This is a genomic window from Cellulomonas sp. P1_G12_2, assembly GCF_056405535.1.
This window is the reverse complement of the sequence record NZ_JBFUBX010000010.1, coordinates 1-90467: the sequence shown is the minus strand read 5'-3', so window position 1 is coordinate 90467 and position 90467 is coordinate 1. Positions and strand designations below refer to the sequence as shown.

The 90467-nt window shown below is 73.5% G+C and carries 86 protein-coding genes, 2 tRNA genes, 1 pseudogene and 1 riboswitch; of the genes and pseudogenes, 53 read left to right on the top strand and 36 right to left on the bottom strand.

What is annotated here, in order from left to right; all coding sequences use genetic code 11:
* The 3 genes from AC1DXT_RS20140 to AC1DXT_RS20130 all read right to left on the bottom strand — a co-directional run.
* On the bottom strand, positions 1–294 hold a 294-nt coding region (locus tag AC1DXT_RS20140; protein WP_477063056.1), incomplete at its 3' end, for a sugar phosphate nucleotidyltransferase.
* Between the two features lie 6 nt (positions 295–300).
* On the bottom strand, positions 301–990 hold the full coding sequence (locus AC1DXT_RS20135) for a class I SAM-dependent methyltransferase (protein WP_477063055.1): 690 nt from the start codon (positions 988–990) through the stop codon (positions 301–303).
* Positions 991–1070: 80 nt separating this feature from the next.
* Entirely contained in the window at positions 1071–1832 is a 762-nt protein-coding gene (locus AC1DXT_RS20130) for a TIGR03089 family protein (RefSeq protein ID WP_477063054.1), read from the bottom strand.
* 225 nt (positions 1833–2057) lie between these two features.
* Here AC1DXT_RS20130 and AC1DXT_RS20125 point away from each other — a divergent pair, with 225 nt between their 5' ends.
* From AC1DXT_RS20125 to AC1DXT_RS20115, 3 genes are all read left to right on the top strand, one after another.
* Positions 2058–2387: a WhiB family transcriptional regulator gene (locus AC1DXT_RS20125; RefSeq protein WP_056091941.1), complete on the top strand. Its 330-nt coding sequence runs from the start codon at positions 2058–2060 to the stop codon at positions 2385–2387.
* Between the two features lie 66 nt (positions 2388–2453).
* Positions 2454–5978 (top strand): glycosyltransferase family 2 protein, encoded by a 3525-nt coding sequence (locus AC1DXT_RS20120; RefSeq protein ID WP_477063053.1) that lies wholly within the window; start codon positions 2454–2456, stop codon positions 5976–5978.
* Entirely contained in the window at positions 5975–7636 is a 1662-nt protein-coding gene (locus tag AC1DXT_RS20115; RefSeq protein ID WP_477063052.1) for a DUF5719 family protein, read from the top strand. Before AC1DXT_RS20120 ends, AC1DXT_RS20115 begins: the two co-directional genes overlap by 4 nt.
* Before the next feature lies 1 nt (position 7637).
* On the opposite strand, the gene AC1DXT_RS20110 is transcribed toward AC1DXT_RS20115, so the two are convergent.
* Positions 7638–8513: a glycosyltransferase family 2 protein gene (locus AC1DXT_RS20110; RefSeq protein ID WP_477063051.1), complete on the bottom strand. Its 876-nt coding sequence runs from the start codon at positions 8511–8513 to the stop codon at positions 7638–7640.
* A gap of 12 nt (positions 8514–8525) precedes the next feature.
* Positions 8526–9023, bottom strand: coding sequence for a metallopeptidase family protein (locus AC1DXT_RS20105; protein ID WP_477063050.1), 498 nt, complete (start codon positions 9021–9023; stop codon positions 8526–8528).
* 75 nt (positions 9024–9098) lie between these two features.
* On the opposite strand from AC1DXT_RS20105, the gene AC1DXT_RS20100 reads away from it, so the two are divergent.
* From AC1DXT_RS20100 to ahcY, 5 genes are all read left to right on the top strand, one after another.
* On the top strand, positions 9099–9470 hold the full coding sequence (locus AC1DXT_RS20100; protein ID WP_477063049.1) for a DUF3499 domain-containing protein: 372 nt from the start codon (positions 9099–9101) through the stop codon (positions 9468–9470).
* Position 9471: 1 nt separating this feature from the next.
* Positions 9472–9747, top strand: coding sequence for a hypothetical protein (locus tag AC1DXT_RS20095; RefSeq protein WP_477063048.1), 276 nt, complete (start codon positions 9472–9474; stop codon positions 9745–9747).
* Between the two features lie 44 nt (positions 9748–9791).
* A complete protein-coding gene (locus AC1DXT_RS20090; protein ID WP_477063047.1) occupies positions 9792–11255 on the top strand; it encodes a phosphomannomutase/phosphoglucomutase in 1464 nt (487 codons plus the stop codon).
* Positions 11255–11452, top strand: coding sequence for a Trm112 family protein (locus AC1DXT_RS20085; RefSeq protein WP_477063046.1), 198 nt, complete (start codon positions 11255–11257; stop codon positions 11450–11452). The genes AC1DXT_RS20090 and AC1DXT_RS20085 overlap by 1 nt, the downstream gene beginning before the upstream one ends.
* A 155-nt stretch (positions 11453–11607) precedes the next feature.
* Positions 11608–13098, top strand: coding sequence for an adenosylhomocysteinase (gene ahcY, locus AC1DXT_RS20080; RefSeq protein WP_477063045.1), 1491 nt, complete (start codon positions 11608–11610; stop codon positions 13096–13098).
* Here ahcY and AC1DXT_RS20075 read toward each other — a convergent pair.
* On the bottom strand, positions 13092–13907 hold the full coding sequence (locus AC1DXT_RS20075; RefSeq protein WP_477063044.1) for an RDD family protein: 816 nt from the start codon (positions 13905–13907) through the stop codon (positions 13092–13094). The two genes, ahcY and AC1DXT_RS20075, sit on opposite strands and share 7 nt — an antisense overlap.
* A gap of 50 nt (positions 13908–13957) precedes the next feature.
* Here AC1DXT_RS20075 and AC1DXT_RS20070 point away from each other — a divergent pair, with 50 nt between their 5' ends.
* Positions 13958–14947 carry a stage II sporulation protein M gene (locus AC1DXT_RS20070; RefSeq protein WP_477063043.1) on the top strand — a complete coding sequence of 330 codons (990 nt, stop codon included), beginning with the start codon at positions 13958–13960 and terminating at the stop codon, positions 14945–14947.
* Here AC1DXT_RS20070 and AC1DXT_RS20065 read toward each other — a convergent pair whose 3' ends face one another.
* The 6 genes from AC1DXT_RS20065 to AC1DXT_RS20040 are packed head-to-tail and all read right to left on the bottom strand — an operon-like array spanning position 14948 to position 21464.
* Complete coding sequence (locus AC1DXT_RS20065; protein ID WP_477063042.1) at positions 14948–16111, bottom strand: winged helix DNA-binding domain-containing protein; 1164 nt, start codon at positions 16109–16111, stop codon at positions 14948–14950.
* Positions 16112–16144: 33 nt separating this feature from the next.
* The gene (locus AC1DXT_RS20060) at positions 16145–17437 is read right to left on the bottom strand and encodes a DUF58 domain-containing protein (protein WP_477063041.1); all 1293 of its coding nucleotides are present in this window, start codon (positions 17435–17437) and stop codon (positions 16145–16147) included.
* A 1-nt stretch (position 17438) separates the two neighbouring features.
* Positions 17439–18401, bottom strand: coding sequence for an AAA family ATPase (locus AC1DXT_RS20055; protein ID WP_156387991.1), 963 nt, complete (start codon positions 18399–18401; stop codon positions 17439–17441).
* Between the two features lie 44 nt (positions 18402–18445).
* Positions 18446–19654 (bottom strand): DUF4350 domain-containing protein, encoded by a 1209-nt coding sequence (locus AC1DXT_RS20050; RefSeq protein ID WP_477063040.1) that lies wholly within the window; start codon positions 19652–19654, stop codon positions 18446–18448.
* A complete protein-coding gene (locus AC1DXT_RS20045; protein WP_477063039.1) occupies positions 19651–20319 on the bottom strand; it encodes a DUF4129 domain-containing protein in 669 nt (222 codons plus the stop codon). Before AC1DXT_RS20045 ends, AC1DXT_RS20050 begins: the two co-directional genes overlap by 4 nt.
* Positions 20316–21464, bottom strand: coding sequence for a glycerophosphoryl diester phosphodiesterase membrane domain-containing protein (locus tag AC1DXT_RS20040; RefSeq protein WP_477063038.1), 1149 nt, complete (start codon positions 21462–21464; stop codon positions 20316–20318). The genes AC1DXT_RS20045 and AC1DXT_RS20040 overlap by 4 nt, the downstream gene beginning before the upstream one ends.
* 195 nt (positions 21465–21659) lie before the next feature.
* Between AC1DXT_RS20040 and mtrA the strand changes: the two genes are divergently transcribed.
* The 8 genes from mtrA to secA all read left to right on the top strand — a co-directional run bounded on the left by mtrA (position 21660) and on the right by secA (position 32543).
* The gene (mtrA, locus tag AC1DXT_RS20035; protein ID WP_055912929.1) at positions 21660–22343 is read left to right on the top strand and encodes an MtrAB system response regulator MtrA; all 684 of its coding nucleotides are present in this window, start codon (positions 21660–21662) and stop codon (positions 22341–22343) included.
* A gap of 19 nt (positions 22344–22362) precedes the next feature.
* Positions 22363–24087, top strand: coding sequence for an MtrAB system histidine kinase MtrB (mtrB, locus tag AC1DXT_RS20030; RefSeq protein WP_477063058.1), 1725 nt, complete (start codon positions 22363–22365; stop codon positions 24085–24087).
* Positions 24084–25742, top strand: coding sequence for an LpqB family beta-propeller domain-containing protein (locus AC1DXT_RS20025; protein WP_477063037.1), 1659 nt, complete (start codon positions 24084–24086; stop codon positions 25740–25742). Before mtrB ends, AC1DXT_RS20025 begins: the two co-directional genes overlap by 4 nt.
* Before the next feature lie 71 nt (positions 25743–25813).
* Positions 25814–26551, top strand: coding sequence for a ComF family protein (locus tag AC1DXT_RS20020; RefSeq protein WP_477063036.1), 738 nt, complete (start codon positions 25814–25816; stop codon positions 26549–26551).
* 204 nt (positions 26552–26755) lie between these two features.
* Entirely contained in the window at positions 26756–27385 is a 630-nt protein-coding gene (gene hpf, locus AC1DXT_RS20015; RefSeq protein WP_477063035.1) for a ribosome hibernation-promoting factor, HPF/YfiA family, read from the top strand.
* 79 nt (positions 27386–27464) lie between these two features.
* Positions 27465–28745: a winged helix-turn-helix domain-containing protein gene (locus AC1DXT_RS20010; RefSeq protein WP_477063034.1), complete on the top strand. Its 1281-nt coding sequence runs from the start codon at positions 27465–27467 to the stop codon at positions 28743–28745.
* Positions 28742–29764, top strand: coding sequence for an EamA family transporter (locus AC1DXT_RS20005; RefSeq protein ID WP_477063033.1), 1023 nt, complete (start codon positions 28742–28744; stop codon positions 29762–29764). The genes AC1DXT_RS20010 and AC1DXT_RS20005 overlap by 4 nt, the downstream gene beginning before the upstream one ends.
* A complete protein-coding gene (gene secA / locus AC1DXT_RS20000; protein WP_477063032.1) occupies positions 29727–32543 on the top strand; it encodes a preprotein translocase subunit SecA in 2817 nt (938 codons plus the stop codon). The genes AC1DXT_RS20005 and secA overlap by 38 nt, the downstream gene beginning before the upstream one ends.
* 51 nt (positions 32544–32594) lie before the next feature.
* On the opposite strand, the gene AC1DXT_RS19995 is transcribed toward secA, so the two are convergent.
* Positions 32595–33200, bottom strand: a complete 606-nt coding sequence (locus AC1DXT_RS19995; protein WP_477063031.1) for an Rv3235 family protein — start codon at positions 33198–33200, stop codon at positions 32595–32597.
* Entirely contained in the window at positions 33197–33994 is a 798-nt protein-coding gene (locus AC1DXT_RS19990; protein WP_477063030.1) for a LysM peptidoglycan-binding domain-containing protein, read from the bottom strand. Before AC1DXT_RS19990 ends, AC1DXT_RS19995 begins: the two co-directional genes overlap by 4 nt.
* A gap of 175 nt (positions 33995–34169) precedes the next feature.
* Between AC1DXT_RS19990 and AC1DXT_RS19985 the strand changes: the two genes are divergently transcribed.
* Positions 34170–34697, top strand: a complete 528-nt coding sequence (locus tag AC1DXT_RS19985) for a hypothetical protein (protein WP_477063029.1) — start codon at positions 34170–34172, stop codon at positions 34695–34697.
* Positions 34698–34702: 5 nt separating this feature from the next.
* On the opposite strand, the gene AC1DXT_RS19980 is transcribed toward AC1DXT_RS19985, so the two are convergent.
* The gene (locus AC1DXT_RS19980; RefSeq protein ID WP_477063028.1) at positions 34703–34936 is read right to left on the bottom strand and encodes a helix-turn-helix domain-containing protein; all 234 of its coding nucleotides are present in this window, start codon (positions 34934–34936) and stop codon (positions 34703–34705) included.
* 116 nt (positions 34937–35052) lie between these two features.
* Here AC1DXT_RS19980 and AC1DXT_RS19975 point away from each other — a divergent pair, with 116 nt between their 5' ends.
* The 5 genes from AC1DXT_RS19975 (at position 35053) to AC1DXT_RS19955 (ending at position 37853) form a co-directional block, all read left to right on the top strand.
* Complete coding sequence (locus AC1DXT_RS19975) at positions 35053–35715, top strand: hypothetical protein (RefSeq protein WP_477063027.1); 663 nt, start codon at positions 35053–35055, stop codon at positions 35713–35715.
* Between the two features lies 1 nt (position 35716).
* Positions 35717–36982, top strand: coding sequence for a CpaE/TadZ family protein (locus AC1DXT_RS19970; RefSeq protein ID WP_477063026.1), 1266 nt, complete (start codon positions 35717–35719; stop codon positions 36980–36982).
* Positions 36983–37018: 36 nt separating this feature from the next.
* Positions 37019–37474, top strand: coding sequence for a DUF6912 family protein (locus AC1DXT_RS19965; protein ID WP_477063025.1), 456 nt, complete (start codon positions 37019–37021; stop codon positions 37472–37474).
* Positions 37475–37622: 148 nt separating this feature from the next.
* Positions 37623–37694, top strand: a tRNA-Gln gene (locus AC1DXT_RS19960).
* Between the two features lie 86 nt (positions 37695–37780).
* Positions 37781–37853, top strand: a tRNA-Glu gene (locus tag AC1DXT_RS19955).
* A 50-nt stretch (positions 37854–37903) separates the two neighbouring features.
* Here the strand turns inward: AC1DXT_RS19955 and AC1DXT_RS19950 are convergent.
* Together AC1DXT_RS19950 and AC1DXT_RS19945 are read right to left on the bottom strand one after the other, a co-directional pair.
* Positions 37904–38134, bottom strand: coding sequence for a hypothetical protein (locus AC1DXT_RS19950; RefSeq protein ID WP_477063024.1), 231 nt, complete (start codon positions 38132–38134; stop codon positions 37904–37906).
* Entirely contained in the window at positions 38134–38853 is a 720-nt protein-coding gene (locus AC1DXT_RS19945; RefSeq protein WP_028046824.1) for an IclR family transcriptional regulator, read from the bottom strand. Before AC1DXT_RS19945 ends, AC1DXT_RS19950 begins: the two co-directional genes overlap by 1 nt.
* Before the next feature lie 106 nt (positions 38854–38959).
* Here AC1DXT_RS19945 and leuC point away from each other — a divergent pair, with 106 nt between their 5' ends.
* From leuC to AC1DXT_RS19915, 6 genes are all read left to right on the top strand, one after another.
* Positions 38960–40414 (top strand): 3-isopropylmalate dehydratase large subunit, encoded by a 1455-nt coding sequence (gene leuC / locus AC1DXT_RS19940; protein WP_477063023.1) that lies wholly within the window; start codon positions 38960–38962, stop codon positions 40412–40414.
* Positions 40415–40435: 21 nt separating this feature from the next.
* On the top strand, positions 40436–41101 hold the full coding sequence (gene leuD / locus AC1DXT_RS19935; protein WP_477063022.1) for a 3-isopropylmalate dehydratase small subunit: 666 nt from the start codon (positions 40436–40438) through the stop codon (positions 41099–41101).
* A gap of 106 nt (positions 41102–41207) precedes the next feature.
* Positions 41208–41798 carry an HU family DNA-binding protein gene (locus AC1DXT_RS19930; RefSeq protein ID WP_477063021.1) on the top strand — a complete coding sequence of 197 codons (591 nt, stop codon included), beginning with the start codon at positions 41208–41210 and terminating at the stop codon, positions 41796–41798.
* Between the two features lie 95 nt (positions 41799–41893).
* A complete protein-coding gene (gene murA, locus AC1DXT_RS19925) occupies positions 41894–43210 on the top strand; it encodes a UDP-N-acetylglucosamine 1-carboxyvinyltransferase (protein WP_477063020.1) in 1317 nt (438 codons plus the stop codon).
* Between the two features lie 18 nt (positions 43211–43228).
* Positions 43229–43993: a lysophospholipid acyltransferase family protein gene (locus AC1DXT_RS19920; RefSeq protein ID WP_477063019.1), complete on the top strand. Its 765-nt coding sequence runs from the start codon at positions 43229–43231 to the stop codon at positions 43991–43993.
* Complete coding sequence (locus tag AC1DXT_RS19915; protein ID WP_477063018.1) at positions 43990–45042, top strand: NAD(P)H-dependent glycerol-3-phosphate dehydrogenase; 1053 nt, start codon at positions 43990–43992, stop codon at positions 45040–45042. Before AC1DXT_RS19920 ends, AC1DXT_RS19915 begins: the two co-directional genes overlap by 4 nt.
* Here the strand turns inward: AC1DXT_RS19915 and AC1DXT_RS19910 are convergent.
* A complete protein-coding gene (locus AC1DXT_RS19910; RefSeq protein WP_477063017.1) occupies positions 45039–46202 on the bottom strand; it encodes a trans-sulfuration enzyme family protein in 1164 nt (387 codons plus the stop codon). The two genes, AC1DXT_RS19915 and AC1DXT_RS19910, sit on opposite strands and share 4 nt — an antisense overlap.
* Before the next feature lie 106 nt (positions 46203–46308).
* Here AC1DXT_RS19910 and AC1DXT_RS19905 point away from each other — a divergent pair, with 106 nt between their 5' ends.
* Both AC1DXT_RS19905 and AC1DXT_RS19900 read left to right on the top strand, forming a co-directional pair.
* Positions 46309–47478 (top strand): D-alanine--D-alanine ligase family protein, encoded by a 1170-nt coding sequence (locus AC1DXT_RS19905; RefSeq protein WP_477063016.1) that lies wholly within the window; start codon positions 46309–46311, stop codon positions 47476–47478.
* A 250-nt stretch (positions 47479–47728) separates the two neighbouring features.
* Positions 47729–48808 carry a fatty acid desaturase family protein gene (locus AC1DXT_RS19900; RefSeq protein WP_477063015.1) on the top strand — a complete coding sequence of 360 codons (1080 nt, stop codon included), beginning with the start codon at positions 47729–47731 and terminating at the stop codon, positions 48806–48808.
* A 4-nt stretch (positions 48809–48812) separates the two neighbouring features.
* Here AC1DXT_RS19900 and AC1DXT_RS19895 read toward each other — a convergent pair whose 3' ends face one another.
* Positions 48813–49292 (bottom strand): DUF3515 family protein, encoded by a 480-nt coding sequence (locus tag AC1DXT_RS19895; protein ID WP_477063014.1) that lies wholly within the window; start codon positions 49290–49292, stop codon positions 48813–48815.
* Positions 49293–49339: 47 nt separating this feature from the next.
* Between AC1DXT_RS19895 and AC1DXT_RS19890 the strand changes: the two genes are divergently transcribed.
* Entirely contained in the window at positions 49340–50326 is a 987-nt protein-coding gene (locus tag AC1DXT_RS19890; RefSeq protein ID WP_477063013.1) for a thiamine-phosphate kinase, read from the top strand.
* Between the two features lie 8 nt (positions 50327–50334).
* On the opposite strand, the gene AC1DXT_RS19885 is transcribed toward AC1DXT_RS19890, so the two are convergent.
* Together AC1DXT_RS19885 and rpmB are read right to left on the bottom strand one after the other, a co-directional pair.
* The gene (locus tag AC1DXT_RS19885; protein WP_477063012.1) at positions 50335–50859 is read right to left on the bottom strand and encodes an N-acetyltransferase family protein; all 525 of its coding nucleotides are present in this window, start codon (positions 50857–50859) and stop codon (positions 50335–50337) included.
* 84 nt (positions 50860–50943) lie between these two features.
* Positions 50944–51135 carry a 50S ribosomal protein L28 gene (gene rpmB / locus AC1DXT_RS19880; RefSeq protein ID WP_028050248.1) on the bottom strand — a complete coding sequence of 64 codons (192 nt, stop codon included), beginning with the start codon at positions 51133–51135 and terminating at the stop codon, positions 50944–50946.
* A gap of 254 nt (positions 51136–51389) precedes the next feature.
* On the opposite strand from rpmB, the gene AC1DXT_RS19875 reads away from it, so the two are divergent.
* From AC1DXT_RS19875 to mutM, 11 genes are all read left to right on the top strand, one after another.
* Positions 51390–52931, top strand: coding sequence for a DAK2 domain-containing protein (locus AC1DXT_RS19875; RefSeq protein WP_477063011.1), 1542 nt, complete (start codon positions 51390–51392; stop codon positions 52929–52931).
* Between the two features lie 2 nt (positions 52932–52933).
* Complete coding sequence (locus tag AC1DXT_RS19870; RefSeq protein ID WP_477063010.1) at positions 52934–55225, top strand: ATP-dependent DNA helicase RecG; 2292 nt, start codon at positions 52934–52936, stop codon at positions 55223–55225.
* 40 nt (positions 55226–55265) lie between these two features.
* Entirely contained in the window at positions 55266–55955 is a 690-nt protein-coding gene (locus AC1DXT_RS19865) for an ABC transporter ATP-binding protein (protein WP_056089865.1), read from the top strand.
* Positions 55952–57571: a DUF6297 family protein gene (locus tag AC1DXT_RS19860; protein WP_477063009.1), complete on the top strand. Its 1620-nt coding sequence runs from the start codon at positions 55952–55954 to the stop codon at positions 57569–57571. Before AC1DXT_RS19865 ends, AC1DXT_RS19860 begins: the two co-directional genes overlap by 4 nt.
* Positions 57568–58134: a 16S rRNA (guanine(966)-N(2))-methyltransferase RsmD gene (rsmD, locus tag AC1DXT_RS19855; protein ID WP_477063008.1), complete on the top strand. Its 567-nt coding sequence runs from the start codon at positions 57568–57570 to the stop codon at positions 58132–58134. Before AC1DXT_RS19860 ends, rsmD begins: the two co-directional genes overlap by 4 nt.
* 60 nt (positions 58135–58194) lie before the next feature.
* Positions 58195–58683: a pantetheine-phosphate adenylyltransferase gene (gene coaD / locus AC1DXT_RS19850; RefSeq protein ID WP_477063007.1), complete on the top strand. Its 489-nt coding sequence runs from the start codon at positions 58195–58197 to the stop codon at positions 58681–58683.
* Entirely contained in the window at positions 58680–59171 is a 492-nt protein-coding gene (locus tag AC1DXT_RS19845) for a hypothetical protein (RefSeq protein ID WP_477063006.1), read from the top strand. Before coaD ends, AC1DXT_RS19845 begins: the two co-directional genes overlap by 4 nt.
* 125 nt (positions 59172–59296) lie before the next feature.
* Positions 59297–59875 (top strand): YceD family protein, encoded by a 579-nt coding sequence (locus AC1DXT_RS19840; protein ID WP_056089879.1) that lies wholly within the window; start codon positions 59297–59299, stop codon positions 59873–59875.
* 2 nt (positions 59876–59877) lie between these two features.
* Entirely contained in the window at positions 59878–60075 is a 198-nt protein-coding gene (gene rpmF, locus AC1DXT_RS19835; RefSeq protein ID WP_477063005.1) for a 50S ribosomal protein L32, read from the top strand.
* Positions 60076–60142: 67 nt separating this feature from the next.
* The gene (gene rnc, locus AC1DXT_RS19830) at positions 60143–60832 is read left to right on the top strand and encodes a ribonuclease III (protein WP_056089882.1); all 690 of its coding nucleotides are present in this window, start codon (positions 60143–60145) and stop codon (positions 60830–60832) included.
* Position 60833: 1 nt separating this feature from the next.
* Complete coding sequence (mutM, locus tag AC1DXT_RS19825) at positions 60834–61736, top strand: bifunctional DNA-formamidopyrimidine glycosylase/DNA-(apurinic or apyrimidinic site) lyase (RefSeq protein ID WP_477063004.1); 903 nt, start codon at positions 60834–60836, stop codon at positions 61734–61736.
* On the opposite strand, the gene AC1DXT_RS19820 is transcribed toward mutM, so the two are convergent.
* Positions 61733–62677 carry an NAD(P)-dependent oxidoreductase gene (locus AC1DXT_RS19820; protein WP_477063003.1) on the bottom strand — a complete coding sequence of 315 codons (945 nt, stop codon included), beginning with the start codon at positions 62675–62677 and terminating at the stop codon, positions 61733–61735. The two genes, mutM and AC1DXT_RS19820, sit on opposite strands and share 4 nt — an antisense overlap.
* Before the next feature lie 57 nt (positions 62678–62734).
* On the opposite strand from AC1DXT_RS19820, the gene AC1DXT_RS19815 reads away from it, so the two are divergent.
* Positions 62735–63361 (top strand): response regulator, encoded by a 627-nt coding sequence (locus tag AC1DXT_RS19815; protein WP_421736114.1) that lies wholly within the window; start codon positions 62735–62737, stop codon positions 63359–63361.
* A 15-nt stretch (positions 63362–63376) separates the two neighbouring features.
* On the opposite strand, the gene AC1DXT_RS19810 is transcribed toward AC1DXT_RS19815, so the two are convergent.
* From AC1DXT_RS19810 to AC1DXT_RS19790, 5 genes are read right to left on the bottom strand one after another with little or no spacing between them, the layout of a single operon-like run.
* Positions 63377–65089 carry a sensor histidine kinase gene (locus AC1DXT_RS19810; RefSeq protein ID WP_477063002.1) on the bottom strand — a complete coding sequence of 571 codons (1713 nt, stop codon included), beginning with the start codon at positions 65087–65089 and terminating at the stop codon, positions 63377–63379.
* Positions 65079–66818 (bottom strand): thiol reductant ABC exporter subunit CydC, encoded by a 1740-nt coding sequence (cydC, locus tag AC1DXT_RS19805; RefSeq protein WP_477063001.1) that lies wholly within the window; start codon positions 66816–66818, stop codon positions 65079–65081. The genes AC1DXT_RS19810 and cydC overlap by 11 nt, the downstream gene beginning before the upstream one ends.
* Positions 66815–68440 (bottom strand): thiol reductant ABC exporter subunit CydD, encoded by a 1626-nt coding sequence (gene cydD / locus AC1DXT_RS19800; RefSeq protein ID WP_477063000.1) that lies wholly within the window; start codon positions 68438–68440, stop codon positions 66815–66817. The genes cydC and cydD overlap by 4 nt, the downstream gene beginning before the upstream one ends.
* Positions 68437–69501: a cytochrome d ubiquinol oxidase subunit II gene (gene cydB / locus AC1DXT_RS19795; RefSeq protein WP_477062999.1), complete on the bottom strand. Its 1065-nt coding sequence runs from the start codon at positions 69499–69501 to the stop codon at positions 68437–68439. Before cydB ends, cydD begins: the two co-directional genes overlap by 4 nt.
* A gap of 15 nt (positions 69502–69516) precedes the next feature.
* Entirely contained in the window at positions 69517–71013 is a 1497-nt protein-coding gene (locus AC1DXT_RS19790; protein ID WP_477063057.1) for a cytochrome ubiquinol oxidase subunit I, read from the bottom strand.
* A gap of 483 nt (positions 71014–71496) precedes the next feature.
* Between AC1DXT_RS19790 and AC1DXT_RS19785 the strand changes: the two genes are divergently transcribed.
* From AC1DXT_RS19785 to proB, 5 genes are all read left to right on the top strand, one after another.
* Entirely contained in the window at positions 71497–74583 is a 3087-nt protein-coding gene (locus AC1DXT_RS19785) for an Rne/Rng family ribonuclease (protein WP_477062998.1), read from the top strand.
* Positions 74584–74879: 296 nt separating this feature from the next.
* Positions 74880–75188 (top strand): 50S ribosomal protein L21, encoded by a 309-nt coding sequence (rplU, locus tag AC1DXT_RS19780; RefSeq protein ID WP_200938597.1) that lies wholly within the window; start codon positions 74880–74882, stop codon positions 75186–75188.
* Between the two features lie 72 nt (positions 75189–75260).
* The gene (gene rpmA / locus AC1DXT_RS19775) at positions 75261–75521 is read left to right on the top strand and encodes a 50S ribosomal protein L27 (RefSeq protein WP_055913072.1); all 261 of its coding nucleotides are present in this window, start codon (positions 75261–75263) and stop codon (positions 75519–75521) included.
* A gap of 121 nt (positions 75522–75642) precedes the next feature.
* A complete protein-coding gene (gene obgE / locus AC1DXT_RS19770) occupies positions 75643–77166 on the top strand; it encodes a GTPase ObgE (protein WP_477062997.1) in 1524 nt (507 codons plus the stop codon).
* 57 nt (positions 77167–77223) lie between these two features.
* Positions 77224–78363, top strand: a complete 1140-nt coding sequence (proB, locus tag AC1DXT_RS19765) for a glutamate 5-kinase (protein ID WP_477062996.1) — start codon at positions 77224–77226, stop codon at positions 78361–78363.
* Between the two features lie 202 nt (positions 78364–78565).
* On the opposite strand, the gene AC1DXT_RS19760 is transcribed toward proB, so the two are convergent.
* From AC1DXT_RS19760 to AC1DXT_RS19720, 9 genes are all read right to left on the bottom strand, one after another.
* The gene (locus AC1DXT_RS19760) at positions 78566–79669 is read right to left on the bottom strand and encodes a sugar kinase (protein ID WP_477062995.1); all 1104 of its coding nucleotides are present in this window, start codon (positions 79667–79669) and stop codon (positions 78566–78568) included.
* Positions 79662–80309: a bifunctional 4-hydroxy-2-oxoglutarate aldolase/2-dehydro-3-deoxy-phosphogluconate aldolase gene (gene eda, locus AC1DXT_RS19755; protein WP_477062994.1), complete on the bottom strand. Its 648-nt coding sequence runs from the start codon at positions 80307–80309 to the stop codon at positions 79662–79664. Before eda ends, AC1DXT_RS19760 begins: the two co-directional genes overlap by 8 nt.
* 47 nt (positions 80310–80356) lie before the next feature.
* On the bottom strand, positions 80357–81112 hold the full coding sequence (locus AC1DXT_RS19750; protein ID WP_477062993.1) for an SDR family oxidoreductase: 756 nt from the start codon (positions 81110–81112) through the stop codon (positions 80357–80359).
* A complete protein-coding gene (locus AC1DXT_RS19745) occupies positions 81109–82143 on the bottom strand; it encodes a zinc-dependent alcohol dehydrogenase (protein ID WP_477062992.1) in 1035 nt (344 codons plus the stop codon). The genes AC1DXT_RS19750 and AC1DXT_RS19745 overlap by 4 nt, the downstream gene beginning before the upstream one ends.
* The gene (locus tag AC1DXT_RS19740; RefSeq protein ID WP_477062991.1) at positions 82140–83153 is read right to left on the bottom strand and encodes a C-terminal binding protein; all 1014 of its coding nucleotides are present in this window, start codon (positions 83151–83153) and stop codon (positions 82140–82142) included. Before AC1DXT_RS19740 ends, AC1DXT_RS19745 begins: the two co-directional genes overlap by 4 nt.
* Positions 83150–83926, bottom strand: coding sequence for an SDR family oxidoreductase (locus AC1DXT_RS19735; RefSeq protein WP_477062990.1), 777 nt, complete (start codon positions 83924–83926; stop codon positions 83150–83152). Before AC1DXT_RS19735 ends, AC1DXT_RS19740 begins: the two co-directional genes overlap by 4 nt.
* Positions 83923–84735, bottom strand: a complete 813-nt coding sequence (locus AC1DXT_RS19730; protein WP_477062989.1) for an IclR family transcriptional regulator — start codon at positions 84733–84735, stop codon at positions 83923–83925. The genes AC1DXT_RS19735 and AC1DXT_RS19730 overlap by 4 nt, the downstream gene beginning before the upstream one ends.
* Positions 84736–84774: 39 nt before the next feature.
* Positions 84775–85614: a 5-dehydro-4-deoxy-D-glucuronate isomerase gene (kduI, locus tag AC1DXT_RS19725; RefSeq protein ID WP_477062988.1), complete on the bottom strand. Its 840-nt coding sequence runs from the start codon at positions 85612–85614 to the stop codon at positions 84775–84777.
* An 82-nt stretch (positions 85615–85696) separates the two neighbouring features.
* The gene (locus AC1DXT_RS19720) at positions 85697–87055 is read right to left on the bottom strand and encodes an MFS transporter (RefSeq protein ID WP_477062987.1); all 1359 of its coding nucleotides are present in this window, start codon (positions 87053–87055) and stop codon (positions 85697–85699) included.
* 457 nt (positions 87056–87512) lie between these two features.
* Positions 87513–87620, top strand: a riboswitch (SAM riboswitch).
* 273 nt (positions 87621–87893) lie between these two features.
* Here AC1DXT_RS19720 and AC1DXT_RS19715 point away from each other — a divergent pair.
* From AC1DXT_RS19715 to AC1DXT_RS19700, 4 genes and pseudogenes are all read left to right on the top strand, one after another.
* Positions 87894–89204 carry a glutamate-5-semialdehyde dehydrogenase gene (locus tag AC1DXT_RS19715; protein WP_477062986.1) on the top strand — a complete coding sequence of 437 codons (1311 nt, stop codon included), beginning with the start codon at positions 87894–87896 and terminating at the stop codon, positions 89202–89204.
* A gap of 55 nt (positions 89205–89259) precedes the next feature.
* The gene (locus AC1DXT_RS19710; RefSeq protein ID WP_186814759.1) at positions 89260–89412 is read left to right on the top strand and encodes a hypothetical protein; all 153 of its coding nucleotides are present in this window, start codon (positions 89260–89262) and stop codon (positions 89410–89412) included.
* A 26-nt stretch (positions 89413–89438) separates the two neighbouring features.
* Positions 89439–90044: a nicotinate-nucleotide adenylyltransferase gene (gene nadD / locus AC1DXT_RS19705; protein ID WP_477062985.1), complete on the top strand. Its 606-nt coding sequence runs from the start codon at positions 89439–89441 to the stop codon at positions 90042–90044.
* Positions 90041–90467: pseudogene (locus AC1DXT_RS19700) on the top strand (hypothetical protein); the annotation flags it as partial. The gene nadD and the pseudogene AC1DXT_RS19700, both read left to right, overlap by 4 nt.

The following is a 90467-nucleotide window of genomic DNA, read 5'->3' as shown; positions in this document are numbered from 1 at the left end:
GCCGATGAAGTCCTTGCCCAGCACGAACGCCTGGGCGAGCCCGTTGGGCTCGGCCTGCACGGTGTAGGTGATGGAGATGCCGAACTGTGAGCCGTCGCCGAGCAGGCGCACGAACTGGTCGGCGTCGTGCGGGGTGGTGATGACCAGCACGTCGCGGATGCCCGCCAGGATCAGGGTCGAGAGCGGGTAGTAGATCATCGGCTTGTCGTAGACCGGGACCAGCTGCTTGCTGACGCCGAGAGTGATGGGGTGCAGTCGAGTCCCCGAACCGCCCGCCAGGATGATTCCGCGCATGGCGGGCTAGTCTGCCGTACTCGCGACCTGTTCTGTGCGCGCGCGGTCCGAACCCGGTGGTGCCCACGGCTTCTGCGCGAGCAGCACGAACTCGTTGTACGTGAACACGCGACCCACCGGGCGCGGGAACGGGAACGAGTACGTGCGCCGGACGTCCAGCCCGAGGGCGCGGGCGACGTCGGTGAGCACGTCGAACCCGCTGAACCTCACGTGCGTCGCGTCCGAGCTGTAGCCGCGTTCCTGCGGGGTGATGAGCGCGACGCGACCGCCCGGCTTCAACAGCCCGATGTAGGGCGCCAGGATCGGCTCGACCTCGTGCGGGTGCAGGTGCTCCACGAGGTGGGCGGCGAGGATGCCGTCGTAGGACTCCGGCACGGTCAGGTCCTCGCGGGCGAAGAACTCGCCGTCGGTGTAGGCGTCGAGCCCGAGGCTGCGTGCGTGGGCGATGGAGTGGGGGTTGTGGTCCACCCCGACGGAGCCCGGGGCCAGGCTGCCGAGGTTGCGGCCGAGCCCGCAGCCGACGTCGATGGTCCGCCCCAGCTCGAGCCGGCGGACGTGCGCCTGGTAGGGCGCCTGCACGTTGAGCGCCTGCTTCCACGACGCCGAGCTGTGCCGGACGAGTCGCTCGGCGTACTCCTCGCCCGCGGTCGGAGGGGTGACGCCGTCGTCCGGTCCGGCTGAGTGTGCGTCCGTCATGGCGACGATCGTGCCAGGGAGTGGACCGGTTCGGGCGTTTTGGCGCGGTCGGGACACCGGCCGCGAATCGTTCTGCCGTATCAGGCGAGCGTGTCCGGGACGCGGGTGATGCGCTCGGACGAGGTGAGCCGGGCGGTGCGGGCAGGGTCGCGGGTGAGCGCCTCGGCCAACGGTGGGTCGACGACCACGACGGAGCCGTCGGTGACGAGCACCCCGACGACCTCGGCGAGCGCGGCGGGCGACAGCGGCGCCGGCGTCGCGACGAGGAGGACCCGGGCCGGCACGGGGGAGGTGGGCTGCCCGGCCGACGACCACGTCAGCAGCGTGCCGTGGTCGACCCGGAGCGTGGCCGCCGACAGCGCAGGGTTGCCGCTCGCCGGCGTCGGGGCCCAGCCGATCGCGTCGGCGTAGGTCATCACGGCCGACGCGGCGTCGACCGCCCCGACGGGGAGCGTTCCGTCGAACCGGCGCGCCAGCGCAGGCAGGGTCACCGCGACGAGCTGGGAGGCGTCGTTGGCGTGCGCCTGCGGCCGGTCCGTCACCGTGATGTCGGCGGCGCTCCCGCTCTCACCCTCGTCGAGCACGACGCACGCCCCGACCCGCCATGCGGCCAGTGCCCAGACGACCGTCCGCCAGTGCACGGGCAGGTCGAGCCGTACACGGACTCCAGGCCCGGCGTCGAGCTCCTCGACCAGCAGGTTGGCGGTCTTGTTGACCCAGTTCTCCAGCACCGCACCCGAGAGCTCGACGCGCTCTCCGTCGTCCGCGTACCAGGTGATCCGGGGGCGTCCCGGCTCGCGTGTGAGCAGGCGCAACAGGTCGGCGATCGTCGTCACGGGCACCGGGTCAGCCTAGATCGACACGCCCGGCGCACACGTCTTCACCAAGTTCACCCGACAAAACCGGACAACTACCACGTCCCCGCTTGACCAACGCGAACGACACGCGTGTAATTCCTTAGAACGGATTCATGAGCGAGCACCACCCGCGGCGCACCCGAGAGAGCGTCGCACGCCGAGCCCCTGAACGAGCAGATGAACCAGCACGAGGACCGCACGGAGGCACGCATGTGGAACCTGCTCGACAACGACGAGATCTTCCCTTCGGACGCACGCAGGAGTGCACAGACGCACGCCTCGAACGTCCTGCCGATCTTCGGCGCCCTCGAGGACGAGGGCCCGATGGGGTGGCAGGAGCGCGCGCTGTGCGCCCAGACCGACCCCGAGGCGTTCTTCCCCGAGAAGGGCGGCTCGACGCGTGAGGCCAAGAAGGTGTGCACGGGATGCGACGTGCGCTCCGAGTGCCTCGAGTACGCACTGCAGAACGACGAGCGCTTCGGCATCTGGGGCGGGCTGTCCGAGCGGGAGCGGCGCAAGCTCAAGCGGCGTGTCGTCTGACGTCCTGCGCCGGGCGGGAGTGTCGCGCGCGGGCCTCGTCCCGCGCGGCGGCATGATGTCCCGAGCATGACTGACACGCTCCTGCCGGTGGACCTGCCCACCGCGACCTCCCCGACACCGGTGACGACGCCGGTGTCCGCAGTCGTCGTCACGCGCGGTCGGACCCCGTACCTCGCCACCACGCTCGCGGCCCTCGCCGCACAGACGCGCCGCCCGCTCCGGGTCCTGCTCGTCGACGTCGCCCACGCGACCGACGACTCCGTCGAGCAGCTGCTGCACAGCTCGTTCGCTGACCTCAGGGGCTCCGCGGCACCCGCGCTGCGGCTCGTGCGCGCGCCCGGCGTCCGCTCGTTCGGGCAGGCCGTCCGCCGTGGTCTCACAGCCGACGACGCCCCGCCGACCACCTGGCTCTGGCTCCTGCACGACGACAGCGCCCCCGCGGCGAACGCTCTTTCCGAGCTGGTCCGCGCGGTCGGGCACGCCCGGTCCGTCGCGGTCGCCGGCGTCAAGCAGCGCACCTGGACCGACCCGGAGCGGTTGCTCGAGGTCGGTCTGCGCTCGTCCCGCTCGGGCAGGCGGATGACCGACGTCGAGCCCGGAGAGCTGGACCAGGGGCAGCACGACGGGCGGGAGGACGTGCTGGGGGTCGGGATCGCCGGTGCGCTGGTCCGGCGCGACGCCTGGGACGACCTCGGCGGCACCGACCCGATCCTGGGCCCGTTCGGTGACGGCTTCGACCTGTCGCGGCGCGCCCGGCTGGCGGGCCACCGCGTGATCGTCGTGCCGTCGGCCGTGGTCCGCCATGCACAGGCGGGCTACCTCGGGCTGCGCTCGACCTCCGGTGACGTCGCCGGTGTGCCTGTCGACCGCGACGGCGACGGAGAGGACGACCGGGCCGATCCGCGTCGGTCGTTCGCGGCGCGCCGTCGGGCGCTCGTGCACAGCAGGCTCGTCTCCGCACCGCTCCCGCTCGTGCCGGTGGTGGTCGTCCTCGCGCTGGTCGCCGCCGTGGTGCGCTCGCTCGGCAGGCTCGCCGCGAAGCAGCCGGGGCTGGCCGTCGACGAGCTGCGGGCGGCGCTCGCCGCGCTCGGCCGCCCGGACGGCGTGGCCCGCGCCCGGCTGGGTGCGACGCGCAGCCGCCGTCTGCCCCGGCGCACGCTGCGCCCGTTGCAGGCCGGCTGGCGCGACGTGTGGTCGCAGTCACGGGACCGTCGGCTCGCACGCGCCGAGGCCCGCCGGGTGGTCCAGGCGCCCAGCGAGCTCGAGCTGCGCGAGCTCGCCGCTCTCGCCACCCGGCGCCGCACCACGCTGGCCGTGGTCGTCGGCACCCTCGTCGCGGTCGCGGCCGTCGCGCTCGGTCCGCTCGTCGCCGGCGTCGTGGGCGGCGGGCGGCTGGTCGGAGAGGCGCTCCTGCCGTCCACCACGCGACTCGGCGACCTCTGGTCGGCCGCGACGTCCGGGTGGGTCGCGGACGGGCTCGGTGGACCCGGACCGGCAGACGCGCTGCTCACCGCCCTGCTCGTCCCGACGGCCCTCACGGGCGGCTCGACGACGACCGCGGTGGCCGTGCTGCTGCTCGGGTCGGTCGTGCTGGCCGGTGTGGGGGCGTGGGCCGCTGCGGGCGCCGCGACCCGCTCGGTCGCCGTCCGCGGGTGGGCCGCTGTCGTGTGGGCCGGCGCCCCGGCGCTCCTGCTGAGCCTCGGCGACGGGCGGCTCGGCGCGGTCGTCGCGCACGTCGCACTGCCCTGGGTGGCCCTCGGGCTCGCGCGGGCGGTGGGCGTGCAGCGGGTGGACCAGGTGCTCTCCGGCGTGGCCACGGCGCGGCACGACGACGACGCGGTCGACGACGAGCTCGACGTCGAGACGCCCGTCCGTGGCACGCCGACGGTCCCCACCCCCAGGCTCTCGGCGGACGCGCCCGTGCCCGTCGGCGACGGACCTGGGGCGCCCGAGCTCGTCGGTGCTCCCGACCCCACCGGATCCATCTCGGCCGCTGCCGGTGCGGCGATCGCCTTCGCGGTCGTCGTCGCCGGGTCGCCCGCGCTGCTCGTTCCCGGGGTGCTCGCCCTGTGCGTCGTCGCCCTGTGCGCGCCGCGTCGTCGCGGGAGGGTCCTGCTCGTGGCGCTCCCCGCGCTCGCCCTGCTCGGTCCGACCCTGCTCGAGGCTGGGCGGCGCGGGCTCGAGGGCTGGCGCCTGCTGATCGCCGACCCGGGGCTGCCGGGTGCGTCCACCGCGGCGGACCCCGTGAGCCGGCTGCTCGGAGTTCCGGCGGACGCGTCGTCGCTGGTCCCGGGCGCCCTCCCGGAACCGCTCGCCGGGGCCTGGCCCCTCGCCCTGGGAGCGGTGGTCCTCGTCCTGGCGGTGCTCGCCCTGCTGCGCGGTGCCCCGGTGGCCCGTGCGGTGCGGGGCGCGTGGGTGGTCGCGGCGCTCGGTGCTGCCGCCGCGACGGTCGCCGTCGCCGTCCCCGTCGGCGTGTCGGACTCCGTCGTCGTCCACGGCTGGGCAGGGCCCGCGCTCTCGCTCGCCGGCGCGGGTTTGCTGACCGCCGCGGTCATCGGTGCGGACCGCCTGCGCGAGCGCCTGGCGCACTACACCTTCGGGTGGCGGCAGCCTCTCGTCGCCGTCGTCACGCTCGTCGCCGTCACCGTTCCCGTCGCCTGGCTCGGCACGTGGACCTGGCAGGCGCGCAGCGGAGAGGCGGTCGGGCTGCGTGCGGTCGAGCGCTCGATCGTGCCCGCGGTCGGCCTCCAGGCGCAGGCGTCGCAGCTGTCGTCGCGCGTCCTCGCGGTGAGCCTCGAGCCGACGGACGATTTCGACGCGGCGACCGTGACCTGGCAGCTGCTGCGCGGCGACGGCCCCGAGCTGGTGGACCAGGCCGCGGCCGAGTCGACGCGCAGGCTGAGCGGCGACCTGCTGGCCCCCGACGTGCTCCCCGCCGACGCCGCCACCAGCGAGGTCGACGAGCTCGTCGCCCGGCTGGCGTCGGCGGCGACCGGAGACGTGGCAGGGCAGCTGGCAGCGCTGGGCGTGGCCGACGTGTTGGTGCCGCCGCTGCCCGGGGACCTCGGCGCCGTCGACCCCGAGGTCGCGGCCACGCAGCTCGACGAGCTGGTGAGCAGGCTCGACTCGACCGCCGGCCTCGCGCGAGTGACCCAGAACGTGACCGGGACGCTGTGGCGGGTGCAGGCGACCGCGACCGTGGCCGGGGCTGCGGCGCCGACCGCGCTGCCCGCGTGGGCCCGTCTCGTGCCCGCCGCGGCAGACGTCACGGACCCTGCCGTGGCCGCCGTCGCGGTGCCGTCCGCGGACCGGTCGGTCGACTCCACGGTGGCGCCGGGCGGCGAGGACCGCGTGCTCGTCCTCGCCGAGCGCGCCGACCCGCGCTGGCACGCCTGGCTCGACGGCCGTTCGCTGCGGGCGGTCGATGACGGGTGGCGGCAGACGTTCGCCCTCGGTGCCGACGGCGGCGAGCTGGTCGTCCGGTACGACAGCCCGGATCGGACCCCGTGGCTGGTCCTCCAGGGCGTGGTGGCCCTGGTGACGATCCTCCTGGCCGTCCCCGTGCGCCGACGCCGGGGGGCCCGGGCATGAGCGGGGGAGACGTCATCGACGCGACCGGTCCGACGCGGACGCAGGTCTGGCTGGGGCGGACCGCCCGAGCCGCGTCCGGCCTCGCGGTGCTCGGTCTGACGGCCGCGATCGTGGCCGGGGCGCGCCTGCCCGGCGGTACCGCAGGCGACACCGTCCCGCCGGCGCAGATCTCCGTCCCCGCCTCGGTGTCGACGCTCGTGTGCGCCGGGCCGCTGATCCAGCCCGATGACACCGGGCGCGGCGACTCCGCGTTCGACCCGACCCCGGTGGACCCGATCACGACCGTGACCGCGGTGACCTCGGTCCCCGAGGGGGAGGGCACCTCCGCCGGCACCCTGGGACCGCTCGACCGTTCGGCCACGACGACGACGCTGGACGCCGGAGGGGACTCCGCGGTTGTCCCGGGCGTCGCCGCCCCCACGGTGGTCCACGTCGAGCCCGGTGCAGCCGCGCCCGCCCGGGTGGCCGCCGCGAGCGCCGGCCTGGTGACCGCGGGCGACCTGCGCGGGCTCTCCGCCGCCTCCTGCCAGCAGCCGACGGCCGACGCGTGGCTGCTCGGCGGCGCCACCGACCTGTCCAGCACCGCGCAGCTGGTGCTCGACAACGCCGGGTCGACGCCCGCCGAGATCACCCTCGCGATCTGGGGCCCCTCGGGTCCGGTCGACCTCACGGGCGAGCGGTACCTCGTCGCGCCCGGTGCCTCGCGCGTCGTGGTCCTCGGCGGGATCGCGGCCGAGCAGCGACGTCTGGCGGTGCACGTGACCGCGACCGGGGGACGGGTCGGGGTGCACGTGCAGGACTCCGCGATCGACGGGTTCACTCCCGCCGGGACCGACCTGGTCGTGCCGGGTGCAGCGCCCGCACGGCGCCAGGTGGTCCCCGGCGTCTCCGTGTCGGCCTCGGCGGTCGGTGACGTGACCGCGTCGGCGCTGCGGCTCCTCGTGCCCGGCACCGTCGCCACGACCGCCCGCGTCACGCTGCTCGGCCCCGGCGGCGTCACGGAGCTCCCGGGGGCGGACGAGGTGGCGCTGGTGCCCGGCGAGGTGACCGACGTACCCCTGGGCGGGCTGCCCGCGGGCTCCTACACCGTGGTCGTGGACGCCGACCAACCCGTCGTGGCCTCCGCCGTCGTGACGCGCCCGGGTGCGGTCGGCGAGCTGGACGACCTCCCGAGCGTCGAGCGCGCGTGGGCGGCGTCGACCGCAGTCGGACGCAGCGGCGTGCTGGCGGTCCCGAGCGGGACCCGCGGGATGCTCGTGGTCGGGGCGGTGTCCGGTGCCGCGGACCCGAGTGCCGACGGCGTGGCGACGGGCTCGGTCCGGCTGCTCGGGGCCGACGGCGCGGTGCTCGCCGAGCGGACGGTGGTGCTGGACGCGGGGACGACGGGCGCCTGGTGGGTCGACGACCTGGCCACCGGGACCGGCCGGATCGCCGCACCGGACCCCTCGGTGATCCCGGGTCCGCCGGTGGACCTCGCGGGAGTGGTGGGCGTGGACCTGGTGACGGACGAGGGTTCGACGGTCGCGCTCGCCTGGGCCATGGTGGCCGCGGTCAACCAGTCCGACGGCTGGCTCGTCTCCGTGCTCGACCCGGTGCCGGTGCCGCGCCTCACGCCGGACGTCGCCGTCCGCGAGGACCCGCGGCTCGGTACCCGCTGACTCAGCCTGCTGCGCGCAGCTCCGAGCGTTCGCGCAGCCGCAGCCCGAGCACGGCTGCCTGTCGCACCGGCCACTGGTACCAGCGTGGGTACCGGCGGTGCACGTACCGGGCGGCGCTCGCGTGGTGCGCCGAGATCATGGGCGCGGGCTTGGCGCGCCACGACGTCCCGCCGACGTGCGTGACCTTGACCTGCGGCACGTAGAGGTTGATCCAGCCCGCGCGGCCCAGACGCTCCCCGAGGTCGACGTCCTCGAAGAACATGAAGTAGCCGTCGTCGAACCCGCCCACCGCCTCGAACGCCTCGCGCCGCAGCAGCAGGCACGCGCCGGACAGCCACCCGGCCGGTCGTTGACCGCCGGCGTTCTGCTGGTGCGCCTGGTACCGGCGCGTCCACGGGTTGCCGGGCCACACCTTGACGAACAGCGCGTGCCCCGCGCCCTGGGTGAGCGACGGCAGCTCGCGCGCCGAGGGGTAGACGGTGCCGTCGGTGTTGAGCAGTGCCGGACCGACCGACCCCGCGGTGGGTGCTGCCTCGGCGGCCGCGACGAGCTCGTCCAGCGACCCCGGCTGCCACTCGATGTCGGAGTTGGCGACGACGATCCACCGTGCCTCGGCGCCGGCCGCGCCCAGGTTGGCGCCGCCCCCGTATCCCAGGTTCGACCCGGTGGCGACGAGCCGCGCACCGACCTCGTCGGCCACCGCGCGCGCGACGGTGGGGTCGGAGCCGTTGTCGACGATCACCAGCTCCGTCGGCGCGGCTGACGCGGCAGCGAGCGTGCGTGCGAACGTCGCGAGCTCGTCGCCGGGGTGGTAGACGACGCAGACGACGCGGACATCGGGGGCTGGCGTGGACGGGGGCGGGACGGCGGTGCTCATCGTCCGGACAGGCTAGTGGGCGTCGCCGTAGTGCGGGTCCACGTCGTCGGGTGACCGCCCGAGCAGGTGGGCCACCTGCTCGACGACCACGTCCCGCACCAGGTCGGCGAGGTCGAGGGCGTCCGTGGCCCGGGACTCGACGGGACGGCGGTAGACGACGATGCGCGCGGGGAGGCCGGCGTCGGACGGGAAGTAGCGACCGAGCGGGACCCCGCCGTGCTCCCAGGGCGCGGGGTTGGACGGCGGTACGTCCTCGACGGCGAACTCCGTCCCCACCAGCTGGCGCGCCCAGGTGCGCTCGATCCGCTCGACCGCATCGAGGACGAGGTCGTCGAACCGTTCGGCGCGGGTGCGGTAGGCCGGCATCGTGCTGGGCAGCAGCGGGCCCCGGGGGCCGCGACCGCGCCGGTCGCGGCGGCGCACGGGCGCGATCGTCGTCGTGGGGAGCGCAAGGGTGCGGCGCCCGACACCGGGGGCTCGGCGGGCGGGTGGCGGAGGTGCGGAGCTCACTTCAGCACTGTAGATCGCGCACGGCCGACGGCGTGGGGGGCACGGCCTGTCGGCACCCGGGAGTACCGTCAGCGCGTGAGATCCGTGAGGCAGTGCTCCCGCACGGCATGCGGCCGTGCGGCCGTGGCCACGCTGACCTATGTGTACGCCGACTCGACCGCGGTGCTGGGTCCGCTCGCGCAGCACGCCGAGCCGCACTCGTACGACCTGTGCATCGAGCACGCGGAACGCCTCACGGCCCCGCGCGGGTGGGAGGTCGTCCGGCTCACGCCCGAGTTCACCCCCGCTCCGCCGAGCCGGGACGACCTTCTGGCGCTGGCCGACGCGGTGCGGGAGGCGGGCAGGCGGACCGAGCCCGAGCCCGTCGCCCTGCCCGAGGCCGTCGGCGCGATCCTGAACGAGGCACCTCGCCGCGGCCACCTGCGCGTGCTGCGTGGCGAGGGCTGACGTGGCACGTCGCAAGGGCGAGGCCGCGCGTGCGCGCGCCGAGCGGGCGGGTGAGCCCCTCGGCTCCATCAGCCAGCCCACGGGCCCAGGAGTGCCCGGCACGGACGCCTGCCTGCGCTGCGGTGCGACCGATCTGACCAAGATCCGGATGGCGCTCACGGACGGCCGGCAGGTGGTCTTCGTGTCCTGCCCGGCCTGCGAGCAGCGCAACTGGTTCCCCCTCGACGGGAGCGGCACCCCGCTCGACCGGGACGAGGTCGTCGGCGGCGACGCCTGACCCGGCTTGGTCGTGGCCCCGAGGGCCACAGGTACGATGACCGCGTGATCTCCCCTGCAGCCGACCGTGTCGATCTGTCTGCCCTCATCAAGGCCTATGACGTCCGCGGGGTCGTCCCCGAGGAGCTCAACCCCACGGTGGCCCGCGCGATCGGTGCGGCGTTCGCCGACGTCGTGGTGCTCCCCGAGGCGACGGACCGCCCGCGCGTCGTGATCGCCAACGACATGCGTCCCTCGGGTCCCGAGCTGGTCGGTGCGTTCGCGGACGGGCTGGCCGCCCGGGGCGTGGACGTCCTCCTGATCGGTCTGGCCTCCACGGACGGCCTCTACTTCGCCTCCGGCGCGCTCGGCATCCCCGGTGCGATGTTCACGGCGAGCCACAACCCGGCGCAGTACAACGGCATCAAGCTCTGCCGGGCCGGCGCGCGGCCGGTGGGCCAGGACAGCGGCCTGACGACGGTGCGCGAGCTGGCCGGCGACTACCTCGCGGGGTCGGTCCCGGAGGTCGACACCGACCTGCGCGGCTCCGTCGAGGAACGCGACATGCTCACCGAGTACGCCTCGTTCCTTCGGTCGCTGGTGGACCTGTCCGGCATCCGGCCGCTGAAGGTCGTCGTCGACGCCGGAAACGGCATGGGCGGCTTCACGGCACCGGCGGTCCTGGGCACCGACGCCGGCCTGCCCGGGCTTCCGCTCGACATCGTCCCGCTGTACTTCGAGCTGGACGGCACGTTCCCCAACCACGAGGCCAACCCCCTCGAGCCGGAGAACCTGCGGGACCTGCAGGCGGCTGTCGTCGAGCACGACGCCGACCTCGGGCTCGCGTTCGACGGCGACGCGGACCGCTGCTTCGTGATCGACGAGCACGGCGACCCGGTGAGCCCGTCGGCCATCACGGCGCTGGTGGGCCTGCGCGAGGTGGAGCGCGAGCGCGCGGCCGGCCGCACACCGACCGTCATCCACAACCTCATCACGTCCCAGGTGGTGCCGGACCTGCTGCGCGCGGCGGGTGCGACGACCGTCCGCACCCGGGTGGGCCACTCCTTCATCAAGGCGCAGATGGCCGAGCACGACGCGGTGTTCGGCGGCGAGCACAGCGCGCACTACTACTTCCGGGACTTCTTCTTCGCCGACACCGGCATGCTCGCGGCGATGCACGTGCTCGCCGCGCTCGGCGGTCAGCCGCACCCCCTGTCGGCGCTGTCCGAGCAGTTCCAGCCGTACACGGCCAGCGGGGAGATCAACTCCCGCGTCACCGATGTCGCGGCGGCGCGCGAGCGCGTGATCGAGGCGTACGTGACGCAGCAGGGCGCCGGGCCGGTGCAGGTCGACGAGATGGACGGCCTCACGGTCTCCCACTGGGACGGCCACCCGCAGTGGTGGTTCAACCTGCGCGCCTCCAACACCGAGCCGCTGCTGCGGCTGAACGTCGAGGCAGCGGACGAGGACATCATGGAGAAGGTGCGCGACGACGTGCTGGCTCTGGTGCGCCAGGACGGTGAGTACTGATGGGCCGGACGCTGGAGCCCTGGGCGCGCGAGCTGCTGCGCTGCCCCGCGACGGGTGCGACGCTCGTGGACGGTGTGGGGCCCGACGGTGAGCCGACGCTGGTCTCGACCGACCCGGTGAACCCGGTCGCCTACCCGGTGCGCGACGGGATCCCGGTGCTCCTGGTGGACGAGGGCGTTCCCGTCTCTCGCGGCTGACGAACCCGTGTGACGCCGCTCACCCCGGGCTAGCATGTCCCGGACGGCGTGGGTGATGCCCGTGGACCGAGAGGGGTCGCGCCGGCGCGAACGACCAGGGCGCAAGCCCCGGTGCGTCGCGCGCGCCCACGTCACCGGAACCCCGCAGGAGTGAGATGTCTGTGTCCACGTCGTTCTCTGAGCAGCCCGGTCAGTACAAGGTCCGCGACTTGTCCCTCGCCGAGGCCGGCCGGCACCAGATCCGCCTCGCCGAGCACGAGATGCCCGGCCTGATGGCCCTGCGGGACGAGTTCGGTCCCACCCAGCCCCTCGCCGGTGCTCGCGTCGCGGGCTCGCTGCACATGACGGTGCAGACCGCGGTCCTCATCGAGACGCTCGTCGCGCTCGGCGCGGAGGTTCGCTGGGCGTCGTGCAACATCTTCTCGACGCAGGACGAGGCCGCCGCGGCGGTCGCCGTCGGTCCGCAGGGGACGGTGGAGCAGCCGGCCGGTGTGCCGGTGTTCGCCTGGAAGGGCGAGTCGCTCGAGGAGTACTGGGAGTGCACCGAGCAGATCCTCGTGTGGCCCGGGGGCACCGGCCCGAACATGATCCTCGACGACGGCGGCGACGCCACGCTCCTGGTGCACAAGGGCGTCGAGTACGAGGCCGCCGGCGCGGTCCCGTCCGACCCGAGGCCGGGGGAGCCGGGCTACTCCGAGGAGCTCACCGTCGTCCTCGGCACGCTGCGCCGCTCGCTCGCAGCCGACCCGCAGCGGTGGACGACCATCGCCGCGGACATCATCGGCGTCACCGAGGAGACGACCACGGGCGTGCACCGGCTCTACCAGCTGGCCGAGGCCGGGCAGCTGCTGTTCCCGGCGATCAACGTCAACGACTCCGTGACCAAGTCGAAGTTCGACAACAAGTACGGCATCCGGCACTCGCTGCCCGACGGGATCAACCGAGCCACCGACGTGCTCATGGGCGGCAAGGTGGCGTTCGTCGCCGGCTACGGGGACGTGGGCAAGGGTGCCGCCGAGGCGTTCCGTGGGCAGGGCGCGCGCGTGATCGTCTCCGAGGTGGACCCGATCTGCGCCCTCCAGGCGGCGATGGACGGCTACCAGGTGACCCGCCTGGACGACGTCATCGACCAGGCCGACTTCGTCATCACCACCACCGGCAACAAGGACGTGGTCTCCGCCGCGCAGATGGGCCGGATGAAGAACAAGGCGGTCGTCGGCAACATCGGTCACTTCGACAACGAGATCGACATGGCCGGGCTCGCCGCCGTGCCCGGGATCACCCGCACGGAGATCAAGCCGCAGGTGCACGAGTGGACGTTCCCGGCGGACGAGGTCGGCCCCGAGCGTTCGATCATCGTGCTCTCCGAGGGTCGCCTGCTGAACCTCGGCAACGCGACCGGGCACCCCTCGTTCGTGATGAGCAACTCGTTCTCCAACCAGGTCATCGGCCAGATCGAGCTGTTCACCAAGCCCGGCGACTACGCCCGCGAGGTGTACCGGCTGCCCAAGGTGCTGGACGAGAAGGTCGCGCGGCTGCACCTCGACGCACTCGGGGTCCGGCTCACCGAGCTCAGCAAGGAGCAGGCCGAGTACCTCGGGATCGACGCGTCCGGCCCGTACAAGCCGGACCACTACCGCTACTGAGCCGGGTCGGGGACGCCGTGGGGGAGTCGGTGCAGCTGTGACGACTCCACGGCGTCCCGCTGGTCCGCGCGCAGCCGGGCGGTGAGCTCGCGGTCCCGCCGCTCGGCGAGCACGGCCGCGAGGAACGCCTCCGGGTGCGTGCCGACCGGGGGCAGCGGGTTGACGTAGCGCTGCACCTCGGCCGTCAGCTGCGAGCCCAGCTGCACCCGGGACGCGGGGTGCAGGGACGCGGTCCGGCCCAGGAACTGGCGGACCGAGAGCGCGAGACCGTCGGGCAGCCGGGCGAGGTCGGCGGCGTGCGCCCAACCGGCGAGGTGGGGCGGCATGACCAGCGGCGCGCGCACCTTCGCCGCCCCGCGCACGCGCACGGCGTAGGTGCCCGCCAGGATGTCGCCGACGCGCTTGCCCTGCGGGTGCACGATCGAGGTGATCAGCGCGACCGTGCCGAGGGTGAGCCAGAGCTCCACGAAGCCGACGAGCGCCCGCACCAGGGCCTGCCGGAACACCAGCGGACCGCCGTCGTCGCGCACGATGCGGATGCCCGTCGCGAGCTTGCCGAGCGAGCGGCCGCGGGTCAGCGTGTCGACCGTCGTGGGGACCACCACCGTGATGGTGGCGACCAGGACGATGGCGGCGATGCGGCCGACCTCCTCGGACACCCCCCCGGAGACCGCGCCCAGCGCGATGAGGAGCACCACGCCGACGACGGCGAGCAGCAGGAGATCCAGGAGCGCGGCGAGCAGGCGGGTGGCCGCGGAGGTCGGGCGTGCGTCGAGGACGACACCCTCGCCCGTGATGATGCCGTCCATGGTGGGCAGGTTAGCCGCTGCCGCACCCCGGGGATGGCAGGCTGTGCGGCATGGATCTCGACGCCTTCGAGCGGGCACGCTCGGCCGACTGGGCACGGCTGGACGCGCTGGTGCGTCAGCGGCGCCGCACGGGTGCCGAGGCCGACGAGCTGGTGCGGCTCTACCAGGCGGTCGCCACCGACCTGTCGTCCGTCCGGTCGGCCGCGCCCGACCCCGAGATGGTGACCCGGCTGTCGATGCTCGTCGGGCGTGCACGCGCCGCGATCGCCGGCACGCACGAGCCCAGCTGGCGCGACGTCACCGCGTTCGTGATGGTCGCGCTGCCCGCGGCCCTGTACCGCATCCGGTGGTGGACGGTCGCCGTCATGGTGGCGTTCCTCGTGCTGAGCATCACCGCGGGGGTCTGGGTGGCCACGCAGCCCGAGGCCCTCGCGTCGATGGGCACCCCGAGCCAGCGTGAGCAGTACGTCGAGCAGTCGTTCGCGGAGTACTACACGCCGGGCGCGGGGTTCGCGGCGATGGTGTGGACCAACAACGCGTGGCTGACCGCCGTCTGCATCGCGACCGGCATCACCGGCATCGGGCCGGTGTACTTCCAGGTCTCCAACGCGATCAACGTGGGGGCCGCCGGCGGCATGATGGCGTCGTACGGGGAGCTCGACGTGTTCCTGCAGCTCATCGCACCGCACGGGCTGCTCGAGCTCACCGCGGTGTTCGTCGCGGGCGCCGCGGGGCTGCGCATCTTCTGGACCTGGATCGACCCGGGACCCCGGACGCGCGGGCACGCACTGGCGCAGGAGGCCCGCGCGCTGTTCACCGTGGCGATCGGCCTGGTGGGTGTGCTCGCGGTCTCCGGCCTGGTCGAGGGGTTCGTCACCGGCTCGGGCCTGCCGTGGGCCGTCAAGGTGGGCATCGGCGTCGTCGCCCTGACGGCCTTCTGGGCCTACACGCTGGTCCTCGGCCGGCGGGCCGTCCGGGCGGGGCACACCGGTGACCTCGAGGCGGACCGCGCGGGCTACGTGCTGGCGACCGCCGGCTGACTAGCCCGGGTCGACCACGACGGCCCGGCGCTCGTCCGCCTCGGCAGCCATGAGCTCGACCAGACCCTCGGCCTCGACCTGAAGCTCCTCGCGCTGGGTCGCTGTCGGGCGGGCGAACGGTCGCACGGTGAGCGTGACCGTGCCGCCGCTCCGGCGGTCGCGCGGCACGTCCCACGTCCCCGCGACCCGGCCGTCGAGCAGGAAGGTGGCCGGCACCACGCCGTTCGGGCTGGCCAGGTACGGGCGGTGCTCGGCCGAGATGATCCGGGTCCGGTCGGCGTGGCCCAGCAGCACGTTGTCGTAGTCCGCCAGGAAGCGCGGGGGTGCCGGCACGTCCGGGTCCGGCAGCGGGGCACCCGGCAGGTCGAGCACCTCGCGCTCGCGGACCGCCCCCGGCGACGGCTCGGCGCGGTACCGGACGAGGTCGAGGCGGTCCACCACGGCGCGCATCCCGGTGAGCCCGCTCCAGCTCTGCAGGTCCGCGACGGAGGCCGGGCCGAACGCGGCGAGGTAGCGGCGCACGAACCGCTCCTGCTCGGCGGCGAGCACCTGCGGGTCGGTCAGGTCGGGTGCCGCGGCGGTGAGCTCCGGCCCCAGCCACGCCCACGCGGTGGTCCAGGTGGTCGCTCCCGACCGTCCCCACACGCCCCGGGGTGGCACCTGGACCAGGGGAAGGGTCCCGCGCGCGGCGTAGGCCAGCGTGCTCGGTGCGACGTCCGGCCACCGCTGTGCGAGGAGGCTGCCCAGCGCGGTGGTCACCCGGGGCTCCTCCTCGACGAGCGCGCGGGCCGCGGCTGTGACCTCGGCGACGTCGAGCGTGCGCAGCGCGGCACCGTGCTGCGCGTTGACCCGGAGGTCCTTGGCGTGCAGCGGGGCGATCAGGCCGGGCAGCAGCAGCGCGTCCGCCCCCGTGACGAGATGGATCGTGCTGCGCATCACCGCGATCCGGGCGACGGAACGGTCCCAGAACGCGGCACCGATCTCGTCGGTGCGGAACCCCTCGACCCGGCTCCAGAGTCCGACGTACGGCGACCACGCGTTCTGCGCCTGAAGGCCCACCAGGTGGTCCACGACCTCGATCGCGGGACCGGGGCGGCGCGCGAGCAGGTGCTGGCGCGCGAGCAGCGCACGGTTCAGGTGGGCGCGGGTGAGCAGGTCGGGCACGGTTCGGAACCTACCTGGCGGTGCCCACAGCCCTCAGAGCCGACCCGCCGCCTTCAGGGCCAGGTAGGTGTCCGCGAGGCGAGGTGCGAGGTCGTCGGGCAGGGCGTCGACCACCTCCGCACCGCGCTGGCGCAGCCGCACGGACACGGCGGCGCGCTCCAGCCCGACGCGCTCGGCCGCCGCGGCGTCGAACACCGCCGCGGCGCCGTCGCGGGACGTGCGCAGGGTGTCGACCTCGGGGTCCGAGACCGACGCGAGCACCACCTGGTGCCGCTCCGTCAGCTGGCCGGCCACGCCGAGCAGACCCTGCTCGACCGCCGCCGGGTCGAGGGCGGTCAGGAGCACCACCAGCGCCCGCTGGCTGAGCCGCTGGCGGACCTGCGCCACGACCCCGGGCCAGTCGGTCTCCACGAGCGCCGGCTCGGCGAGCGCCAACGTGTCGGCGAACTGGGCCATGACGCGGGCACCGGTCGCACTGGCCACCCGGCCGCGGACCTTGCGGTCGAAGACGAGGAGCTCGACGCGGTCGCCCGCCTTGGTCGCCAGGGCGGCGAGCAGCAGGGCGGCCTCGATGGACGCGTCCAGCCGCGGGGCGTCGAGCACGCGGACCGCGGACGTGCGGCCCGTGTCGAGCACGATGAGCACGCGCCGGTCGCGCTCCGGACGCCACGTGCGCACCACGACGTCCGAGCGCCGGGCCGTCGCGCGCCAGTCGATCGAGCGCACGTCGTCACCGATCACGTACTCGCGCAGGGAGTCGAACTCCGTGCCCGGACCACGCACCTGCACCGCCGCCCGTCCGTCCAGCTCCCGCAGGCGCGCGAGCCGGCTGGGCAGGTGCCGCCGCGACGCGAACTCAGGCAGCACACGGAGCCGTCCCGGCACGGTGAGCGAGGCCTGCCTTCCCGCCAGCCGGAGCGGGCCGAGGGTGCGGATCGTGACGCGGTCGGCGTGCGCGTCGCCGCGCCGCGTGGGGACCAGGACGGTGCGGACGCGGGCGCCGTCGCCCGGCGCGACGTCCAGCGGGTGCCGGTCGACCTGCGCGCCCGTCGACGGCGGCCACGCGTCGCGCACGACGCCGCGCAGCCGGCGCCGGCCCAGGTGGGACAGGGTCAGCGTCGACGACGACGGCTCCGTCAGGCGGACCGACGCCGGGACGTCCCGCCGGACCGCGACCTCCCGGGGCGAGGCGGCCAGCGCGACGTCCACCGCGCAGGCGACCACGACGAGCAGCGCCCACAGCAGCACGGTCCCGGTGGCGGGCACGAGGAACACCACCGGGAGCCCGAGCGCGGCCAGGACGACCGCGCGCCAGGTGACGGCCACGTCAGCGGGGGACGGCCACGGACGCGAGCACCGTGTCCAGCACGCTCTCCGTGCTGACGCCCTCGAGCTCGGCCTCGGGGCGCAGCTGGACCCGGTGCCGCAGGGTCGGGTGGGCGAGGGCCTTGACGTCGTCGGGCGTCACGTAGCCCCGGCCGGACAGCCACGCCCACGCGCGCGACGTGGCAAGCAGCGCGGTCGCGCCACGGGGGGAGACGCCCAGCGAGAGCGACGGCGACCGGCGGGTGGCCCGGCAGACGTCGACCGCGTAGCCGAGCACCTCGGGGGCCACCTGCACGCGCGCCACCTCGGCCCGTGCGCGAGCGAGCATGTCCGCCGTCGCCACGGGGCGCAGGCCGGCACCGGCGAGGTCGCGTGGGTCGAAGCCGGCGGCGTGCCGGCTCAGCACCTCGATCTCCTCGTCGCGCTCGGGCAGCGGGAGGACGAGCTTGAGCAGGAACCGGTCGAGCTGCGCCTCGGGGAGCGTGTACGTGCCTTCGTACTCGACCGGGTTCTGCGTCGCGATGACCAGGAACGGGTCGGGCAGGGGGCGCGGGGTGCCGTCGATCGACACCTGACGCTCCTCCATGGCCTCGAGCAGCGACGCCTGCGTCTTCGGCGGCGTCCGGTTGATCTCGTCGGCGAGCAGCAGGTTGGTGAACACCGGACCCTCGCGGAACGAGAACTCGGCGGTGCGGGCGTCGTACACCAGCGAGCCGGTCACGTCGCCGGGCATGAGGTCCGGGGTGAACTGGACGCGCTTGGTCTGCAGGTCGAGCGCCGCCGAGAGCGCGCGCACGAGGAGCGTCTTGGCGACCCCCGGCACCCCCTCGAGCAGCACGTGGCCGCGGCAGAGCAGCGCGATGACGAGACCGCTGACGGCCGCGTCCTGCCCGACGACCGCCTTGGCCACCTCGGCGCGCACGGTGCCCAGGGCGGCCCGCAGCTCCTCGGACGGGTGGTGCAGCTGGGCGGTGGGTGCGGTCGTTCCCCAGGAGGGACTCTGGTCGCTCACGTTCGGTGAACCTCGCTCTCGAGATGGTCCAGGTCACGGGCCAGCTGGGCCAGCCCGCGGTCGTCGGTCGGTGGGGGTCCGTACAGCAGGGCCTCGACGGTCGGTGCCGGGCGGCTCGTGGCGCGCGCGACGGCGTCGACGACCACGGGGGCCGGCGCGGAGCGGGGCAGCCCGAGCCGGGTGGCGCTGCGCGCGGCTGTGCCGGCCCGCAGGGCGGCGGCCGCATGACCGTAGGACCGGGACCGTCGGTACAGCCGGCCGCGACCGCGGGTCGTCTCGCCGGAGCGGACGACCACAGGCAGCCGCTCGGTCACCAGCCGCCCGAGCCGCCGCCCGCGCCACAGAGCGGCCACGACGACGACGAGCAGGAGCTGCAGCGCCAGGATCGGGACGACCGGGGGCAGGAGCTGGCCGGGGGCGGCGTCGGCGGACCCGTCGCCCGCGCCGACGTCGTCGAGCGAGGGGATGTACCAGACGAGCTGCTCGTGCCGGCCGAGCGCTCGCAGCACGAGGGCGGCGTTGCCCTGCTCGGCGAGGTGCTGGTTGGTCAGGGGCGCGACGTCGGCGAGCGCGACGATCCGGCGCCCGTCCGACTCGGTCACCGCGTACGCGCCGCCGAGGTCGGTGTCCGTCCCGGGAGCGGGGAAGCAGACGACCGCGCCCGGCCCGGTGGCCAGCAGCGAGCCCCGCGCGGTGACGGATCCCGCCGCTACCGCGTCCGGGTCGTCGCACTCCGCCGAGCGGACCTCGGGCTCGCCCCCGGTGCCCCCGCCGCCCGCGATCGTGTCAGTCAGCAGCCCGAGGGCCCACCCTGCGTCGACCACCACCAGGTCGGCGCCGGTGGCGTCGAGCACGTCGATCTGGTCCGCGTCGAGCAGGTAGTCGCCCACGACGAGCACCGTCGAGCCGGGGACCGCGAGGGACCGGACCTCCGCGATGTGGCGCACGTACCGGACGTCGACGCCCTGCCGCCCGAGGATCTGCGCGGCTGCGCGCGCGCCGAGGTCACCGGGGTTGTCCGGGGCGAGGGTGAGCGTCGACGTGCGCGGCTCGGGCAGGGCGGACAGGATGCCGGCCACCACGACGAGCCCGAGCAGGGCGAGCCACCACCGCGCCCGCCGCCAGCGCCGGGCCGACCGGCTGCGGACCGACGTGCCGTCACCGACCACCGGTGCGTGCGCCGTGGTCACGGTGGGTGCGCTCATCGGGGCGCCGCCACGGCGAGGTCGGCCACGCCGGAGGTGGTCGTCGGACGGGTGTCCCGGACGCGACCGTCGAGCTCCCGCAGCCGGCGCTCGTCGTCGGCCGTGGCCGGCTCGTCGCCGTACGCCACGTCGTCGAACGTTCGTCCGGCCGCGACGAGGTCGTCGCCGAGCGACGGCAACCGTGCGGCGGCGGCCAGCGCGGCCTCGTGCGCCGTCCGGGCCACCCGTTCCTCCAGGACGGTGCGCTCCTCGAGCCCGCGCACGATCGTCCGGTAGCGCTCCAGCACCGCGAGCGCCCAGTCTCCTCGGGACGCCGCGGCGTCGGCGGCGGCCCGGATCTCCTCGGCCGTCCGCGCGTCGTCGTGGTCCAGGACCCGGCGGTCCGACGAGCCGCGCCGCGAGACGCGCACCGGGCCCGCGACGAGGAACGCGACCACCACGACGGCGACGATGATGCCGACGACGACCAGCACCGCGATGGGATCGATCGCGGCCGGGGTGCGCAACCCGGCCAGCTGCTCCGCCAGCCAGTCCCACAGCCGGCTGAGCAGCGAGCGCTGCTGGTGGTAGACGGGGTCGAGCAGCTCCTCGGTCGCCCAGCGCCGCCCGGTCGCGGCGTCCGGCTCGACCGGGACGCCGACCGCCACCCGGGCAGGCAGGATCACGCCGTGCTCTCCGCGGCGCGGGCGAGCTCCACGTCCAGGCCCTCCCGGCGCATGCGCACGTCGATGTAGAGCAGGGCGACGACCGACGACACGAACGTGGTCGAGAGGGTCGAGGCGATGACGTTGGCGATCCCGATCACGACGAAGGAGCCGAACGACGTCGCGGTGGGGTCGCGCAGGACGAGCTGGGCGATCAGGGTGGCCGGGAAGACGATGATCTGCGCGATGATCCCGGCCAGGATGCTGGTCAGCAGGTAGATGCCGAACAGTCGCCAGAAGCTGCCGCGCGTCAGGCGCCACGCACGCGCGATCGTGGGCCAGAACTTCTTGCCCTCGAGCATCAGCGCCGGGGGCACCAGCAGCGTCCGGGTGGAGAACCAGACGGCGGCGACCACGAACGCGAGCCCCCCGGCCAGGCCGAGGAGCACTGCCGGCCCGATCTGGTCGTTCACCGCGAGGAGCACGACGCCCGTGGTCAGCACCGATGCCACGACGAGGACGGCGACCCCGCTCAGGAACGTGAAGCCGACCACGAGCCAGACGCGCCACGAGCGCAGGACCTCGCCGACGGTGGCCACCTGGCCGAGCACGGAGCGGCTCACCGACACGATGAGCAGCCCGGTGAGGATCGTCGTGGCGAGCGCGGTGACGGGGGTGGAGATGAGCAGGCCCGCGGACGAGCCCATCTGCTCGGCGAACCCCATCTGCCCGGACGGGTCCACCTCGCTCGACAGGTCGGACAGCTGCGGCGCGACGAGACCGGTGACGTACCACTGGATGATCGACTGGATCGTGACGGCGAGGGTCACCACGAGCGCGGCGAGCCCGAACATGACGCGGGGGTTCGCACGGACCGCTCGGAAGGCGCCGTCGTAGATCTCGCCCATCCCGAGCGGTCGCAGCGGGATGATCCCGGGCTGCAGCGCCTGCGGGCGCCACGCGACCCCCGGAGGCGGCGGCGCTGCGGGGCCCCAGGAGCCGTACCCGCCGGGTGGCTGCTGGCCCCACCCCGACGGAGGCGCCGGTGGCTGTGGCGGCGCGGCTGGTCCGGGCTGGGGCACGTGCTCCGGCGGCGGCGGCGTCCCCGTCCCCGCGGGCGCCGCCCAGGTCGGCGGCTGCGGGACGTCGTCGTGCGGGCTCGTCATGCGAGCGCGGCTCCCTCGGCTGGTCGTGCGCGTGGTCGGGGTGGTTCGGGGGGTGCCGTGGCGTGCCCCCGCGGAGGATTCATCGTGCCACGACGGGCGCCCCCGCCGGCGCGCGACCGGGTGATCTGTGCGCCCGTGTCGCCTCGTTCGCCCAGGTGGCCCGGGTACGGGCCCCCGCGGTGCGACAATGCCGCCATGAAGGGACGAGTGCTCGTGGTCGACGACGACACCGCGCTGGCCGAGATGATCGGCATCGTGCTGCGGTCCGAGGGTTTCGACCCGGTGTTCTGCGAGGACGGTGACGAGGCGATCGGGGTCTTCCGCGCCACGCAGCCGGACCTCGTCCTGCTCGACCTGATGCTGCCCGGCAAGGACGGCAACGAGGTCTGCCGGCAGATCCGCGCCGAGTCGGGCGTGCCCATCGTCATGCTCACGGCCAAGAGCGACACGGTCGACGTGGTCCTCGGCCTGGAGTCCGGCGCCGACGACTACATCTCCAAGCCGTTCAAGCCCAAGGAGCTCGTCGCGCGGGTCCGTGCCCGGCTCCGGCGCAGCGACGAGCCCGCGCCCGAGCACCTCACCATCGGCGACGTGACCATCGACGTGCCCGGTCACCGCGTCGCGCGGGCGGGCCGGCCGGTCTCGCTCACCCCGCTCGAGTTCGACCTGCTGGTGGCGCTCGCCCGCAAGCCGTGGCAGGTGTTCACCCGCGAGGTCCTGCTGGAGAAGGTGTGGGGCTACCGGCACGCCGCCGACACCCGTCTGGTGAACGTCCACGTGCAGCGCCTGCGCTCCAAGATCGAGAACGACCCCGAGCAGCCCGAGATCGTCGTCACCGTCCGCGGCGTCGGCTACAAGGCGGGCGTGGCCTCGACGTGAGGTCGTCCGGAGCATCCCGATCGTGCGCGTGAGCGGCGCCTGGCGGCTGCTCCGGGCACGGTCGCGGCGGCGCGCCCGAAGCTGGACTCGTGCGTGGCGGTCGTCCCTGCAGATCCGGGTCATCACGTCGACGCTGGCCATCGGACTGGTGGCCCTCACCCTTGTCGGTGCGTATGTCAGCTCCCGGATGGCCGAGGGGCTGTTCCAGGCCCGGCTCGACCAGGTGCTGCAGGACAGTGCGCGGTCCGCGCAGCAGGCACAGGCGACGCTCGACTTCTCGACGGCGACCGCACGCACGGACGTGCAGCGCCTGCTCGGGGACGTGTCCCAGGCCCAACGCACCGGCGGCTCGGACGGACGCGAGGTCTTCCTGCTGCGCGCACCCGGTCAGGAGGGCAGCAGCCTGGACATCTCGGGTGCGACGACGAAGCCGTCGCTCATCCCGCTGGTCAGCCCCGAGCTCCGGCTGGCGACCGCGGGCGGTGGTCAGCAGTGGCAGTCGGTCGCGATCCCGCGCGAGACCGGGGGAGTGTCGCCCGGGGTGCTCGTCGGGCAGGACGTGACCGTGCCGGTCGTCGGCACGTATCAGCTCTTCTTCCTGTACAGCCTCCAGTCGGAGCAGGACCGGCTCGACTTCCTGCAGCGCACCCTCGGCCTCGCGGCGGTCGCCCTCGTGGTGCTGCTGGGCAGCATGACCTGGCTGGTCACCCGGCAGACGGTCCAGCCCGTGCGCCGGGCGGCCCAGGTCGCCGAGCGGCTGGCCGACGGGCACCTGTCCGAGCGGATGCCCGAGAAGGGGGAGGACGAGATGGCCACGCTCGCCCGCTCCTTCAACGAGATGGCCGACAGCCTCCAGGACCAGATCCACCGTATGGAGGAGCTGTCGACGCTCCAGCGCCGGTTCGTCTCGGACGTGTCGCACGAGCTGCGCACCCCGCTGACGACGATCCGGATGGCGGGCGAGGTCATCCACGCCTCGCGCGAGGACTTCGACCCGGCCGCCAAGCGCTCGGCGGAGCTCCTGCAGACCCAGCTCGACCGGTTCGAGGACCTGCTGGCCGACCTGCTGGAGATCAGCCGGTTCGACGCCGGCGCCGCGGTGCTCGACGCCGAGGGTCGCGACGTTCGCGACGTCGTGATCACGGCCGTCGACCACGCGGCACCGCTCGCCGACCGGCGGGGCGCGTGGTTGCACGTCGTCGTGCCCGAGGAGCGCAGCGTCGCGGACATCGACCCGCGCCGCGTCGAGCGCATCCTGCGCAACCTGCTGGTCAACGCCGTCGAGCACGCGGAGGGGAGCACGGTCGAGGTGACCGTCGGCGCCGACGCGCACGCCGTGGCGATCACGGTGCGCGACCGCGGGGTGGGCATGACGCCCGACGAGGCCGCGCACGTGTTCGACCGGTTCTGGCGGGCGGACCCCGCGCGCGCCCGGACGACGGGTGGTACCGGCCTGGGGCTCGCGATCTCCCTGGAGGACGCCCACCTGCACGGCGGCTGGCTCGAGGCGTGGGGTCGGCCCGGCCGCGGGGCGAGCTTCCGGCTGACGCTGCCGCGCCGCGCGGGCATCCGGCTCACCGACTCACCGCTGCCCCTGGCGCCGGACGAGTCGCCGGTCACCGGGGCGCTGCGCATTCCCGTGCTGCGCCCGAACACCGACCCTGCGGCGCTCCCGGACATGGGCTCCGACGACCACGACACCCAGGAGTACGCGGACGACGCCGACCGGCAGGAGGTCCGATGACCGCGCGCCCGTTCCACCGCGCCGCGCTCGCCGTCGTGACCGTCGTCGTCCTGGCAGCGTGCTCCGCGATCCCGACGTCCGGACCCGTGAGCGAGGGGGACGCCGAGGTCACGGAGCCCTCCGAGATCGCCGTGCTGGCCGAGGGGCCGCAGCCGGGCGACACCCCGACCGAGATCGTCGACGGGTTCCTGGCGGCGGGCGCCGCGGGGTTCACGGACGACTTCGTGACGGCCCGGGAGTATCTCGCGGGGGAGGCGAAGGCCACCTGGAAGCCGTCGGCCGGGGTCGTCGTGTCGGGGCCGGTCGAGCCCGCCCCGACGACGACGGACACCGAGGTGACGATCGACGTCCCCGTCCTCGCCCGCGTCGACGAGGACGGGGTCTACGTCGAGGCGCCACCGGACGCGCGGGAGTCGGTGACGTTCGGGATGGTGCAGGACGACGCCGACCAGTGGCGCATCGCGGCGACGCCGCCCGGCCTGATCCTCCAGCAGGAGGACTTCAGCCGGAGCTATCGGCCGGCCTCGTTGTACTTCCTCTCGCCGGACGAGAAGTTCCTCGTCCCCGAGTCGCGCTGGTTCCCGCAGAAGGGCCTGGGCACGTCGATCGTCAGCGAGCTGCTGGCCGGTCCGTCGCCCTGGCTGCAGGACGCGGTCGTCACGGCGGTGCCCGACGGCGTCGAGCTCAACCCCGAGTCGGTGCCGGTGGACGACGAGGGCGTCGCCCAGGTCACGCTGGAGCCCGCGTTGGCCGTGACCCGCGCCGACCGTGACCTCCTGCTCGCGCAGATCGACGCCAGCCTGCGGCCCGTGCCCGGCATCGGCTCCGTCCAGGTGTTCGCCGGCGACGTGCCGCTGGAGGGTGCTGCGACGTTGCAGCGCGGGTCCGGCCCGCCGAGCAACGTCGAGTTCCTCCAGGACGACCGCATCGTGGCGCTCGTGGACGGCGAGCCCGAGCCGGTGCCCGGCCTCGGCGCCCTCGACTCGCTCGACCCGCGCAGCCCGGCGAGCAACGAGGACGGGTCGGTGCGGGTGATGCTCTCCGGGCCGAGCACGCTGAGCACGGTGCCGACCGCGGACCTGCCCGCGCAGGACCTCCTGACCGGGACGGCTCTCGTGGCCCCCTCCGTCGACAGGTTCGGCTGGGCCTGGACGGCACAGCCAGCGAGCGGCCTGGTCGCTGCGCGCTCGGACGCCGCCCCGGTGAGTGTGAGCGCGGACTGGCTGGAAGGACGTGCGGTCCGTGCGGTCCGCGTGGCCCGCGACGGGGTCCGGGTCGCGGTCGTCTCGGCCGGGGCGGACGGGGTCCAGCTCGACGTCGCGGCGATCACCCGCGACGAGTCGGGGGGGCCGCAGCAGCTGGGGGCACCGGTCCGCGCGGGCGCCGCGCTCGTCGACGCGTCCTCCGTGGTCTGGGCCGAGGAGTCGACGCTCGCGGTCATCGGACGGTCGACGGGGAACCCTGCCGTGCACCTGGTTCCCGTCGCAGGCCCGACCAGGCCCCTGCCTGCGGTGGCCGAGCTCGCCGGCCTCGCGGGGAGCTCCTCCGTCATCTACGTGACCACGACCGCCGGTGAGCTGCGTCGGTTCGTCGGCTCCACCTGGGCGCAGGTCATCGGTCTGACCGGCGCGGCCGACCCGTCGTTCCCCGGCTGACCGGCCGCCCACAGCCCACCGCCGTCCACCGGCTCCACTCCTGTGCGCCCGCCGGCGAGCAGGCTGCACCGATGACGTTCGCCCGAGAGCTGCTCGGCCTCCTGCTGCCCGTCGAGTGCGCCGGCTGCGGGGCCGACGACGTCGCCTGGTGCCCGACCTGCGCGCAGCGCTTCGCGGGACGTCCGTGGCGGTGCGAGGACCGCGCGCCGCGTCTCGACCGGATGGACGGGCACGGTGCGCTGCCGGTGTGGACGCTCGCCGACTGCACCGGCGACGTCCGCCGCGCGATCATCGCGTGGAAGGACCGCGGGCGGCTCGATCTGACACGCCCGTTCGCGCGGGCGCTCACGTTCGCGGCCGCTGCGCTCCCGCCGCGCCTCGGCGCTGCCCCGCTGCTCGTGGTCGCGGCCCCGTCGACAGGAGCGGCGCGACGCCGCAGGGGAGGGAACCTCGTCGACACGCTCGCAGCCGCGGTCGCCGACGGCCTCGTCCTGGCCGGGCATCCCGCGCTGCCGGCGCCGGTGCTCGTCCGGTCCCGGGGTCACGACCAGGTCGGCCTCGGCGCTCGCGCGCGCACCCGCAACCTCGTCGGCCACGTGCAGGTGCCGGACCGGCACGCGCCGCGCGTGGAGGGCAGGCCCGTTCTCCTCGTGGACGACGTGCTCACCACGGGCGCCACGGTCGCGGTGTGCCGGTCGGCGCTCGAGCGCCGTGGCGCGCACGTGGTCGGGGCGATCACGCTGGCGTCGACCCCGGGCCCGTCGCGTCCGACGCGGCTCCCGCCCGGCCGGATCCTGTCCACAGGGTGAACCGTGGGCGGGGCGAGTGGGTTCGGGGGCACGTGCGGGGTTAGCGTGGGGGCCTGAGCCGTTGGCACCGCACGGACCGACCCCTCGCTGGGTCGCCCGGGCAGGCCGCGGGAGGAGGTGACGCCGCCCGACTGCCCCTGGGGCAGCCCATTGCACTGTCACCCGGGCGGGTTGCCCCGCCCCCGACCCTCTCAGGAGGCTCACATGGAGATCGTGGTTGCCGGCCGGCACACGGAGGTGCTCCCGAAGTACCGGGCGCACGTCGAGCAGAAGCTCGCGAAAGTCGAGCAGCTGGCCCCCCGCGCTCAGCGCATCGACGTCGTCGTGTCGCACGAGACCAACCCCCGACAGGCCGGGAGCAGTGAGCGCGTCGAGCTCACCGTGGTCGATCGAGGGCCCGTGATCCGTGCAGAGGCGTGCGCCGACGACAGGTACGCGGCCCTGGACCTGGCTCTCGGGAAGCTTCTCGAGAGGCTGAGGCGGACCCGCGACCGGCGCAAGGACCACCGCAACCACACTCCGATCGCCCCCGTGGACGTCCGCCCGCCCGAGCCCGAGCTGGAGCCGTCCGCTCCCGTCGATCCCGACGCCGCGGTCGAGACGACCCTCGGTGACTCGCCGGTGGTCATCCGCGAGAAGGTCCACCAGGCCCAGCCGATGACGGTCGACGACGCGCTCTACGAGATGGAGCTCGTCGGCCACGACTTCTTCCTGTTCATCGACGCCGAGACCGCCCAGCCGTCCGTCGCCTACCGCAGGCGTGGGTGGAGCTACGGCGTGATCAAGCTCGACGCCGCCGTCGTCGGGACGCCGCTGGCCGCCGTCTCCGGCTGATCGCCCCCGACGACGCCCGACCCGGTCTCTGCGACGGGTCGGGCGTCGTCGTGTCGGTGTCGCACGGCAGGATGTCCACGTGATCTCCCCGGGCGCCCCCGAACGACTCACCCTCTCTCAGGCACGGCGCATCGCGCTGCGTGCCCAGGGCCTGGACCGGCCCCGCCCGGCACGCGGTGCAGCGCCGACCATGCGCCAGTTCCAGCAGGTCGTCGACCGCCTGGGCGTGCTGCAGATCGACTCGGTCAACGTGCTGGCCCGCGCGCACCTCATGCCGGCGTTCTCGCGGATCGGCGCGTACGACCCGGCGCTGCTCGACCGTGCGTCGGGCCAGGCCCCGCGCCGACTGGTCGAGACGTGGGCCCACATGGCCTCCTTCGTCCCACCGGAGACGTACCGGCTGCTCGGCTGGCGGCAGCGCGCCTACCAGCGGGAGGCCTGGGGAGCGATCTCCGAGGTGCCGCTGAAGCACTCGCCGGTGGTGCACGAGGTCCGGGCGATCATCGCCGAGCGCGGCCCCGTGACCGCCCGGCAGGTGCAGGAGGACTTCGAGGCCGAGCACCCCACCACCCGGGAGGAGTGGGGGTGGAACTGGACGGTGGCCAAGCGCGTCCTGGAGTTCCTGTTCTTCACCGGTGAGGTGACGTCTGCAGGGCGCAACGCGGCTTTCGAGCGTCGGTACGACCTCACGTCGCGGGTGCTGCCACCCGAGACTCTCGCCGCACCCGAGCCGTCCGACGAGGACGCGATCCGCGCCCTGGTGGAGATCTCGGCCCGGGCGCACGGGATCGGCACGCTGCGCTGCCTCGCGGACTACTTCCGCATAAAGCAGGACCGGGTCGCGCCGGCGGTCGCGGAGCTCGTCGAGCACGGTGTCCTGCACGAGGTCACGGTCGACGGCTGGAACCAGGGCCCCGTCTGGCGGCACCGCGACGCCGACCTGCCTCGGCGGGCCTCGGGCGCGGCGCTCCTGAACCCGTTCGACCCGCTCGTGTTCGAGCGCCGCCGCGTCGAGGCCCTGTTCGGCCTGCGGTACAGGATCGAGATCTACGTCCCCGAGCCGCAGCGGGTCTGGGGCTACTACGTGCTGCCGTTCCTGCTCGGTGAGTCGCTGTCGGCCCTCGTCGACCTCAAGGCCGACCGGCAGGCGGGCGTGCTGCGCGTGCACGCGGCGCACCGCAGCGCCGGACCGGGCACACCCGTGGCGTCGCACACCGCCGACCTGGTCGAGCCGCTCGCCGCGGAGCTGCACCAGCTGGCGGGCTGGCTCGGGCTGGGCGAGATCGTGGTGGGCGACCGCGGCGGGCTCCTGCGCGGCGACCTCGCGGCGGACCTGGCGCACGCCGTGCGCGCCCCATGACGCACGAGACCCGACCTCGCGACTTCGCCCTGGTCGCCCTCGGCGGGGTGCTCTGGGGAACCGGCGGGCTCGCCGGTGCCGCGCTCGCCGACGCCGCCGGTCTGCCCCCGTTGACCGTCGCCGCCTACCGCCTGCTCGGCGGCGGGGGAGTGCTGATGCTCGCGCTCGCGGCCACGGGGGCGCTGCGCGGTCTGGCCCGGACGAGACCTGTCGTCGTCCTCGTCGTCGAGACCGCCCTGCTCGCCGCCGTCTACCAGGCGGCCTACTTCGCCGCCGTCGAGCGTGCCGGCGTCGCGGTCGCCACGCTGGTCGCGCTCGGCGCCGCGCCGCTGCTCGTCGCGGTGGGGACCGCGGTGTCGTCGCGCCGGCTTCCGTCCCCGCGCACGCTCGTCGCGCTCGCCCTCGCCCTGGTGGGTCTGGTGCTCCTGGTGGGCCCGTCCGACGCGGCCGGTCCGGGCACCGCAGCCGGCGCGCTGCTCGCCCTGGTCGCCGCGGCGGCGTTCGCCACGATGACCGGGCTGAACCGCCGCAGCGTGCCCGGACTGGGCCCGCTGCCCCTCACGGCGACCGCGTTCACGCTCGGCGGAATCGTGCTCCTCCCGTTCGCGGCGGTGGCCGGTCCGGGCCTCTCGACCCCCACCGACCCATGGGGCTGGGCGCTGCTCGTCTACCTGGCCGTCGTGCCCACCGCAGCCGCCTACAGCGCCTACTTCACGGGGTTGCGGCACGTCCCGGCCACGACGGCCGCATTGCTGGCGCTGCTCGAACCGCTCACGGCCACCGTGGGCGCGGTGGTGCTGCGCGACGAGCGGCTCGGGGTCACCGGTGTGGTGGGTGCCGTGCTGCTGGCGGTTGCGGTGGTCGTTCTTCGCCCACGCCGCGCAGGCTCGCCTACGATGGACGCGCCCGGCCGTGCGGCCGGCACCTCAGCCGCTCCGACGCCGCGCGCGCCCGGAGCGCGAAACACGTCGGGAGTAGTGCGTGCCAGCGATCCTCGAGAAGGTCCTGCGCCTCGGTGAAGGCCGGATCGTCAAGAAGCTGTCGGGCATCGCCCAGCAGGTCAACGCCCTGGAGGACAGCTTCGTCGCGCTGTCCGACGCCGAGCTGCGCGAGGAGACGGACCGCTTCCGCGCCCGGCTCGCGGAGGGCGAGACGCTCGACGACCTGCTCGCGGAGGCGTTCGCGACGGTCCGCGAGGCCGCCCGGCGCACCCTGGGTCAGCGGCACTTCGACGTGCAGCTCATGGGTGGCGCCGCACTGCACCTGGGCAACATCGCGGAGATGAAGACCGGTGAGGGCAAGACCCTCGTCGCCACCGCACCCGCGTACCTGAACGCCCTGTCCGGCGACGGCGTCCACGTCGTCACGGTCAACGACTACCTGGCCAGCTACCAGTCCGACCTCATGGGTCGCGTCTTCCGCTTCCTCGGGCTGACCAGCGGGGTCATCCTGTCCAGCCAGGACCCGGCCGAGCGGCGCAAGCAGTACGCGTGCGACATCACCTACGGCACCAACAACGAGTTCGGCTTCGACTACCTGCGCGACAACATGGCGTGGAGCACGGACGAGCTCGTCCAGCGCGGCCACAACTTCGCGATCGTCGACGAGGTCGACTCGATCCTCATCGACGAGGCGCGGACCCCGCTGATCATCTCCGGTCCCGCGTCCGGCGACGCCAACCGCTGGTACGCCGAGTTCGCCAAGGTGGTCCGGCGCCTGCAGGCCGAGCGCGACTACGAGGTCGACGAGAAGAAGCGCACGGTTGGCGTGCTGGAGCCCGGCATCGAGCGGGTCGAGGACTACCTCGGCATCGAGAACCTGTACGAGTCGCTGAACACCCCGCTGATCGGCTTCCTCAACAACGCGATCAAGGCGCAGGAGCTGTTCAAGCGGGACAAGGACTACATCGTGACGAACGGCGAGGTGCTCATCGTCGACGAGCACACCGGCCGCGTCCTGCCGGGCCGCCGCTACAACGAGGGCATGCACCAGGCGATCGAGGCGAAGGAGGGCGTGGCCATCAAGGCCGAGAACCAGACCCTCGCCACGATCACGCTCCAGAACTACTTCCGCCTGTACGGCAAGCTCGCGGGGATGACCGGCACGGCCGAGACCGAGGCCGCCGAGTTCCAGGGCACGTACAAGCTCGGTGTCGTCCCGATCCCGACCAACCGCGACATGCAGCGCCTCGACCAGCGCGACTACGTCTACAAGAGCGAGGACGGCAAGTACGACGCCGTGGTCGCGGACATCGTCGAGCGGCACGCGCAGGGCCAGCCGGTGCTCGTGGGCACCACCAGCGTGGAGAAGAGCGAGCTGCTCTCCGCCAAGCTGAAGAAGCAGGGCGTCCCGCACGAGGTCCTCAACGCGAAGCAGCACGCGCGCGAGGCCTCGATCGTCGCGCAGGCCGGCCGCAAGGGCGCTGTCACGGTCGCCACCAACATGGCCGGCCGTGGCACCGACATCATGCTCGGCGGCAACGCCGAGTTCATGGCGGTCGAGGACCTCGCGGCGCGTGGCCTGGACCCGGCGGAGAACGCCGAGGAGTACGAGGCTGCATGGCCTCTGGCCCTCGAGAAGGCCAAGGAGTCGGTGGCGGCCGAGCACGACGAGGTCGTCGAGCTGGGCGGCCTGTACGTCCTGGGCACGGAGCGGCACGAGTCGCGCCGCATCGACAACCAGCTGCGCGGTCGTTCCGGTCGCCAGGGTGACCCGGGCGAGTCGCGCTTCTACCTGTCCATGCAGGACGACCTGATGCGCCTGTTCAACTCCTCGCTCGCGGAGTCGATGATGACGCGCGCCGGGTTCCCCGAGGACATGCCGCTCGAGTCGAAGATCGTCACGCGCGGCATCCAGTCGGCGCAGTCGCAGGTCGAGGCGCGCAACTTCGAGATCCGCAAGAACGTCCTGAAGTACGACGACGTCATGTCCCGCCAGCGCGTCGTCATCTACGAGCAGCGCCGCCGCGTGCTGGAGGGCGAGGACCTGCACGAGCAGGTCCGGCACTTCCGCTCCGACGTGCTCACCGCCTACATCACCGGCGCCACGACCGAGGGCCGCCCGGAGGCGTGGGACCTCGACGCGCTGTGGACCGCGCTCAAGGCCGTGTACCCGGTCTCGATCACGCCGGACGAGGTCGTCGAGCAGGCCGGCGGTGCCACCCGGCTGTCCGCCGAGCTGATCGAGCGCGAGATCCTCTCGGACGCCGAGCACGCGTACGCGGAGCGCGAGGAGCAGATCGGCTCCGAGAACATGCGGCAGCTGGAGCGACGGGTCACCCTGTCCGTCCTCGACCGCAAGTGGCGTGAGCACCTCTACGAGATGGACTACCTCAAGGAGGGCATCGGGCTGCGGGCGATGGCCCAGCGCGACCCGTTGGTCGAGTACCAGCGCGAGGGCTTCCAGCTGTTCAACGCGATGACCGACGCCATCAAGGAGGAGACGGTCGGGTACCTGTACAACCTGGAGGTCCAGGTGGCGGCTCCCGACGCTCCGGCCGTGACGGCCGACTCCGCAGTCGCCGCCGCTGCCAGTGCGGGGGCGCAGGCGGCTGCGGCTCGCTCGGTGTCCGACGGTCCGACACCCGGCAAGCTCGTGGCGAAGGGGATCGACGGACCGGAGCAGCGGACACCGCTGCAGTACACGGCTCCGTCGGTCGACGGTGACGGAGGCGTGATCACCCGCGGGGACGCCGGCGGCAAGAACTCCGGCGCCCGCCCCGTGGCCGCCTCGGCGGAGGACGGCGCGTCGAACCGCGAGGCACGTCGCAAGGCCGCCAAGCAGCAGCGCAAGCGCTGACACGACGGAAGCCCGCCCCGTGCGTCGGGGCGGGCTTCTGCGCGTCCCGCGTCACCCGATCTCGAGCGCGGTCACCCGCCACGAGCCCCGATGGCCCTCGAGCCGGAGGGCGACGGCCCGCACGCGCGCGCCGTGGTCGGCCACCACCGTCGCCTCCATCGCGTGAGGCCCGACCCGGCACGACCGGGCGCGGCGGATCGTCGGCGGGCGGACCACCCGGTCGGTGCCGAGCACCCGCTGCGTCAGACCGGCCCGGACCTGGAGCGTCTCGTAGACACCCGGCGTGAGCCAGCGCGCGAGCTGAGCCACCGACCGCCTGCCGGTCAGGACCTCCAGGGAGGCGAGCGCGATCGCGCGGGCGACGACCGCCGGGTCGCCCTCGGGGGCGGGCCCGGGGTCGTCGTCGGCCTCGGCGACGAAGGAGCGGTCGCTCGCCCGCAGGACTGCGATGCGGGCGGTCGCCGTCAGGGGCACGGTATGTGCCCGGCCCGGCGCCTCCTCGACGAGCGGAGCGGCCGGGGCGGGGACGAGTCGTGCCCGGGGATGCCAGGTGCGCGGGTCGGCGGGACCGGGGAGGGGTTCCAGGGTGGCGTCGCGCACCCGGGCGAACGCGTCCTCAGCGGCGGTCCCGTCGCGCGTCAGGACGAGCGCGCTCATCGGGCCACCTCGTCGACCGACGCGGGAGCGGTGAGCACCTGGCCCGGTTGGATCAGGTCGGGATCCGCGCCGATCACCGCCGCGTTGGCGTCGTACCACCGTGGCCACGACGCGGCGATCTCCGCGTCGGTCGCGCCGGGCGGCAGGTGACGTGCGGCGATCGCCCAGAGGCTGTCCCCGGCGACGACCACGACCGCCTCGGGCGTGGGAGCTGCGACGGTCGTGGTGACCGCCACGGCGACCTCCCTCACGGGAGCCGGCGCGGGTTCCTCTGGCGCCGCGGCGGGCTCGGTCGGGACGCCTGACGGAACCGTCACCACCCACCCGAGGTCAGGGGGCACGGTGGGATCCGTCGTCACCGAGATCGTCGGGCTCGTCGGCACAGGCGCCGGAGCCGCGGCCGTGGCCCCGGATGCCATCCCGAGGCCGATCCCTGCCCCGACAGCCAGCACGAGAGCCTTGCGGACCACCTGCGGCGCGAACCGGTGCACGAGGCGCTCACCCGTCCGCCAGGTCGCCCCGGCCGCCCGGGCCAGCAGGCACAGCGTCGCTACCAGCGCGGAGCACGCGAGCCACGTGGCGACGAGCAGCCCGAGGGCGGTCACCCCGACCTCCACGGCGGCATCCACACGCCACGGACCGGTCTGGCCGGCGAGCAGCGCGCGCATCCGCAGAGCGAGCGACAGGCAGAGCGCACCCGCTGCCAGCGCTCCGACGAGCAGAGCGCCGATGGTCATGGCGGCCCCGCCGCGGCCAGCCCGGCCGTCGTCCCGTGCTGTGACGTCGATCGCCATGTTCGCCCCTGATCTAGTCGTTTGATGTTGTTTGATGTCGCTTGAGTGCCATAGATGTACCTGAATGTCCGATCTGATGTCCAGCGGCTTCCGCGATGCGGGATCAGCTCCGTGGCGGCCGAGTCGGGGCGCCGGCCGGGACGGCGGCGGAGCACCGACCCCCTACGGTGCTCAGATGCGGTGGGAAGCGCTCTTCGCGGACATGGAGGCCCAGCTGGCGGCCGGCCGGCTGGCGGACGTGTGCGCGGACGTCGCGGAGCTGGCGCGCGCCGAGCGGGCCTCGGTGACGCTGGCTGCCCGGGCACGCGCGTCGGTCGGTCTCCCGGTGCGGGTGCTGGTCTCGGGCGGTGACACGGTCACGGGGGAGCTGGTCGATGCGGCGCCCGAGTGGCTGCTGCTGGCCATGCCGGCTTCCGGCCGAGCGCTGGTGCCGACGGCGGCGGTGGCGGGCGTCGGCGGGCTCGTGGGGCACGCGGCCCCGCCGCCGGGCGCGGTCGAGTCACGGCTCGGGCTCGCTCACGCCCTGCGGGCGTTGGCGCGCGACCGTGCGGTGGTCCGGGTCGACGTCGGTGCGACCGAGCTGGTCGGCCGTGTGGATCGCGTCGGTGCCGACCACCTGGATCTCAGCGACGTCGGTGACGCGACCGGGCGTGCGTCGTGGGCCGTGGCGTTCGCAGGGGTGCGGGTCGTGCGGTCGCGCTGACGGCCTCAGTCGGACGAGGGGCCTTCGACCGTGCTCCCGTCGCTGGAGATCCGGGCGCGGGTCTGCTCGTACATGCGCTGGATGTATTTCTCCAGCTCGGTGGACTCCACGCGCCACTGCAGCCGGCCGCCGATCTGGATGGCGGGCAGCTCCCCGGAGCGGACGAGTGCGTAGGCCTGCGGCGCCGAGATGTTCAGCACCTCGGTGACGTCCGCGAGGGTCAGGAACCGCGAAGGCATGACCGCAGTGTGGCACGCGCTGGCGCCCGGACCGGTTTGTCCACAATGCTCCGTTCGCACCGCCCGCAAGACGGCAGGATGGCCGTCCGAGGCGGCGCGACGAACCAGGAGAGCCGATGGACACCAGCGTGATCGACCTGCCCGCGCCCGTCGCGGCGCGGCTGCGACGCCCCGGCTGGCGGGACCCTCGGTTGCTGGCGGGGGTCGCCATGGTGGCGGCGTCGGTGCTGCTGGGGTCGTGGGCGGTCCGCACGGCGCAGGCGACGGTGTCGGTCTACATGACGCGTGCCGCCCTGGTGCCGGGCGACCGGGTGTCCGCGGACGACCTCGCGGTCGTCGACGTGCGGTTGGGCACCGTGAACCTCGACCACTACCTGCGTGCCGACCAGGCGATCGAACGTGACGTCGTCGCCATGCGGGCGGTCGGACGGGGCGAGCTGGTCCCCGCGTCGGCCGTCGGCTCGGCCGCGGACCTCGATCTGCGGCCGGTCTCGGTGACTCTCGAACGCGCCCCGTCGCAGGACGTGGTGCCGGGCGCGTTGGTCGACCTCTGGTTCACACCTCCCGCCCCGGACGACGACACCGCGCCGGACCAGCCCCGCGAGCTGGCCGGCGGCCTCACGGTCGCCGAGGTCACCACGCCGTCGGGCGCGTTCCGCGCGTCCGGGGGGAGCGCGGTCCAGGTGCTGGTCCCGAGCGCGCTGCTCCCCGTGGTGCTCACCGCGCTCGCGGCCGAGGGCACCGTCGACGTCGTGCCGGTCCTCGGCTCGGGGGGCTGACGTGGGCGTCGGGGTGCTGTGCGCCGTGCGGGGCGCGGCGGAGGCGATCATCGTCCAGGCGGTCGAGCAGACCGGCGGGCGCCTGAGCGTGACGCGCCGGTGCGCGGACCTGACGGAGCTGCTCGCGGCGGCGGAGGCGGGTCTCGGTCGGCTGGCTGTGGTGTCGGGCGACCTCGACCTGCTCGACCGGGAGGCCATCGAGCTGCTGCACCGGGCGGGTGTGCGCGTGGTGGGCATCGGTGACGCGACGCGCCCGTGGCTGGGGGAGCGGCTCGTGGCCCTGGGCGCGGACCTCGTCGCGACCGCGCCGCACGACGAGGCCTCGGCGAGCGAGGTGGTCCGTGACGCCCTGGTCGTCCTCGGTGCCGCGCCCGACAACGCGCACGATCCGTCGTGGCCCGACGAGGAGACGATCCGAAGGCCGGCGCGCGGGCTCGTCGCTGCGGTGTGGGGGCCGACGGGGGCGCCGGGACGGACCACGGTCGCCGTGAACGTGGCCGCCGAGCTGGCCGCCGCCGGACGCCGCACGCTGCTGGTGGACGGCGACACCTACGGCGGCTGCGTCGCGCAGGTGGTCGGCATGCTGGACGAGGCGCCAGGTCTCGCCGCGGCCGCACGCGCAGCGGGGCAGGGGGCCCTCGACCTGATGACGCTGGCCCGGATCACCCCGACGATCGCCCCGGAGCTGCGGGTGCTGTCGGGGATCTCCCGGGCGGACCGCTGGCCGGAGCTGCCGTCGTCGTCGCTCGATGCGGTCTGGACGGTCGCCCGGGGGCTCGCGGAGTGGACGGTGATCGACTGCGGGTTCTGCCTCGAGCAGGACGAGGTGCTCAGCTATGACACCCGCGCCCCGCGGCGGAACGCCGCCACGATCAGCGCGCTCGAGGCGGCGGACGTGGTGCTCGTGGTCGGCGCGGGGGACCCGGTGGGGATCCAGCGTCTGGTCCGTGGCCTGGGGGAGCTCACGGACCTGGGCCTGGGCAGCACGCGGCTGGTGCTGGTGAACCGCGTGCGCGTGTCGGTGGCCGGCCCGCAGCCCGGCGACGCCGTCGGACAGGCCCTCGCGCGGTACGCGGGAGTCCCGGACGCGTTCCTGGTGCCGGACGACGGACCGGCGCTGGACACCGCGCTCCTCGAGGCGCAGACGCTCCGCGAGGCCGCGCCCGGATCCCCGGCCCGGCGCGCGCTCGCCGGCGTCGCCGCCCATCTGGACTCGCTCCTGGTCGGCGCCTCGTCGGCGGAGCCTGCGGTCGCCGTGCGCGCCTGACGCTCGCGGGGCGCCCGTGGGCGGCACACTGGCCGGGTGCGCATCTACCTCCCGGCCTCGCTCGACCAGCTCGATCCCACGGCGGGACCGCTCGCGGCCCGTCGTGCCCACGCGGTGACGCCGGCCCTGCGGTCGATGTTCCCCGACGAGGACGACGAAGGGCTCGAGTACGCGGCGCAGCTGGCGGCCGCGGACGACTCGCTCGAGCTCCTGGGCGGGACACCGGGCGCGCCGCAGCTGCGGCTGGTGGTCTCGGTCGACGTGCCCGACGGCGCGGTCCTCGCGGTGGCCGACGGCGACGACGTGCCGAGCGCGGTCGATCTCACACGCGAGGTGCCGCAGTCCGACGTGATCTGCGTGCACGTCGACGAACCGGGTGCCGCGCCCGACGTCGTGCTGGCCGCGGCTGGTGACGAGGCCGCCGTCGACCGCCTCGACGAGCGCGACCTCCTCTGGTACGACGCGACGGAGCTGGCGTCGATCCCGCGCTGAGGCCGGCATCGGTGGGCTTCGTCACGTCGGGGGGTGCCAGTTGGACCCGGCCCCGGCGCTCGGGTAGTGTTCACCGCCGGTACGACGTCCGGAAGCGCGTTGGTCTGCCCCGCCAGGCAACCCTCGAGCTCCGGGCGTTATACCCCCATGGGGTATGGTGTAATTGGCAGCACGACTGATTCTGGTTCAGTTAGTCTAGGTTCGAGTCCTGGTACCCCAGCGCGAGCACCGCTGGTCCGAACCTCTTCGGAGGATCGGGTAGAGTGTTCACTCGCAAGCGAGGCCCTCGGGTTTCGCAGCGTATAGGCCCCCGTTGTGTAGCGGCCTAGCACGCCGCCCTCTCACGGCGGTAGCGCCGGTTCGAATCCGGTCGGGGGTACATCGAGAAGGGCCCGGTCACCACGGTGACCGGGCCCTTCTTCGTGTGGGTCAGTGCTGGCCGGGTGGGCCGTGCGACGACGTGGGCAGGATGGCGACGACGGCCCAGCCGATGACGGCCGCGATCGCGCCCACGAGCACGCCCGTGACCACGGCGTCGCCGGCCCCACCGCCGCCCAGGAGGGCGAGGGCTGCCCCGAGGACCAGGCCGACGGCGAACGCGACGAGAGCGACCCGGCGGCGCAGGCGACGCCGGGACGCCGCCGCACCGCGGACAGCCATCAGTCCGCCGTTCGGCGCAGGACCTCGGTCAGCCGGTTGGCCGCCGAGACGACCGCGGCGGCGTGCAGCCGGCCCGGCTGCCGGGAGAGGCGCTCGAGCGGTCCGGAGACCGACACGGCGGCGACGATCCGACCCGACGGGCCGCGCACGGGGGCGGACACCGACGCGACGCCCACCTCGCGCTCGGACACCGACTGCGCCCAGCCGCGGCGGCGGACTCCGGACAGGATCGTGGCGGTGAACTTGGCGCCCTGGAGCCCGCGGTGCAGCCGGTCCGGCTCCTCCCAGGCGAGCAGGATCTGCGCGGCGGACCCGGCGTGCATCGTGAGGGTGGCGCCGACCGGGATCGAGTCGCGCAGCCCGATCGGACGCTCGGCCGCGGCGACGCAGATGCGCTGGTCACCCTGACGGCGGTAGAGCTGCGCGCTCTCGCCGGTGTGGTCGCGCAGCGCGGCCAGCACGGGTCCGGCCGCGGCGAGCAGCCGGTCCTCGCCGGCCGCCGTCGCCAGCTCCGAGAGGCGGGGTCCGAGCACGAACCGGCCCTGCATGTCTCGTGCCACCAGACGGTGGTGCTCGAGCGCCACCGCCAGCCGGTGGGCCGTCGGGCGAGCAAGATGGGTGGCGGTGACGAGCTGTGCGAGGGTGGCCGGGCCGGCCTCGAGCGCGCTGAGAACGGACGCGGCCTTGTCCAGCACGCCGACTCCGCTAGAGTTGTCCATAGGTCGATATTGGCGTCTCGAAGGCTGAGATGCAAGTACGACGGCAGACGAGCCGGGAAAACCACACTCCCGGACGAGAGAACGAACGAGAGAACGGACCGAGAAGATGGCCGGCACGTTGGCGGAGAAGGTCTGGGACGCGCACGTCGTGCGACGGGGCACCGACGGGGCGCCCGACCTCCTCTACATCGACCTCCACCTCGTGCACGAGGTGACGAGCCCCCAGGCCTTCGAGGGCCTGCGGCTCGCCGGTCGCCCGGTCCGCCGCCCGGACCTCACGCTCGCGACCGAGGACCACAACACTCCCACGCTCGACATCGACCGGCCGATCGCCGACGAGACGAGCCGCACGCAGATCCAGACGCTGCGCAACAACGCCGCGGAGTTCGGTGTCCGGATCCACTCGCTCGGCGACGCCGACCAGGGCATCGTCCACCAGGTGGGTCCGCAGCTCGGCCTCACGCAGCCGGGCCTGACGGTGGTGTGCGGCGACTCGCACACCTCCACGCACGGCGCGTTCGGCGCCCTCGCGTTCGGCATCGGCACCAGCGAGGTCGAGCACGTGCTCGCCACGCAGACGCTGCCGCTGGCGCCCTTCAAGACCATGGCGATCACGGTCGACGGCGAGCTCCCCGTGGGGGCGACGAGCAAGGACATCATCCTGGCGATCATCGCCAAGATCGGGACCGGCGGCGGTCAGGGCTACGTGCTCGAGTACCGCGGCGAGGCCATCCGCGCACTGTCGATGGAAGCCCGCATGACGATCTGCAACATGTCGATCGAGGCCGGCGCCCGCGCGGGGATGATCGCGCCGGACGAGACCACGTTCGAGTACCTCAAGGGCCGCCCGCACGCGCCGGAGGGCGCCGACTGGGACGCCGCCGTGGAGTACTGGCGCACCCTGCGCACCGACGACGACGCGCAGTTCGACGTCGAGGTCGTGCTGCGGGCGCAGGACCTCGAGCCGTTCGTCACGTGGGGCACCAACCCCGGCCAGGGCCTCCCGCTGTCCGGCTCGGTCCCGGTGCCGGAGGAGATCGCCGACGCCGACGAGCGCGGAGCCGCCGAGCGCGCCATCGCGTACATGGGCCTGACGCCCGGTCAGCCGCTGCGCGAGATCAAGGTCGACACGGTCTTCATCGGCTCGTGCACCAACGGCCGCATCGAGGACCTGCGGTCGGTGGCCAAGGTGGTCCGTGGCAAGCACAAGGCCGACGACGTCCGCGTCCTCGTGGTGCCGGCGTCGGCCCGGGTGCGCCTGCAGGCGGAGGCCGAGGGGCTGGACAAGATCTTCCTCGACTTCGGTGCGGAGTGGCGCAACGCCGGCTGCTCGATGTGTCTGGGCATGAACCCGGACCAGCTGGCACCGGGGGAGCGCTCGGCCTCGACGTCGAACCGCAACTTCGAGGGCCGCCAGGGCAAGGGCGGGCGCACGCACCTGGTGTCGCCGCTCGTGGCCGCGGCGACCGCGATCCGCGGGACCCTCTCGTCCTTCGCCGATCTCGACGCCGGCGTACCTGCGCCCGACGGCAGCCCCCTCACCGACCTCCAGACGGTCTGACCCAGGAAGCGAGAGACAGTCATGGAGAAGTTCAACCAGCACACCGGTGTCGGCGTCCCGCTGCGACGCAGCAACGTGGACACCGACCAGATCATCCCGGCCGTCTACCTCAAGCGCGTGACGCGCACCGGGTTCGAGGACGCGCTGTTCGCCGCCTGGCGCGGTGACCCGGCGTTCATCCTCAACCAGGACGCCTACAAGGCCGGCTCGGTGCTCGTCGCCRGTCCCGACTTCGGCACCGGCTCGTCGCGCGAGCACGCGGTGTGGGCGCTCAAGGACTACGGGTTCAAGGTCGTCATCTCGAACCGCTTCGCGGACATCTTCCGCGGCAACTCCGGCAAGCAGGGGCTGCTCGCGGCCCAGGCGGCGCAGGAGGACATCGAGCTGATCTGGAAGATCCTCGAGACGCGGCCGGGCACCGAGGTGACCGTCGACCTCGGGTCGAAGACCATCACGTGCGACGACGTCGTGGTGCCCTTCCAGGTGGACGACTACACGCGCTGGCGCCTCATGGAGGGTCTCGACGACATCGGGCTCACCCTGGAGCACGCCGACGAGATCGCGGACTTCGAGGCGCGTCGCGAGTCGTGGCGGCCCGCCACCCTCCCGGCCAAGCACCTGCCGTCCGTCGAGATCGTCGCGGCCCGGCCGGCTGGCGTGCCGGTCGAGATCGGTCGCCGTCCCTGACACGAGCACCGGCGGTTCGCCACTCGGCGAGCCGCCGGTCCTCTGCAGTGACTAGCGTGGGGCCGGGTGCCCGGCGCGGTGTGCGCCGACCGAGAAGGGACGACCGATGACAGGGAAGTCGCAGATCGCCGACCGGATCGCCGCGCGCGGTGCCACCAGGTCCGCCGCCGCAGCCGCCGTCGACGCGGTGCTGGGCGAGATCACCTCGGCGCTCGCCGCGGGGGAGCGTGTGACGCTCACCGGGTTCGGCACGTTCGAGGCCACCGACCGCGCCGCTCGCACCGCTCGCAACCCGCGCACGGGAGAGGCGCTCGAGGTGGCGGCGACCACGGTCGCGCGGTTCCACCCCGGCGCCACGCTGCGTGCACGGGTCGCCGGTGGGTCCGGTGAGCCGCTCGGCGCCGTCCCCGACCTCGGCTCGCTGCAGGGGCTGACCGCGTCCGAGCCGACGCCGGTCGAGACTCCGGTTCCCGCGGCCGCGTCGTCCGTCAAGGTGAAGTCGCCGGGTGGCGCGACGGGCAAGGCTGCTGCGGCCGCGAAGGCCAAGGCGAAGGCGAAGAAGGCCGACGTCAAGAAGCGGGCCGACGCCGCGAAGAAGGCCGACGCGAAGAAGCGGGCCGCCGCCAAGAAGGCGGACAAGAAGGCCGATGCGAAGAAGTCCTCCGGCAAGAGCAAGGGCAAGGGCAAGAAGAAGTAACGCCCGGCCCGTCGATGTGAAGGTTTCGCGCCCGCCCCGGCGTGCCGGTGCGGGCGCGGTCGGGAGCACCCCCGCAGCTGGGAGACGATGGTTCGATGACCGATCTGCTGTACGTCAACGGTGGCACCCCGCTCTCGGGGGAGATCACCGTCCGCGGTGCCAAGAACTTCGTCTCCAAGGCGATGGTCGCGGCGCTGCTCGGTGAGACGCCGAGCGTCCTGCGCAACGTCCCGCAGATCCGCGACGTGGCAGTGGTCACCGGCCTCCTCGAGCTCCACGGGGTGAAGGTCGACGCCGACGCCGAGGCCGGCGTCCTGCACCTCGACCCCACCGACGTCGAGTCGGCGCACGTCGCGGACATCGACACGCACGCGGGGTCGAGCCGCATCCCGATCCTGTTCTGCGGGCCGCTGCTGCACCGGCTGGGCGAGGCGTTCATCCCGGACCTGGGCGGCTGCCGGATCGGCGACCGGCCGATCAACTACCACCTCGACATCCTGCGGCAGTTCGGCGCGGTCGTTGACAAGACCGACAACGGCATCCACATCCGCGCGCCGCGGCGCCTGCAGGGCACCAAGATCGCGCTGCCGTACCCGAGCGTGGGCGCCACCGAGCAGCTGCTGCTCACGGCCGTGCGCGCCGAGGGCATCACGGAGCTGTCCAACGCCGCGATCGAGCCCGAGATCATGGACCTGATCAACGTGCTGCAGAAGATGGGTGCGATCATCTCCGTCGACACGGACCGCGTGATCCGGATCGAGGGCGTCGACCGTCTCATCGGGTTCCGGCACACGGCCCTCGCGGACCGCATCGAGGCGGCCTCCTGGGCGTCGGCCGCGCTGGCCACCGGCGGGGACATCACCGTCCGCGGCGCCACCCAGCCCGAGATGACCACGTTCCTCAACACGTTCCGCAAGGTCGGGGGCGAGTTCGCCATCGACGACGACGGGATCCGCTTCTTCCACCCTGGCGGGGACCTGCGCTCGATCACGCTCGAGACCGACGTGCACCCCGGGTTCATGACGGACTGGCAGCAGCCGCTCGTCGTGGCGCTCACGCAGGCCAAGGGGCTGTCGATCGTGCACGAGACCGTCTACGAGAACCGCTTCGGGTTCACCGACGCCCTCGTCGGCATGGGCGCGACGATCCAGGTCTACAAGGAGTGCCTCGGCGGCCGGCCGTGCCGGTTCGGGCAGCGCAACTTCTTCCACTCCGCGGTGATCTCCGGCCCGACGCCGCTGTCCGCCGCGGACATCGAGGTTCCGGACCTGCGCGGCGGGTTCAGCCACCTGATCGCGGCGCTGGCGGCCAAGGGCACCTCGTCGGTGCGCGGGATCAGCCTGATCGACCGCGGGTACGAGCGGTTCACCGAGAAGCTCGAGGCGCTCGGCGCCGAGTTCAGTCGCGACTGACAGGTAGCATCGGCTCCCGTGCAACCGCCGGCCAGATCCAACCGCGCCTACCGCAACGTCGCCCATGTGGTGCGGCCCCTCCTGCGCGCGATGACCCGCCACGACTGGCGCGGGACCGAGAACTTCCCGCGCGAGCGTGGCTTCATCGTCGCGTCGAACCACATGACGAACATCGACCCGCTGACGTTCGCGCACTTCCTGTGGGACAACGGCGTGGCCCCGAAAATCCTGGCCAAGGCGCCCCTGTTCAAGATCCCGGTGCTCGCGGGCATCCTGCGGGCGACCGGGCAGATCCCGGTCTACCGCAACTCCTCGTCGGCGGGAGAGTCGCTCACGGCGGCCATCACGGCGATCCGGGACGGTGACGTGGTCGCGGTCTTCCCCGAGGGGACCCTGACGCGCGACCCCGACCTGTGGCCGATGGTCGGCAAGACGGGGATCGCCCGGCTGGCCCTGAGCACGCAGGCGCCGGTCATCCCGGTCGCCCAGTGGGGACCGCAGCTGCTGCTCGGCCGCTACAAGAAGCTGCTCAAGCCGTTCCCGCGCAAGCTGGTCACGGTGGTCGCCGGCCCGCCGGTCGACCTCTCCGACCTGTACGGACGCCCGCACGACACCGCGACGCTGCGCGAGGCGACGGAGCGCGTGATGACCGCGATCACCGCGCTGCTCGCCGACATCCGTGGCGAGGAGCCCCCCGCGATCCGCTACGACATGCGCAAGCCCATGGCTCAGGGCGAGAAGAGGGTCGGCGGCGACCACGCGACCCACCCCGAGCTGCCGTGACGGCCGACCAGGTGACGCAGGACCGTCCCGACGTCCCCGGTTCGCCGCGCCTGCGCGCAGCGGTGCTGGGCGCCGGGGCGTGGGGCACGACCTTCGCGGCCGTCATGGCCGACGCCGGCTGCGAGGTGACCGTCTGGGGCCGCGACGAGAAGGTCTGCCGGCAGATCGCCGACGAGCACCGCAACGAGGCCTACCTGCCCGGGGTCGAGCTCCCTGCGCGCGTCACGGCCTCGCACGACGCGCGGGCGGTCCTCGCGGGCGCCGACGTCGTCGCGGTCGCGATCCCGTCGCAGAGCGCGCGCGCGACGCTCACGCCGCTGGCCGACGCCGTGGCCGGGCACGCCGTGGCGGTCTCGCTCATGAAGGGCGTCGAGCTCTCCACCGACCGGCGCATGAGCGAGGTCGTCGCCGAGTCGCTGGGGATACCCGCGGACCGCGTCGCGGTCGTCTCCGGACCCAACCTCGCGCTCGAGATCGCCCACCGCCAGCCGACCGCGACCGTCGTGGCGTCGACCAGCGAGGCGACCGCGCAGCTGGTCGCCCGGGCGTGCGCCTCGGCCTACTTCCGCCCCTACACCAACGACGACGTCGTCGGCGTGGAGCTGTGCGGGGCGGTCAAGAACGTCATCGCGCTCGCGGTCGGGATCTCGCAGGGCCGCGGCCTCGGCTACAACACCATGGCCACGGTCATCACGCGGGGACTCGTCGAGATCACCCGGCTCGGGCTCGCCCTCGGCGCCGACGCCGACACGTTCCCGGGCCTGGCAGGCCTCGGCGACCTCATGGCCACGTGCGCCTCGCCCGACTCTCGCAACCACACCCTCGGCGGTCACATCGGCCGCGGCATGACGCTCGAGGAGGCGATCTCCGCCACGGGCGGCACCGCGGAGGGCGTGAAGTCGAGCCGCTCGGTCCTCGAGCTCGCGACGACGCTCGGGGTCGAGATGCCGATCACGTCCGCCGTCGTGCGGGTGCTGCACGAGGGTCTGCCGGTCGACCAGCTGGCCGCGCTCCTGCTGGCGCGGCCGCACAAGGCCGAAGGGGCCTAGAGAGAGTCGAGGGCCTGCGCGAGGTCCCGCCAGAGGTCCTCGACGTCCTCGATGCCGACCGACATCCGCAGCAGGTCCTCGGGGACGGTGCGCGACTCGGTGGCGAACCGCCGGCGGCGTTCGAGCGTCGACTCCACACCGCCCAGGCTCGTGGCGGGCACCCAGAGCCGCAGCGCCGCGACGAGCGCGTCCGCCGCGTCAGGCCCACCGTGCGGGCGGAGGCCGATGATCGCCCCGAAGCCGTCCATCAGCCGCGCGGCGCGCTCGTGACCGGGGTCGGCGGGCAGGCTCGGGTGCCGCACCTCCGCGACGCCGGGGTGGAAGCTGAGCCGTCGGGCCAGCTCCGCGGCGTTGGCCTGGGCGCGCTCCACCCGCAGCGCCAGGGTCCGCACCCCGCGCAGTGCGAGCCAGACCTCGAACGGACCGGCGATCGAGCCGTGCAGCGTCCGGTACGCGTGCAGCCGGGCGTGCAGGCCGTCGTCGTCCGCGAGGGCCGCCCCGAGCACGACGTCCGTGTGCCCGGCGAGGTACTTGGTCACGGAGTGCACGACGACGTCTGCGCCGTGCTCGAACGGCCGCTGCACCAGGGGAGTGGCGAACGTGTTGTCGACCCCGACGAGCGCGCCGACCGCGTGCGCGGCCTCGACCAGAGCCGGCAGGTCCGCGACCTCGAGCATCGGGTTGGTCGGCGTCTCGACCCAGAGCATCGAGGCCGTCCGGGGCTCGCTCAGTGCGGACACGACGGCATCGGTGTCGGCGACGTCGACCAGGGTCACGTCGATGCCGAGCCGCTCGCGCAGGTCCTGCGCGTAGCCGAGCGTCACCTGGTACGCGTGCCGTGGGAGGACGAGCCGGCCGCCGGGGGGAACGAGGGAGAGCGCCGCGGCGATGGCGGCCATGCCCGACCCGAAGACCAGGGCGGGGTGCGCTGAGCCCTCGAGCGTGCCGAGCGTCTCCTCGAACGGGTGCCACGTCGCGGCGTCCATGCGGCCGTACAGCGGCTCCCCGGCGCCGGGGACACCCTGCGAGACGAAGGTGGACGAGAGGATCATGGGTGGGTTCACGGGGGCGCCCTGCGTGCGCTCCGGCCGGCCGGCCGCGACGACGAGCGTCGCGGGGGAGAGAGCGTCGGCGGCGTGCGGGTGGTTCGGCGAGGTCACCGCCGCAGGTTACCCGCCGACCGTGTCCGGGGGTTGTCCCACGGATGCTGCCGCGCACGCGGAAGGAGCCCGGTCCGGGGCGGTCCGGCAGGTAGGGTCGGGCGCGATGGACGCCACCTCCCAGCCCTCGGGCCACGACGACACCCCTGCGCCGACCCCCGGGGCCGGCCGCCGCCCACGCGTGATGGTGCTGTTCGGCGGGCGCTCCGGCGAGCATGCGATCAGCTGCGCGACCGCCGGCGGCGTGCTGCACGCCATCGACCGCGACCGGTACGACGTGCTCGCCGTCGGGATCACCCCGGCCGGGCGCTGGGTGCTCGCGGACGACGACCCCGACCGCTGGGCGATCGTCGACGGACGCCTGCCGCAGGTCGAGGACACCGCCGCGCACGTGCTGCTCCCGCAGGCTGTCGACGACCGCGACGTGCAGGTGCTCGAGGCCGGGCGGCTGCCGCGCGTGCTCGGCGAGGTCGACGTGGTGTTCCCGTTGCTGCACGGTCCCTTCGGCGAGGACGGCACCCTGCAGGGCATGCTCGAGCTGGCGGACGTCCGGTACGTCGGCGCCGGCGTGCTCGCGTCCGCGGTCGGCATGGACAAGCACATGATGAAGCTGGTGCTCGCCGGTCACGGGTTACCGGTCGGCCCGTTCCGCGTGGTGCTCCCCGGTGAGCTGGACCGTGATCCCGAGGGTGTGACGGCGCGGGTCGCCGAGCTCGGCCTGCCGCTGTTCGTCAAGCCTGCCCGCGCGGGGTCGAGCCTGGGCATCTCCCGCGTCACGGACCTGGCAGACCTGCCCGCCGCCATCGTGGCGGCGCAGGAGCACGACCCCAAGGTCATCGTCGAGGCGGCGATCGTCGGCCGCGAGATCGAGTGCGGGGTCCTGGGCGGTCACGACGGCGAGCGGGCTCGGGCGTCGTTGCCGGGCGAGATCGTCGTCACCGACCCGAGGCACGACTTCTACGACTTCGAGGCCAAGTACCTCGACGAGGCCGGCGTCACGCTCGCCTGCCCCGCCGACCTGCCCCCGGGGATCGTCGAGGCCGTCCGGGACGTCGCGGTGCGGACGTTCGAGGCCGTGGGCTGCGAGGGACTCGCGCGGGTGGACGTGTTCGTCACGCCCGACGGCGACGTCGTCGTCAACGAGATCAACACGATGCCCGGGTTCACGCCCTTCTCGATGTACCCCCGCATGTGGGAGGCGTCGGGCGTGGGCTACGCCGAGCTCGTCGACGAGCTCCTGCGGCTCGCCCTGGCGCGTCCGACCGGCCTCCGTTGAGCCACCAGGCCGTCCGCGCCGCCGCAGGTTACGCTTCGGGCCATCGTGACGGAGCGGACGGCGGCATCGCCGGTCGTGCAGTCACGGTCGGGACGTCTCACCGCCGCCCCACCGCACCCCCGATCGGGAGTGCTCCGCCTGGCCGACACGATGTGACGGCTCCCTGCAGAATGGTTGTGACCGTCATGGGTGCTCCCCACGTCGCCTCACCGCGACTCCTGCTCGTCGAGTCCGTCCGCGGCCACCGCGCATGAGCGCCACCGCGTCGCCGGCGCCCGCCGCGCCGCCCCGAGCGGCAAGGAACGCCCAGGACTACACCGCGCTGGCCGCCTACGTGCGAGAGTCCGGCCTCCTCAAGCGCCGTTACGGGTACTACTGGACGCGGATGACCGCGACCGCCGCCGCCTTCGCGGGCATCTGGGTGGCCGTCGTGCTCGTCGGCAACTCGTGGTGGCAGCTCGCGGTGGCCGCGGCGTTCGCGGTCGTGCTCACCCAGGGCGCCTTCCTCGGCCACGACAGCGCGCACCGGCAGGTCTTCACGTCAGGGGCGTGGAACGACTGGACGGCGCGGATCTGGGCCTGCGCCTTCGGCGGGCTCAGCGCCGCGTGGTGGCGCAACAAGCACAACCGGCACCACGCCTCACCCAACCAGCAGGGCACGGACCCGGACATCGCCCCCGGCGTCGTCGTCTGGACGTCGGACGTGCTCGACACCCGCACCGGCTTTCGCGGCTGGTTCGGGCGCAACCAGGGGTGGTTCTTCTTCCCGCTGCTCACCCTCGAGGGGCTGAGCCTGCACGTGTCGAGCCTGCGCCTGCTGCTGGGCAGGGGTCCCGTGCCGCACCGCTGGGTCGAGCTGTCGATGATCCTCACCCGACTGGTGGCGTACCCGGTCGCCCTGTTCGTCCTGCTCCCGCCCGGCAAGGCCGTCGCGTTCATCGGGGTGCAGATGGCCCTGTTCGGCGTGATGCTCGGCGGCTCGTTCGCGCCGAACCACAAGGGCATGCCCATCATCCCGGCCGGTCTCAAGGTGGACTTCCTGCGCCGTCAGGTCCTCACGTCGCGGAACATCAAGGGCGGGGCGGCGGTCGACTTCGTGATGGGCGGCCTGAACTACCAGGTCGAGCACCACCTGTTCCCGAGCATGCCGCGCCCCAACCTCAAGCACGTGCAGCCCGTGGTCCGCGACTACTGCGAGCAGCTGGGCGTGAAGTACACCGAGGTCGGCTTCTTCCGGTCCTACCGGATCATCGTCGAGTACCTCAACCGCGTCGGGCTCGCGGACCGCGCGGCGTTCGACTGCCCGGTCGCCGCGCAGTACGGGCGCTGACCGGCTAGACGCAGGAGCGGACCTGCTCCGTCAGCGCGACGGCCGGACCGAGCTGGTCGACGAAGGCCGTCGAGCGCTCCTCGGCGACCTGGGACGGCACGTGCAGCTCGACCGCGGGCACGCGGCCGTAGGTGGTGAACGTCCAGCCGCCGTCGTCGTCCTCGACGATGACCCAGTCGATGCTGGGGCCGCCGGGCGTCTCCACGGTTTGGCAGTGCTCGGTGGTCGGGGCCAGCGGCTCCACGCCGCAGCGCAGGACGACCGGAGCGGCCGTGTCGCCCCAGGCGGTCGTCGCCTGGGCGTTGGTGTCGCGCTGCGGCAGCCCGTCGCCGAGCGAGTCGGGCATCGCCAGCACGACGCTCGCGCACACGGGGTCGGTCGCGTCGGGGGCCACCTCAGCGGGCACCACGCTCGCGCAGCCCGCCAGCGCGGCGACACCGGCCACCGGGGCGATCAGGAGCAGTCGTCGGCGGATCCGGGGCACCGGCCCACCGTAACCCGTGCGCCGCGCCGACCCTCTACCGTGTCCGGGTGACCGGCGACACCCCTGCACCCTCCGACGGCCCCCTCGTGTCGGACCTGTCCGAGGACGGGCTCCTGGCACGCATCTTCCCCCTGCTTCCCGTCGGCGCCGACACCGAGCTGGCCCCGGGGGACGACGCCGCCGTGGTGGCCGCGCCGGACGGCCGGTTCGTGGTCACCACCGACGTGCTGGTCGAGGACCGGCACTTCCGCCGGGCGTGGTCGTCGGGCGAGGACGTCGGCCGCCGCGCGGCGGTGCAGAACCTGGCGGACGTGGCCGCGATGGGCGCGCGACCGACCAGCCTGGTGGTCGCGCTCGTGATCCCGGGCGACCTGCCGGCGTCGTGGGTCGAGGGCCTCGCGCGCGGGCTGGCGGCCGAGTGCGGTCCGCTCGGCGTGGGGGTCGTCGGCGGCGACCTGTCCGGCGGACCCGTCGTCGTGGTCGCGGTCACCGCGCACGGCGACCTCGGTGGCCGCGCACCCGTGCTGCGCTCGGGCGCGCGACCGGGTGACGTGGTGGCGCACGCCGGGGTGGCCGGCTGGTCGGCGGCCGGTCTCGCCCTGCTCCACGCGGGTCGGAGCGATCTGGACCTCGACCTCGTCGGTGCGCACCTGCGGCCCGTGGCGCCCCTGGGAGCCGGCCCTGCCGCCGCGGTCGGGGGCGCGACGGCCATGCTCGACGTGTCCGACGGAATGCTGCGGGACGCGGGGCGCCTCGCGCGGGCGAGCGGCGTCGGGATCGAGCTGGACACGGCGGCGTTCGCGGGAGACCTGGAGCGTCTGCGGGCGGTGGCCGACGCGGTCGGGGTGCCTGCCGAGCGCTGGGTGCTCGACGGCGGCGAGGATCACGGCCTGCTGGCCACGTTCCCCGCCGGCGCCACGCTGCCTGAGCCGTTCCGCGTCGTCGGCCGGGTGGTCCCGGCGGGAGCGGGAACCGTCACCGTCGACGGGGTCGCGGCCCCCGCACGGTCCGGGTGGGACCACTTCGCCGGCTGATCGGCCGGTCAGCCGCGGCGGTAGCGGACCTCGAGGAGGCTCTCGCCGCCGATGTCGTCGTAGCGGTCGATGCCGTCCGCCTGGAAGCCGTGCCGGCGGTAGAAGTGCCGGGCGCGCTCGTTGTCCGCGAGGACCCAGAGCGTGATCGTCGTGGCGCTGCCGACCTCCGCGATCACCGTGCGCATCAGGTCGCGGGCGACGCCGTGACCCCAGGTGCCCGGGTCGAGGTAGATGGAGAAGATCTCCTGGTCGCCGCGCCCCGCGTCCTCGTCGCGGCTGGGCCCGACGGTGACGAAGCCGACGATGCGCTCACCCGAGAGCGCGACCCACGTGCGGATCTCCTCCCGCGGGCCTTCGCGCAGGTACGTGCGCCACTGCGCGATGCGGGCGTCCGCGTCCAGGGAGGCGAGGTACGCGTCCGGCACGATGCCCGCGTACGCCTCCTGCCACGACCGCACGTGCACCCGAGCGATGTCTGCGGCGTCCCCCTCGGTGGCGACCCGGATCGTCACCTCGTCCAGCTGCTCGACCATGGAGGTCACCTTGCCACAGGTGTCGGGCATGACGAAGGCCCATGAGGTGACAACCTCATGGGCCTTCGAGAACGTCTGGTGACGTCAGATGGCGCGCTGCACCTTGCCGGCCTTGAGGCACGACGTGCACACGTTGAGACGCTTGGGCGTCCCCGCGACGACGGCACGCACGCGCTGGATGTTCGGGTTCCAGCGCCGCTTCGTGCGCACGTGCGAGTGCGAGATGCTGTGCCCGAAGCTCGGGCCCTTGGCGCAGACGTCGCAGTTGGCAGCCACGGTCTTCTCCTGTTGCTCTTTGCGGATCATGTGCCGCGTGTGCGGCGAAGTCATGGGTCGGGGCGCACGAGCGACACCGTCTCCGTACCGTTTCCGGAAGTGGATGCGGGGGCCGCGATCGGGCACCACCAGCGCCCAGCAAGGCCGGGCAACCGGTCAAGACTAGCCCATCGGGCACGTCGGCCCAAATGTGGGCGGGATGAGGCAGGGTGGTGCCCCGTCGAGGCAGCCGTGGGCGTCGACGGCGTGGTGAGGTGATCCAGGACGACGGAGGTGCGGTGGACCAGCTCGAGGCAGCGGCGGTGCGCGAGTGGGCGCACGCGGCACGCTCCGCGCTGGACGCCGCACGGGACCGGATCGACGCCGTGAACGTGTTCCCGGTGGCGGACTCCGACACCGGTACCAACGTGCTGCTGACCGTCGCGGGCGGCGCGGACGCGGTCGGGCTCGTCCCGGTCGGCGCGTCGGCGCAGGACCTCGCTCGCGCCTTCGGCCGGGGTGCCCTGCTCTCCGCACGCGGGAACTCCGGCGTCATCGTCAGCCAGTACCTCACCGGGTTCGCGCGTGCCCTGCCCGCGCGGGCAGGTGCCCCCGAGGTCGCCCGCTGCCTGGCCGTGGCCGGACGCGCCGCCCGGGAGGCGACCGTCGAGCCGCAGGAGGGCACGGTCCTCACGCTGGCCGACGTCGTGTCGAGCGCGGCTGCCACGGCCGCGGACGCCGGTGCCGATCTGCCCACGACGCTGGCCGAGGCGGTGGCCGAGGCCCTGCGCGCGCTCGGTCGGATCAGCGCGGTGCACCCCGTCCTGCGGGCGGCGCGGGTGCTGGATGCCGGTGCCTGCGCGCTGATCGTCGTGCTCGACGCGCTCGCCCGGGCGGTCTCCGACGAGCGGCCCCTGCAGGTCCCGCTCGACTGGCTCCCGACCACCGCCGCGCACCTCGCGTCCGTCGAGCCGTCCGGTGGTGCGTTCGAGGTCATGCTCCTGGTGAGCGACGAGCACCCCGTGATCGACACCGGGGCGGAGCTGCGCCGGCGGATGGGGTCCGTGGGGGACTCGGTGGCGGTCGTCGGCGGAGACGGGTGGTGGCACGTCCACGTGCACACCGACGACCCGGCCGCGGCGATCGCCGGTGCCGCGCTGGGGCGTCGGGAGCAGGTCCTCGTCCGGCTCCTCGCGGGCGCGCACGCGGGTGGCTCGGCCCTGACCGGCCGGGCCGACGGGCTCGAGCGTTGGGGCGTCGTGGCGTGCACGGCCGCCCCCGGCCTGGCCGCCTGGTACGCGTCGTCCGGTGCGGTGGTCCTGGTCCGGTGCCCCGAGGCGCCGGTCCGGGTGCAGCACCTCGCGCGGGCGGTCACCGACACCGGGGCGACGCACGTGGCGCTGCTGCCGGGGACGGGCGTCGACCAGGACGAGGTCGCCGCGCTGGCTGCGCCCGACGTCGTGATCGAGGCTCTCGACGCGACCGACGAGGTCCGCGCGGTGGTCGGCTCGTTGGCGCTCGCGGGTGCGGGTCCGACCGCGCAGGGCTGCGCCGCGGCCCGGGCGGCGCTGGCACGCCTGGACGTGCACGCGATCGACGTGGCCTCCGCGCGCACCGTGACCGACGCCGTCGACGCCCTCGTGCGCGCCCCGCGACCGGTGCCCGCGGAGAGCCTGACCGTGCTGCTGCACGCGGCGCACGAGGACGGTCTGGTGGACGGACTCGTCGACCACCTGGCCGCGCACCACCCGGGCGTCGAGGCGACCGTGGTCGGTCCGACGGGGCACGGTCCCGCGCTCGTGCTGGGGCTGGACTGACCGTGGCCGGCCGCGACGGGCTCATCTACCCGGACAGCGTCCACACCCACGTGGACGTGCTCCACAGGCGGGTGGAGGGCAAGCCCGCCGAGCAGAAGAAGTACGCCGCGCTCGGCATCGAGACGGTCGGCGACCTGCTCTCCCACTACCCCTGGCGCTACGCGGACTCGCGCGAGGTCACCGACATCGCGAGCCTCGCGGTGGGGCACAACGTGTCGCTCGTCGCCCAGGTGCGGGGCGCCGAGATCAAGCTCGCGCAGAAGACGGGCAAGCCGCGCGTCGAGGCCAAGGTCACCGACGGCACCCGCACGCTCGACCTGGTGATCTTCATGCCGCACCGCTCGATGGCGGAGTTCCACCTCAAGCGCCTCGTGCCCGGATCGCTCGGGCTGTTCTCCGGCCAGATCAACGTGTTCAACGGCCGGCTCCAGCTGGCCAACCCGACCTATGCGATCTTCGGCCACGAGGTCGACGAGGCGGTCGCCCTCGAGGAGGCCGAGTGGCCGATCCCGATCTACCCGGCGACCGCGGGGCTGGAGTCGGACAAGATCCGCGCCGCGGTGCGCAAGGAGCTCGACCGGCTCACGGAGGCGGACGTCCCCGACCCGGTGCCGGACCAGGTGCGCACCGAACGGCATCTCGCGTCGCGCTGGAGCGCCCTGCGCGCCGTCCACGTCCCGCAGACCGAGGAGGACTGGCGCAAGGGGCAGGCGCGGCTGCGCTACGAGGAGGCCTTCGTGCTGCAGGCCGAGCTGGCCCGTCGGCGGGCGCACGCGCAGCGTGAGGAGTCGACGGCACGCCTGGCGCGCTCCGGCGGGCTGCTGGACGCCTTCGACGCCCGTCTGCCGTTCACCCTCACCGAGGGCCAGGTCGCGGCGGGCGAGCAGATCACCGAGGACCTCGCCCGCCCGCACCCGATGCAGCGGCTGCTGCAGGGCGAGGTCGGCTCGGGCAAGACGGTCGTGGCGCTGCGCGCGATGCTCCAGGTGGTCGACGCGGGCGGTCAGGCCGCACTGCTCGCCCCCACGTCGGTGCTCGCGGCGCAGCACGTCCGGACGCTGCGCGCGCTGCTGGGCGACCTGGCGGAGGGCGGGCTGCTGGGCGGCTCGGAGATCGGTACGCGCGTGGCTCTGCTGACCGGCGCCCAGAACGCCGCCGAGCGGCGCAGCAACCTGCTCGAGGCGGCGAGCGGACAGGCGGGGATCGTCGTCGGCACGCACGCCCTGCTGTCGGACCCCGTGCAGTTCGCCGACCTGGGGCTCGTCGTCATCGACGAGCAGCACAAGTTCGGCGTCGAGCAGCGGGGGCGGCTGACGGCCAAGGCCGCGAACGCCCCGCACCTGCTGGTGACCACCGCCACGCCGATCCCGCGCACGGTGGCCATGACCGTGTTCGGCGAGCTGGAGATCTCGGAGCTGCGGCACGTCCCCGCCGGGCGCAGCGGGGTGACCACGCACGTCGTGCCCGCGGACAACCGAGCGTGGATGGACCGGACGTGGAGCCGGGTGCGCGAGGAGGTGGAGCGCGGGGGACGCGCCTTCGTCGTGTGCGCGCGGATCGACGCGGACGACGACGGCGCCGCCGCCGGGCCGCGGGAGACCGACGGTGCGGACCTGATCCTCGACGAGCCGACGACCGTCCGCGAGGCCCAGGCCGCCGAAGGACGTGCCCCGAAGCGGCCACTGCGCGCCGTGCTGGAGGTCGTCGACACCCTGCGCAACGACCCGCGGCTGGGCGGTGTCGAGGTCGGCCTCCTGCACGGGCGCATGACCAGCGACGAGAAGGACCGGGCGATCGCCGACTTCTCCTCCGGCCGCACGCCGGTGCTGGTGTCCACGACGGTCATCGAGGTCGGCGTGGACGTGCCCGCCGCCACGGTGATGGTGATCCTCGACGCACACGTCTTCGGGCTCTCCCAGCTGCACCAGCTGCGCGGCCGCGTGGGCCGGGGGAGCGCGCCCGGGCTCTGCCTCCTCGTCGCCGACGCCCCCGAGGGCACCGTCGCCGCGCAACGCCTGGGCGCGCTGGCCGCGACGACCGACGGGTTCGAGCTCGCGCGCGTGGACCTCGAGCTGCGCAAGGAGGGGGACGTCCTCGGCTCGGCGCAGTCCGGGCGCCGGGGCACGCTCCGGTTCCTGCGGATCGTGAGCGACGGAGCGGTGATCGACCGGGCGCGCGACGACGCCCGCGCGCTGGTCGAGGCCGATCCCGAGCTCGGGGCCTGGCCCGCGCTGCGTGCGGCGATCGACCTGCAGCTGGCCGACGGGCGCAAGGAGTTCCTGGGTCAGAGCTGAGCGTCGGGAGCCGGGGCGTCCGGCGGATACCCTGGCGCACGTGTCGAAGCCCGTCATCCGCGCCCAGGACCTGCTCGTCGGCTACGGCGGGGCGCCCGTGTGCGCACCCGTGACGTTCACGCTGGCGCCCGGCAAGGTCGTCGCCCTCGTCGGCGCCAACGGTTCGGGGAAGTCCACCGTGCTGCGCGCCGTGATCGGTCTGCTCGAGCCGTCGGGCGGGTCGCTGCAGGTGTTCGGCGGACCGGTCGACGAGCGGGACGTCGGGTTCCGCACCAAGGTAGCCAGCGTCCTCGACGACGACGCGTACTTCCCGGCGCTCACGGTCTCGGAGCACCTGTACCTGACCGCCCGCGGGCACGGGGTGCACGGTGCGCAGGACGTCGTCGCGGGGCTGCTCGCCGAGTTCGGCCTGACCGACCACGCCAAGTCGCTGCCCGTGGCCCTGTCCTCTGGGCAGCGGCGCCGGCTGCTGCTCGCCGCGGGGTTCGTCCGCCCGCGGTCGCTCCTGGTCCTCGACGAGCCCGAGCAGCGGCTCGACCGGGCGATGCGCGACCGGCTCGCCGCACGGATCGTCGCGGAGAAGCAGTCGGGCGGCGCCGTCCTGCTGGCCACGCACGACCCGGACCTGCTCCGCGCGGTCGCCGACCGCGCCGTGCACGTGGCCGACGACGTGACCCGCGTCCTGCCCACGGACCAGGCTGCCGACCTCATCGCGCGGGAGAACCCGTGACCGAGGCCGTCGGCACCCACGACGACGAGCCCGCGGTCCAGCCGTTCGAGCTCGGCGACGTCCCGTCCGCGAAGAGCATCCGGCGGTTCACCGCCCAGGCGGCGAACGCCCGCGGCGGCGCGAACATCGGCGACCTGCTGTCCAGCGTCTACTACGCCGTGATCAGCATCGCCATCAGCGTCGGCATCGCCCTCGGCTTCGCGCAGGCGATGCGCGCGTCGCTGCCGCCGTCGCCGGAGGTGGAGGCGCCGCTCTCGCTGAGCCTGGCCACGCTCGTCGTCGTCATCATCGTGGCCCTCGCGGGGGCGCTCCTGTCGCTCGCCGGCCGGCTGGGCCCAGTCGGTGCCGGGGGAGCGGAGGCGGCCTGGTGGCTCGGTCTCCCCGTCGACCGCCGTGGGCTGCTGCGCCCCGCGGCGCGCCGGCTGCCGCTGCTCGCGGGATTCGTCGGTGCGGTGCTCGTCGCACTCCTGGACGCCGGCCTGCTCGCGGACCCCGGACTGCGCGTCGTGCGGGTCGCGGCGACCGCGGCCCTGGTCGCAGCCGGGATCGTGCTGGTCGCGGCCGTGGGACAGTCCGCGAGCGTCTCCCGACGGTCGATCGCGCTGGCCGGTGACGTGCTGCTCTTCCTCGCCCCCGTCGCGGCGGTCGTCCTCGCGCGCGTCGGCTGGTCGGTGGACGAGGTGCCGGGGGCTCCGTGGTGGTTGGTCGCCGCGCTCGTCCCGGTCGTCACGGCGCTCGCGGTGGTGGTCGACAGGCGGCTCGGGCGGATGCCCGCGCGGAGCCTGCGCGAGAGCGGCTCGGTGGCCACCCAGGCGGTGGGCGCGGTCGTGTCGATGGACTCGCGCGAGCTCGGTCGCGCGCTGACGGACGGTGCCGCCGCGCCGGTGCGGCGGTGGGTCTCCCGGCTCCGTACCGCACGAGGGCCGGTGTCCGCGCTGATCACCGCCGATGTCGTAGTTCTGCGTCGGTCGGCCCGGCACCTGGTGCAGCTCGTCGTTGCGGCGCTCGTCCCCGTGCTCGTGAGCACCGTCCCGCAGCTCGCCAGCTCGATCGGGGTCCTGCTGGCCCTGCTCGTCGCGGGTTCGGTGGCGATGAGTGCGACCGGCGAGGGCGCCCGGCGTGCCGAGATGGCGCCCATCCTCGACCGGCTGCTGCCCATCGACGCCAAGACGGTCCGTCGGCTGCGCATGGTCGTGCCCGCCGCCGCGATGGCCCTGTGGTCCGTCGTCGCGTTCGCCGCGGTGGGCCGGTGGGCCTCCGACGTCCCCGGCTGGATCGCGCTCGGGCTGGCGTCGACCCCGGTGTGGGCGGCGGCGGCCGTCCGTGCCTCGTACCGGCCCGCACCCGACTGGGGAGGTGCCCTCGTGTCGACCCCGATGGGTGCGCTGCCGACGGGCGTCGCCACCGTCCTCGCGCGCGGCCCGGACCTCGTCGTGCTCTGCCTGCTCCCGGTCTGGATCGGGGTGCTGCTCCGCACCGTGAACCCGATCCTGCTCTACGCGCAGATCATCCTGTCGCTCATCGCCGTGGCGGTCGCCTCGTCGATCCGCACGCGGTCGCTCATGGAGACCCTGATGGACGCCCAGGAGCAGGAGCGGGCGGGAGCGCGTCGGTGACCCGGATCGTCGCGGGGTCGGTCGGCGGCCGCGTGCTCCAGGTCCCGCGCACGGGGACTCGACCCACGAGCGAGCGCGTGCGGGAGGCCCTCTTCTCGCGGCTCGAGCACCTCGACGTCGTCGACGGAGCGCGCGTGCTCGACCTGTACGCGGGCTCCGGCGCGCTCGGGATCGAGGCCGCCAGCCGCGGCGCCGCGCACGTGACCCTGGTCGAGGCCGCCCGGGACGCCGCCGAGGTGTGCCGCCGCAACGTGACGACCCTCGGGCTCGCGGGAACGGTGCAGGTGCTCACGGAGAAGGCCGAGCGGTTCGCGCTGCGGGCACCGACGGCGCCGTGGGACCTGGTGCTCCTCGACCCGCCGTACGACCTGGCAGAGGCCGACCTGGGGGGCGTGCTGGCCGGGGTGGGGGCGGCGCTGTCCGGCAACGGGGTCGTCGTCGTCGAGCGGGCGTCGCGCACCCCGGAGCCCGCGTGGCCCCCGACTCTGCTCCGGTTCGACCGCCGCGCGTACGGCGACACGGTCATGTGGTTCGCCGAGCTCGCGGAGAGCGTTCAGCCCTGACCCCGTGCGCCCCGGCCGCGTTCCCGTGGCCGGACGCGGTCGCTGGCCTACCCTGACGAGGTGACCACTGCCGTCTGCCCCGGGTCGTTCGACCCCCTCACGCTCGGTCACGTCGACGTGATCCGACGAGCCCGGTCGATGTTCGACGAGGTCGTCGTCGGCGTCGCCCGCAACTCCACGAAGTCCTCGTTGCTGCCCGTCGAGCAGCGCGTCGCCCTCGCGCGCGACGTGTTCTCGGACGTGGACGGCGTGCGGGTCGAGGCTGTCGACGGGCTGCTGGCCGACTTCGTCCGTACGGTGGGTGCGGTCGCGGTGGTCAAGGGCCTGCGCGGTGGCGCCGACTTCGACGCCGAGCTGCCGATGGCACTCATGAACCGGCACCTGTCGGGTGTGGAGACGGTGTTCGTCGTCGGTGACCAGGCCCTGGCCCACATCGCGTCGTCGCTGGTCAAGGACGTGGCACGGTACGGCGGGCCGATCGACGACCTCGTGCCCGGGCCGGTCGCCCACGCGGTACGTGCAGCACTTCGAGGAGGGGACGCAGGATGACCGACGAGGATCCGACGACTCGGCCCGAGGGCCTGACCGGGGTGCTGGACGCGATCGCCTCGGCGGTCACTAACGCGCGGGCGATGCCGATGTCGTCCTCGGTGCTGGTGAACCGCGCCGAGCTGCTCGACCTCGTGGACCAGGCGCGCGACGTGCTGCCCAGCCAGCTCTCGCGCGCCGACGAGGTGCTCGCCGACGCCGACGCCGCCCGGTCGGTCGCGCAGGCGGACACGGACGCCCTGCTGGCGCAGGCACGCGCGCAGGCGGAGGCACTCGTCGACCAGGAGGCCGTCGTCGTCGCGGCGCGGGAGCGCGCGGCGCAGGTGGTCGCCGACGCGGAGGAGACCGCGGAGCGCCTGCAGCGGGAGGCCGACGACTACTGCGACCGCCGGCTGGCGGACTTCGAGATCGACCTGGGCAAGGTGCTGAGCCAGGTGCAGGCCGGCCGGGCCAAGCTGGCGGGACGACTCGGCGTCGACGAGGGCTGAGCCGGTCGAGATGTGAGACCTGCGCCACTCGCGGAGGATTTGGGCGGCCCCTGACCTGTGCCGTAGAGTGATCCGTTGGTTCTGCCGCTCATGGCCGTACCGAGATCAACGAGGGGACCCTGGCCGTGCCGCGCCCTGTTCACCTCGATCCCCGTTCGCCCTTCGTGCTCGATTCGCACGAGCTCGGTCGACGTCCGGGATCGACGAGGACCGTGCAGCGCACCGTGGGTGCCCCGGAAGATCTCGGGACGGATGTGATCGGCATCCCCACCGGGGCTGACGTCGAGCTGGATCTGCGGCTCGAGGCAGTCATGGAGGGGGTCCTGGTCACCGGATCCGTCCGTGGTCGGGCGATCGGGGAGTGCGTGCGCTGCCTGGGTGAGGTCGTCGAGGATGTCGACGTCTCGCTCACGGAGCTGTACGTGTACCCCGAGCGCGCGGCGGTCGCGGTCGAGGACGGCGACGACGAGGAGGACGTGCGCGAGCTGGAGGGCGACCTGGTCGACCTCGAGCCTGCGCTGCGGGACACGGTCGTGCCGGCTCTGCCGTTCCAGCCGCTGTGCCGTCCCGACTGCCCCGGCCTGTGCTCCGAGTGTGGAGCGCGACTGGCGGACGACCCTGACCACTCGCATGAGACGCTTGATCCTCGCTGGGCCGCTCTGGGCGGCCTCGTGGGCTCGAACGACGAGACGAAAGAGAGCTAGCCGTGGCTGTTCCGAAGCGCAAGATGTCGCGCAGCAACACCCGTGCGCGTCGGTCGCAGTGGAAGACCACTGCCACGACGCTCCACACCTGCCCGCAGTGCAAGGCCAACAAGATGCCGCACACGGCCTGCCCGTCGTGCGGTATCTACAAGGACCGTGCCTACGCCGAGGCAGTGCGGACCGAGTTCGAGGTCCGCTGAGGCTGAGCTTGCGGCTCCTTGAGCCCAGCTCGTCCGCCGTGGAGCATTCGATGACCGGAGGACCGGCGTGAGTGCCGCGGCAGAACTTCTCGAGAAGCTCGGGGTCCACCTGGACCCCGAGCTTCTCGTGCTTGCCCTGACCCATCGCTCCTTCGCGCACGAGGCCGGGGGGATCCCCACCAACGAGCGCCTCGAGTTCCTCGGGGACGCGGTGCTCGGGCTCGTGGTCACCGAGCGGCTCTACCGTGCCCACCCCGACCTCCCGGAGGGCGCCCTCGCGAAGATGCGGGCCGCCACGGTGTCCCAGCGGGCCCTCGCGGTCGTCGCGCGGGACCTCGACCTGGGCAGCTACGTGCTCCTGGGCAAGGGCGAGCTGTCCACGGGCGGGCCGGACAAGGACTCGATCCTGTCGGACACGCTCGAGGCGGTGTTCGGTGCGGTCTACCTCAGCCACGGCGTGGAGACGGCGCGCACCCTCGTCGAGCGGCTGGTCGGCCCGTCTCTCGAGGCTGCTGCGGGGCTCGGTGCCGGCCTCGACTGGAAGACCTCGCTGCAGGAGCTGTCCGCCGCCCTGGGGCTCGGTGCGCCCAGCTACGAGGTGACCGGCGAGGGTCCGGACCACTCCCGGACGTTCACCGCACGCGCGGTCGTGGCGGGCCAGCCGCGGGGGGTCGGGGTGGGACCGGCCAAGAAGCTCGCCGAGCAGGACGCAGCCGCGGACGCCTACCGGGTGCTCGCCGCGCTGCCGCTGCCCTGACGTGCCGGAGCTGCCCGAGGTCGAGACCGTCCGGGACGGGCTCGCGCGGCACGTGCTCGGTCGCACGGTCACGGCTGTCGAGGTGCGCCGCGACTACAGCGTCCGGCGGCACGTCGACGGCCCCCTCGACTTCGCCGGCCGGCTGCGGGGGCGCCGGCTCGATGCGGCCGTCCGGCGCGGCAAGTTCCTCTGGCTCCTGCTGGACGACGGGGACGACGCCCTCCTGGCGCACCTGGGCATGAGCGGGCAGCTGCTGGTGCGCGAGCCGGGCGTCGGCCGCGTCGAGCACCCTCACCTTCGGGTGCGGCTGGACCTCGACGACGGGTCCGCCCTGGACTTCGTCGACCAGCGCACGTTCGGCCACCTGAGCGTCCCCGACCTGGTGCCGACGCCCGACGGCTCGCCCGGCGGGCTCGGCTCGCCACTGCCGGTCCTGCCGGAACCGGTCGCGCACATCGCCCGCGACCTGCTGGATCCCGCACTCGACCACGACGCACTGGTCGCGGCGGTCCGTCGGCGCAAGACCGGCCTCAAGCGGGCGCTGCTGGACCAGACCCTCGTCTCGGGCATCGGGAACATCTACGCCGACGAGGGGCTATGGCGCGCGCAGCTGCACTACGCGCGCCCGACCGAGACCCTGCGCCGCGTCGAGGTGGTCCGGGCGCTGGAGGGTGCGGCTGCGGTGATGACCGAGGCGCTCGCCCAGGGCGGGACCAGCTTCGACGCGCTCTACGTGAACGTGAACGGTGCCTCGGGCTACTTCGACCGCTCGCTCGCCGTGTACGGGCAGGAGGGTCGCCCGTGCCCCCGCTGCGGCACCCCGGTGCGCCGCGACGAGTTCATGAACCGGTCGTCCTACAGCTGCCCGCACTGCCAGCCGCGCCCGCGACGGGGTCGCTTCTAGCGCTGCACCACGTTGCGGAGCCTGCCGCCGGACAGGTACGCGGAGAGGTTCTCCGCGATCAGCTCGCCTGCACCGACGGGCCGCCCGCCCGCGGCGTGCGGGCTGATCAGCACGCGGGGCTCGTCCCAGAGCGGGGAGTCGGCGGGCAGCGGCTCGGTCTCGAACACGTCCAGCGCCGCGCCAGCCAGCCGGCCGGCCTGCACCGCGTCCAGCAGCGCCGTCTCATCCAGGGTCGCGCCCCGGCCGACGTTGACCACCCATGCGTGCGACGGCAGCAGCGACAGCACGTCGGCGTTCACCGCATGCTGCGTCTGCGGGGTGGCGGGCAGGAGCGAGACCAGCACGTCGGTCAGGGGCAGCTCGTCCGGCAGGTCGAAGGCCGAGATCACCCGGAAGCCGTGGCGGTCGCCGGCTGCCGTGGCCACGCCGGTGACCGTGGCGCCCAGCGCGGCCAGCAGGGGCGCCAGCCGGGCGGCGATCGACCCGAAGCCCCAGATCAGCACGCGGGCGCCGTCGAGCGTCCGGAACGCCTGCCCCGGCCGGGAGTCCTGCATGCCGCCGAGCTCGCCGGCCCAGCGGTGCTCGTCCTGCGCGCGGACCAGCTCGGGGAGGCGGCGGGCCGCGGCCAGCAGCAGGGCGAGCGTGTGCTCGGCCACCGGACCGTCGTGCAGGCCGCGCCCGGAGGTGATGACGACGTCGTCCGCGAACCCCGCGGCGAGCGTGGCGTCAGGGCCGGCGGCGAGCGTCTGCACCCAGCGCAGCCGGGTCAGGCGGCGGGCGGCGTCGGACATCTGCTCGTGCCCGTTGCCCCAGAGCACGAGAGAGTCGGCATCGAGGGCCCCGTCGGGCACAGGTTCACCCACGTCGTACCGGACAATTCGGACATCGGACGGCACGGTCGGCTCGTCGGACAGCGTGGTCGGCAGCAGCAAGGTGGTCACCCTCGTTACGATGCCACCGTGCCCCACATCAGCGCCTCCGCAGGTCCCATCACGGTGATGATCGTCGACGACCACGAGGTGGTCCGGCGAGGGATCGCCGAGGTCGTCGACCGGGCCGACGGGATGTCCGTCGTCGCCGAGGCCGGATCGGTGGCCGACGGCGTGCGGCGGGCCGCTCTGGTGCGTCCGCAGGTCCTCCTCGTGGACCTCCAGCTGCCGGACGGCACGGGCATCGAGCTGCTGAGCGCGCTGCGCGAGCAGCTCCCGTCCGCGCGCGCGATCGTGCTGACGTCGTTCGACGACGACGACGCCCTCGCGGCCGCGCTGGACGCCGGTGCGGCCGCCTATCTGCTCAAGTCCGTGCGCGGTGCGGAGATCACCGACGTCATCCGCGCGGTCGCGGCCGGCCGGATCCTGCTCGACGAGCGGACGGTCACCCGTCGCAAGGCCGGGCACGACGACCCGACCGAGAGCCTGACCCCCAGCGAGCTGCGCGTGATCGACCTCATCGGCGAGGGCCTGTCCAACCGGGAGATCGCCGAGCGCCTCGGCGTCGTGGAGAAGACCGTCAAGAACCACATCACGTCGCTGCTGGCCAAGATGGGGCTGCAGCGCCGGACGCAGGTGGCGGCATGGGTCGCGTCGCGCAAGCACGCCGGCTGGCGGGCCGAGCCCGGTCACTGACGCGCGGGCAGCCGCTCAGCCGAGCGGGGCCTCCCACGTCAGCAGCGTGCCGCGTCCGTCCGGCGGGGTGCCGAGGCTGAACGTCCCGCGATGCTGCCGCGCGCGCGAGACGAGGTTGCCGGTGCCGGAGCTCCGGTCGCGGCGCGCCGGCAGACCGACACCGTCGTCCTGCACCTCCACCAGCACGAACCCGAGCGGCCCGGCCCCGTGCACGGTCACGCGCACGATGACCGACGACGCGTGCGCGTGCCGCGCGGCGTTCGCCAGCCCCTCGCGGACGACCGCCACCACGTCCGACGCCAGCGCCTGACCCACCCGCTCGTCGAACTGGTCCTCCTCGACGCCACCGTCGACGAGCGCCTCGCCGTCCAGGCTGACGACGAACGAGGGCGCGAAGCCGAGCCCGGTGCGCGCGAGGGACGCCTCCCGGCGCAGCCGCTCAACGAGCCCGGAGGCGGCGTCGGGGTCGTGGAGCTCGTGCACGATCTGCCGGATCTGGCGCACCGAGGCGTCCACGTTGTCGAGGGCGTCGTCGACGATGCCGGTGAGCTCGGTCGCGTCCACGCCGCGCGCGGCTCGTCGCCGCACGGTCTCCAGCTGCATGCCGGTGGCGAACAGCTGCTGGATGGCGAGGTCGTGCAGGTCGCGGGCGATCCGCTCGCGCTCGTCGAGCAGCGAGGCCAGGTCCTGGGCGTGACGCGCACCCGCCAGCACGTAGGCCAGGGCGGCCTGCGCGGCGAACGACTCGGCGGTCGCCAGGTCGCTCACGTCGAACGGGGTGGCGCCGATCTTGCGCAGGAGGATGAGCACACCCATGTCCTGCCCCGAGGACCGCAGCGGTGCGTACAGCGCGGGTCCGAACGAGCGCATCACGGGCACCGCGACAGTGCGGGCCGCCGACAGTGAGGGGGTGAGCAGGCCCTTGCCCTCGGTCATCACCGTCCAGGCGCGTCCGCCCATCGGCATCCGGGCGCCGAGGATGCGCTCGCTCTCGTACCCCACGGCCAGCTCGATGAGCAGCTCCCCGCCGACGCCGGGCAGGGCCAGCGCGGCGGTGTCTGCGCCGGCGAGCTCGAGGGCGGTGGCCGCGATGTGGTCGAGCGCCTCCTCCTCGTCGATGCCCTCCAGGAGCATGGTCGTGATGTCCTGCCCGGCGCGCAGCCAGTGCTCGCGCCGCTCGGCCTCGGCGTACAGCTGCGCGTTCGCGACGGCCACCCCTGCGGCGGCGGCGAGGGCGACCACGACGTCCTCGTCGGCCTGGGTGAAGCCGCCGGCCTTCTCGGACAGGTAGAGCTGGCCGAACACGCGGGGGCCGACGCGCACGGAGGCGCCGAGGAAGGAGCCCATCGGCGGGTGCTCGCGCGGGAACCCGCGGAATGCCGGGTGCTCGCGCAGGTCGTCCAGACGCAGCACGCCCGTCTCCGGGATCTGGCCGAGGACGCCCTGGGCGTGGGGTGCCGTCCGCAGAGCACCCGCGACGGCGGTCGGGACGCCCGTGAACACGAAGGTGGTCGAGGTGCCGTGCCCGTCGAGCACGTTGAGGGCGCCGTACCGCGCGCCGGTGAGCTCGGCACTGACCTGTACGAACCGCTCCAGCACGGTGGCCAGCTCCAGCTCGCTGGCGACCGCGAGGATGGCGCCGAGCAGGTCGGTCAGTCCGTCGCCGGTCAGCGGGAGGGCCGAGTCCGGCACCTCGGTGAGCCGGTGGCCGGCTGTCTCATCGCGCACGCTCGGCCCCCGTCTCGTCGTCCGCGCGTTCGCGGTCCAGCAGCTCACGGTAGCCGCGCGCCGACGCGACCAGGTCGTCGTGCGTCCCGCGCGCCCGGACCCGTCCGCCCTCGAGCCAGAGGACCTCGTCCGCGGCGCCGAGCGGGGTGAGTCGGTGCGTGACGACGACGACCCCGCGAGGGTCGCCCAGCAGGTCGGTGACCAGGGCGTCCGCGCGGTCCGGGTCGAGGTGCTCGGCGGGCTCGTCAACGAGCAGCAGCTCGGCCGGCGAGAGCAGTGCGCGGGCGACGAGCAGCCGGCGGCGCTCGCCACCGGACACCGTGCGCGCGTCCGGGCCGAGCAGCGTGTCCAGCCCGTCCGGCAGCCCGGCGAGCCAGTCGCCGAGCCCTACGCGCGCCAGGACGGCGACCGCCTCCGCCTCGGTGACGTCGCCGCGGGCGACCCGCAGGTTCTCGAGCACGGTGGTGCCGAACACGTGCGCGTCCTCCGTGCCGACCACCACGGCGCCGACGACGGTGTCGCGGGCGAGGTGGTCGACGTCGTGCCCGCCGAGCGCGAGCGATCCGCCGCGCCGGGGGAGCAGCCCGGCGAGGGTGAGCAGGGTGGTCGTCTTTCCGGTGCCGGACGGTCCCACGATCGCCACCGACCGGCCCGCGCGCAGGTCCAGGTCGAGACCCTCGAGCACGGTGGGCGCGCCCGGCCAGCCCGCGGCGACGCCGGCGGCGACCAGCGGAGGACCGGCGGTGCCACGGTCGGTCGGGACGGGGTCCGTCGGCGCGTCGAGCAGGGCGAGGATCCGGGCGGCAGCCGCGCGCGACCGCTGGACCTGGATCGCTGCGGCGGGCAGCAGCGACGTCGCCTCGAACGCCGCGAGGGGCGTCAGGACGACGACGGCGAGCTCCACAGGGGTCAGGAGCCCGGCGCCGACCGCCGGCACGCCGGTGACCAGCGCCACGAGCACGGCGATGCCGACGGCGAGCTGGCCGAGCCCCGCGGCGACCGCGGCCGCACCGGCACCCGCATCGGTCGCCGCGGCGAGCCGGCGGTCGGCCTCCCGCATGGCGGCGAGCTCGTCGGCCGCGCGCCCGGCGACCCGCAGCGGACCCGTGTCGTCGAGCAGGCCCAGCGCGGTGGCGGTCATGTCCGCGCGGCTCTGCAGCGCGAGGTCCTCGGTGGTGCGTGCGGCGCGTGCCGCGATCAGGGGCGCCGCGACCCCGGCGAGCAGGAGACAGCCGGCGAGCGCCAGCCCGGCGGGCGGCCAGAACGCGCACATCGCGAGGACGGTGCCCGCACCGAGCAGCGTGGCCACCCCGGCCGGGAGCAGGCCGCGGACGACGACGTCGCCGACCGTGTCGACGTCCGCACCGACGCGAGCCAGCAGGTCACCGCGCCGCAGCCGCAGCAGGGTGTCGGGCCGGGCCACCGCGAGGCGCTGGTACAGCGTGGTGCGCAGCTCGGTCATGCCGCGCAGGGCGAGGTCGTGGGACACCAGGCGCTCGAGGTACCGCAGCACCCCGCGCCCGATGCCGAACGCCCGGACCGCCACGGTGGCCACCGACAGCTGGAGGACGGGCGGCATCTGCGAGGCGCGCGCGATCAACCAGGCGGACACGGCGGCCAGCGCGACCCCGCACCCGAGCGCGAGCGTCCCCAGCAGCAGTGCGAGAGCGAGGCGCCGGGGATCGATGTCCAGGAGCCGGATCGCCCGTCGGAGCGTCCCGCGCGTCATGCGAGGACCTCCGCGCTCGAGCGCACCGGGACGACGTCGTCGGCGGCCGCGACCAGCGAGAGCCGGTGCGCCACCAGCAGCACGGTCCGGCCCGCGTCCCGCAGCGCCCGCACGGTGTCGAGCACCACCTGCTCGCCGGCCGCGTCCAGGTGGGCGGTGGGCTCGTCGAGGACGACGAGCGGGGTCGGCGACAGCAGGGTGCGGGTGAGGGCGACGCGCTGCCGCTGGCCGAGGCTGAGGCCCTCGCCACCGCGGCCGAGCGGCGTCGCCCAGCCGAGAGGCAGATCCGCGAGCACGGCGTCGAGGCCGGTGAGCGCAGCCGCGCTCGTACGCGAGGCCTCGTCGCCTCCCACCAGCTGCGCGATCGTCCCGGGTTCGAGCACGGGCCGCTGGGGGAGCCACGTGACCTGCGCCCACAGCGTGGCCGGGTCGACGTCCGCCAGGTCCACGCCGTCGATCGTGGCGCGGCCGGCGTCGGGTCGCAGCAGCCCGAGGGCGACCTCCAGCGCGGTCGTCTTGCCGACCCCGCTCGGTCCCGTCAGCGCCACGACGGTGCCGGGCCGCACCACCAGGTCGAGGTCGTGCGGCGTGCCGGCGACGCCGACCCCGTCGAGCCGCAGCGTCGCGCTGCGCAGGTCGGGGGCGGTCTGCGTCCCGGCCGGCGGGACCGGGGTCTCCAGCACCTCGAACGCCCGCCCCGCGGCCGCGACCCCGTCGGCCGCCGCGTGGAACTGGACGCCCACCTGGCGCAGCGGCAGGAAGACCTCGGGCGCGAGGACCAGCACCGCGATGCCGGTGACCAGGTCGAGGTCGCCCTCCACCAGTCGCAGCCCGATGCCGACCGCGACCAGTGCCACGGACAGCGTGGTGAGCAGCTCGAGGACCATGCCGGACAGGAACGCGATGCGCAGGGTCCCCATCGTGGCCTGGCGGTGCGCGTCGCCGAGGCTCCGCACGCGGGCGCCGGGACCGTGCTCGCGCCCGTGCGCGCGCAGCGTCGGCAGGCCCGCGAGCAGGTCGAGCACCTGGGCGCCGAGCCGCTGCATGCTGGCCAGGCCCTGCTCCGAGCGTCCCTGGGTGAGCCGGCCGACGAGCACCATGAAGAGCGGGACCAGGGGAAGCACGACGACGAGGATCGCCGCGGAGACCCAGTCCAGCCCGAGCACGACGAGCAGGACCCCGGGCGTCACGGTCGCGGCCAGGACCAGCTGAGGCAGGTACCGCACGAAGTAGGGCTCGAGCGCGTCGAGCCCCCGGGTGGCCAGCGTGACCACCGACGGACCCTCGCCGGTCGCGAGCCAGCGCGGACCGAGGGCGACGGCGTGCGCCACGACCTGCTCGCGCAGCTCGCCGACGGTGCGGGCGGCCGCCCGGTGCGCGAAGCGCTCCTGCAGCGCGGTGACCAGGGCGCGGACCACCACCACGGCCGCCAGCCAGGCGATCGTCGGGGCCAGCACCGCGAGCGTCGCGCCGTCCGTCACCGCGTTCCCGAGCGTGTGCGCCAGGAGCAGCGCCTGAGCGACCACCAGCGCCGCCGTGACCACGCCGAGGGCGGCGGTCAGTGCGACGTACCCGCGGGCCGCGCGGGCGTGCCGCAGCAGGCGCGGGTCGAGCGGTCTCACTGGTCGGAGGACGGCTTGTTCAGCACGGGGACCTTCTCGAACGTGAGGCCGGTGTGGGCGGGGATCTGGTGCGAGGAGATGCGCTTGCGGAACACCCAGTACGTCCAGCCCTGGTAGAGCAGGACGAGCGGGGTGAGGATCGCGGCCACCCACGTCATGACGGTGAGCGTGTAGCTCGTCGAGGACGCGTTGGTGACCGTCAGCGAGTTCGCGGGGTCGAACGCGGGCATCACGTCGGGGTACATCGAGCCGAAGATCAGGACCACCGCGGCCACGATCGCGACGGCCGAGGCGGTGAACGCCAGACCCTCCTTGCGGCGCTGCGTGGCGACGACCAGGACGGCCAGCGCACCGGCAGCGACGACGACCGCGGCCCACGTCCACGGCACCGAGTACGCCAGCTGCGCCCACACGGCCCAGGCTCCGGCGACGACGAGCGTCAGCACCGACGACCGCGCGGCGAACGCCCCGGCCCGCGCCCGGACGTCACCGTCCGACTTGAGCGCGAGGAACACCGCACCGTGCGTGAGGAAGATCAGGGCCGTCGTCGCGCCGCCGAGCAGGGCGAACGGGTTGAGCAGCGCCCAGAACCCGCCCACGTACTGGTGGTCGACGTCGAGCTCCACGCCGCGGACCAGGTTGGCGAACGCGACGCCCCAGAGGACGGCCGGCACCCACGAGCCGACGATCAGGCTCCGGTCCGCGAGCGACCGCCAGCGGTCGTCGTCGATCTTTCCGCGCCACTCGAACGACACCACACGCACGATCAGCGCGAGCAGGATGAGCAGGAGGGGCAGGTAGAAGCCGGAGAACATCGTGGCGTACCACTCCGGGAACGCCGCGAACGTGGCGCCGCCCGCGGTCAGCAGCCACACCTCGTTGCCGTCCCAGACGGGGCCGATGGTGTTGATCATGACCCGGCGGTCACGGTCCTTGGCGGCGCGGTCACCGCGGGACAGCAGGCCGAGCAGCATGCCGACGCCGAAGTCGAACCCCTCGAGCACGAGGTAGCCGGTCCACAGGACGGCGATGAGGATGAACCAGACGGTCGTGAGCTCCATGGTCGTCGGCTCCGCTCAGTACGCGAACGACAGCGGACGGTCGGCTGCGTCCGGGTCGTTGTCGGGGTTGTCGGGGCTGGGGTCGTGCTCGGTGTCGGCGACGCCCTCGACCGTGTAGCGGTGCATCAGGCGGTACCAGAACACGGCGAGCACCCCGTAGAGCAGGGTGAACGCGATCAGGCTGGTGAGGATCGTCCCCGTGCTGGTCACGGTCGACACCCCGCGCGCCGTGAGCAGCCACACGCCGTCCACGCCGCTCGGGTTCGGGTTGGGCGCGACGACCCACGGCTGGCGACCCATCTCGGTGAAGATCCAGCCGAACGACGACGCCAGGAACGGGGTGACCAGCGCGACGATGCCGAGCCGGCCGAACCACGCGTTCCCGTTGACGCGGCCCCTGCGCGTCACCCACAGGGCGACCAGGGCGAGCGCGGCGGACCCGAGGCCGAAGCCGATCATCAGCCGGAACGACCAGTACGTGATCAGCAGGTTCGGCTGGTAGGAGATCGGGTTGCCCTCGTCGTCCGTGAACCCGTACTTCTCCTCGTACTGCGCCTGCAGGTTCTCGACGCCCGGCAGGGGAGCGTTGAAGTCGCCGGTGGCCATGAACGACGTGAGGCCGGGGATCTCGATGACGTGGTTGACGCCCTCGCAGGAGTTGCTCAGGTCGCCGATGGCCAGGATGGAGAACGGTGCGCCGCCCTCGGTCGTCTGGCACAGCGCCTCCGCCGACGACATCTTCATGGGCTGCTGGTCGAACATGAGCTTGGCCTGCCAGTCGCCCGACAGCGCCACGCCGACGCCCGACACGAGCATGACGATCACTCCGAGGACGACCGCGGGCCGGTAGACGTCGCGGGCCTTGTCGGCCTGTCCCGCGCGAACCAGCCGGACCATCCACCACGCGGCGATCCCGGCGACGAACGTGCCGGCGGTGAGGAACGCCGCGGCGATGGTGTGCGGGAACGCGGCGAGCACCGTGGGGTTGGACAGGACGGCGCCGATGTCGACCATCTCGGCGCGGCCCGTGGTCTCGTTGTAGATCGAGCCGACGGGGTGCTGCATCCAGGAGTTGGCCGCGAGGATGAAGAAGGCGGAGAGGTTGGTGGCGATCGCCACGGCCCAGATGCACGCAAGGTGGATCTTCTTGGGCAGCTTGTCCCAGCCGAAGATCCACAGGCCGAGGAACGTCGACTCGACGAAGAACGCGGCGAGCGCCTCCATGGCCAGCGGAGCGCCGAAGACGTCGCCGACGAACCGGGAGTACTCGCTCCACGCCATCCCGAACTGGAACTCCTGCACGATGCCGGTGGCCACACCGATCGCGAAGTTGATGAGCAGGAGCTTGCCGAAGAACTTGGTCAGCCGCAGCCAGCGCTCGTTGCCGGTCCGCACCCACGCGGTCTGCATGATCGCGACCAGCGGCGCGAGGCCGATGGTGAGCGGGACGAAGATGAAGTGGTAGACGGTCGTGATGCCGAACTGCCATCGAGCGACGTCGAGCGTGTCCACGGGCCCCTCCGGGGGTGCGAGGCGGTACGGCGGGTCGGGTCCGAGGGTGCCCACCGGGCCCGGGGTGTGACCGGGCCTGACGTGCGGACCTGGGGAAACGCTAGGACCACGACCAGTCTGCCCCTGGGACCAAGGTCCCGGAAGACGGCAGGCCGTCAGAAAGACCGGAGGGCGCGCCGGGCACCATCGGGACGCCGTGCGAGATGCCCTGTGCGATACTGACCACGGCTCCTTGGACGACCACACCGCCCCGGGACCCTTGAGCTCGCAGCACCAGCATGTCGTGCGTGCCAGCCGCCGCTCTGCCGCCCGCTGGTCCCCGATCGGGACCGACGGCTCCGGCGTCGCAGGCGATGGCGCCGACCGGGTGCAGCAGCCACGACCGCCGACTTTCCGTCGCCGCGCAGCACGCGTGCGACGACCGACCGACCGAGTGCCGCCGCGAGTGTGGGTGGCGTTGCTCGGTATCCAGGAGCACTTCGCGTGACCGACGAGAACACCCCCACCGCAGACGCGACGACGACCGCCGGGGGTGAGGCACCGCCCGCAGCCCCGCGCCGACGCCGCGCCACCCGCGTGACCGCCGCCCCGAGCACCGACGTCCCGGCCGACGCAGTCGTCACGGTCCCGGCCGTCGCCGAGCAGCCTGCCCCGGCAGCACCTGCCGAGGAGCCGGCACCCCCCGCTGAGCCGGTTGCCGCCGCGGCCCCCGCGAAGAAGTCCCGCCGGGTCACGCGCACCGTCGTCGCGACGCCCGTCGAGGACGCCCCGGCTCCCGTCGTCGAGACGCCCGAGCCCGTCGCCGAGCCGGAGACCGCCCCGGAGACCGCTCCAGAGAGCGCCCCGGTGGCCGAGGAGCCTGCCCCCAAGGCGGCCCCGCGTCGCCGCCGGTCCGGCACCCGCGCCGCAGCCGCGCCCGAGCCCGCCCCGGAGCCCGTGCCCGCCGAGATCGAGCCGGCCGAGACCGAGGAGGAGGACGCCGAGCAGGCGCCGACCCTCGACGTGCTCGCCGAGCTGGCTGCGACCGCCCCGTCGAGCGAGCCGGCCAACGCCACGACCAGCTCCACCTCCACCGGCCGTCGCTTCGCCACCACCGCCCTGCTGTTCCAGGCGCCGGACCCGGCCGCTGCGCGCCCGCGCCGTCGTCGCGCGCAGGCCGGCACCGGCTCGCCGGAGGAGATCTCCGAGGCCGCCCGCCGCGCCGAGGCCGAGGCCGCCGAGGCGACCCCCGAGCCCGTCGACGCGACCGAGACCGAGACCGAGACCGTCGAGCAGGGCACGGCGTCGTCGCGCGGCTCGCGCCGCCGTGGGCGTCGTGGACGTGGCGCGGACGCCGCACGCACCGAGGACGAGGTCGTCGACGACGTCGTCGAGGCCGTGCCGGACGAGATCGTGGCCGACGACGAGGCCGCCGAGGACGTGAGCGACGACCAGGCCGAGCTCGAGGAGGACGACGAGGCGGAGGCCGCCGAGTCCGGCGCCCCGCGCCGCCGTCGTCGTCGCGGTGGCCGTGGACGGCGCAGCCGACCTGACTCCGCCGGGTCCACCGACGACTCCGAGGACTCGGACGAGGACGCCGACGAGGCTGCCACGACCGACTCCGAGGCCGACTCGGACGACGCCACGGACGAGGACGGCGGCTCGAGCCGTCGCCGCCGTCGCCGTCGTCGTGGGTCGTCCCGCGGCGAGTCCGGCGAGCAGAACGAGCCCCGCGCCGCCCGCACCCGCGTGCCCAGCGACGAGGTCACCGCCCTGCGCGGCTCGACGAGGCTCGAGGCCAAGCGCCAGCGCCGCCGGGACGGTCGCGATGCCGGCCGCCGCCGCCAGATCATCACGGAGTCGGAGTTCCTGGCCCGCCGCGAGTCCGTCGACCGCTCGATGATCGTGCGCGAGAAGAACGCCCGCACCCAGATCGCTGTGCTCGAGGACGGCGTGCTCGTGGAGCACTACGTGTCCAACCAGGCGCAGGCCTCGATGGTCGGCAACGTCTACCTCGGCCGCGTGCAGAACGTGCTGCCGAGCATGGAGGCCGCCTTCGTCGACGTCGGCAAGGGCCGCAACGCCGTGCTCTACGCCGGCGAGGTCAACTGGGACGCGGCGGGGCTCGAGGGAGGCTCGGCGCGACGCATCGAGCAGGCCCTCAAGTCCGGTGACCCGGTGCTGGTGCAGGTCACCAAGGACCCGATCGGCCACAAGGGCGCGCGTCTGACCTCGCAGGTCACGCTCGCCGGCCGCTACCTCGTGTACGTGCCCGGTGGTGGCATGACCGGCATCAGCCGCAAGCTGCCCGACACCGAGCGCAACCGCCTCAAGAAGATCCTGCGCGAGATTGTCCCGGACTCCGCGGGCGTCATCGTGCGCACCGCGGCCGAGGGGGCCAGCGAGGACGAGCTGCGCGCCGACATCGCCCGACTGCAGAGCCAGTGGGAGGCCATCGAGAAGAAGTCGAAGACCGCCTCGGCACCGGCACTGCTCCAGGGTGAGCCGGACATGGCCATCCGTGTGGTCCGCGACATCTTCAACGACGACTTCTCCTCCCTCGTGGTCGAGGGCGCCGACGCCTGGTCGACGATCTCGTCGTACATCGACGAGCTCGCCCCGGACCTGGCGCAGAAGGTCTCCCGCTGGGAGTCCGAGACCGACGTGTTCGCGGTGCACCGCATCGACGAGCAGCTGGCCAAGGGCATGGACCGCAAGGTCTGGCTGCCCTCGGGCGGCTCGCTGGTGATCGACCGCACCGAGGCCATGACGGTGGTCGACGTCAACACCGGCAAGTTCACCGGCTCGGGCGGCACGCTCGAGGAGACGGTGACGCGCAACAACCTCGAGGCCGCCGAGGAGATCGTCCGCCAGCTCCGGCTGCGCGACATCGGCGGCATCATCGTCATCGACTTCATCGACATGGTGCTCGAGTCCAACCGTGACCTCGTGCTCCGCCGCCTGGTGGAATGCCTCGGCCGCGACCGGACCAAGCACCAGGTCGCCGAGGTCACCTCGCTCGGCCTGGTCCAGATGACGCGCAAGCGCGTCGGTCAGGGTCTGGTGGAGGCGTTCAGCGAGACGTGCGAGCACTGCCACGGGCGCGGCTTCATCGTGCACGAGGAGCCGATCGAGAAGAGCAACCAGCGTCCCGACGCCGGTGCGCAGCAGCAGCCCGCGGCCGCGGCCGACGCCGAGGCCAAGCGGTCGCGTCGCAAGCGAGGTGGCACCAGCAAGGAGCCGGTCGCGCACGTGCCGCACGCGGGTGTGCCCGTGCTGCCCGAGGCCCGTGAGGCGGTCAAGGCGACGCTCGCGACGATCGCCGCAGCGGCCGCGCACGCGCACGAGCACGACCACGACCACGACGAGGCGCCTGTCGTCGCGCAGCCCGAGGCGCCCAGCGCACCCGGCCTCGACGTGTTCGCCGAGTTCGCGGGCGTGCAGGCCGAGGAGTCGACCGAGCCGGTCGACGGCGCGGACCTCGAGCTGACGGCGGTTCCGGCCGACGTGTTCGAGTCCGACGACGAGTCCGAGGGCGATGACGCCGAGGCGTCCGAGCCCGGGGACGGCGACGGCCTCGAGGAGCACTGACGGCGGTGCTCGTGCCGGTCTCGCCGGCACGAGCGCCCCGCAACGACGTGCGTTCGGTCACGTCGCACGCGGGGAGAGCCGTCAGGTTTGACCCTGCGCCGTGCGGTCCGTACCCTAGAACGTCGGCGCGTCGTGTACGCGCTGGTCATKTGTGCCGCCGTCGCGGCGCCGACGCGAACCCCCACGGGAACCGGTGAACACCGGTGGCAGCGGGATGTGCGCGGGCGCAGGCAGGGCACCAAGTATTTCGACTGAGCATGTGACAAGCAGTTCGACGAGCAGAGATGAGCAGCAACGTGGTGTACGCGATCGTGAAGGCTGGCGGCCGCCAGGAGAAGGTCGCTGTGGGCGACGTCGTCGTCGTCGACCGCCTCGGCGCGCAGGCCGGGTCGACCATCGAGCTGACCGCCCTGCTGCTCGTCGACGGCGAGAAGGTCACCACCGACGCCAAGGCCCTGGCCAAGGTGAAGGTGACGGCGGAGGTCGTGCGGGACGAGAAGGGTCCCAAGATCGACATCCTCAAGTACAAGAACAAGACCGGCTACCGCAAGCGCCAGGGTCACCGCCAGAAGCTGACCCGCCTCAAGGTCACCGGCATCTCCTGATCTCGCGCCGTCGGCCGGTCGGCCGCAGGCACGCGCAGCCCCCCACACTCTGAGCACGAAAGCAGGCACGTCATGGCACACAAGAAGGGCGCGAGCTCCTCGCGCAACGGTCGCGACTCGAACGCCCAGCGTCTGGGCGTCAAGCGCTTCGGTGGCCAGGTCGTCAAGGCCGGCGAGATCATCGTCCGCCAGCGCGGCACGCACTTCCACCCCGGCGTGAACGTGGGCCGTGGCGGCGACGACACGCTGTTCGCCCTCGCCCCGGGCGCCGTGACCTTCGGGACGCGCCGTGGCCGCAAGGTCATCGACATCGTGGTGGCGGCCGAGGTCTGAGCAGGTCATGACGACGCGGCATCGGTCCGCGTCGGGTCATTCGTGGAAGGGGCGCACCGGTGCGGTGCGCCCCTTCTGCGTGTGAGTATCGAGAAGTAGCAATGGCAAGGGAGGTTCAGCCGTGGTGACATTCGTCGACCGGGTCGTGCTGCATGCGACCGGCGGTGACGGTGGGCACGGGTGTGCGTCCATCCACCGGGAGAAGTTCAAGCCGCTCGCCGGCCCCGACGGGGGCAACGGTGGCAACGGCGGCTCGGTGATCATCGAGGTGGACCCGCAGGTCACCACGCTGCTCGACTACCACCACTCGCCGCACCGGCACGCGCCGTCCGGCACGCAGGGCATGGGCGACCACCGCTCCGGCTCGACGGGCGTCGACCTGGTGCTCGGTGTCCCCGACGGCACCGTGGTCAAGTCGCCCGACGGCACGGTCCTCGCGGACCTGGTCGGCGTCGGCGCGCAGTACGTCGCCGCGTCCGGCGGCCGCGGAGGTCTGGGCAACGCCGCCCTCGCCTCGCAGCGCCGCAAGGCTCCTGGCTTCGCGCTGCTGGGCGAGCCGGGTACCGAGCAGGACATCGTGCTCGAGCTCAAGACCATCGCGGACGTCGCCCTGGTGGGGTACCCGAGCGCCGGGAAGTCCAGCCTTGTGGCCGCCATCTCCGCGGCCCGGCCCAAGATCGCCGACTACCCCTTCACGACGCTCGTCCCGAACTTGGGCGTGGTGCAGGCGGGGGGCGCGCGGTACACGGTCGCCGACGTCCCCGGGCTCATCCCGGGCGCGTCCGAGGGACGCGGGCTGGGCCTGGAGTTCCTCCGCCACATCGAGCGCTGCGCCGTCATCGTGCACGTGCTCGACTGCGCGACCCTCGAGCCCGACCGGGACCCGATGTCGGACCTGGAGGACATCGAGGCCGAGCTGCGCACGTACGCGGGCGACCTGTCCATCGAGGGCGGTCGTGTGCCCCTGCTGGAGCGCCCGCAGATCGTCGTGCTCAACAAGATCGACGTCCCCGAGGCGCGCGAGCTCGCCGAGCTGGTCAAGCCCGACCTGGAGGCCCGCGGGTTCCGCGTCTTCGAAGTCTCGACCGCCAGCCACGAGGGTCTGCGTCTGCTGACGTACGCCCTCGGGGAGATCGTCGACAAGGCCCGTCGTGACGCGCCGGCGCCGGAGAACACCCGCGTCGTCCTGCGCCCGAAGGCGGTGGACGACGCCGGCTTCACGGTGACGCGCCGCGAGGTCGAGGGCCAGGGCGTCTACTACTGGGTGCGGGGCGAGAAGCCCGAGCGCTGGGTGCGTCAGACCGACTTCACCAACGACGAGGCCGTCGGGTACCTGGCGGACCGGCTTGCGCGGCTTGGTGTCGAGGAGAAGCTGTTCGCCGCGGGCGCCGTCGCCGGCGACGAGGTGCGGATCGGCCCCGAGCACAACGCGGTCGTCTTCGACTGGGAGCCCACGCTCATGACCGGGTCCGAGTTTCTCGGCGGTCCGCGCGGGGTCGACCTGCGCATCGAGGACCGGTCGCGGCCGACGCGTGGCGAGAAGCGCCAGGAGTACAAGGAGCGCATGGACGCCAAGACCGAGGCGCGCGAGGAGCTGTGGACCGAGCGCGAGGCCGGTGTCTGGACCGACGCGGCCAAGGAGTGATGTCCGGGACCCGGATATTCGCGTGACCGGCACCTGCCACGCGGCAGAATGCCGAACGTGACCGTCGACGCCCTGCAGGACCGCCAGCAGCTGGTCTCGGCGTCCCGCGTGGTCGTCAAGATCGGCTCGTCGTCGCTGACCACTCCCGACGGCCGGCTCGCGCCCGAGCGGCTGACCGCGCTGGTCGACGTGCTCGCCGCACGGCGCGCGGCCGGCGGCCAGGTGGTGCTGGTGTCCTCCGGCGCGATCGCCGCCGGGCTCGGCCCGCTCGGGTTGGCAGCCCGCCCGCGTGACCTGGCGACGCAGCAGGCGGCGGCCTCCGTCGGGCAGGGGCTCCTGGTCGCCCACTACACGGCCGCGTTCGCCCGCCACGGGCTGCAGGTCGGCCAGGTGCTGCTGACCGCCGACGACACCGTGCGGCGCGTCCACTACCGCAACGCGCACCGCGCGCTCACCCGGCTGCTCGACCTCGGCATCGTCCCCGTCATCAACGAGAACGACGCGGTCGCCACCGACGAGATCCGGTTCGGGGACAACGACCGGCTCGCAGCCCTCGTCTCGCACCTGGTGCACGCGGACGCGCTCGTCCTGCTCAGCGACGTCGACTCGCTCTACACCGGCCCGCCGTCGCGCGACGGGTCCCGGCGCATCGCGTCCGTCGTGCACGCGGAGGACCTCGAAGGCATCGACGTCGCCTCGCGGGGGAGCGCGGTCGGCACGGGGGGCATGGTGACCAAGCTGGAGTCGGTGGCGATCGCCACCCAGTCCGGCGTGCCGGTGGTCCTCACGTCGGCCGCCCAGGCGGCCCAGGCGCTGGCCGGTGAGGACGTCGGCACCTGGTTCACCGCCACCGGTCGCCGCACCTCGATCCGTCGGCTCTGGCTCGCCCACGCGGCCAGCACCCGCGGACGCCTGGTCCTCGACGCCGGTGCGGTCCGGGCGGTGCTCGAGCGGGGGACGTCTCTGCTGCCCGCCGGCGTGACCGGCGTCGAGGGGACGTTCGAGGCGGGCGACCCCGTCGAGCTCGTCGGCCCGGACGGTCACCTCGTGGCGCGCGGGCTGGTCTCGTACGACGCCGAGGAGGTCCCGCCGCTGCTGGGCCGCTCGACCTCCGAGCTGCGCGAGGCGCTGGGCCCGGGGTACGACCGCGAGCTGGTGCACCGCGACGACCTGGTCCTGGTCCGCAAGCGTCGCTGACCCTCAGGCAGGACGTCCGAGCATCTGGTCGCCATGACGACCACTAGCTCGGACGTCCCGGTCGCTTCACCACAGCTCTGGCGCTCACGTGCTCGGACGTGGTGCGTCACCCCGTGTCGCAGGGCACCGGTCCCGGACTGCGCGAAGAGGCGGAGCACACCCGCGACCTGCTGCGAGCGATCCCGGTGGAGCGGGTGGCCGGCTAGCGGTCGACGCGCGCGCCGCCGCCGCCGGCGAGCTTGAGCACGTCGGCCGTGGTGACCATCGTGGTGTCGCCGGGCGTGGTCATGGCGAGCGCCCCGTGCGCGGCCCCGTACTCGACGGCGGTCTGCAGCGGCTGCCCGTCGAGCAGGCCGTAGATGAGGCCGGACGCGAAGGAGTCGCCGCCGCCCACGCGGTCGAGGATCTCGAGCCGCTCGCGGTGCGTGGCCTGCACGACACCGGTGGACGGGGACCAGGCGAGGGCGCCCCAGTCGTTGACGGAGGCCGACCGGACGGTGCGCATCGTCGTGCCGATGACCGCGAAGTTCGGGTAGGCGGCCGCGGCGGTGGTGATCATGGCGGCGAACTTGTCCACCTCGAGCTCGGAGAGGGTCGCGTCCCCGCCCTCGACCTCGAAGCCGAGCGACGCGGTGAAGTCCTCCTCGTTGCCGATCATCACGTCGATGTACGGCGCGATCTTCCGGTTGACCTCCTGGGCCTTGGCCAGCCCGCCGATCGCCTTCCACAGGCTCGGTCGGTAGTTGAGGTCGTAGGACACGACGGTCCCGTGCCTCTTCGCGGCGGTGACCGCCTCGATCACGGTCTGCGCGGCGGAGTCGCTGAGCGCGGCGAAGATGCCGCCGGTGTGCAGCCAGCGGACGCCGAGCTCGCCGAACAGGTGGTCCCAGTCCACGTCGCCGGGCTTCATCTGCGAGACCGCGGTGTGGCCGCGGTCGGAGACGCCGACGGCGCCGCGCACCCCGAAGCCGCGCTCGGTGAAGTTGAGGCCGTTGCGGACCTCGCGCCCGATGCCGTCGTAGGGCACCCACTGGATGAACGAGGTGTCCAGGCCGCCGGTGAGGACGAGGTCCTCCACCAGGTGCCCGACCTCGTTGTCCGCGAGCGCGGTGACGATCGCGGTGCGCAGCCCGAACGCCCGTCGCAGGCCGCGCGCGACGTTGTACTCCCCGCCGCCCTCCCACACCTGGAACGACCGCGACGTGCGGATGCGGCCCTCACCGGGATCGAGGCGGAGCATGACCTCGCCGAGCGACACCGCGTCGTAGCGGCACTCGGAGGCGGGGCGGAGGGTCAGGTCAGACATTCTGGAGCTCCCTGGTCTGCATCGTCACGAGCGCGATGGCGTCGACGGTGAGTGCGGTGATGGTGTCGAACCTCCCGCCGGCGACGAGCGTGCGCGGGCACATCCACGACCCACCCACCGCGACGACGTTCGGGAGCGCGAGGTACTCGACGAGGTTCTTCGGGCCGATGCCGCCCGTCGGCACGAAGCCGACGTGGCCGAACGGTGCCGCGAGCGCCGCGATCGCCGGAGCGCCGCCGGAGGTGCCGGCCGGGAAGAACTTGACCGTGGTCAGCCCAAGCTCCAGCGCGGCCTGCACCTCGGTCGCGGTGACCGCGCCGGGGAGGGCGAGCACTCCGAGCTCCTGGCAGCGCTCGACGACCGCGCGGCTCAGACCGGGCGAGACGACGTAGCGGGCGCCGGCCGCGACGGCCAGGTCGACCTGGGCGACGGTCAGGACGGTGCCGGCACCGACGAGGATGTCGCCGCGGCCGGCCATCACCCGGATGGACTCCTCGGCAGCAGCGGTGCGGAAGGTGACCTCGGCGACGGGCAGGCCGCCGGCGACCAGGGCTCCGGCGAGCGCGTCCGCGTCGGCCGCGTCGTCGAGCACGACCACCGGCACCAGGCGCGCGGTTCGTAGGGCAGTCAGGACGTCCATGGCGAGACTCGATTCATCGGTGGTGTGCAGCGGGGGAGTGCGGGAGCTCAGCGGGCCATCCAGCCGCCGTCGACGGCGAGGACCTGGCCGTGCACGTAGGCGGAGGCCGCGGAGGCCAGGAAGACGACGACGTTGCCGATGTCCTCCGGCTGACCCCAGCGGCCGGCGGGGATGCGGGCCGAGAGCTGCTCCAGGCGTGCCGGGTCGGCGAGCAGCGCGGCGTTCATCTCGGTGGCCATGTACCCGGGCGCGATCGCGTTGACGTTGACGCCCTTGCTCGACCACTCGTTGCACAGAGCCTTGGTGAGCTGGGCTACGCCGCCCTTGCTCGCGGCGTAGGCGGCCACGGTCAGGCCGCCCTGGAAGCTCAGCAGGGACGCGAGGTTGACGATCTTCCCCTCACCGCGCTCGAGCATCGGCCGGCCGAACAGCTGGCACAGCTGGAACACCGCCCGCAGGTTCACGTCGAGGACGCGGTCCCAGGCGTCGAGGGGGAAGTCGACCGCGGGGTGGCGGTCCTGCGTGCCGGCGTTGTTGACCAGGATGTCCACCCGGTGCTCGGCGAGCACCTGCGCCGCGGTCGTGGCAAGCGCGTCCGCATCGGCCAGGTCGAGGGCGACGAACTCCACCCGTCGGCCGAGCGTCGTGGCGCGCTCGGTGAGGGCACCGGGCAGCCCGCTGCGACCGAAGACGATGACGTCGGCGCCGGCCTCCAGGAGAGCGGTCGAGATGCCGAGGCCGAGGCCGCGCCCGCCCCCGGTGACGGCGGCGGTCCGGCCGTGCAGATCGAACGGCGTGCTCATGAGTCGGCCTTTCCTGGCAGGGGGGTGACCAGGACCTTGAGGCAGTCCTGGCCGGACGCCGCGGCGTCGAGCGCGGCGGCGACGTCGTCGAGCGCGAACGCCCGGGTGGGGAAGCCCTCGAGCAGCCCGTCGGCGATCAGCTCGATCGCACGCGTGACGTCCGCCGAGGTGTAGACGCGCACCCCGACGACCGACTGCTCCTTGAAGCAGACGGCTTGCAGGTCGATCGGGGTCGGCTGCTTGTAGACGCCGACGATGACGATGCGACCCCGCACGCGAGTGGTGGAGGCGAGCTCGGCGGCCACCGTGGGATGAGCGGCGGAGTCGAACGTGGTGTCCGCGCCCTCGCCCCCGGTGAGGGGGATGAGCGTCCTGGCCATGGTCGAGTCCGGTGCGACGACGGTGAACCCGAGCCCGGCGGCGACCTCGCGGCGCCAGGCGCTCGGCTCGGTGACGACCACGTGGGCTGCTCCGGCGTGGCGTGCGACGAGCGCGGTGAGCACGCCGATCGGGCCGGCGCCGTAGACGGCGACGGTGTCGCCGGCCTGCATGCCGGACAGGTCGACGGCGTGCACCGCGACCGCGAGCGGCTCGGCGAGCGTCGCCGTGCGGGGATCGACGCCGTCAGGTACCGCGTGCAGCACCTCGGGCGGGAGCGCGACGAGCTGCGCCATCGCGCCGGGTGCGTCGATGCCGTACAGGCCGAGCCGGCTGCACACGTGCGTCAGCCCGTCCCGGCACGCCTTGCACTCGCCGCAGCTGATCAGCGGCTCGACGACGACCAGCGTGCCCGCCGGGGGGCCGGTGGCTCCCGCCGTCTCGACCCAGCCTGACATCTCGTGGCCCAGGATCAGCGGGGCGGCCGCCCGCGGGTGCATGCCGTGCAGGATGGACAGGTCCGTCCCGCAGATCCCGTCGTAGGCGATCCTCACCAGCGCCCAACCCTCGGGCACCTCGGGGACCGGCACCTGCGTGACCTCGACCGAGTCGGCCGCGAGCCAGCGGGCCGCGGTCATCGTCGCCGGGATCATGCCGCCACCCCGCACGCGCTGTTGCGGCCGGGGGCTCCGAGGACCTCGGGGTTGACGATGTCGCGGGGTGCGCGGCCGGCGCAGACGTCGAGCGCGTTGGCGATCGTGCGGCGCTTGAGCTCGTCGTACGACTCCTCCGTGTACCAGGCCAGGTGCGGGGTGAGCACCACCGAGTCGAACGTGGTGAGCGGGTGCCCCGGCGGGAGCGGCTCGGTCTCGTGCACGTCGATCGCCGCACCGAGGATCGATCCCGTGCGCAGGGCCTCGACCAGCGCGTCGACGTCGACGACGCCCCCGCGGCTGGTGTTCACCAGGATCGCGTCCGACCGCATCCGCGCCAGCTGCGCGGCGCCGATCAGGTGGCGGGTGAGGTCCGTGAGCGGGGTGTGCAACGAGATGACCTGTGCACGTGCGAGGAGCTCGTCCAGGCCGACGGAGGCGAAGCCGTGGAACGACTCGGCGCCCGGTGCGGCGGCGATGTCGTAGCCGATCACCTCGTAGCCGAGACCGGCCGCCTTGCGCGCCGTGGCCGTGCCGATCAGGCCCATCCCGATGACCCCGAACACCCGCCCGCGGGTCTGGAAGAGCGGACGGACCGCCGGCAGGTCGAACGAGCCGGCACGCAGCCCGCGGTCCAGCCGCGGGATGCCACGGGCGGCCGCGAGTGCCAGGCCGATCGCGTGGTCGGAGACCGACTCGGTGCCGTAGTCGGGCACGTTGCACACGGCGATCCCGCGCGCGGTGGCGGCGGCGACGTCGACGGAGTCGACCCCCACGCCGTAGCGGCCGACGACGCGCAGCCGGGGCAGCGCGTCCATGACCTCGGCGGTGATCTGCGCGTACTGCACGAGGATGGCGTCGGCCTCTGCCGCGTGAGCGACCAGCTCGGCGGACGTCCGCGACTGCGTGAGGACCAGCTCGGCACCCGCCGCGTCGGCGATCTCGTGCTCGGCCGCGAACGAGTCGTGGTCGCACTCGGTGATGACGACGCGGGCGTCGGTGACCGTCATCGGGCGAGCCATCCACCGTCGACGGGCAGCGTGATGCCGTGGACGTAGTCCGCGGCGCGGGAGCACAGGAACAGGACCGCACCGGCGATGTCGGCCGCCTCCGCCCAGCGTCCGGCCGGGATGCGGTCGAGGATCGCCTTGCTGCGCTCGGCGTCCGCGCGCAGGTCCGTGGTGTTGGCGGTGGCGACGTACCCGGGGGCGACCGCGTTGACGTTGACGCCCAGGGGCGCCCACTCGTTGGCCAGGGCCTTGGTCAGGCCGGCGACCGCCGACTTGGAGGACGTGTAGCCGGGCACGTTCACGCCGCCCTGGAAGCTCAGCAGCGACGCGGTGTTGACGATCTTGCCGCCGCCGCGCGCGATCATCGATCGACCGACCTCGCGGGACAGGATGAACGTCGAGCGCAGGTTCACGTCGACCACGTAGTCGAAGTCCTCGTCCGTGTGCTCCGCTGCCGGAGCCCGGCGGATGGTCCCGCCGTTGTTGACCAGGACGTCGACGTCCCGACCGGCCAGGTCCGCGGCGAGCGCGGTGACCTGTTCGCGCACCGAGAAGTCGGCCTTCAGCGGGGTGAACGTGCGGCCGAGTCCCTCGACCACGGTCCGGGCCGCGCTCGCGCCCTCGGGCAGGTCGTAGCTGACCGCGACGATGTCGGCGCCCGCTCGCGCCAGCGTCTCGACGATCGCGAGCCCGATGCCCTGGCTGCCGCCGGTCACGACGGCGACCTTCCCCTCGAGGCTGAACAGGCTCTCCGTGTAGCTGGCGATCGTCATAGGGGTCGGGCTCCTTGGGGTGTGGGAGAGTGCGAGACGGGCTGGTGGCCGAGTGCCGCGGAGATCTTCGTGGCCGTGTCGGTGGCCATCGCCGCCATGTCCTCGATCTGCTCGAGCGTGTGCTCGAGCAGCAAGGTCGAGATGCTCACGCCGTACCCGACCCGTCCGGTGTGGTCGCGGACGGGTGCCGCGACGCAGCCGAGGCCCGGGACGTTCTCCTCGCGGTCGAGGGCGTAGCCGGCGCGGCGGACCGCGTCGATCTCGACCTGCAGGGCCGCGAGCGTGGTGATCGTGTGCGGCGTGCGGGCAGGCAGGCCGGCTCGGGCGGAGAACCGGGCGAGCTCCTCGTCGGACCGGTCGGCGAGCACGACCTTGCCGACGCCCGTCGAGTGCATCGGGACGGCGAGGCCCACCCGCGAGGGCATCACGTACGGCTTGTCGGGGTCGGCGCGGATCAGGTAGACGATCTCGTCGCCGTTGACCGCACCGAGGTGCACGGTGCACTGCGTCGCCGCCACCAGGTCGTCGACGAACGGGCGGGCGATCGCCGAGATGTCGATGCGGGAGAGCGCCCGGCCGGCGAGGGACAGGATCTTCGGGCCGGGCAGGTAGCTGCCGTCCGCCGCGACGGCGATGAACTGCCGGTCCGCGAGCGTGCTGAGGATCCGGTGCGTCGTCGCCTTCGCCAGCCCGGTGGCCTGCACCACCTCGGTGAACCGCGAGTGCGTGAGTGCCGCCTCCAGCACGAGCAGCGTCTTCTCGCTCGCGCTCGCCCCTGCACTCGTCCTGGTCCCGGTCGTCGTCGTCACGTTCCGTCTCTCCTTCGTCGTCGGTCGTCGTGCGTGGGGTCAGCGCAGGTCGGTGATGGGGAAGCCGTCCATGTCGTCGAACGACTGGTTCTCCCCGGCCATGGCCCAGACGAACGAGTAGCTCGCGGAGCCGACGCCCGAGTGCACGGACCAGCTCGGGGAGATCACGGCCTCGCGGTCGCCGACCACGACGTGCCGGCTCTCGGTCGGTTCGCCCATGAGGTGGATGACGCGCGCGTCGGACGGGAGGTCGAAGTACAGGTAGCACTCGGTCCGGCGGTCGTGCGTGTGCGCCGGCAGCGTGTTCCACATGCTGCCGGGGTGCAGCCGGGTGACGCCCATGACCACCTGGCAGCTGCGGACGCCCTGCTCGTGGATGTACTGGTTCAGTGTGCGGCGGTTCGAGGTGAGGGGGTCGCCGAGCTCGCGCTGGGTGCCCTGGCCGGCCTCGACGAGCGTCGTGGGGTAGGCGGTGTGGGCCGGCGCCGAGATCAGGTAGAAGCCCGCCGGACCCTCGTCCCCGTCCACGTCCGTCGACTCGAACGACACGACCTGCGCACCGCGGCCGATGTACAGGCAGGAGCCCTTGGTCAGCTCGTGCTTCGTTCCGTCCACCGAGATGGTCCCGGTGCCGCCGACGTTGACGACGCCCGCCTCGCGGTGGTCGAAGAAGTGGTCGGAGCGGATCTCCGGGAAGGAGCCCAGCTCGAGCGCGGTGCCGACGGGGCTGATGCCCGCGAGCACGATCCGGTCGTGGTGGGTGTAGACGGCCTTCACCTCACCCGGGACGAACAGGTCCTGGACCAGGTATCGGCGGCGGAGCTCGGCGGTGTCCATTCCGGGCACGTGCTCCGGGCTCGTGGCGTAGCGCTGGTCCATGGAAGGCCTCTCAAGGTTGATCGGGGGTCGAGGGCCGTGCCGGGTGCGGATCGTCGACCTGCACCCGGCACGGGCCGTGCTGCTAGGCGTCCTCTTCGAGCAGCAGGTCGCGGTCGACCGTCTCGGGGGCGAACAGGGTGGTGACGAACGTGATGCCCATGATCACGACCATGTAGACCGCGACGGGCCACCAGGAGCCCGTGGCCCAGGTGATGAGCGCGGCGCAGATGAACGGTGCGAGACCGCCGCCGAAGACGGAGGAGAACTCGCGCCCGAGGGCGACACCGGCGTAGCGGTACCGGGAGCCGAAGAGCTCGGGGAAGTACGCGGCCTGGACGCCGACGGTGGCCTGCGAGGCGATCATGAAGCCGACGACGATGACCAGGCAGATCAGGACGAGGTTGCCGGTGTTGAGGATGAGGAACGCCGGGACCGCGAAGAGCATGAGGAACCCGGTGACGATCAGGTACATCCGCTTGCGCCCGAACCGGTCGGACAGGATGCCGAACACGACGGCGGAGACGCAGGCGCACAGGGCACCGAGGAGCAGGAACTTCGGGATGAGCTTGGAGTCGACGTCGAGGTAGTTGATCAGGTAGGCGCCGATGAAGACCTGGAAGACGTACGAGTGCGAGTTCGCGCCGATGTTCATGAAGAACACGCGGGCGAGGTGCTTCTTGCCGTGCTTCCACACGTCGACGACGGGCGAGTCCTTCTTGGCGGCCTCGATCGCGCCCTCGGCCTTGAGCTCCTCGAAGACCGGGGACTCCTTGACCTTGCGACGGATCACGTAGGCGGCGATCGTCACGAAGATCGAGCTGAAGAAGACGAGACGCCAGCCGTAGGACAGCAGGGCCTCCTCCGGCATCATCTGCACGAGGATCCACACGACGGCGCCCATGGCCGCACCGGCGGCCGCGCCCACGAACACCAGCGACGAGAACCGGCCGCGCTTGCCCTTGGGGGCGGTCTCCGTCAGCAGCACGATGCCGCTCGCCTGTTCGGCGCCCGCGCCGAAGCCCTGCAGGAACCGGGCCATGAGCAGCAGGATCGGGGACCAGATCCCCACGACCGCGTAGGTGGGCAGCAGGCCGATCGCGAACGTCGCGGTGCCCATGAGGAACAGCGTGGCGACCATGACGAACTTGCGGCCGAGGCGGTCGCCGTACTTGGAGAAGAACAGTCCACCGAGCGGGCGTGCGCCGAAGCCGACGAACAGCACGCCGAACGACGCGAGCATCCCGGAGATCGGGTCCATGTCGGAGAAGAAGATCTTGCTGAAGATGATCGCCGACGCGGTGCCGAAGATCGTGAAGTCGAAGTTCTCGAGCGCGGTCCCGATGCCACCGGCCCAGGCTGCTCGGCGCAGGTTCTTCTGATCGACGGGGGGAAGGACGCCGTCCGCGGTCGCGGGCGGTGGCAGGACGATGTTTCCGGTCACAGGACACCTGTCTCATGGGAGCTCGCACGCCCTGCCGTCATCGGCCGGGCTGGAGACTCGGGGCGCGAGCAAGGTGCCCGCGGTCGCGCAGATCGAGACAGCCTTGTCTCGCGTCTAGCTGGCACTCCTTGTTCGGCTCACGACGTGAGCGCGTTCCCGGGGGGATCCTCGATGGAGGCTCGGGGCACTGGTGCTGCGCGATTCCGGAGTGCTGGTCTGTATGGAACTCAGTTCCGGTACGTGGAACAACGTAGAGCGGGCTTTCCACGGAACCAGGGGTCGAAGGTCCTGTTCGTCCGATCCGATCCGGTCCAGCGCCGACCCTGCTGATCCCGGAGGTGGGTCGCATCGGTTCGCCATTGACCGACCACTCCGACGGCCACCCCGCACATCCCGCGATGTGAGAAGCCGTCCCGATCGTTGACATCGTCGCGCTCGGAGCCGACCCTCCTGCGCGGGTCAGGAGCTCCGCCGTCTGGCTCGGCAGGCGGAGCAGCAACCCTCCGACGTGTGGGGTGCTCCCGAGCAAGACCCGGCCAGCCTGGACGGCGGGCGAACGTCGACCCCCAGGGATCAGCCATGTCCGTCGATCTCCTCCCGTCCACCGTCTCCGCGAGGTACGGCGGCGCGGCGCCCACCGACGTCGCCACCTCGGCCCCGTCCTGCCGTACGAGCAGCAGCAGGACGTCCTGCGCCGGTTCGCCGGGGAGGTCGTGCCGCTGGTCCGTGCCGAGGTGTCGACCACGCTGTGGGGCCCCGACGACCCCGGGCGCGCACGCGGGCTCGCGGCGGCGGACGCGTCTCTCGTCGGCGTCGGCGGCGGGACTACCCTGACCAGATGACCACCTCGCTCGAGCAGCCCGTGCACGACGCCGTCGAGACGCCCGACGTCGTCGCACAGGTTCGGGCGGTCGCGGAACGGGCCAAGGTCGCGTCCCGCGCGCTCGCCACGGCTACCCGGGCCACCAAGGACGCGGCCCTGCGCGGCATGGCGGACGCCCTCGTGGCGGCCACCCCCGAGATCGTCGCGGCCAACGCGGTCGACCTCGAGCGCGGCCGGAGCAACGGCACCTCCGCGGGCCTGCTGGACCGCCTCGCGCTGACACCGGAGCGCATCGTGGGCATCGCCGACGCCCTGCGTGAGCTCGCCGCCCTGCCCGACCCGGTGGGTGAGGTGGTCCGCGGCTCCACGTTGCCCAACGGCCTGCGCATGAGGCAGGTGCGCGTCCCGATGGGCGTGGTCGGCATGATCTACGAGGCGCGTCCGAACGTGACCGTCGACGCCGCGGGGCTGGCGCTCAAGAGCGGCAACGCCGTCATCCTGCGGGGCGGCTCGGCCGCGGCCGCGAGCAACGAGGTCATCGTCGAGGTGCTGTCGAGGGCGCTCGTCGCACAGCGGCTCCCCGGTGCGCTCGTGCAGTCGATCGACGCCTGGGGTCGCGAGGGCGCGGTCGCCCTCATGCACGCCCGCGGGCTGGTCGACCTGCTGGTGCCCCGCGGGGGAGCGGACCTGATCCAGACCGTCGTGCGCGAGTCCACCGTGCCCGTCGTCGAGACCGGCGTGGGCAACGTGCACGTCTACGTCGACGAGACCGCGGACCTCGCTGTCGCCATCCCGATCCTGCTCAACTCCAAGACCCAGCGCGTCGGCGTCTGCAACGCCGCCGAGACGCTGCTGGTGCACCAGGCCGTCGCCGACGAGTTCCTCCCGGTCGCCATCGCCATGCTGGCCGACGCGGGCGTCACCATCCACGGCGACGAGACCACCCTCGCGCTCGCCCCCGACGAGGCCGACTGCGTGCCGGCCACGGACGAGGACTGGGCCACCGAGTACCTGTCGCTCGACCTCGCCGTCCGGGTGGTCGACTCGCTCGACGAGGCCCTCGAGCACATCCGCGAGTGGAGCTCGGGCCACACCGAGGCGATCATCACGCAGGACCTGGCGTCCTCGGAGCGGTTCGTGGCCGAGGTGGACTCCGCGGCGGTCATGGTGAACGCCTCCACGCGGTTCACCGACGGCGGCCAGCTGGGCCTCGGCGMGGAGATCGGCATCTCCACCCAGAAGCTCCACGCCCGCGGGCCGATGGGCCTCGGCGAGCTCACGACGACCAAGTGGATCGTGCACGGCGACGGGCACGTCCGACCCTGATGCCACAGTCCCGCGTGCGACACTGTTCGCTCCCGCCCACCCCTGGAGGAATGTCGTGCATGCTGCCCTGATCGCCGCGGCTGAGGCCGCCGAGCACACCAACGAGCTGCCGTTCCCGCCCGTGGTGTTCGGTATCGGAGCGTTCGTCGGTCTCGTCGCCATGCTGCTCATCACGTTCGCCTTCCGCAGCGTCGGGACGCGCCACTGACCGACGTACCGAGAGGGACCGGACCGATGACGGAGCCGCCGCACAGGACACGCCTGGGCGTGATGGGCGGCACGTTCGACCCCATCCATCACGGTCACCTGGTGGCCGCGAGCGAGGTGGCCGCACGGTTCGATCTCGACGAGGTCGTCTTCGTCCCGACGGGGCGGCCGACGTTCAAGCTCCACCAGGACGTCACCGTGCCCGAGCACCGGTACCTCATGACCGTGATCGCGACGGCGTCGAACCCGAGATTCACCGTGAGCCGGGTCGATGTGGACAGGTCAGGTGTGACGTACACCGTGGATACGCTGCGCGACCTCAAGACGGCACGCCCGGACGCCGAACTCTTCTTCATCACAGGTGCGGACGCCATCGCGCAGATCGTGACGTGGAAGGATGCCGAGGAGCTCTTCTCGATGGCGCAGTTCGTGGCGGTCACCCGTCCCGGGCACGCGTTGTCGGTCGACGGGCTTCCCGCCGATCGAGTCCACGTCTTGGAGGTCCCCGCCCTGGCGATCTCCTCGACCGACGTCCGCGCACGTGAGCGCGCCGGGCAGCCGGTCTGGTACCTCGTCCCTGACGGGGTCGTCCAGTACATCGCCAAGCACAGGTTGTATCGAGGTCAGTCATGAGTGAACCGGGAGAGCGGCGGCGCCGCCGCGAGCTCCATCGCAACCCCGAGACGGGCGACGTCGCGGGTGCCGCACCCGACGCCGGGTCCGCGGCCGGTCCGGCGTCCCCGGGTGGTGCGAGCGCCGGTCAGGTCTCCCGCCGCGCGATGCGTGGTCAGGGCGGCGACGACACGCCTCCCCGCGGGACCGCGCCCGCACCGACGACCGACGCCAGCCGCTCCCGCCGCTCCATCCGCGACACCGCGCTCGACCCCACGAGCGCCCGGCCGGGCACGGCAGGCACCGGAACCCCAGCATGGTCGGCGGCCGCACCGAACCCGGCACCCAGCCGCCCTGCCGCACCGGCCGCAGCACCGCCGCGGCAGTCTCCGCCGGCCGGCGCCCCCGCACGGCCCGCCGCCGCTCCACGGCCCGCCGCCGCTC

What these genes read in the sequence shown, in the direction of transcription:
- AC1DXT_RS20135 (WP_477063055.1), bottom strand. Translation starts at nt 990, where the DNA reads ATGACGGACGCACACTCAGCCGGACCGGACGACGGCGTCACCCCTCCG.
- AC1DXT_RS20125 (WP_056091941.1), top strand. Translation starts at nt 2,058, where the DNA reads ATGTGGAACCTGCTCGACAACGACGAGATCTTCCCTTCGGACGCACGC.
- AC1DXT_RS20120 (WP_477063053.1), top strand. Translation starts at nt 2,454, where the DNA reads ATGACTGACACGCTCCTGCCGGTGGACCTGCCCACCGCGACCTCCCCG.
- AC1DXT_RS20115 (WP_477063052.1), top strand. Translation starts at nt 5,975, where the DNA reads ATGAGCGGGGGAGACGTCATCGACGCGACCGGTCCGACGCGGACGCAG.
- AC1DXT_RS20110 (WP_477063051.1), bottom strand. Translation starts at nt 8,513, where the DNA reads ATGAGCACCGCCGTCCCGCCCCCGTCCACGCCAGCCCCCGATGTCCGC.
- AC1DXT_RS20085 (WP_477063046.1), top strand. Translation starts at nt 11,255, where the DNA reads ATGGGCCGGACGCTGGAGCCCTGGGCGCGCGAGCTGCTGCGCTGCCCC.
- ahcY (WP_477063045.1), top strand. Translation starts at nt 11,608, where the DNA reads ATGTCTGTGTCCACGTCGTTCTCTGAGCAGCCCGGTCAGTACAAGGTC.
- AC1DXT_RS20075 (WP_477063044.1), bottom strand. Translation starts at nt 13,907, where the DNA reads ATGGACGGCATCATCACGGGCGAGGGTGTCGTCCTCGACGCACGCCCG.
- AC1DXT_RS20070 (WP_477063043.1), top strand. Translation starts at nt 13,958, where the DNA reads ATGGATCTCGACGCCTTCGAGCGGGCACGCTCGGCCGACTGGGCACGG.
- AC1DXT_RS20050 (WP_477063040.1), bottom strand. Translation starts at nt 19,654, where the DNA reads ATGAGCGCACCCACCGTGACCACGGCGCACGCACCGGTGGTCGGTGAC.
- AC1DXT_RS20040 (WP_477063038.1), bottom strand. Translation starts at nt 21,464, where the DNA reads ATGACGAGCCCGCACGACGACGTCCCGCAGCCGCCGACCTGGGCGGCG.
- mtrA (WP_055912929.1), top strand. Translation starts at nt 21,660, where the DNA reads ATGAAGGGACGAGTGCTCGTGGTCGACGACGACACCGCGCTGGCCGAG.
- AC1DXT_RS20025 (WP_477063037.1), top strand. Translation starts at nt 24,084, where the DNA reads ATGACCGCGCGCCCGTTCCACCGCGCCGCGCTCGCCGTCGTGACCGTC.
- AC1DXT_RS20020 (WP_477063036.1), top strand. Translation starts at nt 25,814, where the DNA reads ATGACGTTCGCCCGAGAGCTGCTCGGCCTCCTGCTGCCCGTCGAGTGC.
- hpf (WP_477063035.1), top strand. Translation starts at nt 26,756, where the DNA reads ATGGAGATCGTGGTTGCCGGCCGGCACACGGAGGTGCTCCCGAAGTAC.
- AC1DXT_RS20005 (WP_477063033.1), top strand. Translation starts at nt 28,742, where the DNA reads ATGACGCACGAGACCCGACCTCGCGACTTCGCCCTGGTCGCCCTCGGC.
- AC1DXT_RS19995 (WP_477063031.1), bottom strand. Translation starts at nt 33,200, where the DNA reads ATGAGCGCGCTCGTCCTGACGCGCGACGGGACCGCCGCTGAGGACGCG.
- AC1DXT_RS19990 (WP_477063030.1), bottom strand. Translation starts at nt 33,994, where the DNA reads ATGGCGATCGACGTCACAGCACGGGACGACGGCCGGGCTGGCCGCGGC.
- AC1DXT_RS19985 (WP_477063029.1), top strand. Translation starts at nt 34,170, where the DNA reads ATGCGGTGGGAAGCGCTCTTCGCGGACATGGAGGCCCAGCTGGCGGCC.
- AC1DXT_RS19980 (WP_477063028.1), bottom strand. Translation starts at nt 34,936, where the DNA reads ATGCCTTCGCGGTTCCTGACCCTCGCGGACGTCACCGAGGTGCTGAAC.
- AC1DXT_RS19975 (WP_477063027.1), top strand. Translation starts at nt 35,053, where the DNA reads ATGGACACCAGCGTGATCGACCTGCCCGCGCCCGTCGCGGCGCGGCTG.
- AC1DXT_RS19950 (WP_477063024.1), bottom strand. Translation starts at nt 38,134, where the DNA reads ATGGCTGTCCGCGGTGCGGCGGCGTCCCGGCGTCGCCTGCGCCGCCGG.
- AC1DXT_RS19945 (WP_028046824.1), bottom strand. Translation starts at nt 38,853, where the DNA reads ATGGACAACTCTAGCGGAGTCGGCGTGCTGGACAAGGCCGCGTCCGTT.
- leuC (WP_477063023.1), top strand. Translation starts at nt 38,960, where the DNA reads ATGGCCGGCACGTTGGCGGAGAAGGTCTGGGACGCGCACGTCGTGCGA.
- AC1DXT_RS19930 (WP_477063021.1), top strand. Translation starts at nt 41,208, where the DNA reads ATGACAGGGAAGTCGCAGATCGCCGACCGGATCGCCGCGCGCGGTGCC.
- murA (WP_477063020.1), top strand. Translation starts at nt 41,894, where the DNA reads ATGACCGATCTGCTGTACGTCAACGGTGGCACCCCGCTCTCGGGGGAG.
- AC1DXT_RS19905 (WP_477063016.1), top strand. Translation starts at nt 46,309, where the DNA reads ATGGACGCCACCTCCCAGCCCTCGGGCCACGACGACACCCCTGCGCCG.
- AC1DXT_RS19900 (WP_477063015.1), top strand. Translation starts at nt 47,729, where the DNA reads ATGAGCGCCACCGCGTCGCCGGCGCCCGCCGCGCCGCCCCGAGCGGCA.
- AC1DXT_RS19885 (WP_477063012.1), bottom strand. Translation starts at nt 50,859, where the DNA reads ATGGTCGAGCAGCTGGACGAGGTGACGATCCGGGTCGCCACCGAGGGG.
- AC1DXT_RS19845 (WP_477063006.1), top strand. Translation starts at nt 58,680, where the DNA reads ATGACCGACGAGGATCCGACGACTCGGCCCGAGGGCCTGACCGGGGTG.
- AC1DXT_RS19815 (WP_421736114.1), top strand. Translation starts at nt 62,735, where the DNA reads ATGATCGTCGACGACCACGAGGTGGTCCGGCGAGGGATCGCCGAGGTC.
- cydC (WP_477063001.1), bottom strand. Translation starts at nt 66,818, where the DNA reads ATGACGCGCGGGACGCTCCGACGGGCGATCCGGCTCCTGGACATCGAT.
- cydB (WP_477062999.1), bottom strand. Translation starts at nt 69,501, where the DNA reads ATGGAGCTCACGACCGTCTGGTTCATCCTCATCGCCGTCCTGTGGACC.
- rpmA (WP_055913072.1), top strand. Translation starts at nt 75,261, where the DNA reads ATGGCACACAAGAAGGGCGCGAGCTCCTCGCGCAACGGTCGCGACTCG.
- AC1DXT_RS19760 (WP_477062995.1), bottom strand. Translation starts at nt 79,669, where the DNA reads ATGTCTGACCTGACCCTCCGCCCCGCCTCCGAGTGCCGCTACGACGCG.
- eda (WP_477062994.1), bottom strand. Translation starts at nt 80,309, where the DNA reads ATGGACGTCCTGACTGCCCTACGAACCGCGCGCCTGGTGCCGGTGGTC.
- AC1DXT_RS19750 (WP_477062993.1), bottom strand. Translation starts at nt 81,112, where the DNA reads ATGAGCACGCCGTTCGATCTGCACGGCCGGACCGCCGCCGTCACCGGG.
- AC1DXT_RS19745 (WP_477062992.1), bottom strand. Translation starts at nt 82,143, where the DNA reads ATGATCCCGGCGACGATGACCGCGGCCCGCTGGCTCGCGGCCGACTCG.
- AC1DXT_RS19740 (WP_477062991.1), bottom strand. Translation starts at nt 83,153, where the DNA reads ATGACGGTCACCGACGCCCGCGTCGTCATCACCGAGTGCGACCACGAC.
- AC1DXT_RS19735 (WP_477062990.1), bottom strand. Translation starts at nt 83,926, where the DNA reads ATGACGATCGCCAGCTACACGGAGAGCCTGTTCAGCCTCGAGGGGAAG.
- kduI (WP_477062988.1), bottom strand. Translation starts at nt 85,614, where the DNA reads ATGGACCAGCGCTACGCCACGAGCCCGGAGCACGTGCCCGGAATGGAC.
- nadD (WP_477062985.1), top strand. Translation starts at nt 89,439, where the DNA reads ATGACGGAGCCGCCGCACAGGACACGCCTGGGCGTGATGGGCGGCACG.